A 115343-nucleotide genomic window follows, 5' to 3' on the forward strand; every position below is an offset into this window, starting at 1 on the left:
GGAAGGCCGAGACCTTTTTTCTTCCCTTTCATTTGTCCTGACATCTGCTTCATGAGCTTCTTCATGTCATCGAACTGTTTGATGAGACGGTTTACTTCCTGGATGGAACGACCGCTCCCTTTTGCGATCCGCTTGCGACGACTCGCGTTGAGCACTTCAGGATTGGAGCGCTCATGCTTCGTCATCGAGCGAATGATCGCCTCGACATGATCGAGTTGCTTCTCGTCGATTTGGACGTTCTTCAACCCTTTCATCTTACCTGCACCAGGTAACATCGAGAGCAATTCATCAATTGGGCCCATGTTTTTCACTTGACCCAACTGCTCGATAAAATCATCGAACGTGAACGATGCATCGCGAATTTTGCTTTCAAGCTCCTTCGCGGCATCTTGGTCCATCTGTGACTCGGCTTTTTCAATGAGCGTGAGCACGTCCCCCATCCCAAGAATCCGTGACGCCATGCGTTCCGGGTGGAATGGTTCGAGGGCATCCAACTTTTCACCGAGACCGACGAACTTAATCGGCGCTCCCGTGACTGCCTTGATTGAAAGGGCTGCCCCACCACGTGTATCACCGTCGAGCTTTGTGAGCACGACGCCGGTGATTCCGAGTTTCTCATTGAAGCTATCAGCCACATTGACCGCATCTTGACCCGTCATCGCATCGACAACGAGGAAGATTTCATTTGGTTTGGCAATCGTCTTCACGTTTTCGAGTTCGCCCATGAGCGTCTCGTCGATGTGAAGGCGACCAGCCGTATCGATCAACACGAAATCGTGATGATTGGTTTTGGCGTACTCGAGCGCTTTTGTAACGATTTCTTCCGGCTTCACTTGGTCGCCAAGTGAGAACACCGGTAAATCGAGCTGTTTGCCGAGTGTCTCGAGCTGTTTGATGGCCGCGGGCCGATAAATATCCGCCGCGACGAGAAGTGGACTCCGGTTATGCTTTTTGCGAATCAAGTTCGCGAGCTTCCCGGTCGTCGTCGTTTTTCCCGCACCTTGTAACCCGACCATCATGACGACTGTCGGTGGTTTTGGGTTAAATGTGATTGGGACGACGTCGCTTCCCATCAAAGTCGTTAGCTCTTCATGAACGATTTTGACAACTTGTTGGCCCGGTGTCAACGATTTCATGACGTCTTGGCCAATGGCCCGTTCTTTCACGTCGTTGACGAACTGTTTGACCACTTTGAAGTTGACATCGGCTTCAAGGAGAGCGAGACGAACTTCTCTCATCATCTCTTTGACATCTGCTTCGGAAATTTTACCTTTCCCCCGCATTTTCGCCAGTGTCGATTGCAACCGTTCGGATAATCCTTCAAATGCCATGCTTCAGCCCCCTACTCTAAATTCTCAAGCGCCGAAATCGTTTCCGTCGCGTCGGGCGATTGCTCGACTTGACGTTTGAGCGTCTGAAGCAGTTGTTGCCGCTGTTCGAATTTCGCGAACAAGGCCAACTTCTCCTCATACTGCTCAAGCATCGCTTCGGTACGCTTTATGTTATCGTAGACCGCTTGACGGCTGACTTCAAACTCTTCCGCAATCTCTCCGAGCGAGTAGTCATCTAGGTAATAAAGAGACATATAGTTGCGCTGTTTCGGTGTGAGTAGTGCTTGATAAAAATCGAACAAGTAGTTCATTCGATTCGTCTTTTCGAGCGACATGACCTCCACCTCCACATGTTAAGTGAAATCCCTTTACAACTACCAATAGTACAGCCGTCCCTAGCTCTTGTCAAGTTTTTTTCTTAACAGAGAAACTTAGGTGAGGTCATCGTTTGTCTGTTGTTTTTCTTCGAAGATGTCCCCGAATAATCCGTATACGAACTGTTCCGGGTCGAACGCTTGTAAATCATCGATTTTCTCGCCGAGCCCGACATATTTGACCGGGATATCGAGCTCGTTTCGAATCGCGAGCACGATGCCGCCTTTGGCCGTCCCGTCGAGCTTCGTCAAGACGATCCCGCTCACGTTCGTCGCTTGTTTGAACGCCTTCGCCTGAACCATCGCGTTCTGCCCTGTCGTCGCGTCAAGTGCGAGCAACACTTCATGCGGTCCGTTCGGCACTTCCCGCTCGATGACCCGCTTCACTTTTTCAAGTTCGTTCATCAAGTTGACTTTGTTTTGCAAACGACCGGCCGTGTCACAAATCAAGACGTCGACGCCGCGTGATTTCGCTGCCTGGACGGCGTCGAACACGACCGCGGCCGGGTCCGATCCCTCGGCTTGACGGATGACCGGGACACCGACGCGTTCGCCCCATACTTGGAGCTGGTCGATGGCGCCGGCCCGGAACGTGTCGCCTGCCGCGAGCATGACCGAACGGCCTTCCGACTTCAACTGATGGGCGAGCTTGCCGATCGTCGTCGTCTTGCCGACACCGTTGACACCGACGAACAAGATGACCGTCAAGTCGTCCTGCATGTTCAACTCACGGTCCGACTCGTCCTCTTGAAGTCGTTTCGCCACGACTTCGACGAGCGCATCGCGGACGGCGACCGGATCTTTCAAGTTGCGGCGCTTCACTTCTTCCTTCAAATCTTCGACGAGGTCCATCGTCGTCGTCACGCCGACGTCCGCCTGGATGAGCAGGTCCTCGAGTTCATCGAAGAAATCCTCATCGACTTCGCGGAACCGATAGACGAGATCATTGACGGCATTGGCGAACCCGTCGCGGGTCTTCGTCAATCCATCGGTAAACTTTTGGGACGCTTCTTGCGTCGAGGTCGTCAATTTCTCTTTTAGCTTCTTAAAAAAACTCAACTTAATTCCTCCATTTCTTCTTCCGTCTCGACGACGCGCTTCGCTTCAGATAATTCGACCGAAAGCACCTCGGAGACCCCGTTTTGTTGCATCGTCACGCCGTAGAGCGTATCCGCCGCCTCCATCGTCCCTTTCCGATGCGTGATGATGACGAATTGCGTATCGATTGACAGCGTCCGGATATACTCTCCGAACCGATGGACGTTCGCCTCATCGAGCGCCGCCTCGACTTCATCGAGCACGCAGAATGGGACCGGTCGTGTCTTCAGAATCGCGAACAAGAGCGCGATGGCCGTCAAGGCCCGTTCTCCCCCCGAGAGCAGACTGAGTGTCTGCAGTTTCTTCCCGGGTGGTTTGGCGACGATATCGATGCCCGTATTGAGCAAGTCGGACTCGTCGACCAATTTCAAATCGGCCTCGCCGCCACCGAACAGTTCGTGGAACGTCTGTTTGAAGTGACCGCGGACGAGCGTATACGTCTCTTTGAACAACCGTGTCACTTCGCGGTCCATCTCGTTGATGATGTCGTACAGGTCCTCTTTGGCGCTGACGAGGTCGTCCCGCTGTTCGGACAAGAACATGAACCGCTCATTGACGAGGTCGAACTCTTCGATCGCATTCAAATTGACCGGACCGATCTCCTCGATTTGGCGGACGAGCAGTTTGAACTCCTCTTTCGCCTCATCGAGCGGAATCGCGAGCGTCGGCAACAGTTCGAAGACGAGTCCACGTTCATCGAGCGCATCGAGTTTCCACTTCCGTTTCAACTCCAGCTCGTTCACGTCGGTCTCGAGTTTACGGACGTCCGCATCGAGTCGACGGCGTACGTCCGTCGCCTGTTGTTCGCGCTGTCTGAGAATCCGGTACGATTCTTCTTTGGCGTGAAGCTGGCTCAACTGTTGGCTTAGGCGTGCTTTGAGCGCTTCCATCTGTTTGATCGCCTCGACGTGTTCGAGCTCGAGTTCGGCTGAAGAGACGACCCGGCCGCTGGCCACATGTTCGAGCTCACGCTCGATTTGATGAAGGCGTGCCGTCTGTTTGGCGACCTCGGACTCGAGCCGTTCGACTTCCGAACGGACCCGGTCGAGGTCGAGCGTGTGCCGTTGGCGATCGAGTTCGTTTTGACGGATGGCTTCTTGCAGTTGCCCCGTCGTCGCGGCACCTTTCGCCTGCTCTCCGCGAAGCGCCTCGAGCTCGGTCCGAATCGAGGCTTGCTTCACATCGGTCGCCTCGAGCTCTTGTGCGAGCCGCGTCAATTCGTTCGTCGCGGCTTCAATCGTATGGGTGTAGCGGGCCATCTCATGGTCGAACAGCTCTAGCTGTGCCTTGGCGTCTTGCGACACCCGCTCCAAGCTTCGGTACGCCTGTTCCGTCGAACGGAGCGTCTCTTCGGCCTCACGCTTCTTGAGCCTGATGGACTGGAGCGACTCGCGCAACCCGGACATCTCCTCGGTATACGTCGTCACGCGCAACTGTTGCTCATGGAGCATGGCCAGTCCTTGCGTCAACCCGTGCTTCAAGTCATCGAGTTCTCGGGATTGCGTGAACAGGGCGACGCCTTGCTTGCGGCTACCCCCGGTCATGGAACCGCCGACGTTGACGATGTCCCCATCGAGCGTGACGATGCGATAGCGATATCCGGTCGTCTGGGCGATCCGGTTGGCGACTTCGAGCGAGCTGGCGACGATGACGGCACCGAGAAGGGACTTTTTCAATTTGTCGAAGGCCGGGTCCGTCTCGACGAGGTCGGCGGCGATGCCTACGAAGCCGTCGAGCGATTCGAGCCGGTGTGCGACTTCACTCGGAACGTAGCGTTCCTTCACGCTCGTCATCGGCACGAACGTGGCCCGTCCGGCATTCGCCTTCCGGAGCCGGTCGATTTCGCGGCGACCGACCACATCCGTCTCAACGACGATATGCTGTTGTGTCTGACCGAGCGCCGTCTCGATGGCGGCCTCGTAAGACGGGAGGACGCGAATCAATTCCGCGACCGCACCGAGCACGCCCGGTCCCCGTTCTTTCAACACGAATTTGACGGCATGGAAGTAGCCCTCATACGACTGCTTCATCCGCTCGAGCAATTCGATGCGGTCCTCGGTCTTCTGACGCCGGCGGTCGAGGTCGTGATACGACTGCTCGGCCCGGGCCAGCTTGTCCCGCAATGTCGACTCTTGTTCGGTCAAATCGGCTTCTTGGGCGAGCAGCGTCTCCCACGTCGTCCGTGCCTCGTCGAGACGAGCCTGCTCGGCCTCGAGTGAAGCCGTCTGTTCGGTCCGCACCTCAAGGCGGTCTTTGTTCTCACGTAAGAGGCGGGCTTTCGCTTCCTCGGCTTGTTCGATATCCCGGCGTTCCCGCTTCTGTTGGTTGCTGAGCGTGGCGCGGGTCGTCGCCAATTCGAACGCCTCCCCTTGGAGCTGTTCGATTTCTGCGTTAAAATCGCGTGTCGCCGCCGTCAATTGCGTGTCGAGCTTGACGCGTGCTTCCTCGACGGTATGTAACGCCTCGGTTTTAGAAGCCAAATCCGCCTCGGCCACGTGCAATTTCTGCGTCAACTGTTCGGTTTCTTCGGCCAACTCGACCCGTTGGCGCTCGAGGCGTTCTTTCGTTTCCGCCCCGTGCTCTTCACGGGCTTTCGCGAGCTTGATTTCTCCGGTCAATCGTTCCAGTTCGGTCGCCTGCATCCGTTCGTCCTGGTGGAGCGTATCGAGTGTTTCCCGATCGGCGGCGAGTGTCGCCTCGAGTTCCGTCCGTTCCGATACGATCGCGGTCAACGTGCCGTCTTGCTCGGCGAGATGGACGGACGCCGTCTCGAGTTGCTCGTTCGTGCGGGTGATCCCCGTGCCGAGTTCAGTGATCTCGGCGCCGAGAATGCCCGTCTCGAGCTCATCGTGCCGGGCTTTGGCGACTTGATACTCACGGGCGAGCGCGGCCTGCTCGCGAAGCGGCTCGACCCGATCGGCGAGTTCGTACAAGATATCGTCGACGCGTGACAAGTTCAACTCGGTGTCCTGCAGTTTCCGCTCCGCTTGTTTTTTACGCTGGCGGTATTTCAAGACGCCGGCCGCTTCTTCGATGACGGCCCGGCGGTCTTCCGGTTTTCCGGAGATGACCTGTTCGACCCGGCCTTGGCCGATGATGGCGAACGCATCACGCGACAGACCCGTATCCATGAACAGGTCAATCACATCCTTGAGCCGGCACGGTTTCTTGTTCATGAAGTAATCGCTATCACCGCTCCGTGTGACACGGCGTGTGACGCTCACTTCCTCGTACGGCAGCCGCAAATGGGCATCCGTATTGTCCAATACGAGCGTCACTTCGGCGACGTTGCGATGGTTCTCGCCTTCGCTGCCGGCAAAGATGACGTCTTCCATTTTCGCTCCGCGGAGCGATTTGGCCGACTGCTCACCGAGTACCCAGCGAACAGCGTCCGATATATTTGATTTCCCGCTCCCGTTCGGTCCAACTACGGCTGTGACGCCGGGACGAAAATCCAGTTCAATCCGCTTGGCAAACGATTTAAAGCCAGCGAGTTCGATTCGTTTTAAGTGCATCGTGACCATCCTATCCTCAGTAAGCATTCATTTGTTTATTTTACCACAGTTGCCAGTTCGTCAAAATGCTAGAATCATGCTATTCTAAAAAGAACTGTAGAAAGGGGTACGACCGATGACGAACGAACAAATGATTGAGGAAATTCTCGACAAAATGAATATCATCAACCGCGGCGCCATTAAAGCGGAAGAATATAACCGTGCTGACGCCTCGGCCGTCAAAGAGATTTATGACTATGTGATGAACCGCTCGTCACTGTCCATCTCGGAAGTAGACGGCATCGTCGAAGAACTTGGACAATTGACGTAACAACATGACACAAAAGGAGTGGACCGCTTGCGCGGTACACTCCTTTTTTCGTTAGAGACTGGCGTATTGCCGATTGAATTCGATTAACGCTTCTTTCGCCGCGAGCTGCTCGGCCTCTTTCTTCGACCGGCCGATGCCTTCCCCGACGATATCGTCAGACAGACGGGCATGGGCGACGAACTCCCGGCTATGGGCCGGACCACGCTCTTCGATGATCGTATACGAGACCGGGCCGAGCCCTTCACGTTGCACGCTCTCTTGGAGCTGACTCTTATAATCGGTCTGTTCTTCAAACACACCGGCTAAGACTTTCGGAAAAACCGCTTCGGCGAGGAACTGTTCGACTGGTTCGATCCCTTGGTCCAGATAGAGCGCACCGATGTAGGATTCGAACACATCGGCGAGTAACGCCGGACGCTTGCGCCCGCCGGTCAACTCTTCGCCTTTCCCAAGCAAGATAAAATCAGAGAAAGCATAAGCTTCCGCGAAGTTGACGAGTGACGGCTCACAGACGATGGCCGCCCGCAACTTCGTTAATTCCCCCTCGGAGCGCTCCGGATACGTCTCATACAAAAATCGAGACACCGTCAACTCGAGCACCGCGTCGCCTAAAAACTCTAAGCGCTCATTGTCTTTTTTCAGACCGCGCTGTTCGTTGACGTATGAGGAGTGGGTGAACGCTTGCATCAATAAGTCTTGATTCGCGAATCGAACGGATAGCCGTTCTTCAAGAGTCTTGAACTGTTCGAGAATCCGAGACCGTTCGAGCTCATTTCGTCGGCGTCGCTGCGCCGATCCTTGACGGTCAAACCGTCGCTTGTCCTTTGTCATAATTCCCTCCGTGAATAAGCACAAGCCCACCGCTCATGACGAGCGGTGGGAGGCTTGATTACAATTTAGTTTCGATGTAAGCGACTACGTCGCCGACAGTTGCGAGTTTCTCTGCATCTTCGTCTTCGATTGTGATATCGAACTTGTCTTCAAGGTCCATGACCATTTCCATCACTTCGAGCGAATCCGCGCCGAGGTCGTCTTTGAATGATTTGTCGGCTGTGATCTCAGATACATCTTTCCCGAGTTTCTCTGCCACTGCTGCTTGTACGTCTACTAAGATTTGTTCTGTTGTCATGATAAAATCCCTCCAAATTAAAGTATATAAAATGTGATTCGATTGGTAAAGTTCTGATTTAAGCCATCGTCATTCCGCCGTCAACGGCGATCGTCTGACCCGTCACATAAGCCGCCTGTTGTGAGGCGAGGAATGAGACGACGTTCGCCACGTCCTCGACTTGGCCGAAGCGGTTGAACGGGATTTGCCCGAGCGTCGCCTCACGTTGGGCGTCGGTCAAGGCGTCGGTCATGTCCGTCTGGATGAATCCAGGACAGACGGCGTTCACCGTGACATGGCGTCCGGCGAGTTCACGTGCGACCGATTTGGTCAGGCCGATGAGCCCGGCTTTGGCGGCCGCATAGTTCGCCTGTCCGGCGTTGCCTGTGATGCCGACGACCGAGGCGATGTTGATGATGCGGCCCGACTTCGATTTCAAGAGCGTCCGCGTCGCGGCTTGTGACGTCAAGAACGCACCTTTCAAGTTCGTCGACAGCACATCGTCAAAGTCAGCCTCTTTCATGCGCATGAGCAGACCGTCACGCGTGATGCCCGCATTGTTGACGAGGCAATCGATGCGGCCGAACGTGTCGACCGTCGTCTTGATGAGCGCCTTCACGTCTTCACTGTTCGAGACGTCCGCTTTGACGGCGATGGCCTCGCCCCCGTTCGCTTCAATCTCACTAACGACAGCCTTTGCTTTCTCAACACTACCCGAGTAATTCACGACGACCCGAAAGCCGTCGTCCCCTAAACGCTTCGCGATGGCGGCCCCGATCCCCCGGGATGCGCCTGTCACGATTGCAACTTGGTCATGCACGTACTTCTCCTCCTAACGCGGCCACCTCTTCGAGCGTCGTCGCCTGTTTGATCGTCACGTTCGCGTCGATTCGCTTGATGAGACCTGACAATGGCGACGTCGGACCGAATTCGATGAACGTGTCAACGCCAGCGTCGATCGCTTTGCGGACACATGCCTCGAATCGGACCGAGGCGTACAGTTGCTCGGTGAGGAGTGCTTTCAATTTCTCCGGGTCGGTATGGACCTCGGCATCGACGTTCGAGATGATCCCGATTGCCGCCGGTTTGAACGGCGACGAGGCGAGCACGTCTTTGAACCGTGTCGCGGCCGGCATCATGTACGAGCTGTGGAACGCACCTGAGACGTTGAGCGGCAAGACGCGTTTCGCTCCGGCCTGTTTCAAGTCCGTCTCGGCTTGTTTGACCGCGTCGACGTGTCCCGAGATGACGAACTGACCCGGACAGTTGTAGTTGGCGATTTGTACAAGGTTCCCGCTAGCACTGATTTTCTCCGTCACATGGAACGCCTCGTCGACATCGGTCATCCCGATGACGGCTGCCATCGTCCCATCCTTCACTTCTGACATGAGCTTACCGCGTTCGTGGACGAGCACGCTCGCCTCTTCCAAATCGATGACGCCGGCAATGACGAGTGCCGCATATTCTCCGACGCTGTGACCGATCACCATGTCTGGCGCGGCCCCTGTTTTGGCGTGAGCTTGTGCGAGTGATGCCGCATGCGCCACGATGGCCGGTTGGGCCAGTTCTGTCCGTTGAAGCTCTTCTTTTGATCCTGCCGCCATGGTGTCGAGTAAATCAAATCCGAGGCGACGGCTGATCGCGTTCAGTTGTTCAGGATTGTCGAGGAACGTTTGGCCCATGCCGACGGCTTGTGACCCTTGTCCTGGAAATACCCATGCTGTTTTCCCCATGTACTCACCTTCTTTGAATTAGTTTGTGGCTTTGGCTTGCTTGATCTTCGCGACGACGTCGTGATCGACCATGATTTTCGCCTGTTTGAGCGCGCTCATGATGGCGAGCGCATCGCTCGAACCGTGCGCTTTAATGACCGGGGCGTTGATGCCGAACAAACCGGCTCCACCGTGTTCCCGATAATCTAAGGTTTGTTTCAATCGTTTCAACTTCGGTTTTAAGACGAGAGCGGCGAGCTTCGAGACGAAATCGCTCGTGAACTGCTCTTTCATCATCTTCATGAGCATCGATGACGAGCCTTCGACACCTTTGAGCAAAATGTTACCGGCGAACCCTTCGGTGACGATGACATCAACATCACCGGACATCGCCTCGCGTGCTTCCACGTTGCCGACAAAGTGGACCGGTGCTTGTTCAAGGAGGGGGTACGCCTCTTTCGTAAGGGCGTTTCCTTTCCCAGCCTCGGTCCCGATGTTCAGTAGCGCGACGCGCGGACGTTTGACGCCGCGGACGTGCTCAGCGTAGAGCGAGCCCATGATCGCATAGTCGACCAAGTGCTCAGCCTTCGCGTCCGGGTTGGCCCCGACGTCTAGAATGACGACACCGCTACCCGTATATGTAGGGAACGTAGGTGACAACGCGGGACGCTCGATGCCGGGAATCCGTCCGATGACGAACAGTGACGCCGCCATAAGAGCGCCGGTATTCCCAGCCGAGACGAGGGCGTCGGCCTCTCCGTCTTTGACGAGTTTGGCCGCCACGACGAGCGAGCTGTCCTTTTTACGGCGGACGGCCCGGACCGGTTCGTCGTCTCCGGTGATGACTTCGCTGGCCGGAACGATTTTGATTCGCGGGTCGGTCAACCCGTAAGAGGCGAGTTTGACCTCATCTCCGACTAAAAACAGTTCCATCTGCTCATTCGGGAACGCGTCGGCAAACTGTTTGACGCCTTCCACGATCGCTTTCGGGGCATGATCCCCGCCCATTGCATCGATTGCTAATTTCATGCCTGTTCCTCCTCACCGCGACGATAGATCGTGAAGTCTCCGCTAAAGACACACTCTTCGCCGACATAACTATCCACTGTGACGTCCGTTCTTCCGTCCCGACGTAGTTTGATTACACGAGCCTTGGCAACGACTCGCTCTCCAAGATGGACCTGGCGACTAAACCGGATGTCCGCTTTAGTGGTCAACGCCAATTCATCGTTGATGAGCGCCACCGCTAACGAGTTGGCCTGGGCGAACAACACGTGTCCCCGGGCGATCTCGTTGCGGCTAAAGACGTGTTCTCTCTCAATGTCGAGAACCGAGATGGCCGATTCATCGAGCTTCAAGTCAATCATATCACCGATGACTTCACTCATGGCGAGCGACTTCACTTCATCGAGGTGTTCTGAGGCAACGTGCTTGATCCGTTCCCTCACTTCCGGAATCTTCAACTCCATCCGGTCGAGACGAATCGTTTGAATACTGACGGCAAACTGTTTCGACAGCTCTTCGTCTTTGATGAACGGGTTACGATCAATCGTTTCTTGCAATAAGCGTTGCCGCTCTTTCTTAGGTACCCGCATTCAGTTCCCTCCTAAACTCTATGCTAAAGAACTTAATACCTGGTACTAATAGCAGTATATATTCTTTAGATTTTATTTTCAAGTGTTGTTTGTCATTCCAATCGTTCTCCGACGAGTAAGTCGAGTCGTTTCAAATAGTGCCGGAGCGGGGCATACGTCGCTTCGCTCCAAAACGCCTCGCTCCCGAGCAGACGGACGGCGTCTTGCATCGCCACTTCCATCACTTTTAAATCAAGTACCGGGTCGGCGACGCGGAAGCTCGGCAGACCGCTTTGGGCCGTCCCAAAGAAATCACCGGCTCCGCGGAGCTCCAAGTCTTTCTCGGCGAGCACGAATCCGTCGTTCGTCTCGGTCATCGTCTTTAAACGAAGTTTCCCGACGTCGGACTTCGGATCCCCTACCAATATACAATACGATTGGTCAGCGCCTCGACCGACACGACCGCGTAACTGGTGCAGTTGCGCCAAACCGAACCGTTCGGCGTCGTGGATGATGATGAGCGAGGCGTTCGGGACGTTCACCCCGACCTCGACGACCGTCGTCGAGACGAGGATTTGGAGGGCGTTGCTCGCGAACGCCTTCATGACCTCATCCTTCTCGGTGCTCGACAGTTTACCATGCATGAGACCGACCGCATAATTCGGGAAGCGCTCCCGTAACATGTCGTAGAGCGCGGTCGCACTCTCGACCTCGAGCGTGTCCGATTCCTCGATGAGCGGCGCGATGACGTACGCTTGACGCCCGAGGGCGAGCTCACGGTTCACCATCGCATGGACCCGATCGATTTGATCGGTCTTGGCCCAATACGTCTCAATCGGTTTCCGCCCGGCCGGCATCTCATCAATCGTCGAAACGTCCATCTCGCCGAAGGCGCTGATGGCGAGCGTACGTGGAATCGGCGTCGCCGTCATATAGAGCACGTCAGCGAGTTCCGCCTTGTCGCGGAGCATCTTGCGCTGTTCGACCCCGAACCGGTGCTGCTCATCCGTGATGGCCAGGTGCAGACGCGAAAACTCGACCGGTCCTTGAATCAAGGCGTGCGTCCCGACGATGATATCGACGTCTCCATCTTTAATCGACTGGAGCAATTCACTTCTGGCCTTGCCTTTGACCGAACTCGTCAGTAGCCCGACACGCATGCCGTACGGTTCGAACAGCGCCTGCAAAGATGCGAGATGCTGTTCGGCCAAAATCTCCGTCGGGACCATGAGCGCCCCTTGATAACCGGCGCATACTGTCGCATACAAGGCGATCGCGGCAACGACTGTCTTTCCGCTCCCGACATCCCCTTGTAACAACCGATTCATCCGTTCTGGCTTTTCTAAATCGCCGACGATTTCCCGGATGACACGTGTCTGCGCCCCGGTCAACGGGAACGCGAGTTGTTTGACGAACTCGTTCAACCGTTGCTTGTCGAGTGTAAGGGCACGCCCTTTCCCCGCCCGTTCCATCTTACGGAACGCCTGGAGTTTCAATTGATAGAGCAGACACTCTTCATAGACGTAGCTGCGGCGTGCCTGTTTATACGTCTCGACCGAATCCGGGAAATGCATCCCTTTCAACATCGTCTCCCGATCCTCGAGCCGATACCGTTGCCGAATCAATTCGGGCAGGCGGTCCTCGAACGAGGTCGTCTGTTCGAACGCGAGTTTGACGATGCGTCCGAAGTTCTTTTGGGTCAGTCCGGCCCGGAGCGAATAAATCGGTTGCAACCCGTCCGAGAGCTCACCGAACTCGAGGTCGGTCGCACTGATTGTCATCCGGTTCATATCCCATTTCCCTTTGACCGTCACCGTGGCGCCGAGCGTGAGCTTGTCTTTATAAAAGGCCCGGTTGAACATCGTCACGTGGACGACGTAGCGCTCCTCGAGCAACAAGCGGAATTGGAGCCGGTTCTTGCCTTTGCTATAATAGCGCACGAGCGGGGCCGCCTGGACGGTGCCGCTCCATTTGACGAGGTCGCCGTGAATGGCCGTCGTCACCGTGCCGCTATTATAATTTTCATAACGAAATGGGACGTGCTCCAGCACGTCCTCGATTCGTTCGAGACCCATCGTCTCTAATTTTTTGGCCATCTCTGGCCCGACCCCTTTCAGCGTCGTCAACGCCTCACTTCTGGACATTTTCTTTCTCTCCAAAGATGTTTCGTTCGAGGCGGCGTGCCGTCGGCGTATTGGCGAGACCGCCCCGGGCCGTCTCTTTCAACGCGGTCGGCATCATCTGGCCAATCTCATGCATCGCCGAGATGACCTCATCGCATGGGATGCGAGACGTGATGCCGGCGAGGGCCATATCAGCCGCGACGATGGCGTTCGCCCCGCCCATGGCGTTCCGTTTGACGCACGGCACCTCGACGAGCCCTGCCACCGGGTCACAGACGAGACCGAGCATGTTTTTCAAGGCGATTGCAAACGCCGTCGCCGATTGTTCCGGCGTTCCGCCGGCCGCTTCGACGATGGCCGCGGCGGCCATCCCGGTTGCCGAGCCGACTTCGGCCTGACAACCACCGGCCGCCCCCGAAATCGAGGCGTTGTTGGCGACGACGAAGCCGAACGCCCCTGACGTGAACAAGTAACGCACCATCGCGTCACGATCCATTTCCAGACGTTCTTTGACCGCGAACAACGTACCCGGTACGACACCGGCGCTCCCGGCGGTCGGGGTCGCACAGATGCGTCCCATCGCCGCATTGACTTCATTCGTGCCGATCGCTTTGGCGACCGCATCTAAAATCAAGTCGCCAGCGAGCGATTTGCCGGAACGGATATAGTCGGTCATGAGCACGGCATCGTTCCCCGTGAGACCCGTCACGGACGTCACGCCTTCAAGTGCCCGGGCGACCGCTTCTTCCATCACTTCGAGATTGCGCTCCATCATGCCGACGACTTCTTCCCGCGTCGAGCGTCTGACGTGCACTTCTTGCTCGATCATCACTTCTGAAATCGGGATGCCTCGTTCTGTTGCCGTTCTGACTAATTCTTCTACTGATTTAAACATATTGGTTTCTCCTTATTCCCCAAAGATGGCTACCCGCTCGATTTGAGGTAACCGCTCGATTTCCGCTAACACGTCTTTTGACAGATGTTCATCAATCTCGATCGCCATGAGTGCTTGTTTGCCTTTCTCGTGACGACTCACTTCCATATGACCGATATTCAACTCATGCCGGGCCAAGATGCCGGTCACGGCCGCGATCGCCCCGAAGCGATCGTGATGCAACACGACGAGTGCCGGGCCGCCGCCTGACAGTTTGAGCGGGAATCCGTTCAACTCGGTGATCTCGATCGTCCCGCCGCCGATTGAAATCCCGACGATTTCAAACGTGCCGTCCTCGTCCTCGAGGTGGACCCGGGCCGTGTTCGGATGGTCCGTCAGCGCATCGCTCGTCTCAAAGACTACCTCGATGCCGCGCTCACGTGCGATGTCGAGCGCTTGCGGGATGCGCAAATCGAACGTGTCGAAGCCCATGATGCCGCCGACGATGGCGACATCGGTCCCATGCCCCCGATACGTATCAGCGAATGAACCATAAAACGTGATGTGCGCGAGCCGTGGTGTTCGCCCGAACAACTTCCCAGCCATGAGGCCGATGCGCGCGGCGCCGGCCGTATGCGAACTCGATGGACCGACCATGACCGGACCGATGATATCAAACACACTGCGATATTTCATCGCATTTCCCCCTTTCAAAAAAACCCTACCTTCATTATACAGAAGGTAGGGCTGAGTTACAGCTTATTCCACACTAAAAATGTAGGAGTAGAGCGGTTGTTTCCCGTCATGGACCTCGATTTCAATCTCGTCGTTCTTCGACTCGATATACGCCGAGAGTGCCACGACATCTTCCGCCGACGAACCTTCGCCCGTCAAAATCGTGATAATCTCGTCATCGGCATCCACGAGCGCGTCGACAAGCGCTTTCGCCGCTTCGAGGCTCGAGGCCGATGAGGCGACGATTTTCTTCTCGGCGATCGCCATGTGGTCGTCTTTACGAATCTCGACGCCGTCGATGCTCGTATCACGAACCGCATACGTCACTTGACCAGACTTGACGGCGCTTGCCGCAGCCTTCATGACGTTCTCGTTCGTTTCCACATCGGCTTCCGGATTGAAAGCGATGGCTGCCGCGAGTCCTTGTGGCACCGTCTTCGTCGGAATGACCGAGACGCCGCAAGGTGCGACCGAGGCCGCTTGTTCAGCAGCCATGATGATGTTCGAGTTGTTCGGGAAGATGAAGACGTGATCCGCGTTAGCCGCTTCAATCGCCTTGACGATATCTTCCGTCGATGGGTTCATCGTCTGACCGCCCTCGATGACGTGGGCCGCCCCGAGTGAACGGAACAATTCACTGACACCTTCGCCCATTGCGACCGTGACGATTGCGAACGGCGCTTTCGCCTTCGGAGCCGTCGGAGCAGCCGTTTGGACGCCGTGCTGGTTGGCGCCGTGCTCTTCTTCTAAAATGGTCGAGTGCTGTTGGCGCATGTTCTCGATTTTGACAGCGACGAGTTCTCCGTAACGCTGTCCTTTCGTGATGACGTCACCCGGCGTCTCGACGTGAACGTGAACTTTGAGCAACTCTTCGTCTGCGACGACGAGGAGCGAGTCACCAAGTTCAGACAACTCATTGCGGAACGCATCCTCGTTGAACGGGGCGTCCTTCAATTTCTCATCTTGGAACCGGACCATGATTTCCGTGCAATAACCGAACTCGATGTCTTCTGTCGACATGAATCCTTGCGCGGCGTGGGCATGATGTTCAGCTTCAATGAGCGCATCCATGACCGGTGCATGTGGTTTCTCCAACTCTTTGCCTTCGAGGCTCGCGAGGAACCCTTCATAAATCACGAGCAAGCCTTGACCGCCTGAATCGACGACACCGACTTCTTTTAAGACCGGCAATAAATCAGGTGTCCGTTCGAGTGAAGCTTTCGCTTCGACAATCACAAGTTCCATGAACTCGTTGAAGTCGCTCGTCGACTCTGAAGCACGGAGCGCTTCGTCGGCCGCTTCACGAGCAACCGTCAAAATCGTTCCTTCAACCGGTTTCATAACCGCCTTGTATGCCGTGTCGACACCACGTTTCAACGCCTCGGCGAAATCGACTGTCGACACTTCTGTCTTTCCTTCGATCGCTTTCCCGAAGCCACGGAACAATTGGCTCAAAATAACACCCGAGTTCCCACGTGCCCCCATCAAGAGACCGCGTGCAAACTTCGATGAGACGTCAGCGATATTCGCCGAGTTGAGTGCGGCCACTTCCTTCGCACCCGATGTCATCGTCAAATTCATGTTCGTCCCCGTGTCGCCGTCCGGCACCGGGAAGACGTTAAGCGAATCTACATAATCCGCATTCTGGCTCAAGTTGGCTGCACCGTTCGCGACCATGTTCGCGAACACCAATCCATCTAAACGTTTTAAACCCACACCAAATCCTCCTTCGTTCTCGTCAGTCATTCGTCAGACGAACGCCTTGTACGAATATGTTTACCGACGAAACGTTTAATCCTAAAGTTTCACCGAGCGTGTATTTTACACGGCTTTGCACGTTATACGCGACTTCTGATACTTTCGTACCGTAGCTCACGATGATGTGCATGTCGATATGTACGTCTTCTCCATCTTGACGTACGACCACGCCTCGGGCGTAGTTTTCACGTTTCAATAGTTCTGCGATCCCGTCTTTCAATTGAGCTTGAGACGCCATTCCCACAACGCCGAAACATTCCATCGCCGCACCGCCTGCGAGTGTTGCGACCACGTCGTTCGTGATGTCAATATTGCCATATGTTGTCTTCATTTCAATTGCCATATGGAGTAGCCTCCTTTATTCGGAATGATTCCTTCACTACATTCTACAATAAGTACCTAGTTATTAAAAGAACCTGCTCCATAAACTCGGTCAATTGTAGCCGTAACCCTCATTCATTATTAAAATCCTTTCCAGTAATGTCAAGTTTTTTTCTTGTCATCCTATGATTTTCTAGTTGCATCGTGAAAAAACCCGTGCTAATATAAACGAGTGTCTATTAGGACGAACCCACATAAAAAAGGAGGGGAAACGCATGGCACGTAAATGCTACGTAACAGGTAAATCACCTAAATCAGGTAACAACCGTTCGCACGCACTCAACAAGACAAAACGTACTTGGGGTGTAAACGTACAAAAAGTTCGTATTCTCGTTGACGGTAAACCTAAACGAGTTTGGGTTTCAGCTCGCGCTCTTAAATCAGGTCTCGTTGAACGCGTATAATTTTTATACACGAACGAAATAAATCCCAGCGGCATTCGCCGATGGGATTTTTTTTGTGCTCATTTTTGAATCGTCAGGACGAGGACCGTGCCTTCGTGCACAATCAAGTCCGCCGCTTCACCGTCCCATTCGTTCGAGATGGTGAGCGCCTCATGGCTGACGACATCGTGACGGTCGAGTGGATATTTGACGCCGCGGATGGTCACATTCGCCCGCTTCCATGGGATGAGGGACAAATAATGACCGTCGTGACGCGGGAGTTCATAGCGTCCCGTCCCGACGAGTCGTACCGTCTGCCCTGCCGTGATGAGACGCATCTCCGGATACGCCTCGAGCAGGCCGATATTGCCGAGCGTCATGTCGAGCCGACCGCCGAGCGCGCCGTAGACGAGCATCTCGGTCGCACCGTGCCCGCGAGCCGCCTCGAGAGCAATCTCGAGGTCGGTCACATCTTTCTCGGACGGATAGCGGACGGCATCGCTCGGCACTTCACCCGTGAAGGAGTCGAAGTCGCCGACGACGAGATGTGGCGTGAGCCCGTGGGCTAATAACGTCTCGTACCCCCCATCGACACCGATGATATAATCGACGTCATGCGGGAGTTTCGAGATTGGTTCCGGGCTGGCCGCCACGATCAGCACCCGCATTAGCGGACGTCCCGGGTCGCGAGCGTCGCGAAACGTGGCGCCGACACGAACAAGAGGACAAGGACGACCGCCGACACGAGGAACGACGGGAGCATATACGTCATGTTATAGGCGAATGAGTAGGCCACGACCGGGCCTTCCGCATACTCGGCGAAGAAAACGATTCCCGACAAGACGTGGGCGCCGTAACGGAGCAGTGAACCGAGGAGCGCGCCGAGCACCAAATAGACGATGAGCGTTTTTTTGGCTTCCTGTTTAGCGGCTCGTTTCACTTGCCCGGCGAACAGGCCGGCTATACCGACGACACCGTACGCGAACGTATAGTCGAGCAGGAACTGAACCGGTGTGAAAATGTAGGCCCCGAACAGCAATTGCAGCGTTCCGACGAGCGCGCCCGTCGCGAGTCCCCCTTTCAAGCCGTGGCGATACGCCATGACGAAAATCGGCAACATGGCCAAGCTGATTGACCCGCCTTGCGGCATCCGGAACGGGATGAGCAAATCAAAAATCAACCCGAGTGCGGCGAACAATGAGATTTCAATGAGCGCCTGTAGTTTTAAACGTTGTTTCATCTATTTCCCTCCTTAATATATGAGCGAACGACAAAAAGCAGCATGACGTAAACGCCATGCTGCTATCGAGTAGCAACGTGCATTTTCGCCACATCCCTACGTCCGTGTGAACGGAACAGGTTCAAAGGGTTAGCGTATGCCTCTCAGCCACAGAATGTGACACCCCTTGCGACAATATTTGTTGTTCTACGGACAATTATACACGAGATGCGTTGCGAATGCTATCGATTGCGTCTTTATAGCTCGGCTCGTTATAGATGGCCGATCCAGCAACGAGCACGTCAGCGCCGGCATCGATACATAATTTCGCCGTCTCCGCGTTGACGCCGCCGTCAATCTCGATTTCAAAGTCGAGGCGGCGCGCTTGGCGCATCTCGTTCAGTGCCGCGATTTTCGGCACGACCGATTCGATGAACTTCTGGCCCCCAAAGCCTGGGTTCACCGTCATGAGGAGCACCATATCGACGTCACCGAGCACGTGTTCAATCGATGACAAAGGCGTGTGCGGATTGAGAACGACGCCACACTTGGCACCGGCTGCTTTAATCTGTTGAAGCACACGATGCAAATGGTTCGTCGCTTCGACGTGGACCGTGACGATATCCGCGCCCGCCTTGATGAAGTCTTCGACGAATCGCTCCGGTTGGTCAATCATCAAATGGACGTCTAACACCATATCTGACTTCTTCCGCAAGCTCGCGAGAACCGGGAGACCGATTGAGATGTTCGGGACGAATTGACCGTCCATGACGTCAAAATGAATGTAATCCGCGCCGGCCTCTTGGACCGCCTTCACTTCTGCCTCTAGGTTGGCGAAGTCCGCCGCTAAAATCGATGGTGCAATTTTAATCATGTCAGTACCTCCGTTGTCTATCGTTTAACTCTGCCATAAACGTAACATAATTCTCGTAACGGGTGGAAGCGATTTCTCCCGCTTCGACGGCCGCTTTGACGGCACAGCCCGGTTCGTTCAAGTGGGCACAACCCCGAAATTTGCAGTCGTCATGCCGCTCGACGAACTCAGGGAAGCACCAGCGCATCTCCTCGACTTCGAGTTCTTCCGGGAACTCGAGGCTCGAGAAACCAGGCGTGTCGGCGACGAGCCCGTCAGCGAGCGTGATGAGCGTGACGTGACGCGTCGTATGCTTGCCGCGGCCGAGCGATTTCGAGATTTTCCCGGTCGCGAGTTCGAGTTCCGGTGCGACCGCATTCAAGAGCGAACTCTTGCCGACACCGGTCTGTCCAGCGAACACGCTCGTCTTCTCTTTGAACGACCCGCGAATCTGTTCGATGCCCGTGCCGTTCTCCGTCGACGTCTCGATGACCTCGTAGCCGATTGAGCGGTATAAGGCCGCTGCCGCTTGAATCGTTTCCAGCTCCGACTCCGTCAACAAGTCCATCTTCGTCAAGACGATAATCGGGTGGACTTGCTTCGACTCGATTAAGACGAGGAAACGGTCGAGCAGATGGAACGAGAACGCCGGTTCCTTGACCGAGAACAGCAAGAACGCTTGATCGATATTGGCGATTGGCGGGCGGACGAGATGGTTCGAGCGCTCGTCGACGGCCAAAATATAACCAGTGCCGTCCCCTTGGTCTTGAATGTCGACATCGTCGCCGACGACCGGTGAGATGTTCCGGTTGCGGAAATTGCCGCGGGCACGACAACGGATCTCTTGTTTCTCTTCCGTCATGACGTCATAAAACCCGCCTTGTAATCGAATGATCGTACCTTTCATCCTATGACCTCCTTAGAAAAAGAGGCGACGCGCGCGCCACCTCTTCATTGTGCATCTTTTGCTTGTGCGTAAGTCACCGTATCGGTCCGAACGACTTCGCCGTCGACTTCAATCGTCGCGGTTCCAACTTCGTCCGGTGCGATGACGAGTGTATACGAGTAAGTCGTCGTCTCCGTTATCTTATCACGCAACACTTCGACTTCGCCACGGGCGTCGACCGTCCGAATGACGACCTCGAGTGCCACGGGCTCTTCGCCTTCAGCAGGCGGGTCGATTTCAACGTTGACTTCCCGTTCAATCGAGACGTCGGTCGGTTCGACCCCTTGCGACACGATGACGGTCAATTCCGTCCCCGGGTCGACGGCCGTTCCGGCCGTCGGTAATTGACGAATGATTTGATTGGCGGGCACACTCGTTGAATACTCGTCTCGTTTGACGATTTTCAAGCTATTCTGTTCGGCATACGTCGTCGCTTCCTCGAACGTATATCCGGCCAAATTGGCGAGTTCGACTTTATTGCTACCGGTCGAGACGACGAGCGTCACCGTCTCTTCAGACGGGACGACCTCGTTGTCCGGAGCAATCGATTGCGAGATGACATCGCCACTATCGACCGTCTCCGACGCCTCGGATTGAATCTCGATATCCGCAAAGTCGAGGTCTTTGAGCGTCCGCTCGGCCGCCGACTGGGATAATCCTTCGACGTCCGGCATCGCAACCGTCTCTTTCCCGGCCGACACGACGAGCGTCACGGTCGTTCCACGTTTCGGTTTCCGACCGGCTTGCGGCGTCTGCGAGATGACGTCGCCGGCGGCGATGTTGTCGCTCGCCCGTTCTGTCGTTTCGACGACAAAGCCGGCAGCTTCGAGTTCGGTCGTCGCTTCGTCGGTCGTCATCCCGACGACGTCCGGCACGACGGCACGGGACATCTCATCGGCGATGACGTAAGCCCCGATGCCGCCACCAATCAACAAGAAGAGGAGCAGGAGCCAAAGCCACCACTTTTTCTTCTTCTTCTTCTTCGGTTTCGGTGTCGCGGTCTCCGGTTCGCTCGGTGCGACCGGTTGTTCCGGCGTCTCTTTGACGTTCGTTTCGTCCGGGACGACCGGCGACATGACGAGCGTCTGGTCGAATGCGTCCTGTTCCGTGCTGAGACGTTTCGGTTCGTTCGCACGTTCAGGGTCGAGGGCCGTCATGCAATCCTTTTTAAAGGCGGCGACCGACGTGTGACGGGCGCCCGGTGATTTCGCCAGCGCCTGCATGATACAGTTCTCGAGTGCTTGCGGAATCTTCGGGTTCAAATCCATTGGTCGAATCGGGTCGTCCTGTAAATGTTGAAGCGCGACGGCCACCGGTGTCTCCCCGATGAACGGAACGCGTCCGGTCACGAGTTCATACAGGACGGCACCGAGTGAGTAAATATCTGACTTCTCATCGGCGAACTTCCCGCGCGCCTGTTCCGGAGAAAAGTAGTGGACCGAGCCGAGCACTGACATCGTATGGGTCAGCGTCGCGTTCGACATGGCCACCGCAATCCCGAAGTCCGTCACTTTGACGTTCCCACTCTGGTCGATCATCATATTTTGGGGCTTGATGTCCCGGTGAATGATCCGATTGGCGTGGGCGTGGTCGATGGCATCACAAATCTGTCCCATGATGCGGAGCGCCTCGTCGACAGATATGTACTCCTCTTGCAAATATTGTTTAAGCGTCATCCCATCGACATGTTCCATGACGATGTAATAGATGTCGCGTTCGTCTCCGACGTCGTAGATGGCGACGATATTCGGATGGTTCAGACTTGCCGCCGCATGGGCTTCCCGTTCGAACCGGCGTATAAATTGTTCATTATGCGAGAATTCAGATCGCAACACCTTGATGGCGACGGTTCGGTTTAAAATCTCATCGTGAGCCCGGTAGACATTTGCCATGCCGCCGCTGCCGATTTGCTGTTCGATCCGATAACGATCGTTGATTCGTTCTCCACTTCGCATCGGATTCATCCTCTCTTTCTATCTGTGAACTGGACGAGGGCAACGGTGATGTTGTCGCTCCCACCCAAACGGTTGGCTTGATCGATCAATTGATCCGCCTTGACGTCCGCCGAGACGGGACGTTTCAAGACTTGCTTGATTTCCTCATCGGTCAAATGTGTCGTCAAACCGTCCGTACAGATTAAAATCGTGTCAAACTCGGGTTCGGCAAACACTTGCAGATCAGGTTCGACATGCTCATTCGAGCCGATTGAACGGGTGATAATGTTACGTTTCGGATGGACGCGCATCTCTTCCTCGGTCAATTCACCGAGTTGTTTCAACACGTTCACGTACGAATGATCTTCCGTCAGTTGCTGCAGTTTATCATCACGCAACGCATACACACGACTATCCCCGACGTGGACGATGACAATCGTCTCGTCATGCCAACAGACACCGGCAATCGTCGTCCCCATTATGAGCAGGTTGGCTTGTTTCGAGAAGTCGAGTACTTGTTCGTTGGCCAGTTCCACATTTTGGCGGAACCAATTCTCCATCTCCATCGGCGAGGCCGGAAGCGTCGGGAAGGCGCGGCGAAACTGCTCGATGACGAGCTGACTCGCGACCTCCCCGGCTTCATGTCCTCCCATCCCGTCGGCCACGAGGGCAATCCCGGCATGCTCGTCCCCTAAAATCAAGACGGCATCCTCGTTCTGTGCCCTCACTTGGCCCCGGTCGGTTCGGTATGCTAATTCCATCTTCCTGATTACCTCGTTTCTTGTTCGCGCTCCTTCGCTCGAAGCTGCCCACAAGCCGCATCGATATCCGAACCTTGTTCGCGACGAATCGTCACGTTCACTTTTCGATCTTTGAGCACTTTTTCAAAGGCAAAAATTTGTTTACGTGGTGTGCGGACGTAGTCGCGCTCGAGCACGTGGTTGACTGGAATCAAGTTGACGTGGCATTTGACGCCTTTCAACAAGTCAGCGAGTTGATGCGCGTGTTCTTCCGTGTCGTTGACCCCGCCGAATAAACCGTATTCGAACGTGATGCGGCGACCGCTCTTCTCTGTATAGTAGTTGACGGCTTCCATCAACTTGTCCAAGTTGTAAGCCCGGTTGATCGGCATGAGGCGTGTCCGAATCTCCGTCGTCGGCGCGTGGAGCGAGATGGCGAAGTTGATGCGCATCCCTTCATCGGCAAACTTGTAAATCTTCGGTACGATTCCACTCGTCGACACGGTGATGTGACGTGAACCGATGTTCAAGCCGTCATCGTGGTTGACCGTGCGCAAGAAGCGCATCAATTCGTCGTAGTTATCGAACGGTTCGCCGATTCCCATGACGACGACCGAGTCGACCCGCTCTTCGCTCGCGTCGAGCGCGCGTTGGACGTCGAGGACTTGGGCCGTGATTTCACCGGCCTCTAGGTTACGTTTCAAACCGCCGAGCGTCGAGGCACAGAACGTGCACCCGATGCGGCAGCCGACTTGCGTCGTGACACAGACCGAGTTTCCGTACTCGTGGCGCATGAGCACCGTCTCGATTGAATAACCGTCTTGAAGCTCGAACAAGAACTTGATTGTGCCGTCCTTTGATTCTTGACGGACGAGTTCTTTCAACGTCGTCAACTGGAACGCCGCGTCTAATTTCTCGCGGAGCGGTTTTGAGACGTTCGTCATATCGTCGAACGAAGTGACACGCTTGACGTACATCCAGTCATATAACTGTTTCGCGCGGAACGATTTTTCTCCTGCCTCGATGAGCCACTGTTCAAGCTCTGAGTACGTGAGGGAATAGAGTGACGGCTTGGCACCGATTAATGGATTTTTTTCAACTGCTTTTGGATTCATGTTTATACCTCTTTCTTGAATGCGGCGATATAGAAACCGTCCGTCCCGAACGACGTCGGGAGTAATTTGAGTTCAGCGCGGTCCGATGACACCATCGGGCGCAATACTTGTGGAAGACGGTCTTGGAGTGTCTCATCCCACGTCAATCCGTTCGACAAAATGTAATCGGCCTGCTGTTCATTCTCAGCCGGATCGATGGTACATGTCGAGTACACTAGCGTACCACCTCGTTTAAGCAGTGGCAAGACGGCGTCAATGATTTCACGTTGGACTTTCGGCAGTCCAGCGAGGGCGGACTTGTTTTTCGTCCATTTGATATCAGGCTTACGACGGATGACACCGAGTCCCGAACATGGGACGTCGAGTAAGATCCGGTCGAAGCTCTCCGGTTCAAATTTGTCCCCGGCCTGACGGGCATCGAGGGCAAGTGCAGTCACTCCATCGATATGCAGACGCTTCGCTTGACGTTCAATCAGCTTCGCTTTATGCGGGTGTAAGTCGAGCGCGACGAGCGTCCCGCCGTCCATCCGTTCCGCCGTATGCATCGCTTTCCCACCTGGGGCGGCACACGCGTCGAGCACGCGTTCCATCTTCCCGGCTTGAAGCGCATCGGCGACAATCATCGAGCTCTCGTCTTGAATCGACAACAAGCCCATATCGATGAACGCCGTCGCATGCACGTTTCCAGATTCGATGATGAGACCGTCCGCTGACAGCTCCGAACGTGTCGCCACGACATCGACTTCAGCGAGCCGCTCCATCATCTCTTCGACGGTGACGCGCTGGCGGTTCACCCGGACCGTGACCGGCGCCGGCTCATTGTTCAACTTACACATCGCCTCGGTCGCTTCGACACCATACGTCTCGACCCATTCGGCGACGAGCCAATCCGGATGGCTATGTTCGATGGCAATCCGTTCGGCGTCCGGCAACGTGCTCAAATCCGGGAATCCGTCCCGGATGACGTTGCGCAACACACCGTTGACAAACTTACCAGTGCCCGAGTGGCCCCGTTTTTTCGCAATCTCGACCGCCTCATGCAAGACGGCGCGATCCGGGATCTTGTCGAGATAAAACAGTTGATAGACACTCATCCGTAAGAGCGGTAAGACGAATTTGTCCAATTTTTTAGGGTTTTGGACCCGCTTCTCTAAAATATAATCGAGCGTCCGTTTCCGACCGAGTGTCCCGTAGACGAGCTCGGTGTAGAGGCCGACGTCTTTCGTCGCCAATTTCTTCTGTTTCAATAAATCGTTGACCGCAATCGTCGAATAGGCACCGCCTTGTTCGATTTTGATTAGTGTATCCAGTGCTGCAACTCGTACGTTCATATTATCCTCCTAGTCGATCGCCGACTTGTAACTTTTGGCCGGCCCCACGCATGAAGGTGGCCCCGTCCATTCGCTTTTTACCAGATGGTTGCAAGTCGACCACTTTTATGGCGACCCCGTCGCCTGTCGCGACGACAAATCCATCCTCTTCAAGCCGGAGAATCGTTCCCGGTTCACCCGTCCCTGTCGTTTTCGACCCGAAGAACAGTTTGACCCGTTCCCCGGCAATCGTCGTATACGCCGTCGGGAACGGATTCATCCCTCTGATGTGGTTATAAATGTCTGCACCGGAACGGGTCCAGTCAATCTGTTCCCGCTCCCGGCTGATGTTCGGTGCGAACGTGACGTCACGCTCGTCTTGTGGCACGGCTTCAATCCAACCAGCAAGGAAGGCCGGAAGCGTCTTGAGCAACAAGTCCGATCCTGCGACCGCGAGCTTGTCGAACAACGTGCCGACCGTGTCCGCTTCTTCAATCGGGACGACCGTGTTGGCGATCATGTCGCCGGCGTCGAGCTTATCGACCATATACATGATCGTGACGCCCGTCTCCTTGTCCCCGTCGAGAATGGCCTGATGAATCGGCGCGCCGCCGCGATGTTTCGGCAAGAGTGAGGCGTGCACGTTGATGGCGCCATGTTTCGGTGCTTCTAGCAGTGCGGTCGGGACGATTTGTCCATACGCCGCCGTCACAATCAAATCGGGCTCGAGTGCCAAGATGTCCGCATAATCGGTCCGCACCTTCTCAGGCTGCAAGACCGGGATATTATGGCGCAGGGCACACTCTTTCACCGGCGTCGGTTTCAGTTCGCGTTTTCGTCCGACCGGTTTGTCCGGTTGCGAGACGACACCTACGACATTGTATCCTTCTTCGAGCAAGCGCTCAAGTACGGATACGGCAAACGTCGGTGTGCCCATGAAGACGATGCGTTGATCCGTCCCTTTGTCCGGCACGGCGAGCTTGTCTGTGAACAAGACCCCGTCCAAATGGTCGATCTCATGTTGAATCGCCCGGGCGAAAAATCCGCTCGCCTTCACTTGTTGGGTGCGGCCCTTCAAATCCTGCGTCTTGACGACGATCGTCTCATGCCGTTCGACGAACCCGAATTCCCCCGGGATGCTCAAACAGCCTTCGAGACCGACCTCGGTCCCCGACGTCTCGATGATCTCCGGATTGATCAACACGAGCGGTCCCGTCTCATCATCCGTATGGACGACGGCGAGCCGTTGGTTCAAATTGACCTGTGGGGCGGCCACGCCGACCCCATCATATTCATACATCGTGTCGAACAGTCGATCGACCGTCTGACGCAATTTTTTATCAAACTTTGTCACCGGATCACACGTGACCCGTAAAATCTCATTTGGAATCTCTACAACTTTATACATCTGGTTCCACCTCACATGAATACGTATGGGTTTACGTCGATACTCAATTGATATTCTTTTTTGCTGATTGCCTTCGCCCGTGCCTGTTGCAGCGTGGCGAGGACCGGATATAACGCTTCCGGATGTTTCGTCTTGATGAACAGTTGATAGCGGAACATATTTTTTAACTTCGACAATGGAGCCGGCATCGGCCCGTTCAGTCGTGACTGGGCCACGTGCGCCTCGACGAAATCGGCGGCGAACAGCTCGGCCTCGGCTTGGGCGACGAGCGGACTTTCCGCCGCGAACGTGACGAGCGTGACGTACCAGTACGGGGGATGATTGCCGACTTGGCGCAATTGCATCTCTCGCGCGTAAAACGACTCATAGTCGTGCTCGCTCGCCGTCTCGATGACGTAATGGTCCGGGTTGTACGTCTGAACATATGCCTCGCCCGGCAAAGTGCCGCGTCCGGCCCGACCGGCGACTTGGGTGACGAGTTGGAACGTGCGCTCGGTCGCCCGGAAATCGGGCATGCCGAGCGTCGCATCCGCCGCGAGCACGCCGACGAGTGTGACGTTCGGGAAATCGAGCCCTTTAGCGATCATCTGGGTGCCGAGCAGGATGTCGGCCTCCCCGTCCTCGAAACGCTTCAACAGTTGTTCGTGTGATCCTTTGCGGGACGTCGTATCTTGGTCCATCCGAATGATCCGCGCCTCGGGGATGCGATTTAACAGCTCGGTCTCAATCTTTTGCGTACCGGTGCCGAACTGTTTGATTTTCTTACTGTCACACGTCGGGCATTTGGACGGCATCCCAATCTCGTAGCCACAATAGTGACATTTAAGCCGGTCACCGTGTTGATGATACGTCAAGTTGACGGCACAGTGCGGGCAAGTGAGTCCTTCCCCGCAATCGCGGCACATGACGAACGTCGTGAAGCCGCGCCGGTTGAGCAAGATGACGCACTGTTCTTTTTTGGCGATGCGGTCGTTGATGGCGACGAATAAATCTTCTGAGAACATCGTCGTGTTACCTTTGGCGAGCTCGCGTCGCATATCGATAATATGGACCGGCGGCATCTCGCCGCCGTACCGTTCGCTCAACTGCAAATAGCGATAGACGCCTTTTTGGGCGCGGGCGTAGGATTCGAGCGACGGGGTCGCACTTCCGAGGACGACCGGGCAGTCGTGATACTGGGCCCGCCAAATTGCGACGTCACGCGCATGATAACGCGGGTTCTCTTCTTGCTTGTACGTCGTCTCATGCTCTTCGTCTAAGATAATGAGCCCGATGTTTTCGAGCGGTGCGAAAATCGCGGAGCGTGCCCCGACGACGACGTCGACTTCACGTCGTTTGATTTTGCGCCACTCGTCATACTTCTCTCCTTGCGACAAGGCGCTATGAAGCACGGCGACGCGGTCGCCGAAGCGGCGTTTGAATCGTTTGACCATCATCGGCGTGAGCGAGATTTCCGGGACGAGCAAAATCGCCTGTTTGCCGTCGTCGACGACTTGTCCAATCGCCTCTAAATAGACCTCGGTCTTTCCGCTACCGGTGACACCGTGCAACAGTAACGTCTCCCCGGCTTCGGCGTCGCGGATGGCGTGGACGGCCGTGGCTTGACTGTCGTTCAGTTCGACCGTCTCGATGACCTGTTCAATCGTGGCGTACGGGTCGCGGTTCAGTTCGACCTCGGTCACTTTGACGGCACGGAGCGACTCCATCTTTTGCAGTTGCGCGCGCGACAAGCCGATTTGACGTAACGACGACCAATACATCCGCGGGACGTCCTGCAACAACTGAATCGCCTCTTGTTGTTTCTTCGCCCGGGCCGGGATGAGCGTCGCATCAATCAGTTCGATGACGAGGTCCGTCTTCACCGTCCGTTTTTCTTTTAACACCGGTGCGAGCAAGATGTCCCCTTTTTTGGCGAGCGCCAAGATGATGGACTGCGTCTCTTTCGGATACTCGGAAAGATGGGTACCGGCTCGAACGCCGTCCGGGAGCATCTCGCCTTTAATCTCTTTGTCGTAGCTCACTTTTAACGCTGCCGGCAACATGGCGAGAAGTGCCGATGACCGGAAGCAGAGCGTCGTCTCTTTCACGTGGGTCGATAAGTCGAGCAACTCGTCCGTCAAAGACGATTCTTCATCTAATAGGGCCTCCAGCGGCTTTAACCCGTCGCGCGTCCCTTCGGAGACACCGGTGACGATGCCGAGCAGGCGTCGTGATCCGAACGGGACCGAAACGCGCATGCCCGGTTCGATTAACGTCTTGAACTGGGACGGTACTTCATAATCGAACGGGCGGTCGATCGTGATGACGGGCGCGTCGACATGAACGTGGGCAATCATCGCAAATCTTCCTTAAAATGTGTGAGCAACTCGACAGCGAGTTCGCGCTTGCTCTGTCGCGGCAAGCGGACGTGGGCCCCATCCGCTCGGAACAACGTGACTTCGTTGTCATCGGCGCGGAAGCCGATATCCGGCTGCGACACATCGTTGGCGACGAGATAGTCGACCCGTTTGCGGGCGATTTTATCGCGGGCGTGTTGCTCGAGGTGCTCCGTCTCGGCCGCGAAGCCGACGAGGAGCTGGTGCGTCTTCTTCTCCCCGAGCGTCTTCAAAATATCGGTCGTCTCTTCAAGCTCGATCGTCAACGGACCGTGCACTTTTTTATGTTTCTCGCTATGGACCGTCTTCGGACGATAGTCGGCGACAGCGGCTGACTTGATGACGAGGTCTTGGTCATCGAAGCGGGCGAGCACCGTCTCAAGCATATCGGCCCCTGATTCGACGGCGATGGCGGTCACACCGTCTGGTACGGGCACTTGTAGCGGGCCGTGGACGAGCGTGACGTACGCGCCCATATCACGGGCGGCTGCGGCGAGCGCGACGCCCATCTTGCCTGAGGAGTCGTTCGATAAGAAGCGGACCGGATCGATCCGTTCAACCGTCGGACCGGCCGTGATCAACACGCGTTTCCCGAGCAGATGTTTCGGGACGAACTGGCTCTCGACGATGCGGACGAGGTCTTCCGGCTCCGGGAGCCGTCCCCCACCAATCCATCCGCACGCGAGGTTCCCAACGCCCGGTTCGATGATTTGATAGCCGAACGTTTTGAGCGTCTCGATATTGCGACGTGTCGCCGGATTTTCGAGCATATTGACGTTCATCGCCGGTGAGACGATGACGGGGCATTTGGCCGCTAAAATCGAGGTCGTGATGAAGTCATCGGCAATACCGGCCGCGAGTTTCGCGATCATGTTCGCCGTGGCAGGTGCGACGACGATCAAGTCGCTCGTATCGACGACGTCGATGTGGGCGATTTTGGTCGGGTCATGTTCTTCGAACACGTCGGTGTAAACCGGATTTCGGCTGAGCGCCTGAAACGTTGCTTTCCCGACGAATTCTTCGGCCGACGCGGTCATCGCCACTCGAACGTTCGCACCGGCCTGGACGAGTTTCGACGTGAGCGCGCACGCTTTATACGCCGCGATTCCGCCGCTCACACAAAGCAAGATATTCCGATCGTTCAACATTCACAATTCTCCCCCTTATAGACAATGAGACCCAAGTCGCATCCGACTTGGGTCACACTTCATCCGTTGTTTTTTTCGTTCGCGATGATCGTCGTGTCACCCGAATACAATTCTTCTAACGCTTGACCGACCGGCTTATATGATTTTGGCGCGGCGACTTTCGGTGCTTTTCCATCCTGAATTTGGCGGGCCCGCTTCGCGGCCACCGTCACGATCGTGTATTTCGACGGGATGATACGTTGTAAGGCATCAATCGAAGGGTATAACATTAAATGACCTCCATCATGGCTTTTTTATAGAGAGATGCGACACGTTCACGTTTACAATGTTCGGCCGTCACAATCGCTTTTATACGATCGATCGCTTTGTCCACTTCATCATTCGTAACGACGTAATCGTAGGCATCCATCAATTCAATTTCTTCCCGGGCGACGAGCAAGCGTTGCTTAATCACGTCTTCCGATTCCGTGCCTCGACCGACTAAGCGGTTGCGTAGTTCTTGCAGGCTTGGCGGCGCCAAGAATAAAAAGACCGCTTCCGGGAAACGCTCTTTCACTTGGAAAGCGCCTTGGACTTCAATCTCGAGGATGACGTCCTTCCCGCTTTCGAGTGTCTCACGAACCCATTCGACCGGTGTCCCATAATAGTTGCCGACAAATTCAGCGTGCTCGAGCAGTTGCTTATGCTCGATCATGTGTTCAAATTGTTCTCTCGTCTTAAAGAAGTAGTGTACGCCTTCCACTTCTCCTTCGCGCGGTTTGCGGGTCGTCGCCGAGACCGAATATTGAAGGTTGTTGTTCTCTTCCTCGCGGAGCACTCGACAAACGGTACCTTTCCCGACACCGCTCGGGCCAGACAAGACGATTAATAATCCTCGTTCTTTAAAATTCACTGCAAGACCTCCATCTTCTAACATCACATTTAATTATAATAGCAGTCAATCAATTGTTCCGGCAAGAAGAAGTTCGGATTTCCTACTTCATCGTACCATATTTTCCGTGAATCTGATAACGTAGAGACAGAAAAAGAACAAAGGTGATGAGACTAGTGGCATATGATGGATTAATGACATATCGTGTTGTAACAGAATTACAAGCGCTCGTCGGCGGGCGCATCAATCGCGTGCACCAACCGTTTTCGCTCGATTTGATGATTCAAGTCCGCTCGAACCGCCAAAGCGTCCAACTGCTCGTTTCGGCGAACGCGATGTACGCACGGCTCCAACTGACCGATAACCCGACCAAGAACCCGCAAGAACCACCGATGTTTTGTATGATGCTCCGCAAACATATCGAAGGCGGCTTCATCACGGCGATCGAACAAGTCGGTCGTGACCGTGTCATCGTTTTGTCGATTCGTTCACGAAACGAGCTCGGCGACGAAGAGAATAAGAAAGTCTATATCGAACTGATGGGACGTCACTCGAACGTCGTCTTGACGAACGAGGACGGCAAGATTTTAGATGCCATCAAACATCTCCCGCCGTCACAGAACACGTATCGGACGATCATGCCGGGCAGCGAATACTTACTACCCCCGGCCCAAGACAAGTGTGACCCGTTGACGGAGCGCGAGGCCGGCTTGAAACGCATCGACTGGAACGCCGGCTCGCTCGACAAGCAGCTCGTGGCCAGTTTTGCTGGACTCAGCCCACAAATCGCCCAAGAGATCGTCCACCGGGCCAAACTCCCGAACCGGACGAGCATCGAGGAGGCGTTCATCAGCGTGATGAGCGACCTCGAAGGCCCTTATGTCTTCCAACAGCTCGCCTCAGGCAAAGAGCGCTTCAGTCCGATCGTGCTCACGTCTGGTGACATCGCTTCGGAAGAGCGTTATGAGACGAGCAAAGACGTCCTCGACCGCTTCTTCTATGAGAAGGCGAACCGGGACCGCGTCAAACAACAAGCCCATGACGTCGAGCGTCTGCTCAAGTCCGAACTCGAGAAAAACCTGTTGAAGCGCAAGCGCCTGCTCGATGATTTGAAGGCGACGGAACGGTCCGACGAGCTCCAGAAATATGGGGAGCTGTTGACAACGTATTTGTTCCAACTCGAGAAAGGGATGACCGTTGCCCACGTCGTCGACTATTATGACGAGGAAGGCGGCATGATCGACATCCCGCTCAACAAGCTCAAGACACCGAACGAGAACGCGCAAGCGTACTATAAGAAATACAACAAGTTGAAAGTCGCCAAAGTCGAAGTGCAGAAACAAATCGAGTTGAACGACGCCGAGATTCAGTATCTAGAGACACTCGTCGCCCAACTCGATGTCGCCTCACCGGCCGATATCGTCGAGATTCGCGAAGAGTTGGCGGAAGGCGGCTACATGAAACAACGGAATCAAAAGAAGAAACAGACGAAGAAAATTTCGCTTGAAGCGTATACGTCGTCGACAGGGACCGAATTCTTCGTCGGGAAGAACAATACGCAAAACGATCATTTGACGTTCAAGTTCGCCCGCCGCGATGAGATTTGGCTCCATGTGAAAGATATTCCTGGCTCGCACGTCATCATTCGTTCGAGCGAACCGGATGAGACGACGCTCCTCGAGGCGGCGACCGTCGCCGCGTACTTCTCGAAGGCGCGAGCCTCGAGCGGTGTGCCGGTCGATTACACGAAAGCACGTTACGTGAAAAAGCCGAGTGGCGCCAAGCCTGGATTCGTCATCTATACGGATCAACAGACGGTGTACGTCACGCCGGATGAACGGCTCGTCAAATCACTCCAGCAATGAGTTCTGGCCACGTCGCATGACGTGGTTTTTTTGTGTGGATTCTTGTTCTCGCCTTCGCTGGCACCCTCCGTTCCTGGGGCGATGCGACTCCGGGATTGCCTGTGGAAAGCGAAGGCGCCGTAAGGACGTGCTCGCAATCAATCATGAAAACAAGGCCCCGTCATCGTGACGGGGCCTTGTTTATTTCGGATTATGTTTGAACGCTTCGAGCTGTTCATGATAGTCGAGCAAGTGCCCGTGTAAGATTTCAGAAACGGATAAATCCTCGTGCGGTAACGTGAACAGCGAGTATGGTTTGTCACACGTGTAGAGGATATCGTGGTGATGCGCGAGGAGGTATAAAAACTCGGACTCGAACGCCCGACGTTCCTCTTCATCCATCAATAAGAGCGCCTCGCGATGTTCGGCGAGGCTCTCGAGCAACAAGACGAGCTTGTCCTCGAGATGAATCAATAACCGGTACTGCTTCATCGTCAAATGCTTCAATTTCACGTTCGTCACTTTCAGATCCTCTTGGAGCATCATGTGCAGCTCTTGATGGCCGAGGATGCGGGCTCGCGTTTCGAGCAGTTCTGCCGGCGAACCGACGAGCTCGCGCCAGTGTTGGAACATGTACGCCGACGTCTTCCGAATCTCACTGAGCAATCGCTCCTCGTAACGAGGCGGCATAAACGCATAGTTGACACCGAGCGAGACGAAGACACCGACGGCCGTCAACAAGGAACGGGTCCATGCATAATGAAAGAAGTCGGTCGTCGGGTTCTCGAGCATGAGCACGATTGCGAACGCCGCATACGTCGACATGTGGGTCTTATCGAACGTCGTGTTGAGCGTGAGCGCGACGATGACGGCGAGGCCGATTGAAATCGGGTTGACCCCGAACGCGTAGACGATCAAGAGACCGCACATGAGGCCGACCATCGTTCCGAAGATGCGGCTGAAGACGATTTTCGATGATCGTTTCACGGTCGGTTGCATGGCGACGACGGCCGCGATGGCCCCCATGCCTGAATAGATGCCGAACACATACCACGACAAAGCGATCGTGATGGCGACGGCGATGCCGGTCTTCAATGTCCGAAGACCGACTTTTGGGATGTAGCGTTTATTGATCATTTCAATTCGACCTTTCCTGTCTCGGAAATGAGTTCGATGTTTGGTCGATTCGAGTTCGACAGATGGTACACGCCGCCCCCGATCTCGTTGAACCGTTCCGACGCCGTCACATTGCCCGACGTCGTGACGGTCACTTGGCCGGTCGCATTGCGCGGCGCGTAAGCGAGTGTTCCCGCTTCCGTCTGAATCGTCATGCTTTGATTGACGACGATGTCGCTCACGGTCGCGTTCCGATACGACCGGATATCTCCCGTGACGACACGGACGGTTTCGAGTGTCGTATCACTCCGTGTCTCGACACGAAGCCGATCACTTTCGAGTTTTTTTACATTGATGGCGTTCGCCTCCAAGACGATCGTCTTGGCAATCAATCCTTGGCCGGTCACTTGCTCGGCCTCGACTTCAATCGATGTCATCGAGCTCGGCAAGGCGACTCGGATTTTATAACGGGATGGTTCATCACTCGCCCGACTACCGAATTGACTGAATTGGCCGTAACGTTCGACGACCGAAATCGTATCGCCGACCGATTTGACTTTGATGCGACGCTCTTTCGAGTTCGTCTGTAACACATCAATGTGGACTTTCTCATTCGTGCTGCGAACGAACTCGACATTGCCGTGTGCCGTCTCGAGCCGAAGTTTCTTCATTTGATAGCGGTCCTCGTACGTGTCCCCGAGTGCCAACACGTGACTGAATATGAATAAATTCAAGAAGAAGATGAGGGGCAAAACGGTGAGGACGAGTCCGAACGCAAGTTTACGATGTTTCGGGATTGCTTGAAAGCGGGCTTTCAAGGACTTTCCCTTCATTCTAGAATACGCCATACATATCTCCTTTTTCGACTGCTTTCCCTATTCTAACATGTTCAGTATCCCATGTACCGAATAGAAAAAGAATCCGCCCGGAGGTGGATTCTCGTTGCAGATTATGAAGATAAGACACGTTCGCTCCAACCGGTCGGGTCGTTTCGCCACTCGCGCAAGGAAGCAACTTCTTCTTTACTGATGATTCGCTTCTTGACGGCAACGTCGAGCACATCCAACAGTGTAATCAGGGCATGCGCAGTAAATTCAGAGTCCAACAGATTGATGAGGAAACGGTCCAGACCGTAGGAGAAGATTGCCTGAATCTTAATGACTTCCCCTCCGGCTTTCTGAATCGCCTTGGCAGCCGCGATGCTGGACGAGCCTGTCGAGAGTAAGTCTTCAATCACGACGACACGAGCCCCTGGTTCAAATCGGCCCTCGATTTGATTCCCTTTCCCGTGTCCTTTCGCACTCGAACGGACGTAGACGAGCGGTAATCCGAGCCGATCGGCCACCAGTGTCGCATGAGGAATCCCAGCTGTTGCCGTCCCGGCGATGACGTCGGCGTCGAGCGGACGAATCACCTCGACGAGCGCATCGACGATGAGATTGCGGACGTCCGGATAGCTGAGCGTCAAGCGATTGTCACAATAGATTGGACTCTTCAGTCCGCTCGACCACGTGTACGGGTTGTCTGGTGATAGGGTGATGGCCTCAATCTGTAATAAAGCTTCAGCGATTTGTCTCATAAGTTCGACTCCATTCTTGTAAGTAGTGTGCATAGGCAGCGTTCGGGTCTTCGGCCCGGGTGATGGGTCGGCCGACGACGATGGCCGACACACCTGCGTCACGAGCCGCTTTCGGCGTGGCGATCCGGACTTGGTCGTCCGTGGCCTCGTTCATCCGGATGCCTGGCGTCACGGTCATGAACTTGCTCCCGAGCGTTTGACGAATCGCGCTAGCCTCATGCACGGACGCGACGACGCCATCGAGCCCGGCTTGGTCGGCCATGGCAGCCTGGCGAAGGACGGCCTGTTCGAGCCCCCCGCCGATGTGTAGCTCTTCGGCGAGCATTCGTTCATCGGTCGACGTCAACTGGGTGACCCCAATCAATTTCGTCGTATCAGTCACATCGCGTAAGCCGTCCAAGGCGTAACGCATCATCGTCTCGCCGCCGAGCGTATGGACGTTCGTCAACTCGACGCCGAGGCGTCCGATTTGACGGAGTGTACGTCGTGCCGTCTCCGGGATGTCATGCACTTTGACGTCCAAGAAGACCGGGTAACCGCTGTCGACGAGTTGTTCGACAAAGCGGCCCCCTTCCCGATAGAACAGTTCCATCCCGACTTTGACAGCCGGTTTTTGATCGATTCGTTCCAACAAGCGGAACGCGTCGGCGCCCGTCTCGACATCAAGCGCGAGATACAATCTGTTCATAAGCTTTCCCCCTGATGTCTAAAATGTGATCAATCCCGAGTTCGTCGAGTCGTCCTGGTAACGCTTCGATGATTTCCTGACAGACGTACGGGTTTTCAAAATTGGCCGTCCCGACCGCGACCGCCGAAGCACCCGCATAAATAAACTCTAACACATCATCGACTGTCCGCACGCCGCCCATGCCGATAATCGGGATGTCGACGGCCTGAGCGACCTCATACACCATGCGGATGGCGACCGGTTTGATGGCCGGTCCGGACAAACCACCGATGCGGTTGGCGAGAATCGGTTGTCCGGTCGTGACATCGATGCGCATCCCGACGAGTGTGTTAATCATCGTGATGCCGTCGGCCCCGGCCGCTTCGACCGCTTTCGCCATCGCCGTGATCGACGTAACGTTCGGTGATAGTTTGACGTACACCGGTTTCGTCGATGCTGCTTTGACAAGCCGGGTCAATTCCGCTGCCATCTCGGGATCGGTCCCGAACTGCATCCCGCCGCATTTCACGTTCGGGCATGAGATGTTCAGTTCGAGCGCTTTGATGGTCGGGTCCGCACTGAGCTCACGTGCGACGTGGATGTACTCTTCTGGCGTCGACCCGGCCACGTTCGCGATAATCTCCGTGTCGAACGTGGACAAGAACGGGAGCTTGTCCTCGATAATCGCCTCGACACCCGGATTTTGGAGACCGATGGCGTTCAGCATCCCTTGTGCCGTCTCGGCGACCCGCGGTGTGCCGTTGCCGAATCGCGACTCGCCTGTCGCTGCTTTAATCATGATGCCGCCAAGCATCGATAAATCATACAGTTTGGCGAACTCTTCCCCGAATCCGAAACAGCCGGATGCCGGCATAATCGGATTCTTCAACTGTAAGCCTGGCAAATCGACGTGTAGTCTCATAGCGTCACCTCTTCTGCCCGAAATACCGGTCCGTCGCTGCACACTTTGACGTAACCGCCTGGCGCTTCGCACACGCAAGCGAAACAAGCGCCGATGCCACACCCCATCCGATTCTCAATCGAGAGATAGCGTTCCTCGATGTGTGACGCGGCGACCGCTTTCAACATCGGTTCTGGCCCGCAACTGAACAATACGTCGGCGTCGACCCGGGCGAGTGGGCCCGTGACGAAGCCTTGTTCTCCGTATGAGCCGTCGACCGTCGTGATCATCGTTTCCCCTAGTTCACGGAACGCCTCTTCATAAAAAATGCTCGTCTTCGTATCAAACCCGAGAATGGCGATCGTCTCGATCCCCCGTGCGGCGAGCATACGCCGCGTATAGTAGAGCGGCGGCACCCCGATGCCCCCACCGACGAGAACGACCCGCTTGCCCGTCTGTTCGAGCGGGAAGCCGTTGCCGAGCGGTCCGAGGACGTCCAAGACGTCCCCCTTCCGTCGGGCGGCCAAATCTGACGTCCCACTGCCGATCACTTTATACAGAAACGTGACGACGTTGCCGTCGACGTTCGCGACCGAGAGCGGCCGGCGCAACAGTTCTGACGTCTTCACATGGAAGAACGTGCCCGGCGCAACGGTCTGCGGTGGAATCTCGATTTTCATCTCCATCGTCGCGGTCGCGATCAATCGGTTCGATAAAATGGTCGCGAGTTGTCTCATACGGTCACCCCGAACGTCGTGAACGCCGGCAGGCTCGTCGTTTGGAACGACAGGCTCTCGATGACTTGGAGCAGCGCCTTGACCGTGTCGAGCGACGTCAAGCAGAGCACCCCTTGCTCGGCCGCGGCCCGGCGGATGATGAATCCGTCTTTCGTCGCCAAGGCGTCACGTGTCGTCGTGTTCAAGACGATATCGACTTCCCCTCGTTCGATGACGCTCAGCATCGTCTCTCCAGCTTCATTGATTTTCCCGACCGGGTGGACAGGTAGGCCGTCTGTCGAGAGCGCCTGCGCCGTACCGGACGTGGCCATCAAACGGAAGCCGAGTCGATTGAAGCGGCGGGCGATGTCGAGCGCTTCTTCCTTGTCTTGGTCGGCTACCGTCAACAGGACGTTCCCTTTTAAGGCAATCGTCATCCCGGCGGCGACGAGTCCTTTATAGAGTGCCTTCTCGAGCGTACGGTCGGTTGCCATGACTTCACCGGTCGATTTCATCTCCGGCCCAAGTGATGGGTCGACTTCTTTCAGTTTCGCGAAACTGAATACCGGGACTTTGACCGAGATGGCGTCCGCTTCCGGATGGAGCCCTGTCCCGAGTCCGAGTTCTTGCAGGCTCGTCCCAAGAATTGTCTGCGTAGCGATTCGTGCGACCGGCAGCCCCGTCACTTTCGAGATGAACGGCACGGTCCGGCTTGCGCGCGGGTTGACCTCGATGACGTATAAGTCGTCGGCGTAGACAAACTGGATATTGAGCAACCCTTTAATGTTGAACGCCTTGGCGAGTTTGATCGTGTAGTCGACGACCTTCTGTTTTAACGCTTCGCTCAACCGTTGTGGCGGATACACGGCGATCGAGTCGCCCGAATGGACCCCGGCCCGTTCGATATGTTCCATGATGCCCGGGATGTAGACGTCTGTCCCATCACAGATGGCGTCGACTTCGATCTCGATGCCCGTCAAATAGCGATCAATCAGGACGGGACGGTCTTTCGAGGCGACAACGGCGTGGCGCATGTATCGCTCGAGCTCCGAGCGCTCGTAAACGATCTCCATGGCCCGGCCGCCGAGGACGTATGACGGGCGGACGAGCACCGGATAGCCGAGCATGTCGGCGCAGGCGACAGCCTCTTCGACCGTGACCGCCGTCTTGCCTGGTGGTTGGGCGAGTCGCTCGGCCGAGAGCGTCGCTTCGAACGCTTTCCGGTCTTCGGCGCGGTCGATATCCTCCAGCGACGTCCCTAAAATCTGGACCCCTTCCGCTTCGAGCGAGGCCGCCAAGTTGATGGCCGTCTGGCCACCGAATTGGACGATGACACCGAGCGGCTGTTCGTTACGGATGACCTCGAGTACGTCCTCGGTCGTGAGCGGTTCGAAGTAGAGCCGGTCCGAGATCGAGAAGTCGGTCGACACCGTCTCCGGGTTGTTGTTGATGATGATGGCTTCATAACCGGCGTCACGAATCGTCTGAATCGAATGGACGGTCGCGTAATCGAACTCGACACCTTGTCCGATGCGGATCGGACCCGATCCGAGGACGAGAATCGATGGTTTGTCGGTCTTCACGGCCTCGTTCTCGACTTCGTACGTCCCGTAAAAGTACGGTGTCTCCGAGGCGAACTCGGCCGCACACGTGTCGACCATCTTGTACACCGGGCGGATGCCCCAGTCGTTCCGGAGCGACGTCACCGTCTCCACGCTCTCGTTCATGATGCGGGCAATCATCTTATCGCTGAAGCCGAGACGTTTCGTCTCGAGGAGGCGTTCTGGCGTGAGCGGCTCAAGCCGGAGCGTCTCTTCCTGTTGCCAAATCCGTGCGAGTTTCGATAGGAAGAAGCGGTCGATTTTCGTCAGCTCATGCAACTGTTCCGTCGAATAGCCGCGACGGAGCGCCTCATAGAGCATCCACAACCGTTCATCGGTCGGCGTGGTCAACTCACGGTCGAGCTCCTCTGTCGTCAATTGCGAAAGCCGGGGCACGGCCAAGTCTTCTGTCCCGAGTTCAAGTGAACGGACAGCCTTGAGAAGCGCTTCCTCCAAGTTGCGGCCAATCGCCATCACTTCCCCGGTCGCTTTCATCTGGGTGCCGAGGCGGCGGTCGGCCGTCTCAAACTTATCGAAGGCGAAGCGTGGAATTTTGGCGACGACATAGTCGAGCGCCGGTTCGAACGAGGCGTAACTCGTCTCCGTCACCGGGTTCTTCAGTTCTGACAATTTGTATCCGACCGCCACTTTTGCAGCCAGCTTCGCGATCGGGTATCCTGTCGCTTTCGAGGCGAGCGCCGAACTGCGCGAGACACGCGGGTTGACCTCGATGACGTAGTACGTGAAGCTGTCCGGGTCGAGGGCGAACTGGATGTTGCAGCCCCCTTCGATGCCGAGAGCACGGATGATATCAAGTGAGACGCTGCGGAGCATCTGATAGTCGCGGTCCGACAGTGTCTGCGTCGGGGCGAAGACGATCGAGTCGCCCGTATGGACCCCGACCGGGTCAAAGTTTTCCATCGCACAGACGATAATGGCCTGGTCGCTCGAATCGCGCATCACCTCATATTCGACTTCTTTCATGCCCGCAATCGATTTCTCGAGCAACACTTGTGTCACCGGACTCGCTTTCAGTCCTGATTCGACGAACTGCTCGAATTCATTCCGGTCATGGGCAATCCCGCCACCGGTTCCTCCGAGTGTGTACGCCGGGCGGATGATAATCGGATAGCCGATCCGGTCGGCAAAGCCCCAAGCCGACTCGAGCGACTGCACGATTTCGCTTTCCGGTACCCCGTGGCCGAGCTGATACATGAGGTCACGGAATTGCTCCCGATCCTCGGCTTGTTCGATGGCCGACAATTTCGTCCCGAGCAATTCGACGCCGCAATCTTCAAGCACGCCGCGGCGGTCGAGTTCCATCGCCAAGTTGAGGCCGGTCTGGCCGCCAAGTGTGGCCAGGAGGGCGTCCGGGCGTTCTTGACGGATAATCCGTTCGACGAACTCCGGTTCGAGCGGTTCGATATAGACACGGTCCGCCGTCGTCGGGTCGGTCATGATCGTGGCCGGGTTCGAGTTGACGAGGATGACCTCGTATCCTTCTTCTTTCAAGGCAAGACACGCCTGAGTACCAGCATAGTCAAATTCTGCCGCCTGTCCGATGACGATCGGGCCGGATCCGATTACAAGGATTTTCTGAATATCTGGTCGTTTTGGCATGTCACATTCCTACTTTCTGTTTGTTTTCTTGAACGAGTTGCATGAACTGGTCAAATAAATCGTTGGCATCGTATGGGCCTGGAGCCGCCTCGGGATGGTATTGCACCGAGAACGTCGGATGATGCAGATGCTTCACCCCTTCGACCGTGCCATCGTTGACGGCGCGGTGCGTGACGACGAGTCCTGTCGTCGCGAGTGACGACTCATCGACCGCGTAGCCGTGGTTTTGGGATGTGATTGTCACCGCCCCGGTCTCAAGCTCGAGCACGGGATGGTTGGCGCCGCGATGGCCGAACGGAAGTTTGAACGTGTTGGCCCCGCTCGCGAGCGCGATCAACTGATGACCGAGACAAATCCCGAAGATCGGGAGGGTCGGCATGAGGCGCTCGATGAGTGGCAGCGCCGTCGGGACGTCTTTCGGGTCCCCCGGTCCGTTTGACAGCATGACGCCGTCCGGTTCGTAGCGCATCACTTCTTCGGCCGTCACGTCGTGCGGCAAGACGACGACCTCACAGTCGCGCTTCACGAGTTCACGCATGATGCCGAGCTTCGCACCGAAATCGATGAGGGCGATTCGTGGTCCGCTGCCGGTACTGACATACGCCCGCTTCGTCGAGACGCGCTCGACCTGATTGGTCGGTAGCTGGACATCGAAGCGGTGTTGGACCGTCTCCCACGTCGAGTCCCCGTCGACCATGACGCCGCGCATGACGCCGAGTGAGCGCAAGTGACGCGTCAACATGCGTGTGTCGACTCCGGCCAGACCCGGGATATTAAAACGTTTGAGCGTGTCATGAAGCGTCGCCGTCGAGCGGAAGTTCGACGGTGCGTCGCACACTTCTTTGACGATGAACCCTTTCGCCATCGGGACGGTCGTCTCGAAATCTTCGCGGTTGACGCCATAGTTCCCAATCAACGGATTCGTCAACACGATGAGTTGGTCGCAGTATGACGGGTCGGACAACATCTCTTGATATCCGGTCATCCCAGTCTGGAAGACGACTTCCCCGATCGTCTCGACGTCAGCGCCAAATGCTGTCCCTACAAATGAAGTCCCGTCCTCAAGCCATAATGTTCGTTTCATCGAATCTCCCCTTATATACGATTTTTCCAGCTGCGATCGTCATGACCGGCCAGCCAACTAGTTTCTTTCCAGCGAACGGTGTGTTCTTCCCTTTCGAGCGGAACGTCGTCGGATCGACCACGCGTTCCGTCTCCGTGTCGATGAGCGCGAAATCGGCAGCCCGTCCTTCCTCAATCACACCGTACGGTAATCCGAACACGTCGCTCGGCCGCTTCGTCATCCACTCGATGAGCGCCGCTTCTTCCATCTGTCCCGTTTTGACGAACGTCGTGTATAGGAGTGGGAACGCCGTCTCGAAACCGGTGATGCCGAACGGGGCCCGTTCCATGCCGGCCGCCTTCTCCTCGGCCGTGTGCGGGGCATGGTCAGTCGCGATCATATCGATCGTGCCATCGAACAAACCTTCGAGGAGCGCGTCCCGGTCATCCGCGCTGCGGAGCGGCGGGTTCATTTTAAAGTTCGGGTCGAGGCCCGGGATGTCATCTTCACAGAGGACGAGGTGGTGCGGTGTCACTTCGGCCGTGACCCGGATGCCGGCTCGTTTGGCGTCTCGGATGACACGCACCGACTGTCGGGACGAGACGTGGCAGACGTGATAGTGACAGCCGGTCTCTTCGGCGATCAAGACGTCGCGGGCGATATGGATACTCTCGGCGAGGCTCGGGATGCCTTGGATGCCGTGTTCGTCACTGAACCGGCCTTCGTGGACCGAACCGGCCTTGAGTGTATTGTCCTCGCAGTGGGCGACGATCGCCTTGTCGAGCCGTTTCGCTTCCCGCATCGCCGCGCGCATCATCGCCGCGGATTGAACGCCGACCCCGTCATCGGTGAAGGCGAACGAATCTGCGAGCGAGGCCATGTCGACTTGTTCGGTCCCGAGCTGCCGTTTCGTGATAGCGGCGTATGGAAGCACCCGCACGATGGCGTCTTGCTCGATTTTAGCCAACAGCTGGTCCATCGTCGCGCGGTCGTCTGGGACGGGGCGCGTGTTCGGCATCGCACAGATGGTGGTGAATCCGCCGGCCGCGGCCGCCTCGGTTCCGGTCTTGATCGTCTCTTTCTTCTCCCCGCCCGGCTCGCGTAAGTGAACGTGGACATCGACGAGTCCCGGGATGAGCAGCATCCCCGTCGCGTCAATCACGTCATGTCCTGCGGTCGTGCCGTTATAGTCGACCGAGCGGATCTTGCCGTCTTCGATCAATAGATTCGTCGTCCGTTTCGTGTTCCCGTCATACCAAGTTGCGTGTTGAAGTATCATAATTTTCCCCCTAATGCTCGATTTAAGATGGCCATCCGGGCGTAAACGCCGTTCGTCATCTGTGGAAAGATGCGCGACTGTGGATGTTCGATCAGACTGCCGGCAATCTCGACGTCCCGATTGACCGGGGCCGGATGCATGATGATCGCTTTCGGTTTCATCCGCTCGACGCGGGCTGGCGTCAAGCCGTAGCGCTCATGGTAATCTTCTTTTGAAAAGATATCGCCCATGATGTGGCGCTCATGCTGAACGCGCAGCAACATGATGACGTCACAGTCGGCCAACACGTCGTCGAGGTCATGATGCTCGAGCCCCATCGACTCGTCCCACCAAGAGGCGGGGCTACAGCCGACGACGTTCGCGCCGAGTCGTTTGAGCACCGAGGCGTTCGAGCGGGCGACGCGACTGTGGACAAGGTCGCCACAGATGGCGATATTCAATCCCTCGAACGTCTTGAACTCTTCAAAGATTGTGACGAGATCGAGGAGTGACTGGGACGGGTGTTCCCCGCTCCCGTCCCCGCCGTTCAAAACCGGGATCTTCAATTTTTCGACGAGTTCATGGTAGTAGCCCGACTCCGGATGGCGGATGACGAGGGCGTCGACTCCAATCGCCTCGAGCGTCTTGCATGTGTCGTAGAGCGTCTCGCCTTTCGTCACCGATGACGTGGCCACATCGAACGGGATTTCTTGGACGTTCAAGTGCCGTTCGGCCATTTGAAATGAATTTTTCGTCCGCGTCGAGTTTTCGAAGAACAAGTTCGCGACCGTCTTCCCGTCGAACAGAGGGGGCATGTTCCCTTGTTTATAACGGAGCGATTCTTCGATTAAGCCCATAATCTCGTCGAGGCTGAGCGTGTCCAAACTGACAAAATGCTTCGGTTGTTGTTTGATGATGTTCATGTTCGTCTCCTCCTTTTTTGTGAAGGCAAAGAGAAAAGGCGCCTCTTCACCTACGTGAAGGGACGCCTTTACCTGGGCAGAACACACCCAAATAAACGAGCCTTCACTTTGCCGACCTCACGGGATCGAATTAAAAGTTACTTGCTTGTCGTGTGTCTTCAGTTGTTTCAGCAGCAGGCTCTTCTACGCTCTCCGCTTTTGGCAAGAAGGCGTTCAAGAGAATTCCGACGACCGTTGCGAGCGCCATCCCTTGGACCGGGAAGCTACCGAGTTGGACCATCGCCCCACCGAGTCCGACGACGAGAATGACCGAGGCGATGATGAGGTTGCGTTTCTCGGCGAGATCGACGTTGCTCTCGACCATCGTCCGGAGACCGTTCGAGGCGATGACCCCGAACAATAGAATCGAGATGCCGCCTTTTACCGGGTTCGGGATCGTCGAGATGAACGCTTCGACGTGTCCGAGGAATCCAAAGCTGATGGCCATGAGCGCCGCTCCAGCGATGACGTAGACGCTATACACTTTCGTGATGGCCATGACCCCGTTGTTCTCACCGTAAGTCGTACACGGTGGACCACCGAGTGCCGAGGCGACCGCTTTGCCGATCCCGTCGCCGAGAAGCGTGCGATGGAGACCTGGGTCTTTCATCGTCTCGCGACCGATGATTTTCGATGTGACCATCTGGTCGCCGATATGTTCCGTCATCGTGACGAGCGCGACCGGGACGATGGCGAGCAATGCCCCGACCTGCCACATCGGCATGTAGTCGACGAACACCATCGTGAAGTCAGGCAGTTGGAACAAGCTTGCTTGTCCGATTGCCGAGTAGTCGATGATGCCGAACAGCGCGGCGATGACGTATCCGCCGATGATGCCGAACAGAATCGGGACGGCGCCCCAGACACCTTTGAGCGTCGTCATGGCGAGAATCGTGATGCCGAGCGTGAGCAGCGCGATCGTGATGAACGTTCCGTTATAGGCTCCGTCTTTGTTCATCGACATGTCGATGGCGACCGGTGCGAGCGATAAGCCGATGACCATGATGACCGGTCCGACGACAACCGGCGGCAACAAGCGCAGCAACCAGTTCACGCCTGTCTTGTAGATGACGAGCGAGACGACACCGTAGACGGCACCGGCGATGATGCCTCCGAACAAGGCGGCCTCGACACCCCACTGTTGGCTGACGGCGATGATTGGCGCGATATACGCGAAGCTCGACCCGAGATAGGTTGGGACTTTGAAGCGGGTGATGGCTAGGAATGAGAGCGTGGCCACTCCGGAAGCGACGAGGGCGACGGATGTGTTCAGCCCCGTCAAAATCGGGACTAAAATCGTCGCTCCGAACATGGCGAAGACGTGTTGCAGGCTGAAGAGCAGCCATTGCGGTAAATGAGCTGGACGCTCGTGAATGTTGAGGATGGGTTTCATATGTGGTTCTCCTTCCTGGCCTCTCTGGACCACCTTAAAGGTTTTGGTTTATTGCTGTTTGATGAATACTTCGTCCGTCGCGTCGACTTCACTGAGTCTGACGACGACTTGTTCCGACTTCGATGTAGGGACGTTCTTACCGACAAAGTCTGGGCGAATCGGGAGTTCGCGGTGTCCGCGATCGATCAAGACGGCGAGCTGGATATAATCCGGCCGACCGTGGTCGACGAGCGCGTCCATGGCGGCCCGCACCGTCCGGCCTGTATAGAGGACGTCGTCAATCAAGACGACCGTCTTGCCGTTGATGTCATGTGGTAACTCGGTCGCTTTTACTTCCGGGTCGAGTGATTTCTTCGATAAATCGTCCCGGTAGAGCGTGATGTCTAAGTTACCGAGGGCGATCGCTTTCCCTTCGATTTCTTCGATGCGTCGGGCGAGCCGGTCAGCGAGTGTCTCGCCTCGGGTTTTAATCCCGACGAGTACGACGTTGTCCGTCCCTTTGTTTCGCTCGATAATCTCATGGGCGATTCGGGTCAGTGCACGGCGGATGGCCGCTTCATCTAAAATGGTGGAACGTTTCAAGTGGTTCCCCCCTTTCACAAATTATATAAAAAAAGAAGACTTCCTGATCCGGCTGGAAAAGGAAGTCTTCATATGTGAGGGCAGACCTCTGCCTCAAATAATCGACGTGTCGTGGCCGCGGCCACAATCCTTTCACAGCCTCTCTGGACTGGGTTTAAAGGTGTTATGCTTCCTAGACTATAAATCGGAATCGGTTGAAAGTCAACGCGTTTTCTCGATTTTGTCTAATTTGGTGAGTTCCGCCTCGAAATCAGCCGGGAGTTTCGCTTCGAATTCTAGCCATTCGTTCGTGCGTGGATGGAAGAAACCGAGCGTCGCCGCGTGGAGCGCCTGACCGTTCAATTGAATCGTGCGGCGCGGACCGTATTTCGGGTCACCGGCGAGCGGATGGCCAATATAACGCATGTGAACGCGGATTTGGTGCGTCCGCCCCGTCTCGAGTTTACACTCGACGAGCGTGAAGTCTTTATACCGCTCGAGGAGACGGAAGTGCGTGATCGCTTCTTTCGCGTTCTTGTCCGTCACCGTCATCCGCTGACGGTCGTTCGTGTCACGCCCGATTGGCGCTTCGATCGTCCCGAGTTCATGGGCGACTTCGCCATGGACGAGGGCGATGTATTCACGCTTGATTTTGCGATCCTTCAACTGGCTCGCGAGCGATTCGTGGGCCACATCGTTTTTCGCGACCATGAGCAGACCAGTCGTATCTTTGTCGATACGATGGACGATGCCTGGACGTTTGACACCATTGATGCCTGACAGATCGTCACAGTGGTAGAGAAGTGCGTTGACGAGCGTCCCTGACGTATGGCCGGCCGCCGGATGGACGACCATGCCGCGCGCCTTGTTGACGACGATGACATCCTCGTCCTCATAGACGACGTCGAGCGGGATATTCTCAGGTAACACTTCGAGTTCGACGGCATCTGGGACCGTCACGACGATTTCGTCGCCTGCTTGCAGTTTATAGTTCGGCTTGACGATTTGACCGTTCACGAGCAAGTCGCCCGCCTTAATCCAGTCTTGGATTTGCGAACGTGACCAGTCACTCTGTTCGCTCATCCATTTATCGATACGAGCCTTTTCTTCGGCGACAAATGTGTAAGTTTCCATTACGATTGTCCCCTTTCTTTGTTTAATTTTTCTTCGAACAAGACGCCGATGATCATAAAGATGACCCCGAACGTGAGCGCCATATCGGCGACGTTAAAGATGGGGAAGTTATATCCGAACGGGTACGTGTCGACAAAGTCGACGACTTCTCCGCGGAAGAGACGGTCGATAAAGTTCCCGATGGCACCGGCGAGCAGTAACCCGACGCTATACCCGAGCAAATCGAATCCGTTCACTTCTTTATGCAAGAAATAAATCAAGCCGACGACGACGATGGCCGTGACGATGAAGAAGAACACCATCTGCCCTTCGAGCATGCCCCAGGCCGCGCCTTTATTGCGGTAAGACGTCAAATACAGCAACCCAGGGATGAGTTCGATTGACTGTCCGATTGTCATCGTCTGGACGACGATCCATTTGGTCACTTGGTCGAGCAAAATGAGGAAAAGTGCTAATCCGTAGTAACGTTTCATCAGATTCTCCTTTCAAGTCATAAGAAACCGGAGTGGACGATCGCCACTCCGGTCCGGCTTATGCGATGACTTCTGTACAACGCGGGCAAAGCTCTGGATGCTGTTCGTCTTGACCGAGTTCGGTCGAGTACGTCCAGCAACGGGCACAAGGGGCACCATCAGCTTTCAAGACGCTGATTTCGGCTGTCGCATAATCGACATCCGCCGCATCGACGTAATCGAGCTGTGATACTTGTAGCAATTGGCGCACGTTGTCGATCGTCTCGAGCAACTGTTTCGTCTCACCTTTTGGCGCGACGAGCAGCTTCGCTTCGAGCGGTTTCCCGATCAATTTCTCACCACGGGCGATCTCGATTGCTTTCAAGACGTCATCCCGGAACGTGAGGAACTTCGACCATTTCGCGAGCAACGCTTTCTCGTCGTCCGACAAGACCGCTACTTCTTCGAGGTCCGTCAAGAAGACGCTATCCGCTTGTTTAGCCGGCACTTCTTGCCATACCTCATCCGCCGTATGCGGAAGGATTGGTGCGAGCAATTTCGTGAGCGTGACGACCGTGTCATACATGACCGTTTGGACGGCACGACGACGCGCATCATCTTCGCGCTCGATATAGAGGATATCTTTCGTGAAGTCGAGATAGAATGACGACAACTCGTTGACACAGAAGTTATGGCTCAAGTGATAAACAGCCATGAAATCGAACGTGTCGTATGCTTTGACGACTTTCGTCTGCAACTGCTTGAGCTTCGTCGCCATGAAGCGGTCCGCTTCCGGCATGTCTTCGAACGCGACACGCATCGATGGGTCGAAACCGTTCAAGTTCCCAAGCAAGAAACGTAACGTGTTACGGATTTTCCGGTACACTTCCGACACTTGTTTAAAGTTGTCGTGTGACGCACGGACATCTGACTGATAGTCGACCGACGACACCCAAAGACGGACGATTTCCGCACCGTACTGTTTGACGAGGTCGTTCGGCGCAATCGTGTTACCGAGTGACTTCGACATCTTGCGTCCGTCTCCGTCGAGGACGAAACCGTGGCTGAGCACGTTGCGATACGGCGCTTTGCCAGTCGTCGCGACAGCCGTCGAGAGTGACGAGTTGAACCAACCGCGGTATTGGTCTGAACCTTCGAGGTACAGGTCGGCCGGGCGGCGCAAGTTGTCACGTTGTTCGAGTACGCCCGCATGTGACGAACCTGAGTCGAACCAAACGTCCATGATGTCGAGCTCTTTACGGAACTCGCCGTTCGGGCTGTTCGGGTGCGTGAAGCCTGCTGGCAACAAGTCTTTCGCTTCGCGCTCATACCAGACGTTCGAGCCGTGCTCGTGGAACAAGTTGGCGATATGTTCAATCGTCTCGTTCGTGATGATCTCCGTGCCGTCCTCGGCATAGAAGATCGGGATTGGAACGCCCCAGGCGCGTTGACGGCTGATGACCCAGTCCCCACGGTCACGGACCATGTTGTAAAGACGTGTCATGCCCCATTCCGGCACCCAGTTCACTTCTTCGATTTCACGGAGCATGTCGGCCCGGAAGTCTTTGATTGAGGCGAACCATTGTGGCGTCGCACGGAAGATGACCGGTTTTTTCGTACGCCAGTCGTGCGGGTACGAGTGTTTGATGAATTTCAAGTTGAGGAGATAGCCGTTCTCTTCGAGTTTCATCCCGATTTGTTTGTTCGCATCTTCATAGAACAAGCCTTCGAAACCTGGTGCCTCATCCGTCATATAGCCGCGGTCATCGACCGGGCAGAGGACGTCGAGTCCGTATGCTTGCCCGACACGGTAGTCGTCTTCCCCGTGTCCAGGTGCCGTATGGACGAGACCTGTCGCGTCAGCCGTGACGTGATCGCCGATCATGACGAGCGAGGTCCGGTCGTAGAGCGGGTGTTGCGCCGTCATGTATTCGAACTCACGTCCGTTCCACGAACCGCTCACCGTGTAATCCGTCCACTTGAGTGCCGTCGTCACTTCTTCCACGAGCGATTCGGCGACGATATAGCCTTTGCCGTCATGCTCGATGCGTGTGTACGTCAACTCGTCGCTGACCGCGATTCCGAGGTTGGCCGGGATCGTCCATGGTGTCGTCGTCCAGATGACGAAATGGTCGGTCGTCTGAAGGACGTCTTTCCCGTCGACGACTTGGAACGCCACGTAGATGGCCGGTGACTTCTTGTCATAGTATTCGATTTCTGCCTCGGCGAGCGCCGATTCAGAAGACGGTGACCAGTAGACTGGTTTCTTCCCTTTATAGATGTAGCCCTTCTCGGCCATCGTACCGAAGAGACGGATTTGAGCCGCTTCGTATTCAGGGAGGAGCGTGATGTATGGGTTGTCAAAGTCAGCGAGCAACCCGAGACGTTTGAACTGTTCACGTTGCGAGTTCACTTGTTCCATCGCATACGCCGCACACTTCTCGCGGAACTCGGCGACCGTCATCTCTTTGCGGTTGACACCTGCTTTTTGGAGCGCGTTCTCGATTGGGAGACCGTGCGTGTCCCAGCCTGGAATCATCGGTGACTGATAGCCGTTCAATGACTTGAAACGGACGATGATGTCTTTCAACACTTTGTTGAGCGCATGGCCCATATGAATGTCACCGTTCGCGTACGGAGGTCCGTCGTGAAGGATGTATTGTGGTTTCCCGGCGTTTTTCGCTTGGACGCGGTTGTATAGGTCCATCTGTTCCCAAGCCTCATGCATCGCTGGCTCACGTTTTGGCAGATTTCCGCGCATCGCGAACTCTGTGTCAGGCATCAATAGTGTGTCTTTGTAGTTCATTGAAACTCCTCCTGCATCTTTTTTTGACAACAAAAAAACCCGCCCCTAATAGGGACGAGTTGGTCGACTCGCGGTACCACCCTACTAATCTCAAGGAAACCCCGAGACCGCTCTTGGTAACCGATAACGAGGTCAGGCGGTCGCGCTTACTAACTTCAGCCCGACACTCATAGGGGATACCGATAAAGTCTTTCTCTTAGGCTTGCACCTTCCCTAAGTCGCTTCGTAGGTATGACTTTATCGACGTGTCCTAATCGACGTATTGTGTATTATCCGTGATGTTTTGTTGGTATGACTTCGTCGTCATTATACGCAAGTTCGGCCTTATCGTCAAGAACCGTCTGGACCGGCGGCTCCCCGACAATCGTGTCCCATTCCGTGCTGTTCAAGAGCTCCATCTGAGCATCGACGAGGACGCGGAACCGGGTCCGGTACAATTCGACTTTCTTGAGCATTTGAATGACTTCCCGCTCGGCGAGCTGCTCTTTGCGAGACGCTTCTTCCTCACGGGCGAGCGCCTCGCGTTCGGCTTGCTTCAAAATGAGACTCGCTTCCTTGGTCGCGTTCGTCTTCACTTCTTCCGCTGCCTCTTGGGCGACGATAATCGATTTGTTCAACGTGTCTTCCATCGAGGAGAAGTAGTCAATACGGGCTTGCATATCGTTGACGAGTTCTTCGTACCTTCTATTCTCACGAATCAATAGTTCAAATTCTTTGATGATTTGATCTAAAAATTCATTGACCTCATCGATATCGTACCCGCGAAAACGAGTCGAGAACTCTTTATTATGAATATCAATCGGTGTCAACGCCATTCGACTTTCCTCCTAAGTTCAACGTATGATGCCATACTGGATTTTTATTTTCTCACGCTTCGTCGAGCCGAGAATCGCCGTCAGTTTGACACGGCCGTACCCTCGGATTGAGACCAAATCGTCTGGTTCAAGGATGAAGCTCGGATCATCAATCGGTTTATGGTTCACTTTACAGTCTCCATGTTTGACGAGCGCCTGGGCTTTTTGCCGGGATAACCCGAGCACTTCGCTGACGACCGTGTCAAACCGGAGTGACGAGACGATGCCGAACTCATCGCTCCATTTGACTTCAGGTACGACGAGCACGGCCTCCGGGGTCACTTCAGAGATGCGGATTCGGGCCTTGCCGACCCGGTCGACGTTCATCTCGATGAAACCGGCCGCGTCACGTGTCGTTGCGAACTGGGCGATGCCATCGTCGAGGACGACGTCGCCGAATTTTTGCCGCTTTAACCCGGCATTCAAGAGCGTGCCCGTCACTTGACGGTGCGTCAATTCGACGAACTTGGTCGGATAATCGATTTGACGAATCGCAATCTCGAAATCGTTCGGGTCGAGCTCGTAATAATCCGGAGCCAGAATGAGACGACGCCGTTCCGCGCCGACAAATCCGCCATCCTCGTAAATCGCGAGCTGCTTGCCGACGAGTTGCCGGACGATTTGTTGCTCGCGTGGATCTAAAAAGTCCGTCACTTTCAACATATAGTTGTCCTCGACTTGTTGAACCCAATCGAGCACTTGCTCGATAAATGCCCGTTCATTCGGTCGATAATGATCGAAGACGCTCATTTAAATACCGAAAATCGCACGCACTCCAAATTGCGCCATCCGTAGCACAAATAAAGCGACGATTGGGGAAATGTCGAGCATCCCGCCGATTGGTGGGATGATGCGACGAAACGGATTTAAAAACGGTTCGCACAGATACGACAAGATTTGGCCAAACTTTGATTCGCGCGCATTCGGGAACCATGATAATAAAATATAGGCAATCAAGACCCAACTATAATATCCAAGTAACGTAACGATCGTGTTGCCTAACGCAGGTATAGCATTTTCCATTCAGTTACCACCCTTTACTATTGAGTTCGTCCTCCGAAATCAAGTTCGAGATCGACCCCGTCAACTCGATGTTGTTCGGAGTACACAGAATCGTGTTATGTCCAATCGATGTCATCGTCCCTTCTAGTGCATAGACGACACCTGACAAGAAGTTGACGACTTGACGAGACTGCTCTTTCGACATCCGTTGAAGGTTGACGATGACGGCCCGGTTTTCTTTCAACTGGTCGCTGATGTCTTGGGCTTCGGCGAATACACGCGGTTCGGCCAAGACGACTTTTGAACGTTCTTTCTTCTTCGTGTTCAACGCGACGATATTGTTCGATGTTTTCGGACGGTCCTCCGTTTTGACGATTGCCTCCGTCATCGGTTGTGTCTTCGTTTCGGCGACAGCATACTCGTCTCCTTCGAACTGGTTGTTCGGATCTTCCTCGAGTCCAAAGAAGTCCTTCATTTTGTTTTTGATTGACATAACGGATTCCTCCTTAAAATATATTATTGCACAAGTACGGTTCCAATACGAACAAACGATGCGCCTTCTTCGATTGCCAACGTGTAGTCGTTCGACATTCCCATTGACAGTTCGGTACATGGTGCATGCGGGTAGGCATGACGCGCGACGTCATCGCGCAGCAGTCTCAAGTTTCGGAACGTCTCCCGAATCACCGTCTCGTCCTCTGTGAACGGGGCCATCGTCATCAAGCCGATGATCCGCACGTGAGGATACTGTTTACAGTTCTCGATGAACGGGATGACTTCCTCTTTTTCGAGACCATGTTTTGACGCTTCGCCCGATACGTTCACTTGCACGAAACAATCGATGACGCCTTGGGCGCGTTTATCGATCTCTTCGGCGAGCGAGAGGCGGTCGAGCGAATGAATCGCTGCCACATGGTCGATAATTTGTCTCACTTTACGTGTCTGCAGGCTGCCGATGAAATGAAACTTGGCATCAGGCGGCAACTGCTCGACTTTTTCAAGCAATCCTTCGGGACGATTTTCGCCGAAGTCGCGGATGCCTTCTGCATAGAGGGCGTTCGCTACGTCGGGACCGACCGACTTCGTAACCGCGATAAGCGTCACCGCCTGATCGGTCCGATGCGCGTCGATCGTCTGTCTGACTTGATTCACATTATTGGCTATACTCACGATTTCTTCTCCTTGACGAGGACGGCCGCAAAGCGACGCTTGGCATCACCGTTCCGATACGAGAAAAAGGTCTGATCAGAAACGGTCGACAAGTTCGATTGGGTGACCTCGATATTTCGTTCCACGGCGAGCGTCTCGTTCACTTGTTGGAGCGATAGACGGGCATGGCCCGCTCGTTCGTCCATGACCGATGACGTATACGCAGCCGGTGAGACCGCTTCGACCGCATCCAGGACGCGGCGGTCGACCTCATAATGTTCGGCTGTGATGGCCGGGCCGACGAACATGTCGATGGCTTCGGCTGGAACGCCGAGCGTGGCGAACGCATCCGTCATCGCAGCGACGATATTCCCGACCGTCCCTTTCCAACCGGCATGCGCCACACCGATGACGCCATGGTCCTCGGCACAGAAGAAGAGCGGGACACAGTCGGCAAAGACGAGGGCGAGTGGCAATGCGTCGGCCGTCGTGATGAGACCGTCCGTCGCCGGAATCGTCTCGTCATAGCGATAGGCGCCTTTGCCGCGGTCGGCGTCGCCGACGACTTCGACGTTCGTCTGATGGACTTGGTCGGCCCAGACCGAATCCGCGAGGGAAAGTCCCGCCGCGTCAAAGAAGTACTCCCGATTGGCGACGACCTGTTCAGCGTCATCACCGACGTGGAGTCCGACATTTCCTTCATTATGTCCGTCCGTCCGGGTCGTCACATAAGCCTGATAGCGATACGTTTCGGTTTCCCATGTATGTAACAGTCGCATATGATTCTCCTTTTTTAGAAAAAGGGGATGCCGAGAACCGGCACCCCCTGTTGTTTAGTTACGGCGTTGTCTTACGAACGCTGGGATGTTGATCGTCTCGTCTGGGACGTCCCCACCATAGACCGGTCTATGGAAGTTCCCTTCATCTTGTGGCGCAGTTTCTTGCGCTTTCGGTTGAGCCTCACGGTTCACTTCAGCTTCCGGTTGTTTCTTCGGCTGCTGAAGGAACGGGTTCGTCCCTTGCGCTTCTTCTGCGAATTCAGTTGCAATCACGGTAACGATAATCTCGTCGTTCAAGTTTTCGTTGATGACTGAACCGAAAATCAAGTTCACTTCTTCATCCGCGGCACTTTGAACAATTTGAGCAGCTTCCGTGACTTCGTACAAGCTGAGGCTAAGTCCGCCCGTGATGTTCATCAAGACACCTTTCGCGCCTTCGATTGAAGACTCGAGAAGTGGAGATGAGATGGCTTTCTTCGCTGCTTCAACGGCACGGTTCTCGCCAGTGGCGACACCGACACCCATGAGCGCCGAACCTTTTTCAGTCATGATCGTCTTGACGTCAGCGAAGTCAAGGTTGATGAGACCAGGAATGGCGATCAAGTCCGTGATCCCTTGGACACCTTGGCGAAGAACGTTATCCGCTTCGCGGAACGCTTCGATCATCGGCGTGTTGCGCTCGACGATTTCAAGCAACTTGTCGTTTGGAATGACGATGAGTGTATCAACTTTTTCTTTAAACGCTTGAATCCCGTGTTGGGCGTGTTGCATGCGTTTGCGTCCTTCGAACATGAACGGTTTCGTAACGACACCGACCGTGAGCGCTCCGATTTCTTTTGAAATCTCGGCGATGACAGGTGCTGCCCCCGTTCCGGTTCCTCCGCCCATACCAGCTGTGACGAAGACCATATCCGCGCCATCAAGCGCTTCAATCAACTGCTCGCGGCTCTCTTCTGCCGCTTTTTTACCGATATCCGGATTAGCGCCGGCACCGAGGCCACGCGTCAATTTCGCTCCGAGTTGAAGCTTTACGTCCGCTTTCGACATGTTGAGTGCTTGCGCGTCCGTGTTGACGGCGATGAACTCGACACCTTGTACTCCGTGCTCGATCATGCGGTTGACAGCGTTTGAACCGCCGCCCCCGACTCCAATTACTTTAATTTTTGCTACGGCGTCAATCGCCTCATCAAAGTACATCATTTCAGGTATCCCCCTACGTAATTTCCAATTGTTAACACAACGTCAAATTTACACGCCAAATAATTTTTCCATTAATCGACCGAAACCGTTTTTCGTCTCGCGGTCGTCCTGGACCACATGATCGTCGTGGTCATGGTCGTTCCCGGTTTGAGACGTGCCGTCTGGTTTTGCGACGGCTACACGGTCATCCGGCTTTTCAAGTCGTGACTTCGAGACGTGGTGATCGCTCATAAGCACGTACTTGAGGACGCCGACCGCGGTCGCGTATTTCGGATGTCTGACGCCAATCGACGAAGGCTGATACAGTCTCGTCTTTTGACCCATGACACGAGTCGCTAGTTCTTGGATGCCAGGTAAAGCAGCGGCCCCACCACAGAGGAGATAGCCTCCGCTGAGCGTTGGAACGCCTACCTTTTGCACTCTATTCAACACGAGTGTGAACATTTCCTCTATTCTTGCCTCTAAAACGTAACTAATTTCTGATTGCGGTTCGAACGTGACTTCCCCGTTGATGTTCGTGAACGAGAATCCTTCTGAGGCGTCCGCCATCTCTTCAAGGGCAAGTCCGTATTCTTCTTTCGCCACTTTGGCGTCTTGGTATTTACAATTGAGCTTGTACACCAAGTCGCGCGTCATATGATCGCCTCCGACCGGAAGGATATATGAGTAGACGAGGTCACCTCGATAGAAGACCGAGACGGTCGTTTTTTCATGTCCGATATCGACCAAGCCGATGCCAAGATCGATTTCATCGACCGATGCCGCACTCATGCCGAGCGCCAAGTTGCCGAGAACGAAACCTTCCAGTTTCAATCCTGCCCGTTCGATGGAACGACGAATGCTATGTAAAATCGTCTTCGAACCGGTCACCATCTTGCCATGCATCTCTAAGCGGTAACCGAGCATTCCGCGAGGATCGACGACACCTGTCTGTTGATCGACCGTGAAGGAAGACGGGATCACATCGATGACGCTCATCTCATCCGGCAAGCGCATGACTTGTGCCGAGTTGATGACTTCGATGACATCTGTGTCCGTGATTTCTTGGTCTTCTCGTTTGACCGATGCAATTCCATGACATGGGGCGATTTGGATATGTTCCCCTTCGATGGCAACGTATACCGACCGAATTTGATCACCGAGCGCCGCTTCGGCATGTTCGACGGCTTGCTTGATGGCTTGAACCGTCTTATCGATGTCGACGACGGCGCCACGTTTTACTCCTGCAGACGGGGCACACCCCTCCGCCAAAATGTTAAGCGTTCCCCCGAGTAATTCACCCACGACGAGCTTAATTTCTGACGTTCCTATATCCAATGCGGCCACATAACCATTCGCTTCCAAAAGGGAAACACCTCCGCGCTTTAATTTCTGTGCTTGAATTCCGTTACATTATTACAGATATCCAAAAATATTGTTAGGTCCGGCAAGATATCTCACGTCTAAGTTTACAACAAATAAGATAGTGAGAAAAGGTAGAATCCTACAAATTACGCGGTTTTGGGGTGTCAATTCGATTACAATCGATAAAAAAACAGCCCTTATGTGTCTAAGGGCTGTAAAAATTCAGATTATTCTTTCGGTTTTTCGTACGGGACGAAATAATATCCACCATCCATGACGACGGTTCCCCGCTGTCCTTTCGGAATGTTCTCATAGATTTCGCCGTACTTGGACACCGTTTGACTGAGCTTGAACGTCGGCGTCTGAATCGTGTTCCCGTCGTTCATATAAATCTCATATCGCGTCGGTTCGCCTTTCTGTTTCGAGAAGACGATTTCTGACATCCGGGCCCGCATCGCGTCATCGACTTGCTCGAGCTCACTCGCGATTTTCTCGAGTTCTGCCGCATCCGTGAATTCACGCAACAACGGACCGTCTTTTAGTTTCGCTGGGTCCGTGATCGACCCGGTCGGATGCAACGAACCGTCAGCGAGGACGACGACTTCCTCTTCATCCGTTCGAGAGTAGGCAATCATTTTCTCTTCTTCAACGTCAATCGTCACGACGTTATACCATGAACGGTCGACGTTGACATCTTTCACGCCAGGCACTTTACGAAGTTCCCGTTCAATCCCGTTCGGCGAGACTTGAACGATTTTCGTGGACGTGTCGATGTCCGTTTCGGCGAGCACATACGCTTCTGTCAACCAAGACAGGCCGTTCACGTTCACCGCTTTCACGTCAGACACCGATGTCTGCATATATACGACGAGCGCAATCAACACCGCGAACAACAACAGGATGGTCGATAACCGTCTGTTTGCCTTCTTACGGCGTTGATCTTTCATATACGGGATCCGGTCTTCCAAACTACGAACGGTATTCTGACGTGTCTCCATGGCTACTCTCCTTTTAAGCGCGGACTTCTTCGACGAGGTCGGCGAGCGACTCCGCGGCGTGCGGGAATCCTAACCGTTTCGAGGCTGCGGCCATCTCATCGTGATGGGCCAATACATGTCGGATTGAGCGGACGAGTGACTCGCCCGTCAAATCCCCTTCTTTAATCAGTTCGGCCGCGCCGCTCTCAACGAGCGCCGAGGCGTTTTTCGTCTGATGGTCGGCCGTCACGTACGGGCTCGGAATCAAGATGCTCGGTAAACCGAGCGCCGTCAATTCCGAAATGGTCGAAGCACCGGCCCGGGACACGACGAGACTCGCACACGCGAGCAGTTCGGGCATGTCGTAAACGTAAGGCAACACGTGGACGTTTTCGGCTTTAGGCGCCGTCGCCACGACGTTGTCATAATGGACGTTACCGGTCACGTAGAGCACGTTCACCGGTTCGGTCGCCAGTTCCGGGATGGCCTCGATGACGGCCCGGTTGATGGCCTCGGCTCCGCGGCTACCTCCGTAAATCAAGACGATTGGACGTTCATCGATCCCATACTCGGCCCGGACGGTCGCTTCATTCACCGTCGTCTTCAACACTTCGCTCCCGCGCGGGTTACCGATGACACGGACGTTCGCATCGGGAAACTGTGATTCCGAACCGGCGAACGACAAGGCGACCCGGTCGGCTTTCTTTGATAAGAACTTGTTCGTCAAGCCCGGGATGCTGTTCTGTTCATGCAGAATCGTCGGGATGCCGAGTTGTTGCGCCGTGAAGACGACCGGCCCTGAAACGAATCCGCCCGTGCCGATGACGACGTCCGGACGGAACGTCTTCATCTCTTTGCGCAACGTCAACACCGATTGAACAAACCAATAGGCCGTCTTAACGTTGTCTAGCGACAACGACCGTTTGAGCCCGGCGATTCGAATCGATTTGAACGGTACGCCGGCACGTGGGACGAGATCGGCCTCGAGTCCGTTCTCGGTGCCGATATACAGCACCTCGAGGTTCGGATGGCGCTGTTTGAGCGTATCAAGGAGAGCGAGTGCCGGGTAGATATGGCCACCCGTCCCTCCACCAGAAATCATGATTTTCATCGATTGGCCTCCTCATATGCATGGACGAGGCGGACGAAATGCTCGCCGCGCTCTTCAAACGTCTTATATTGATCCCAGCTCGCACACGCCGGTGACAATAATATCACGTCATCTGGGGCCGATTGTTCGAACGCGAGCGGGACGGCCGCGTCGAGCGTATCGACTGCGAACGATGGAATCTGTTCGGCTTCACCGAGTGCTTGGAAACGTCCAGCCGTCTCACCGTACGAGACGATGGCTTTGACACGTCCGAGCGCCGGGATGAGTGAATCCAATTCGGCTCCACGCTCAAGTCCCCCGCACACCCACACGATCGGGGCATCGAATCCGCTCAATGCCGCTTCCGCCGCCACGTTGTTCGTCGCTTTCGAGTCGTTATAGACTCGGCGTCCGAGCACTTGGCCAAGACTTTCCGTCCGGTGGGCCACGCCGCCGAACGTGCGTAATACGTGATCGATATGTGCGGCCGGGATATCAAACGGTTCGACGAGCAACAATGCCGCCAACACGTTCTCCACGTTATGGGCCCCACCGAGGGCGAGATCTTCGACCCGGATGACCGGCTTGCCGTGAAGCGTGATCCAGCCATTTGTGACGTGAGCGTCTCCGCCGTCATAGCCGAACGTCGAAGCAGCGAGACCGGCCGGGACGCGTTTCATCACTTCGGAGTCACTGCCCTTGACGACGACGCGGTCTGATGCCGTCATGTTCCGGAACAAGTTCCCTTTGGCGTCAGCGTACGACTCGAAGTCGCCATGATAATCCAAATGCGCCGGCGATAAGTTCAACAGTGCCGCCGCTTGCGGATGAAACTGTTCGACGCCCATCAGTTGGAAGCTCGATAGTTCGATGACGATGACGTCGCCTTGCTTCGCTTTCGATGCGACTTCAATCGCCGGGAAACCGATATTCCCTGCCACATGGACAGGACGACTTCCTCCTTTGAGCAATTCATGGACGAGTGTGGTCGTCGTCGTCTTGCCATTCGAGCCGGTGATGGCGACGAACGTAGCATCGGTCGCCAAGTAGGCGAGTTCGACTTCGGTATAAATCGGGATCTTCCGCTCGAGCGCTGTTTGAAGGAGCGGGATGTGATACGGGATACCTGGGTTTTTGACGATCACGTCCGTCGTGTCGAGCAATTCGAGCGGATGGGCACCGAAAACACCGTTGATGCCGAGCGCTTCGATTTTCATCCGTTCTTCTGTTGACGGTTCGCTCCCGGTATTGATGGTCACGTTCGCGCCGACATTTCTTAAGTAAGCGGCTGCGGCGATGCCGCTCCGTGCCGCGCCGAGTACGAGGACTCGTTTATCGTTCCACTGTTGTTGCATGTCTTCCACCATCCATTACATGAGTAGTAACGACAAGACTGCCGTGATCAAGCTAATTCCACCGAACGTCAAGACGATGCGCCATTCTGACCAACCGACCATTTCGAAATGGTGATGAATCGGGCTCATCTTAAAGATTCGTTTGCCCGTCGTTTTGAACGAGAGCACTTGCAAGATGACGCTGAGCGTCTCGATGACAAAGATGATGCCGACGAAGACGAGCAACAGCTCGAGCTTGAGCATAAGGGCGAGACCGGCGACCGCACCACCGAGGGCGAGCGATCCCATGTCCCCCATAAAGATTTTCGCCGGATATTTGTTGAAGACGAGGAAACCGAGCAAGGCGCCGACCGCACTGAAGGCGAACCAAGCGATACCCGCTTCGTCCTGTCCGAGGGCATAGATGCCGAAGAACGCGAACGTCGGGATGGCCGAGAACGAGACGAGACCGTCGAGACCGTCCGTCAAGTTGACCGCGTTCGAGAAACCGACGAGCCAGAAGATGACGATGGCGACATAGAACCAACCCGTATCAAACGCGATCGAAGTGAACGGGATTTGAATCGTCGTATCAAGTGCCCCACCGAGAGAGAGGAACCACACGAACAAGACCGAGACGACGATTTGACCGATCAATTTTTGAAGCGACGTCAAACCGAGGTTGCGCTTGTTGACGACTTTGATGTAGTCGTCGAGGAAGCCGATCACCCCGAAAGCGAGGGTCACGAACAAGAGCGTGCCGAACCCGGCGACGGCTTCACCGAAGACGACCGAGACGAGGAAGCCGATGACAAGGGCGAGCAAGATGACGATGCCGCCCATCGTCGGTGTGCCTGATTTCTTTTGATGCCAACCCGGACCTTCGTCACGGATCTCTTGGCCAAACTTTAACTTATGAAGTGCCGGGATAGCCCGCGGCATGACGACCAATACGGTCAATAATGAACTGATTAAGACGATTAAACTGATTAACATGTTCGTACCTCACTACTCTGTTTATTGAACTAGACGCTCGAGCGCCAGTCCTCGCGATGCTTTTAACAATATCACAGTCTGCGGACGTTGATAACTGCCGAGAAGGACTTTCGCTTCCTCGACCGTCGGCACCATTGTCACGTTCACACGCGGGTCGGTGATACCTGCCGCAATCCATTTCGCTTTATCTCCGATAAGCACGCAATCCGTGACCGGCGCCGTGATGGCGTGGCCGACTTGTTCGTGCTGGGAGACCTCGTCCGCCCCGAGTTCATACATATCCCCGAGGACGAGGACGCGGCGTGAGAACCCTTCTAACGTTTTAATCGTCTCAACGGCGGCAATCATCGAAGTCGGGCTCGCGTTATAGGCGTCATTGACCAAGTGGGCATCGCCGAACATCCGTTTCTCCATCCGCATCGACGTCAACTGGACACGGTCGAGTCCCCGTTGAATCGTGTCATGCCCTAACCCGAACTTGAGACCGCAGGCGATCGCATAAGCGGCGTTGCGGATTTGATGGGCCCCGAGCACTTTCAACTCATACAACTCGTTATTGTAGCGGAAAATCGAGGCGTCAAACGTCGCCTCCACGACCTCGAGCTTGCCGTCCGCGGTCGAATCGTACCCGACGCGATACCCACCCGCTTCACTGAGGAGCGGCTCGTCGGCATCGACGATTAAGACGCCGTCCGGTTTCAACCCGGCTTTAATCTCGAGCTTCGCCTTGGCGATACCCTCGCGCCCACCGACTTGTTCGCCGTGTGACTCGCCGATGTTCGTGACGAAGGCGATGTCCGGTTTGGCGAGCTTCGATAAGAGTTCGATTTGTCCGAAACCGTTCATCCCCATCTCAAGGACCGCGACTTCGGTGTCGCGTGGCATCCGGAGCACGGTGAGCGGCAACCCGACGTCCGAGTTGAAGTTTCCAGCCGTCTTATGCGTCTTGAACGTCTCACCGAGCACGACGGCAATCATGTCTTTCGTCGACGTTTTCCCGTTCGAACCGGTGATGGCGACGACTTTCGGATTGATTTCCGCCAAATAGCGGGCCGCCGCTTCTTGGAGCGCTGTCAACGGTGATGCGACCGGGATGGCGATAATCCCTTCCGGCAATGGACGGTCTTGTTCCCAGAACGTCACGATCGCTCCTTGTTTGATGGCCGCCTCGATGTAATCATGTCCATCGACGCGCGCCCCGATAATCGGGACGAACAAGCCGTCGGCATTGTCGTCACGCGAGTCGGTCGCGACGTGGCGGACCTCTCGCGAATCATCTATTTCCATCCCAAACCAAGATGCGAGTGTTTGAATCGTCAACTGTTCCATAACCATTTCCTCCTGTGACAAAGGAAAAGAGAGCCGAGGCCCTCTTCATCCCTTTGCGTTAGTTCGACGGTGACGCGAGCCTCACTGTGAGCGTCGCTCCCGTCTTGACGGGCTTGCCTTTCCCAATCGATTGGGAGGTGACGAAGCCGGTGCCGTCTATTTCTAAATTCAATTGATAAAGCGTCGCTAACCGTTTCACATCACGAAGCGACCAGCCTTTGAGCGTCGGCATCGCGAACGAGTCCGCCGTCTTTAAAAGCAACCGCTCACCGACGACGTACGGTTGGCCTTCGACCGGGCTTTGCGCCGTGACCGTCTCCCCGTTGCCAAGTGCCACCGGTGTGAACGCGGCCGCTTTGGCTTCTTTCACGGCGTCGTCACGACCTTGGTCGACGAACGATGTCGTCGTTTTCGTCGAGGCGTCAATCGATTTCGCCTGCTTGTCCGGCTCGACGCTCCGATAGCGGAGCGCGACGTCCATCACATCTTTGAACAGCGGTGCCATGATTCGCGGTCCCGTCGTCGACGAGTCACTGTTCGGACGGTCGACGGCGATGTACATGACGAGTTCCGGGTCGTCCTCCGGCGCCATGCCGACGAACGAGTGGATGTATTGCCCACTCAAGTACTTCCCGTTCTCGGCGATTTGCGCCGTTCCGGTCTTCCCGATGACGCGATAGTTGTCGAGGGCATACAATTGCCCCGTCCCGACGTCGCTGTTGACGACGCCATCGAGCGCTTCCCGTGTCTGTTTGGCGGCCTCGGCCGTAATCGGTTGTCCGACGACTTTCGGATTCGTCGTCCGAATCGTCTCACCGGTCTCACGGTTGACGACTTTCTTGATGACGTGCGGTTGCTTCATCGTCCCATCGGTCGCGATGGCCGACGTCGCTTGTAAAATCTGCATCGGCGTGACGGCCGTCGATTGGCCCCATGCCGTGATTAAGACGTTCAACGGGCTCTCGAAGTCGAATTGGCTATTGACCTCGCCCGGTAAATCGACGCCCGTACGTTGATCGAACTTGAAGGCGTTGAAATAATCTTCATAGCGGCTTAAGCCGAGACGCTCGTTCGCAAGAATCGAGAACGCGACGTTCGACGAGTGCCAGACGCCTTCTACCATAGGAATCGTACCCCATCCGGTAATGTTGTAATCATTGAATACGGTCTTGCCATACTTATATGAACCCGATTTATACAGTTCATTCGGATTATAGACGCCTTCATTGATGGCGGCGGCCAACGTGAAGATTTTCATCGTCGATCCCGGCTCGAAACGAGACGATACCGAGAAGTTACTATACGAGCTGATTTCGCGCGTATTCGGGTCAAACGAAGGACGGTCCGACAAGGCGATGATTTCGCCGGTCTTCGGGTCCATAATAATCGCCGTCGCATTCTTCGGCTTATATTCTTGATACAGCTCTTCCATTTTCGTATCGAGCAACTGTTGAATCCGGTGGTCGAGCGTGAGTTGCACGTCAGCCCCGTCTTCCGGGTCAATCTTCAATTGCTCGTCGCTCGAGACGATTTGGCGTCCGGCCAAATCTTTCTCGAACCGGTACAACCCGTACGACTCACTCAACACGTCGTTGAGCGATTTTTCAATGCCGAGCTCACCGACGAGTTCAATCCGTCCGTTCTGGTCGATTTTCTGGGCGTAGCCGACGACACTTGATGCGAACACTTTGTTCGGATAGTAGCGCTTCGGCTCTTCGACGAACGTGACCCCTGGAATCTCGAACGCCTCAATCTCTTCTTTTTGCTCGACCGTCAAATCGCGGCCCGGTACGCCGAACTCGATTTGACCGCGATCTTTGTTCTGCTCGAGCCGTTTCAAAATGTCGGCCTCGGTCATCGGAATGACGGTCGCGAGCTGCTTGGCGGCCTCGGCGAACGCATCGGGCATGAGCGTCTTCCCTTCGACCCGCTCGCCGCCGAGTTTCAAGACGGCCACGATGCGGTAGGACGGGATGTTGATGGCAATCGGTTGCCCGAACCGGTCATAAATCTCGCCCCGCTCCGCTTTTAACGTACTGACCGCTTTCCAACGCTCTTCCTCGGCGAACGCGAGCATGTTCTCTCCTTTGTACGTCTGGAAGACGGACAAGTAGAAGAACCAACCGACAAAAAATAAAAAGAGTGGTGTGAAGCAAACAATCGCCACCCACGCCACTCTTTTTTTACTCTGTTGTAGAGAATTCATCAGTCAATCACCTTGACGTTGTTCTCATTGAATTGCATTCCGAGCTTTTCAGCAATCGCATAGATTCTCTCAGGTGAGCTTAGTTGGGCGATCTCATACTTCAATTCTTCATTCTCTTTGGCAATCGTGTTCGTCTCTTGTGTGATCAGAGCCGTATCGCGCATGATGTTGTACGCTTCGTTATGTTTCGATACCGTGATGCCACCGAACAAGACAACTGAACCAATCATGGTCGGGTACAGGATGGATTCGAACAAAGTCAACGTACGTCGTTTTGGAGCTGGTATTGGTCGTTCTTGCGGAATCGGATTTCGATTCGGCGTAACTTGAGGCTGCAGAGCCTTGCGAGCAGCTTCTGGCATCAGGTATCCCTCCTACGTACAGTCTATTTTTGTTTTTCTGCGACCCGGAGTTTGGCCGAACGGGCCCGGCGGTTGCCTTCGAGCTCGTCGTCCCCGGCTGTGATCGGCTTGCGCGTAATCAATTTCAGTTCGGGTTCAAACTCTTTCGGGATGACCGGCAATCCGGGCGGTAACGGCGGATGCTGGCTTTTCTCTTTGAACACTTGTTTACAAATTCGATCTTCTAACGAGTGGAACGTGATGACGCAAATGCGTCCGTTGATGGCGAGCATGTCGATCGCGTCTTGGACGGCACGGTCGAACACGTTCAACTCATCGTTGACGGCGATGCGGATGGCTTGGAACGTCCGCTTCGCAGGATGGCCGCCTTTTCGTCGGGCCGGCGCCGGAATCGCGTCTTTAATCAATTCGACGAGTTCGAACGTCGTCTCGATCGGTTTGACGGCACGGGCCTGCTCAATCTTGCGCGCAATCTGTTTGGAGAATTTTTCTTCCCCGTATGTAAAGAAGATGCGGGCAAGATCTCCGAACGGCCATTCGTTGACGACGTGATACGCGGACAGCTCGCGTGAACGGTCCATACGCATATCGAGCGGTGCGTCGTAATTGTAGCTAAAGCCACGTTCGGCCTCATCGAGCTGCGGCGACGATACACCAAGGTCGAACAATACCCCATCGACCTGAGTGATTCCCCGCGCCAACAGTTCGTCTTTCAAATGGACGAAGTTGCTTTTAATGAACGTAACCCGGTCCTCATATGGAGCCAGCCGCTCACTCGCGTGCTTGAGCGCGACGTCGTCTTGGTCGAAGGCGTATAGATGGCCTGTCGTCAAGCGCTTGACGATCTCTTCGCTGTGACCGGCTCCTCCTAACGTACAATCGACATAAATCCCGTCTGGCTTAATATTTAATCCCTCAATGGACTCCATTTTTAATACCGTTTCATGCTCAAACATACAAAAACCCTCTCAACCTACATTTTTCAACTATTTTATTACGTTTACTTTATCATAAAAATGTCAAGTGCCGCATCGCTTTTTAGCGAAAAGAGGAAACAAAAAGGTAACAAACAAAAAATGGTTCCCACAAATTTTTGGGAACCATCTCTATCTCGCTCATTTCGGTCACAATTTGACCAAACATCGCTCGAAATCGGCTTGTTCATAAGACCGGCGCAAGCGCTCGAACAAATCGAGACCGTGACGGTTCAACAACGGGACCATCGACCATATCCGCTCTTGCGGGGCGTCCATCGGCAAGAGCCGTGTCGATAGATGAATCCGGCGACTGTTTAAGCGATATTGGTCGCGTTTCGCTTCGGCTCGCATCTCGTCGGCGAGACGTTCGAGCACGTGGCGTGCCTTGGCATCAAACCGGTGCCCGTGCTTGCCCGCCTCGCGCCCGATCGCTTCCGTGAGCGTCCGGTACGCGTACAAGTTTTGGTCGAACGTTTCGTCGTCGAACATGTGGTCCGGTAACGGGTCCGCCAAATAGTCGACGAGCGTCACACCTTCTTGGGTGAGCTTCTTCTCATCGTTCGCCGAGACGAGCACGGCCCCGAGCCGTGGGATCAACAGCGGCATCTTCCAATCGAGGACGTGGAATAAGGGCCGAAGTTGAAGCCAATAGGCGATTTCACCGGGTCCGGCGATATAGGCGAGTGTCGGGAACAAGTGGTCCTGCATGAGCGGACGGGACACGACGTTGTTCGAGAACCGTTCCGGGTGCGCGTCCACTTGTTGAATCAGCTCGGCCTCCGTGAAGCGGTGTCCCCGCTTCGTCGTGAAGAACCCGTCCTGCTTCGTCAACAGTTCGCGCGTCCCATCGTGATAGAACAGGTGGGCCGCTTCCCGATTCAACTCGACGGTCGGCATCCCGTCCTCGAACGAATCGTGCAACGCCGCATGCAAGCGGTCGTGTTCCGTAATCAATCGTTTGAACGCGTCGCGCTCGAGGGCCCGGACTTCCGGCTGGTGCGGGTCGAACAGGATGAAGTCTGTGCCGACGAAGCGACGCATCATGTGTCCGAAAAATTGGGCGAACGAATGGCTCGCTTGAATCACATCGACGAGCTCATGATAGAGCGTCGTCGTGTAACGCGTCTCCGTCTCGGATAACAAAAGGCGTTGCAACATTTGCACGAGTTCGATTTTAAGGCGATCGAATTCCAATTCCCCGACCGACGCCTTCCCGGCGAGCGGGACGGTCGACAACGCCTCTTTGCGCAGTTGACGCGATAGCGGCTGGCTCACGAAGACGTGGTTGATTTCCGCATAATCATGATCCTCCGTCGCCATCCAAAAGATTGGGAGGACCGGTTTGTTCAATTTCGCTTCCGCCTGTTTGGCCTTCTTCAGCACGGTCAACAGTTTATACACCGCGAACAACGGACCGCCGAACACCCCGACTTGTTGCCCGGTCACCATCGTGAACGCCTCACCGGCGGCCAACGCTTCGAGTTTTGATTCGAGCGCCGGAGAAATCAGACCGTGGACGGCTTGTTGGTCTCGCAAAATGTCGACGAGCGCGGGCAAATGCGTGAACGAACGGTTCATCAGTTCGTCCGCCCTCAGCTCGAGCTCATCCATCCCTGTATAGTCGAGCCATTTTGAATAGCCCGTCTCCACTTGCATCATCGGAGACGACGGGGCGTACATGGCGTCTAGCGACTCTATCCTCACGTATAACGACTTCCTTTCAAACGATTAATACATCATCTCTCGTGCGATGCCGATCGTAAACAAGACGATATGGGCCGGGACGAGCACCAAAAACAATAAGCGCCACCCGTGCACGAACATCTTCGTATAGACGACATCTTCATGGCGAATCCGTTGCCAAATCGCGTTGGCCGGGAAAATGGCGGCACAGACCGCAAGCAACAGCCAGATCAAGTCGATCCCGACAATCGCTTCGAGCAGCACCGCGCATGCATAAAACCACAAGATCACGCCGGCATCACAGGCGAGTTTGAACGTATTAACCGATTTAGGCATAATTTTTCTAAGTATCATATACACCATAAACCAAATGACGAGTGGAAATGAAACGATATACACTAGCACGATACGCTCGCTCCTAAAATTAATTTTTGCATGACCGGAATAACGGTCAAAGTGACGCCTCGTTCGTCGGCCCGTTTCAAGAGCGGCGTCAAGATGGCATCGACCTCGGTCTGGCGCCCCGCCTCGATATCACGCAACATCGAGGAACGATTGTGTGCCGTCTTGTCGATAATCGTGTCGATATATGTATACGGGACGTGACGATCGAACAACGTCGACAGTTCTTCGTAAATCGCCGTCGCGACCTCGCGGCAAGGCGATAGGGCGACCGCCCCATTCTCGACACGGCAGAGCGCCGTTATCGGATTGATGATGGCGTTGGCGAACAACTTCTCCGTGACGACCTGCTCGATGTCCGCTTCCCAGACGACGGCGAGCGGTGACGCACGGAACGACATCGCCTCGAGCGAGTCGAGGCTGCCGATGCGGATGCGTCCGAGCCCGGTATGGTGGAGCCGATCGCCGTCACGGCTCACGCCATGTTCGACCACCCCAAGGTGGAATCCTTTCGTACGTGCATAGTCGAGATGGGCGATTCCGTTCGAGCAGATGAACACGGGCACATCGCCGGATAATCGTTCCGTCGCCGCTTCGACCTGATGCGCTTTCGTCGTCACAAAGAATATATCCTGCTCCGTCTCGACGAGTGTCGTCACCGGACAGAGCCGTACCACGGCCCTCCCCTCGGTGACGCCGGTCCGATCAATCGTCACCGTCGTCGCTTCGTCGACACGGCCATAGAGCGTCACCGTATAGTCCGGTTCGAACAGCGAGGCCATCAGCATACCGACGGCGCCGTTCCCGACAATCCCAATTCGTTTAATCGGCTTCATTCGCCATCCCTCCACGTCTAGTCTGCACTGAAAAGTTTACCACAATCTGATTCCCCGACCCAAAAATTAAAAAAAGAAGCGGCCTCCGGGGAGACCGCTTCCTTTCGCATTATTTGCTTGTTACTTCTTTACCGTTGTAATGTCCGCAAGATTTGCAAACACGGTGAGAAAGCTTCATTTCGCCACAGTTCGGGCACTCGTTCATACCAGGTACGTTGAGTTTGAAGTGAGTACGACGAAGACGTTTGCGAGTTTTCGACGTTCTACGGAATGGTACTGCCATCGTTGTCCACCTCCTTGAAAAGTTAGCCGTTCTCGTCCTCTTTTTTAGAGAACAAGTCAGCGAGCCCCGCGAGGCGCGGGTCGATTTTTGGTTGGTCGTCCGGCTGCTCGTCAATGACGGACCAGCCTTCCCCTTCAACCTGAGTTTTGTCTGTTTCGTTCCCAAAGATTTGCATTGGGACGTCTAACATGATGAGCTCTTTTACGATCGGTCGCAGATCAATCGTATTTCCTTCTGGCAAATTGACATCATCGAATTGCTCCGTATAACGCCCATTCTCCAAAAAGAAAGGCTCGAGCGATTCAATATCGAATTCATAGATGACATCATCCAACGTACGCGCATCTGGCAACGTCAGGTCACCTTGAATCTTCAGATTGAATGTAACTTGATTAGATGTGAACGACGCATCCCCGTGCACATGCACCGGGCGAATCGAACGGATATCCGGATGGAGCTGAGTAAGCTCTGGTAGTTCGACCACCTCATCGATGGTAAAACTGTCACCCTGGTTTCGTAGCTTAAGTAGCTGTGCAATAGACCACTTCATCCGAATCACCTCAATTGCAACAATATGAATTATAGATAGGCCAACTTGTTTTGTCAATGTTTTTTCTTTACACTAAAATCAGTTGACGACGGCGCTTTGCCAAAGCGTACTTACCCATCTTACACCAATCCAATCGACAATGCAAAGGAGTAATTTTATGCGAAAAACGGCCATCATTGCCGAGTACAATCCGTTCCATAACGGGCACCTCCATCAGGCGGAACGAGCCCGGATTGAAACCGACGCTGACGCCGTCATCGCCGTCATGAGTGCCCAGTTCACCCAGCGCGGCGAACCGGCCGCTTTCGATAAGTGGAGCCGGGCCCGCGCCGCGGTCCAAACGGGCGCCATCGACCTCGTCATCGAACTGCCGACACGTTTCGGCGTGCACCGGGCCGACCGATTCGCGAGCGCCGCGGTCGCCATCGCCGAGCGTGTGCGTTGTCAAACGCTGTCCTTCGGGAGTGAGAGCGGCGACATCAGCGCCGTGACCCGGGCCGCGGCAGCTGATATCGAAGCGACACCCGCCTATCAGACGGCGTTAAAAGAAGCGTTAAATCAAGGTCGTTCGCCTGCCAAAGCGTCGAGCGAGGCGTTCGGGTCGCTCTATCCCGACTTTGATTTGACGCTCCCGAACAACATCCTCGCCTATCACTACGCGAAAGCCGCGACGTCGATCGAGCTGCACACGATTCGCCGTCTCGGAGCCAGTTACCATGACCCGAGCGTCTCAGACGTCATGTCGGCCACGGGCGTGCGCGCCCACTACTTGGAGTCAGGTATGGTCCGGGCCGTCCCTGACGCCACACGAGCGCTGTTTCAGGACAATCCGATGGCCCACTGGTCACTCTATTGGCCCGTCCTTCAATATAAGTTGCGGACGACCCCGAAAGATGTGCTCGAACAACTCGTCGGCATCGACAGCTCGCTGTCGCCCCGCCTGATTCAGGCCGGGCTCGAGCCGACGTTCGAACAGGCACTCGCTCGCCTGCTGACGAGACGCTACACGCGAACGTCCATTCAACGTGCGCTCGTCGCCATTCTCATCCACTGGCGGCAGGACGAGTTGCCGGAACGGTTCGATGACGTGCCCTATGTCCGACCGCTAGCGTTCAACACGATTGGACGTACCGTGTTAAACGACATAAAAAAAGACGTACCGCTTCTCAGCAAATACCATCCTGATCTGGCGTTCGAGGCTCGAGTGACCGAGGCGTATCGCCTTCCGCTTGGAAACCGGTCACTCGTCGAACATATGCAAACGCCTCAATTCATCGACTCTAAATAATCGATGGCATCCTCGACCGTCTTGACGGGAACGACTTCAATGTCGCTCTCGAGTCGGTCGAGCGACTCCATCGCCTCATCGTAGTTCGACCCGGCCGGCACGAAGAACACGGATGCCCCCGCCTCGTCGGCAGCTACGATTTTTTGCCATGCCCCGCCAATCGGCCCGACGTTCCCCAACTCATCGACCGTTCCCGTCCCGGCGATGACGGCACCGCCCGTCAAATCGCCCGGCGTCAACTGGTCAAAAATCTCGAGCGTGAACATGAGACCGGCCGACGGTCCGCCGACGTTCGTCAGTTCGAACGAGACGTCCGGGTCTGTGCGCACGTCCTGGATTGGCAGCGGCTCATAAATCCCGAGCCCGACGCGGTCCCCGCTCCGGTCAATCGGTTGAATCAGCGTATCGACCTCGCGCTCGCGTCCGTCCCGCTCGAGTGTGACGGAGACTTCATCGCCGGCTTCAAATGAGGCGACGCGTTCGATAAAGTCTAGGCGTGACGCGAACGCCTGTCCATCGAGCGCGGTGATGACGTCACCCGGCTTCAAGACGTTCGCGGCGAGCGACCCGGCAATCGGGGCCGAAACGTACATGCCGTCGAACGTCACGGTCACATCGGCGTCCGCCAGCTCATAGGCGTATTGAATCGCCGCTTGCTGCGATGACGACATCAGCAGCTCTTGTCTGCGGTCGTAGTCCGCCTCGCTTTCCCCGTCATAGAGATAACGACTGGCCGGGCTCGCCTCCGTGAACGGGGTGAACCAGCTGCCGACGAGCCAGAGCGGCGTCGCCCGGCGTTGGGAGATGGTCACCATCTTCAGTTCGCCCGGTTCTTTGTCTCCGCCCTCGACCGTCATGAACTCTTCAATCGTCGTCGCCTCGCCCGGATACGTGATGTAATACGGGAGCGGCACGAACAAGAAAATCAGGACGGCGACGAGCAGACCGAAGCCGATTTTGAGCGACTTCATTGCCCGTGACTCACTTCATATTTTTGTCGCAGCGCGTGCTCGACTTGCTCCGGGACGAGCTCGGCGACGGACGCCCCATATTTGGCGACTTCTTTCACGATTGAGGAGCTGAGGAACGAGTATTGGCTGTTCGTCATCATGAACAGCGTCTCCACGTTCTCATTCAATTTTTTATTGATCGATGCGATTTGAAGCTCGTACTCGAAGTCCGAGACGGCCCGCAGGCCACGGACGATGGTCGCCGCCTCACGCTTGGCGGCATACTCGACGAGCAATCCGCCAAACGCGTCAGCGGTGACGTTCGGCAAATGCGTCGTCACGTCACGAATGAGCGATAGACGCTCCTCCACGTTGAAGAGCGGTGCCTTGCTCGAGTTTTCGAGCACGGCGACGATGACTTCGTCGAAGATGGCCGCCGCTCGCTCGATGATATCTAAATGGCCGTTCGTAATCGGGTCAAAGCTCCCCGGGCAAATCGCGATACGTTTTGACATGTTCTCACTCCTCGGTGTCGGCATACTCGTAAAAGCTGATCGTGATCACGTCCGAGTAGCGCTGCACCTTGATTTTTTCTAACTGTCCGACCTGGTCCGGCAATGTCACGTCGCTGCCGTGCTCGCAGACGACGACGCCGTTGTCCGTCAACAGCCGGTTCGCTTCAATGATCTCTAAAAACGGCACATGTTCTTCCGCATGATATGGCGGGTCCATGAAAATCAATTTGAACGGCTCCCCTTTCAGGACGAGTTGGTCGAGGACCGACCGGGCGTCTTGTTGGAGCACCGTCGCTTTCGATTCATAGCGCGTCGTCTGTAAATTGTCTGTGACCGTCTGGATCGCCTTTCGTTGCTTGTCGACGAATACGGCATGGTCACACCCCCGTGACAACGCCTCGATCCCGAGACCCCCGCTCCCGGCGTATAGGTCTAGCGCATCGCCCCCGGCGAAATAAGGGCCGATGATGTTGAATAACGATTCTTTCACTTTATCTGTCGTCGGTCGTGTGGCCGACCCGGGGACCGCCTTGAGACGGGTCCCTTTTCGTTCTCCTGAAATCACTCGCATATCCGTTCTCCTTCACCACAAAAGATGAAGGCGGTGCCGCCTTCATCTCTGTGTTATTTCTGCTTCGATTCGTACGTCTCCGCGACGAACGGCCGCTCACTACGGACGACCGCTTCGACGAACGGCAACGCGCTCACTTGTTCGAGAATCGCCTCATGTCCCTCAAGGTCGGTATATAAGAAGGCATACTTCTCCCGTTTGGACACGTAATACAGGTTCGCATAACGACGCAACGCCTTCACTTGTTTCAACGATTGGACGTAAACGACGAACCCGATTCGACCATTCAATTCAAACGACTCAGATGGCACATCCACAGCTTCCGCCTCCACAACTTCCCCCGCCTGAACATCCGCCTTCATCGAAGAACGGGTTTCCGGTCGGGACTTTGATTTTTGGAGAAACCGAGAAGGCCAACAGCTCACTCACTTCCCCGAGCAGTTTATCCAAACTGCGTTCCGCTTTTTTAAATGCGGCCACTTCCGGCTGGACATCGAGACGCCGTTTGACAAGGTGCATCTCTTTTTTAATGCGATCGTGGTCCGGGTGATGTTTCCCGAAACGCTGTACGTACTCGTAATCTTCTTTCATGCGCAAGAACTCACGTTCCACGAGCCGCGCTTCCTCTGATTGGGCTCGCGCTTGTTTCGTGGCGATATATGTTTGGAACGACTCGCTCGCTTCAATCAAATCGGCTAACGCTTCCGTTTGATCGAGCAGGGCAATCGTCTGTTCAGTAATAATCATGGCTTTCACCCTTTCTGCCATGATTTTAACACATTTGATTCCCTCTGTAAGCAATCGGCTTTATAATTGAACGTGACTGTCAAGCGTCCAACCAGAAAGGAAGTGAACAGGTGCGCACCTGCACCTCGCTATGAAAAAAGTCTCATTCAATATGATTCGCTCGGCCGGCATCAAGACCGACTATGCGAAACCTGAATACTATTACGATCAACTCGATAAAGTCCGAGCGGCCGACCTCGTCTTGTTCCCCGAATATTGGATGGTCAACTCGATCATCTACGGGCTCAACAAACCAATTTTCCCGTCCCCGGCGTCGTACCACCTCGGGCACGATAAAATCGAGATGACGCGCGCCTTCAAGGCGACGTTCCCGCACCGTATCCCGAAGACGCTCATCTACGGGAAGAACCCTTACACGATCGAGCGTGTGTTGGAAGAATTCGAGTATCCGTTCGTCGCCAAGACGGCCAAGTCGTCGATGGGACAAGGGGTCTGGCTCATCAAGAATGAACAGGACTGGCTCACGTACGTCGACAAGCACGACACGTTTTACGTCCAACAGTACATCCCGAACGACCGCGACCTTCGCATCATCGTCATCGGGGAAGAAGTCGTCGGGTCGTATTGGCGCGTCAGCGATTCGTTCTTGAACAACGTCGCCGAAGGCGCCCACTTCTCATACGACGATATCCCGGACGACGTCGTCGCGGAAGTGCTCGACATCGCCAAGACGCTCCATATCAATCATGCTGCCTTCGACGTCATCGTCGCGGACGGTGAGTTTTACATTTTAGAGTTCAACGTCTTCTTCGGTTCAGAGGGACTCATGCCGCTCGGTGTGCGGCTTCCGGACAAAATCGCCCATTACCTCGACACCCGCGCTTGAGGCGTTCATCTTTTTTTCACAATTTGAACACACGTTATTCCAAGAACGTTTTCGAATATGATATGATGACATATGAGGTTTATTAGGGAAAAGGGGGATTATGATGAAATTTGAGCAGTTCCACATCGAGGGAAAAGAGATCCGCTTCGGTTTGCTCGAGACGATCATGGATCATCATCATTTCATCCGTGAAGGCGCTTGGGACTATGAGCGTGCAACGTATGACATGAAGTACGAGAAACAATCGACGGGCGAGACGTTCTACCTTCGCTTACCGGTATATGCAATCGAAGGCCAAATCGAGGACCGTCACGCGGTCGTCAAAATGTTGACACCGATTCTCGGAAAACATTACTACCCGCACGGCGTCGAATACGACGAAGAGTTCCCAGAAGAAATCGTCCGTGATTGCGAGCGTCGTCTAGCCGCACTCGCTGAGACACTCGAAGTAAAACCCCTCGCATAAGCGAAGGGTTTTTTTTGATGGACGCTCACGAGTCGATATACACGTTTTCTAAGCAGCTTATGCCGACAGGTCCGCTGAGCGGATGATGGCACAGCCTTTCCCTTCGTAGTACGCGATCATGTCGTCGATTTTCTTCAAGTCATAGCTGGTGATGCAATCGGACAGGACGCTGACCGTATAGTCGGATTTCCGCAGATTGTAACACGTCGACTTCACACAGGCGGTCGCATCGGCGCCTGTGATGTAGAACGTGTCGATGCCATGATGGTCAACGAACGCCGCGAACGCCTCACTCGTCAAGGCGTTGCCCTTATACTTGGTGAACACGTGCTCGGACACGAGCTTCAAGTCTGGCGCCAATTCCGCTCCTCGCGTCCCTGTTTTGAACGTTCTCGTCCCCGACGATAGATTTTCATGCCGGATATAGATGACGTGAATCCCTTTGGCGACCGCCCAATCGATGGCATAGTTGATGTTATCGATGACGGCTTTGTAGTTTTTCGTGATGTCATTTTGAATGTCAATGACGACCAACGCGTGATTCTGCATGCTCCATCCTCCTTCGTCTTCAAAAAAAACGAACGTTAGTTCGCACTACATTCTATCATACCAGAGTTTACGTCTGGAAAATATAAACAAAGCCAATGATCAGCATACAAAAAAGGGAGGCCCTCGACGGGTCCTCCCTTTTATCATGTCGCGATGACGTTGAGCGTCACGTCGACTTGTCCGAGCAACAAGTCGAACTGATCGCGCACGTAGCGATATAAGCGTTCAGCCTCAACGAGCGAGACGGGTGCGACGATTTGATAATCGTATCGCTCTTTCGAGACGGACACGACCTTCACTTCACGCAACCCGAATTCGATCGCACTGCACGCAATCAAATCCTCAATCGCCCGTTCAGCGATCGTCACATCTCCATAAGAATAATCATTACCGATGACAGCCATCGTATCATTCATCTGCTTCACTCCTTTTCTGCCGCGAGTACTAACACGTCCTCCATAATGGTTTCGATATCGACGGGTTTTTCTCCTGCCGTGGCCATTTGGGCGACCGCACGGACGTCATGGTGACGGTCGATGATATACATCGTCGTCGCATGCGTGACGAGTCCGCTGTTCGCTTTCGAATAATAGAATTGAAGCTGACGCGTGATGCGGTCGATATCGGCCTGGTCACCGGTCAACATCTTCCAGCCCGTCGGTTCGGCTTGGAACGCCTCCCCGTAATTCTCAAGGACCGGCACCGTATCGACGTCAGGGTCGACCGTGATGGCGACGAGCTCAACGTCCGTCCCGTACAGGTCGTTCGCTTTCAATTCTTGCTCGAGCTTCATGAAGTCACGTAACGTGAGCGGGCAGATGTCCGGACAGTTCGTATAGAAGAACGTGACGATTTTGACTTTGCCGTTGTCCGAATTGTACGACTGACCGTCGAGCGCGTTCGTCAAAGTGAACGGGGTCGGCTCTTGGATGACGGGCAAGTCCTCTTCTTTAAAGAACAAGAAGTACGAGGCCACGCCGATCGCCACCAGAATGGCGACCGTCAAGCCGACCGTCATATAGCTATTCCGTTTCATCCTCATCCCCCTCTCTCGATTCACCCACCGATAATGGCACGGAAGACGTTCGTCGTCTCACCCGGGTCGTAGGCGACATAAAGAAGGATGTAGACCGTCACGCCAGTGATTGCTGTGAAAAACCAGACGACCGAGGCTTTCGGTCCGATTTTACGGTGTTTCTCGACTTTATTTTTATAACCGAGATATAACGTGATCAATCCGAGCACCCCACCCGTCGTCGCGAGCAGGATATGGAAAATCATGAACGCCAAATAGTAAGGCTTCACGGAATCCGGTCCCCCGAAGGCAGTATTGCCGACGAAAATCGTCCGTGAGACGTAAAGAATGAAGAATGTCGTCGCAGCGATTGCCGCGGCCGTCATGACTTTCTTGTGTTTGTCGACGTCGCGGCGATCGCGCGCAATGATCGTCCATCCGATCGCGACTAAAATAGCACTGATGACAATGAATGTCACACTGATCAAGGCAAGATAGTTCATCGTAGTTTCCCCTTTGATTTAGTTCATTTTTTCTCTTTTGGTTCTTGCGGTGTGAACGACATGCCTTCGTCGAGCGCAAGCGATTTCGTCCGGCGCACCCAACCGAAGAACGTCCAGCCGAAGAAGAAACCGTAGACGACTTCTTGACCAAGCTTCATCAGTACCCCGCCGAAACGTTGGTCTTCAAGGGCGCTGTTCGTCGCGCCCATGAGTGCATTCAAATCGAGACCTGACACGTCGCCGTTCGGCATACAGTAGCCAAGCACCGTCGCGAACGTCTCGGCGTCCGTATAGGCGTCATACAAAATACCTTGACTAAAGATGATGAACGCACAGGCCGGTGTCAAGAGCACACCGTTCGCGATGATGTACACCATTCGCTTCAAATCCGACATCCCTTCCTCTTCTTCTGAGAGGAACGGTGCAATCACCGGGTACCACATCGTCAAACTGAAGACAACGAGGGCGCCGTGGAAGATTCGATGCACACCATAGTTCGTCAAGACGTAGTCGAAGATGAAAGGCATATGGTAAAACGTAAACAGTGCATTGAACAAAACGAGGGCAATCAAAGGCTTTGTCATAAATCTGAGCGTTGGCCCAATCACCTTATAGCTAAATAATTTTTCGAACACCCAATATGGCATCCCGTATACGACGAGCGCCGGTGCGAGCACATAGACGAGCACCATCTGGAACATGTGCACTGAGAAGATGATGTGTGCGAGGACATCGACCGGACTTCCGAAACCGATATAATACAATACAATGGCGGATAACATGCTGAACTTTTGTAGCAACGTGGTCGACTCGTACCCTCGCTTCGCCATTTTCTCTGTGACGACCGCATAGAGGACGTACAACCCTACCATCAACAATCCGAACCATGGACTCCAAAGTGTCATCCAATCGAACTGTTTGAGTAGCTCTGATGTATTCCAGAGCATCCCTTCACCCCTTTTCTTTCTCTCCCAAACCGATGAAACCGTTCACTTCAAGATTACTATTCCTTTATTTTTGAAGTAAAGCAAAAAGGACTGAATCATCTATGTTTCCACAGATGTTCAATCCTTTGTCACATTTACCAAATGAGCAAGCGAAGTGCAGCGACTGTGATGATGGCGACGAAGATTCCAAGCCACATCATTCCGACGATCCACGTGTTGCCACGGTTGTTCATATGCATGAAGATATAGAGCTGCAAGAACACTTGGATGATGGCGAGGATGATTAAGAAACCACCTGCCGCCCACACCGGCATGAGTTCAGCGTATACAGCGCCGAACGCGACGAATGTGAGCAAAATCATCATCGCGAAGCTGATTAACTGGAGTTGATATTCGCGGCGCGACTCGGCTTTTACTTCGAGCTCTAACTGCTTGTGTGATTCGTTGATTGGTTGTTTTTCCATGTTAGCTCACCATCCCTAAGAGGTAGACGATTGAGAAGATGAAAACCCAGACGACGTCGATGAAGTGCCAGTACAGACTCGACACGTAGAACTTCGGTGCGTTGTACACATCGATTGGACGGTTCCAGTTGCGAATCAACAATGTCGTAATCCAAAGCAGACCGAACGTGACGTGCGCGCCGTGGAAACCGACGAGCGTGTAGAACGCAGATCCGAACGCGCTCGATGTGAACGTGTGACCGATATGGTAGTAGTGGATGAACTCGTAAATCTCGGCTCCAAGGAAACCAGCCCCGAGAAGAAGCGTGATCACCAACCAAAACTTCATGCGGCCTGGATTGTTCGCTTTCATGTTCATCATGGCGAGAACACTTGTGAGCGAACTTGTGAGGAGGAGCATCGTCATTAAGAAGACGAGCCCCATCTCAAAGATATTGTACGAACGAAGTTCCTCTGGCGCACCAGAGTTGAGTAGACCGACATACGTTCCGAAGAGCGAGGCGAAGAGAACGGTCTCTCCACCGAGGAAAAACCAGAAGGCTACATATTTATTTTTCCCTTCCAGTGTGGCTTTCTCTGGATTGGCCGGAATTCCGGTCACCGGGTGTTTTTCGACTGCATGTGCCATTTATTGGTCTCCTTTCTCACGAATCGCTTTCAAATCCGCTTCGATCTTCGATTTTGGAATGTAGAAGCCGTGGTCGTCAATCCATGAACGGAGGAACATCGACACGAATGTGATGAGCAATCCAATCACGATGAGTGACCAACCGACAACCGTGTTATCCATTTGGAAAATCGCTCCGAGTCCGGCGATGAACAAGCCGAGTGACATGAAGAACGGGATAAGCGAGTTGTTCGGCATGTGGATGTCTGCTACTGGTTCAGCGACAGATACCCGTTTGTTGCCCGCCATCTTCTCGAGCCAGAATGTATCGAGACCTTTGACGAGCGGTGTTTGTGCAAAGTTGTACTCTGGTGTCGGTACAGGAAGCGTCCACTCGAGTGTACGTCCATCTTCCCAATGGTCTGGCTTGACGCGTTGTTTCGACAAGAATGCTTTCACAACAGCGACGAGCAAGACGATTGTCGATACACCCATGAAGAAGGCGCCGATTGTCGACAGCAAGTTCATCGTCTCAAACCCTTGGTTCGGAAGGTATGTGAAGACGCGGCGTGGCATCCCGAACAATCCGAGGAAGTGTTGCGGGAAGAACGTCAAGTGGAACCCGATGAAGAACAACCAGAACTGCCAGTAGCCAAGCTTCTCAGAGAGCGCTTTACCGAACATGAGCGGGAACCAGTAGTAAAGTCCTGCAAATAGACCGTAGACGACCCCACCTACGATAACGTAGTGGAAGTGAGCGACAACGAAGTAACTATCATGGTACTGATAGTCGGCCGGTGCGACCGAAAGCATGACCCCTGTCATCCCCCCGACGAGGAATGATGGAATGAATGCGACCGAGTAGAGCATCGCGACGTTGAACTTGATTTGTCCGCCCCATAGCGTGAACAACCAGTTGAAGATCTTGACCCCTGTCGGCACGGCGATGGCCATTGTTGCGACAGCGAAGATCGAGTTGGCGACCGGTCCAAGACCGACCGTGAACATGTGGTGAACCCAAACCATGAATCCGAGGAAACCGATGAGCATCGTTGCGAAGACCATCGTTGTGTAACCGAATAGGCGTTTACGAGCGAATGTCGGAATGATTTCCGAGAAAATACCGAACGCCGGTAAAATCAAGATGTATACTTCCGGGTGTCCGAAGATCCAGAAAAGGTGTTCCCAGATGATGACGTTCCCACCCATTGCTGGGTCGAAATAGGCGGCCCCGAACAAGCGCTCGAACATCAACATGAACAAACCGACTGTGAGCGGCGGGAACGCGAAGACGATCAATGCCGAAGCAACGAACGTCGTCCACGTGAAGAGCGGCATCCGCATGAGTTTCATACCTGGAGCACGCATGTTCAAAATCGTGACAAGGAAGTTAATCCCGGCCATGAGTGAACCGAAACCTGAAATTTGAAGACCAAGGGCGTAGAAGTCGACCCCTGATGCTTCCGGTTGTGTCGAGAGCGGCGCGTACGCCGTCCAGCCTGCGTTCGGTGCAGCGCCGAAGAACCAGCTAAGGTTCAACATGACACCACCGAAGAAGAACAACCAGAAACCGAGTGAGTTAATGAACGGGAACGCGACATCGCGTGCCCCGATTTGAAGCGGTACGACGGCGTTCATAAATCCGAATAGCATCGGCATGGCCGCTAGGAAGATCATCGTCGTCCCGTGCATCGTGATCAATTGGTTGAACGTTTCGCCGCTGACGAAGTCGTTCATCGGACGAACGAGTTGCCACCGAATAAGTAATGCTTCAATTCCACCGAGAAGGAGGAAGAAGATTCCTGAGAACAAATACAAAATACCGATTTTTTTGTGGTCAACCGTCGTAACCCAATCCATGATGCCATTGTATTTACGCGGTTGCTGCAATGCAGTGGTCTGTGCCACGTGAAATCCCCCTTTTCCCGTTAGTCAATCTTCTGATCGTACAAGAAGTCAACGAGTGCATCTAGCTCTTCATTGCTGATTTGGCTTTCGTTGAAACCAGGCATGAGCGCGCCCTGCTTCAAATCTTGTGGGTTACGGATCCATTCTTTCAACTTATCTTCGTTGTTTTCAATGTAACCCGCTAACCATTCGCGATCACCAAAGTTTGTCAAGCTAGGTGCGACTTTCCCGCCCCCGTGACAGCTCAAGCAGCTCTCGACGTACACGGCTTCACCTGTCGTCAAGTTTTGGTTATCTGCAACAAGGTTTTCTGTGTTCGCATCTTGCTGTGCTTTCATGTCTTCGAGCCATTGGTCGTAATCTTCTTGCTCGAGCGCGATGACTTTGAAGTCCATGAGCGCGTGTGACGGTCCGCAAAGCTCGGCACATTTCCCGTAGAACGTACCTGGTTCATTTGCATGCAACCACATTTCGTTGTCAAGGCCAGGGTTCGTATCCGTTTTACCTGATAAAGCCGGTACCCAGAACGAGTGGATGACGTCTTTCGATGTCAAGTTGATGCCGACGCGTTTACCGACCGGGATGACAAGTTCTTGTCCCGTGACGACGCCTGCGTTCGGATATTCAAACTCCCACCAGTACAAGTTAGCCGTAACGTTGATCTCTTCTTCTTTTTTCGCTTCTTTCGCTTTCGCGAGCTCGACAGTCGTCGTGATTGTCGGTACAGCGAGAATGATGAGCAAGATGATTGGCACGACTGTCCAAATCATCTCGAGTGTGCTGCTTCCTTCGACTTGCTTCGGAATCGAATCGTCTTTACGACGGAACTTCATGAGCACGTACACGTAAATGATCGTTACGATGACGAGTACGAAGAGCATGATCGCCAAACTGATGATAATGATCCGGAGCTGAATTTCAGCGCCTTCTCCCATCGGCTTCAATGCAGACAATCCCTCAACGCCGCACCCTGACAATAGCAGTGCGAACATCATCATCGGGACGATGCCAAACAGAAGCTTTTTAAATGATTTCACAACAATCCCCACTTTCTCCCAAAATGATGTGTAATGGTTTCTATATAGTGAGTGTGATTACGCTAATGCTGCCGTCAAAATCAGCGCGACAATCCACACGACTAAATAAATCAATGAATAAAAGAACATTTTGTTTGCCCACTTGATTTCATCCTCAGCTTTAAAACCTTTCAACCCGAGGTATAACCAGTAGCCCCCAAGACCGGCTGCAATGATTACGTAGACTAACCCGTAATGCATGAACAAGAGCGATGCTGGAATCAACGTCGCAATCCACCAGATGATTTGACGCTTCGTAATCGCAAAGCCGTTGACGACCGGTAGCATCGGAATGCCGGCCGCTCGATACTCCTCGACACGTCGCATGGCGAGCGCGAGGAAGTGTGGCGGTTGCCACAAGAACATGACGAGGAACATGAGCCACGCGTCGATATGAAGCGCGGGATCGATGGCTGCCCAACCGATGAGCGGTGGTACCGCTCCGGAGATGCTGCCGACGACCGTGTTCAACGTGTGCGTCCGTTTAAGCCACATCGTATAAATGACGACATAAAAAAATGCCCCGATTAAACCGAAGACTGCTGCCACATACGAGACGATCAATAAGAGTAATGTCCCGATCGCAAGTTGCGTTAATCCAAGGAGCAAAATCCGTTCTCCTGAAATTTTACCGGTGACACTCGGCCGATTGTCTGTACGTCCCATCAAGTAATCGATATCACGGTCCACGAAGTTGTTTAGGTAACAACTCCCGGAGATGACGAGTGCGCTTCCTAACATCGTTAATAAGAGCTGCGGCCAAACCTCAAATAAATAAAAGACTGGCGTATCACTCTGATACGTTGCTGCTACAAAGAAACCGGCGAATACCAACAATAAGTTGGCGCGGACGATTCCCATTTTTGCCAGAGCAACATAGTCGCGGAACGAGGCGGATTCTGTATATTCTACTTCTGCCATTGTTCCTGGGTTGACTTTTGTCATACTGACCCCCCTACTAATCACGAAATCCACGTATTCTCTTCACAGAAAAAACACAATATGAACAAAGTTCACCTAACTCATAACAAAGATACCATATTTTCAAAAAGAATACGTCGTTTATGCTTGTAAAATAGCTAGTTTTTTGTGACAAACGTGTGATAATTGTCACAGTAAAAACGCCATGTTAATACTAGAATAACGATTTTGATAGCGATTGCAAGCTTTTCCGTTTCGTTTTTACGACGTAAAGCCGTATAATAAGTATGGCGAAAAAAATATAAACTTACAAGGCACAATTCTAGTGATTTTTCTCAAAAGCAGGTGGAAACGAATGCATAAAAAACTCGCACTATTTTCAGCGCTCGTCACGCTCGGGATGATGCTCGTCCTGATCATGGGTGGAACCGTGACAAAGACGGACTCCGGCGACGGGTGCGGAACGGATTGGCCGCTCTGCCATGGGAAACTGATTCCGACCAATCCGAGCGTCGAAACGATGATCGAGTACAGTCACCGAGTCGTCTCTGGCATCGAGGGGCTGCTCATCATCGCCTTGACGATTTGGACGTTCGCGGTCGTCAAGAACCGGTATGACGTCAAAGTGTTCGCGTTTTTCGCGTTCATTTTCATGCTCATCCAATCGATTATCGGTGCCGGGGCAGTCATCTGGCAACAGTCGGACGCGATTCTCGCGCTCCACTTCGGCATCTCGCTCGTCTCGTTCGCATCGCTGCTCATCCTGACGATACTCTTGTTCGAAGGAGAACGCGTGCATCGGGCCGTCTCCGAACGGTTGAAGGTTCATCTGTACGGCTTGACGATTTATACGATGGTCGTCGTCTATACGGGCGCTTATGTTCGTCACCTCGGCGCGACATATGCCTGTGTCGGCTGGCCAATCTGTGACCAGAACGTATGGACGTTCGAGTCATACGTCCAAATGGGGCACCGCATCATGGCCGGACTGCTCGTCTTCTATACGCTCTACGTCCTTTACTTGGCGCGTCGGGAGACGAACCGACTCGTCGAGACCGGCATGTGGGCCTCCCTGTTCTTCATCCTGCTTCAAGTCGGCACGGGTGCGTGGATTGTCCTTGGGGGACACGCCACGTACGTCCCGCTTCTCCACGCCTTCTTGATTACCTGCTATTTCGGGATTATCTCGTATTTGGCATATCATGCGTATCGGAGTCAGAAACAGGCGACCGAGTCCGCCCGACAACGATCCGTCTAATCACGTATACAAAAAAGGAGCGATGCGTTCGCTCCTTTTTTGTATACCTATTTACTGCGCGTCCTTGAACCGCTCGAGTGCGCGGGCGCGCGCTTCCTTGTGGTCGACGATCGGGTCGACGTATCCGTCCCGCTCGGTCGAATCGGGGAAGTGAATCGCTTTTTTATCGAGATCGGCGAGTTCGGGCACGTACTTGCGGATGAACGTCCCGTCCCGATCGAACTTCTCGGACTGCGTCGTCGGATTGAAGATGCGGAAGTACGGCACCGCATCCGTCCCGACCGAGGCCGCCCATTGCCAGCCCCCGATATTCGAGGCCGCCTCATAGTCGATCAGTTTCTGCTCGAAATAGCGCTCCCCTTTCCGCCAGTCAATCATCAGATGCTTCGACAAGAACGAGGCGACGATCATCCGGAGCCGGTTATGCATCCAGCCCGTCTCGTTCAATTGCCGCATCGCCGCGTCGACGATCGGGTAGCCCGTCTTCCCGTCACACCATGCCTGGAAGTTCGCATCATCGTTCTCCCAATCGAGATGCTTATACTTGTCGTTGAACGGACGATCTTTCAGTCCCGGGAACTGGACCATGATCATATAGTAGAACTCGCGCCATAACAGCTCATCGTAATACGTGTCGCGTCCACTCGATTTCGGCGCGGCGAGCACCGCTTCCGTCACGGTCCGGATCGAGAGCACCCCGGTCCGAAGATACGGCGACAGCCGGCTCGTGCCGGCGATGGACGGGATATTGCGGTCTTCATCGTACGCATCGATCCGTTTGGCGACAAAGTCGCTCAAGCGACGTTTCGCGGCCGCTTCCCCGAGCGCTTTCCACGAACGCTCACAGCGGTCGAATTGACGCTTCAATTCAACCGGGACCTCATGCCCCGATGTCACGTGACGCTTCAACGCCTTCACATCGACCTCATACGGCGCAGGCGGCGTCTCGGCATAGGCTGCTTTTTTAAAGGGCGTATACACTTTATACGGATCACCATCTTTTTTCGTGAGCGCGTTCGGGGCGAACAGATGACGGTCGAGCAGGCGAATGACTTTGACGTCTTCCTCAAGCGCCTCGATGACGGCGTCATCCCGTTGTTTGAACGGTTCGACATACTCGGCGTTGAAGTAGAGCACATCGAGCTCCCCGAGCGCTTCGACGAACTGTTCGGCCGTGTCGGCCACGATGACACGGAGTCCGAGCCCGCGTTCATCCAAGTCGTCCATGAACTGGCGCATCGTCGCGAAAAAGTAATCGTGGCGCGTCTCGAACGGCTCGCAATATTTTGGGTTGAGCCAAAAGACGAACTCCATCTCATCGTCGGACTCAGCGTCTTTTAATGCCCTGTGCAACATATGATTATCTGTCAATCGAAAATCCGATCGAAACCAACATACTCGTCTCATCTCTCCCTCTCCCATCTAAAAAAGAAGCATAGCCGCGCTATGCTTCTTTTCATTATACAAATTCAATCAATAGGTCGTCACTTTGGATTGTGTCGCCTTCTTTAATATGGACCGCTTTGACTTCTCCGTCTTGCGCGGCTTGGACCGTCGTCTCCATCTTCATCGCTTCCGTGACGAGGAGCTGTTCCCCGCGATGGACGCGACTGCCCGGTTCGACGAGCACTTTCAACACCGATCCCGGCATCGAGGCACCGACTTGTTTCGGGTTCGTCCGATCGACTTTCGGACGGCTCGTCGTCGCCGACTTCACGTTCACGTCTTTAATCTCGATTTCACGCGGGACGCCGTTCATCTCGTACGAGACGAGACGGATGCCGTCCTCGTTCGCCGCACTGATTTGGACGAGTTTGATGATGAGCGTCTTCCCGGTCTCGATTTCGACTTGAATCGTCTCCCCGACGTTCAATCCGTAGAAGAACGTCAACGTGTCGAGCACCGAGACATCGCCATACGTTGTCGAATGCGTGACGTAATCCTCGAACACTTTCGGATACAACGCGTTCGAGAGCAATTCGAAGTCCGTCACCGGACGGTCGAGTTTTTCGAACAATTTCGACTGGGCCGCTTCAAAGTCATACGGCTCAATCAACTTCCCTGGACGTACGGCCAGCGGCTTCTCACCTTTTAAAATCGCTTGCTGGACATCGGCCGGGAACCCTCCTGGAGGCGTCCCGAGTTCGCCGCGCATCATCTCGACGACCGAATCCGGGAAGTCGAGTTGGTGACCGCGCTCGATGACATCCTGCTCGCTCAAGTTATGTTGGACCATGAACAGTGCCATGTCGCCAACGACTTTCGACGACGGTGTCACTTTGACGATATCCCCAAACAACATGTTGACGCGGGCGTACATCGCCTTCACTTCGCTCCAACGGTCACCCAATCCGACCGCTTTCGCTTGTTGTTGCAAGTTCGAATACTGTCCGCCCGGCATCTCATGTTCATACACGGATGGATGCGGAGCGCGCATGTCGCTTTCGAACGGCTCATAGTTATGGCGTACGTCCTGCCAATAGTCGCTGATGACCTCGTAATGCTTCGCATCGATTTTCGGTTGACGCGCATGATGGTCGAGCGCATAAATCAAGCTGCCGCCTGATGGCTGCGACGTCATACCTGACATCGAGCTCGCGGCCACGTCGACGATATCGACGCCCGCATCTGTCGCCCGGGCGTAGGTGAAGATTCCGTTCCCTGATGCGTCGTGCGTATGCAAGTGAATCGGCAAGTCGACGGCATCTTTCAACGCCGAGACGAGCGCGTATGCCGATTCCGGTTTGAGCAGGCCGGCCATGTCCTTGATGGCCAGGATGTGGGCGCCGCTCGCTTCGAGTTTCTTCGCCAAGTCGACGTAATACGGCAAGTGGTATTTCGGACGGCTACCGTCGTATAGGTCACCCGTATAACAAACCGCTGCCTCGGCGACTTTTCCAGTCGGGAGCGTCGCATCGATCGCGAGTTGAATCGACTCAAGGTTGTTCAAGCTGTCGAAAATCCGGAACACATCGACGCCCGCATTGGCAGCCTCTTGCACGAACTTCTCGATGACGTTGTCGGCATAGTTCTTATATCCGACGGCGTTCGCGCCGCGAAGCAACATTTGAATCAAGACGTTCGGCATCTTCTCACGAAGACGCATGAGGCGTACCCACGGGTCTTCCGAGAGGAAGCGATACGCGACATCGAACGTCGCCCCGCCCCATGCCTCGACCGAGAACAATTCCGGCATGAGTTTGCTCGTCGGTTCGGCGATATTGATAATGTCTTGCGTCCGCATCCGCGTCGCGAGAAGCGACTGGTGCGCATCGCGCATCGTCGTATCCGTCAGCAACAGCTCGGGCTGGCGCTTAATCCAGTCGGCGAGGCCGTCCGGACCGAGTTCCGTCAAAATTTGTTTTGTGCCCGGTTTGGCTTCGGCCGGCAAGTCGTGCGGAATCCGGACCGAGCGGCTGATCGGCTTGTCTTTCAAGCCAACGCCCGGGAACCCGTTTACCGTGACGTCGCCGATATAGTTGAGCAACTTCGTCCCACGGTCTTTCCGTTTCGGGAAGACGAACAGTTCCGGCGTCTCATCGATGAACGACGTGTTATAGTCGCCGCTGATGAAGTTCTGATGCTTCATCACGTTGATTAAGAACGGGATGTTCGTCTTGATGCCACGGATCCGGAACTCGTTCAAGTTACGGACCATCTTCGAAGCGGCCTGTTCGAACGTCATGCCGTGTGTCGACAGCTTCACGAGGAGCGAATCGTAATACGGTGAAATCTCGGCACCGACGTAGGCGTTCCCGCCGTCGAGTCGGACCCCGAAGCCGCCCGGAGACCGGTAGGCCATAATTTTACCTGTATCCGGCATGAAGTTGTTGGCCGGATCTTCCGACGTGACACGTGATTGGATGGCGTAACCGAGCAATTTGATATCTTCTTGCTTCGGCATGTGGATGACGTCGCCGTGGAGCGACTCGCCTTGCGCAATCATCAGTTGCGTCTGGACGATATCGAATCCGGTCACCATCTCGGTGATCGTATGCTCGACTTGGATCCGCGGGTTGACTTCGATGAAGTAGAACGACTCGTCTTCCGTGACGAGGAATTCGACCGTACCGGCGTTAATGTAGCCAACGTGGCGCATCAGTTTGACGGCTGCGTCACAGATCGCTTGACGCGAGGCGTCCGATAACGTCACACACGGTGCGACTTCGACGACTTTCTGGTGACGGCGCTGGACCGAGCAGTCGCGCTCGAACAAGTGGATGATGTTCCCATGGTCGTCCCCGAGGATTTGGACCTCGATATGTTTCGGACGTTCCACCAGTTTTTCTATGTACACTTCGTCTGAACCGAACGCTTGCTTCGCTTCTGACTTGGCACGTTCAATCAAATCTTTCATTTCGGCTTCCGTACGGATGACACGCATCCCACGACCGCCTCCGCCCATCGCGGCTTTGACCATGAGCGGGAAACCGTGCTCATTCGCGAAGTCTAAAGCGTCCTCGTAAGACGTGAGCGGTCCGTTCGAACCTGGAATGACCGGGAGTCCGGCTGCGATCGCATTTTGACGGGCCCGAACTTTATCCCCGAACGCATGAAGATGCGCTTCGTTCGGTCCGACGAAGATGATGCCTTCCTCGCGGCAACGACGTGCGAGTTCGATGTTCTCAGACAAGAATCCGTAACCTGGATGAATCGCGTCAGCCCCCGACTGTTTCGCGATGCGGATCACGTCCTCGATATCGAGATAGGCGTCAATCGGTTTTTTATCGAGACCAATCAAGTAAGCCTCATCCGCTTTGAAGCGGTGTAACGAGCCGCTATCTTCTTGAGAATAGACCGCGACCGTGCGCATCCCTAATTCAGTGGCGGCACGGAACACGCGAATGGCGATTTCACCACGGTTGGCTACGAGTAATTTGCTAATTGATTTCAACATAAATCCCCCCATTTAAGTAGTTCAATCCTTATTACCTTACAACATGCAATGATGAACTTTGAACGTTTTCTGCGGATTTCTCCCGAATCTCGGCCCGTTTTGTCGCTTCCCGGTGCCGATTTCGCATCGAGATGCTGCTGAGCACACCGAGAATCCCCATTGTCATGATGAGTGACGTCCCGCCGTAACTGACGAGCGGGAGCGTGACACCTGTACCTGGAAACCATCCGGACATGGCCCCGATATTGATTCCGGTTTGGACCATGATTTGAGCGGCGATGCCGAACGAGACGAACATCGCGAAATGACTGTCGCTATGGTTGGCGATATTAACCGCCCGGAAAGCGATAAAGAACAGCAATACGAGGACGACGACGACCCCGATGAAGCCGAGCTCTTCGGCGATGATGGACATGATATAGTCCGTCTCCGGTTCCGGCAAGTATCCATACTTCTGATAACTGTTCCCGAGGCCGACACCGGTCAAGCCCCCATGGACAATTGAGATGATTGACATGAGCAATTGGTGCCCGTAGCCTTCCGGGTCCATGAACGGATTGAAGACGACTTCAATCCGGCTGCGCTGGTTCTCCGAGAAGATTGTCGTGAACATTAAATAGACAAGACCGAATCCCACGAGCATGGCCGGAACGATAATCCGAAGCGGCGCCCCGACAGCGAGCCACATGAGGAACATGATGGCCCCGAGGACAAAGAGTCCGCCCATATCCGGCTGTCCGTTGATGGCAATGGCATACGGGAGAAAGAAGTAGATGACCGGAATGATGAAGAAAGCACCGAACTGAGCCCGGATGCCTTTTTTCGTGATAGCCGCTCGTCCCAGTCGACCAGGCAGCCCTTTCAGCTCATGATTCCACAACTGGTGATAATAGTTCGCGAGCAGTAAAATCAACACGAACTTGGCGACCTCGACCGGTTGCATCGTAAAGCCGCCGATGATGAGCCAAGCGCGTGCTCCGTTGAGTGCTGGCATCGCCCATGTGACGAACAAGAGCACGACCGATACGAAATAGAGACCGTACAAAATATTAGGTTTTCTAAAGTTCTCATAGCGGAACATCGTCGCGATGAAGTAGACGACGATGCCGATTCCCGCGTAGACGAGCTGGCGATAGAATAAACCGCTGTTCGCGTAATCGCCGCGATTCCATACGCTCGCACTATAAATCATAATCGAACTGATTCCGACGAGCATGAGCACTGCAATGAACAACGAGAAATCAAAATACCGAAACCGAGTTTTCATGTTTTCACTTCCTTATGTACAACAATCACTGACCCGTTATAAAAAAATACTCAAACAGCGCCGCTTGCACAGTTTGAGTATAAGGTTCATAAATCTGAAGCTTCCGCGAGGGCGGACAGTTTTTGTTCCAATGAATCGAGCAGTCCTTTACCTTCAATGTCTGAAATGAGTCCAAGACGGACCGCAAAATCAATTTGGCGTGATAGACCGAACATATGTGTATCAAGCACCTCTTCATAAAGCGGGCACTTCGGCATTTTTAGGTTTTCTAACTGCACTTCAATCAAACAACGGATTTTTTCAGCATCGGCTTCTAATAGTTGAAGCGCTTGCTCCCGTTGGACTGCAGCCAAATTTGTCGCCACTACGACCCCTCCTCCGTACAATGACAGACTGTTTGTCATAACTCAACTGTACATTATATTTCATCATAATTCAATGAACAGTCGAGATTCAGGGCGAGTTTCTCGCAGTTTCCCTTTTTCTGAGAAAGAGCTGTATAATGTACAGTGTATTGTGAATAAAGGGGGCATATCCATGATTTTTCCACTAGACGGAGCAGTTCGTCACGCGCTGACGATCGACCCGACCGTATGGATTTTTGATGACCGCAAGCGAAACGTCGAAGACCTCGATCGCGCGGTAGAAAGCGATAACGAGGCATATTATGCCAAGATGGGGAAGGCATGGGATGACGGTTTGACGCAAGGCTCACGTGTCGACCATAACAAACCAATGTCTCGAGCCGATAAGGATGCGGCACTGCGCGACTCGTTCGCGATGCCGTTCGCGCCATTTCTTCAAAATGCCGAACCGATCGACACGGCGACGCACGTCAGTTTTTATGGGGAGACGGTGCTCACGTTGCCAATCGATGAGGCCCGAAGCGTCTATTTACAGTTCTCTCGGGACGGAAAAGTACTCGCGGACGGTCCAGTATACGTCTTGCACCAACAACAAGTATGGCGTGGTGTCCATCACATCGCCGTGCGAACAGAAGGATGAGGGAGAAGGCACAACGCCTTCTCTTTCTTTTGGACTTTTTACTTCACAAAGTGTAACATATAGGGTATCGAAAAACTTCAAGCTCGAAAGGTCGTGACGCTTACGTACCCTTTATGGAAGAAAAACTTAATCATCGTCTGGATCGGTAGCTTTTTGACGGCGGCCTCGATGAGTCTCGTCTTGCCGTTCCTCCCCTTGTTCATCGAAGAGCTCGGGGTCACCGATCCCGACCAAGTCGTCACATGGTCCGCGGTCGCTTTCGGCGCCACTTTCCTCGTGGCTGCCATCGTCTCCCCGCTCTGGGGACGGCTCGCCGACCAAAAAGGCCGCAAACTGATGCTCATCCGCGCCAGTCTCGGTATGGCCGTCGTGATGACGCTCATCAGTTTCGTCCAAGACGTGTATCAGCTCGTCGGCTTACGGCTCTTGATGGGTGCCGTATCCGGATTCATCTCGGCGGGGATCACCCTCGTCGCTTCGCAAACGCCTAAAGAGAAAAGTGGCTGGGCGCTCGGCACACTGTCGACCGGTGGGATCACCGGCGGACTCCTCGGTCCCTTGATCGGCGGACTCCTCGCAGACCTGATTGGGCTTCGACCCGTTTTTCTCTTGACCGGCAGTGCCTTATTCATCACGTTTCTCATCACACTCGTGTTCGTCAAAGAGGATTTTGTGCCGGTAGCACGTGAGCGGCTTGATTCGACAAGATCAATTATCGCCTCGCTCCGTCATCCGCAACTCATCTTCAGCCTGTTTTTGACGACGTTCTTAATCACGTTCTCGGCCCAATCAATTGGCCCGCTGTTGACGCTGTATGTCCGCGAATTGAACCCGTATACGACGTCGCTCGCCTTTATCGCCGGGATCGTCGCTTCGGCACCGGGGGTAGCCGCCCTCATTTCCGCCCAACGTCTCGGTCGGCTCTCCGACCGCTATGGGGCCGAACGCATCCTGTTCTGGGCGCTCATTATTTATAGCGCCTTCTTGATTCCCCAGGCGTTCGTGACGTCGACGACACAACTCGTCATCATGCGGTTCGGTCTCGGCTTCGCCACGGCGGCACTCATGCCGTCGGTACAATCGTTGCTCCGGCAACATACGCCGAGCCGGGCGACCGGCCGGATCTTCTCGTATAACCAGTCGGCCCAGTTCATGGGCAACTTGCTCGGACCGTTGTTCGGTTCGCAAGTCGTCGCCCACTTCGGCTTCTCGGCACTGTTTATCGTGACCGGTCTGATTATGCTGATGAACGCCTTTCTGGAAAAATCAAACGTGCAAGTCGCACTTCATCCGAATACGAAATAAACGCCGAGCAGCTGCTCGGCGTTTTTCGTTATAGTAAATCGGCGGCCAACCGGGCGAGCGACGAACGCTCTCCTTTGATGAGTTGGACGTGTCCGAATACGTTTTGGCCTTTGAAGCGTTCGACGGCATATGTGAGACCGTTCGAATACTCGTCCAAATATGGGTGGTCGATTTGATAAGGGTCTCCGACGAGGACGATTTTCGAGTTCTCGCCGACCCGGGTCAAAATCGTCTTAATCTCATGTTTCGTCAAGTTTTGGGCCTCGTCGATGATGATGAACTGATCTGGCATGCTGCGGCCACGAATATACGTGAGCGCCTCGAGTTGAATCGATTTGATGCCGGCCAAAATGTTTCCGAGTTCGTCTTTCGAGTTGGCGTTGAACAAAAACTCTAAGTTATCGTAGATCGGCTGCATCCATGGCCGGAGCTTCTCTTCCATCTCGCCCGGCAAATAACCGATATCGTTCCCCATCGGCACGACCGGCCGGGCCACGACGAGTTTATTGAAGCGACGTTCGTCTTCGACGAGCGACAGGCCGGCCGCTAGCGCTAGCAACGTCTTCCCGGTCCCGGCCTTCCCGAGCAGTGTCACGAACGGAATATCGTCCCGTAGCAACAAGTCGAGCGCCATCCGTTGTTGGACGTTACGGGGATGGATGCCCCACACGTGTTCGACGTCTAGCGAGAGCGGACGAAGAATCGGTTGCAACCCATCGACGACCGCGAGGGCGCTCGCTTTCGAGACGTTACTCTTTAAGACGACGAATGAGTTCGGGTATAGCTGATTTTTTGCAACGGCCTCCAGCGGGAGCTGGCGGACTTTATAAAATTCATCGATAACGGCTTGATCGACTTCGATTTCACGATAGCCGGCGTACAAATTCGTCGTATCGACGATATGGTCGGTCAAATAATCCTCGGCTTCGATGCCGATAGCGTCCGCTTTGACACGAACGAGTATATCTTTCGAGACGACCACGACTTTACGGGTCCGGTCATGCTCGTATTGTTTCATCAGGCCAAGGGCCACGGTCAGGATGCGATTATCGTTCGTCATGACGTCGAACGGGAAATCGACAGTATGCTCGTGTCCGATCTCGACGAACAATCGTCCGCCGTTCTCGAGCGGGACCCCGTCGTGCAGTTTAGCGGTCGTTCGCAGTTGGTCGAGCACGCGTGCCGTTTCTCGGGCGTTGCGGCCGACTTCATCCATATTGCGTTTTTTACCGTCAAGCTCTTCTAGAACGATGGCGGGAATGACGACATCGTGCTCATCGAATTGGAACAAGGATAGTGGGTCGTGTAAGAGTACGTTCGTATCGAGCACATACGTTTTTTTCATAGACTTTGCCGCCCCTCGAAAATAGTTGGTGATCAAGAATTCAAACTCTCCTTGACTTCACGGTCCAACTTTTCTGCTGCTTCGACATCGTACGTCTTGATGATGTCCGGTTGTCCATACGTCGCCCCGTAAAAGGAGATATTACGGACCTCTTCGACTTTCCCTTCAAAAAAGCGAAGGTGTAACGCCGGCTTCACGCTCGGCTCGAACTCGTGTATGTGTGACAGGGCGATGCTGTAGGCAAGTCCCCCTTCTAAAAAGATGAGACTCGCTGTCTTCTCGTGCGAGAGCAACGTGATCACATGCGAATTCTTCGTCAACGCCAAGCGAATCGTCCTCTCGTTCGGCGCTTGCACCCAGCTGATCGCATGGGTGATCGGCCACCGTTTCGGTTCATCAAATGTGACTAAAAACGTCAACGGCATCTCGTTCAATACGTCTTGTTGCGCCCTTGAAAGTTCGAACGCAGCTTTACTCGCCATATACTCCCCTCCTTCCGAACGGGTATACGAAATGGATTCGCCCTTACAAACCTCTTTCCCTGCTTTTCTCTCCTGAAATCATGCTATAATCAACGAAGAGGAAGGTGAGACCATGCGCGTAAAGTGCTCTCTTTGTGACAAAATCGATACGATTGATTCGTGGTCGTTCGAAGCGAAACGACTTCGGAATAAACCTGCTAAAACGTATATGTGCCAGACGTGTCAAGAACGCATCACCGCGCGAACCGCGGAGCGTGCCGCGACCGGCCAATTCCACCTATATCCATCGTTCCGGCAAAAACGGAGATGGTAATCAAAAATGGACGTTTCGCCCGAGGGCGAGACGTCCATTTTTTAGTGTGACTCGATGCCTTGTCGACGGTTCCACCAGAGGCGGCCCCGATAAATCGCCAAGACGACAGCCATGACGAGGAGTACTTCTGGAATCGGCCATGTGAAGAAGACGAGCGCCATCGTACCTGCCCCGAGTGCGAGCAGCATATAGACGACGAGTGACTTCCACCACGTCAATTGTTTCGCAAAACCTAATTTAAACACAAGGATCGTCAATAAGATGACCGTGATGATTAACGCGTTGAACCCGACCGAGAAGTCGTTCGCGTCACTGCCGACGCCAAGTAGCGAGGCAATCCACGGCACATCGATTTGTGTGATGTCCATCGTTTGAGAAGCTTTCAAGCTGATAATCCCCCTTCATTTCCTACACAACCATTCTACACTATCCAAAACAAAAGGGAACGCCTAGGCGCTCCCTTTTTTCCGACTTAATCTTTACCAAGTTTACGACGCTTGTCAGCTTTCTCGCGTTCGTTCTTGTTCAAGACTTTTTTACGGAGACGGATTGACTCCGGCGTGATTTCACAGTACTCGTCATCGTTCAAGAACGTGAGCGACTCTTCGAGTGAGAAGACGCGTGGACGTTTCAAGACTTGTGTCGAGTCTTTTGATGAAGCACGCATGTTCGTCAACTGTTTGCCTTTGACGGCGTTGATTGCGAGGTCGACGTCACGGTTACATTCACCGATGATCATTCCCTCGTATACATCTGTACCTGGCTCGATGAAGATCGTTCCACGGTCTTCAAGGGCACCGATCGAGTAAGCCGTCGACTTACCAGGTTCGATACAAACCATGACACCACTGCGGCGTCCGCCGATGTCAGCAGCGATGAACGGACGGTACTCTTCGAACGTGTGGTTCAAGATTCCGTATCCGCGTGTCGCTGACAAGAACTCGTTACGATATCCGATGAGACCACGTGAAGGAACGATGAATTCCATACGTGTTTGACCGTTGTCGTTCGTGTTCATGTTGGCAAGTTCTCCTTTACGGAGACCGATTGATTCCATGACTGAACCTGTGTACTCTTCTGGCACGTCGATGATGACGCGTTCGAACGGCTCAATCTTCGTACCATCTTCGTCTTCACGGATGATAACTTGTGGTTTCGAGACTTGAAGCTCGTAACCTTCGCGACGCATGTTCTCGATCAAGATTCCGAGGTGAAGCTCACCGCGTCCTGATACGATCCATTGGTCAGGTGAATCTGTGTTCTCGACACGGAGTGAAACGTCCGTCTCAAGTTGTTTCATCAAACGCTCTTCGATTTTACGTGCCGTCACGAAATCGCCTTCGCGTCCTGCGAACGGTGAGTTGTTTGTCATGAAACGCATTTGAAGTGTCGGCTCATCGATACGGAGGAGCGGAAGTGGCTCTTCTTTACCGACTGGCGTGACCGTTTCACCGACGTTGATGTCTTCCATCCCGGCGATGGCAATCAAGTCACCAGCTTTGGCTTCTTCGATTTCGACCCGCTTGAGGCCGAAGTAACCGAACAACTTCGTGACACGGAGTTGTTTGATTGAACCGTCTGTTTTGCAAAGTGACACTGATTCGCCGACTTTGATTTTCCCACGGAAGACGCGACCGACACCAATACGGCCGAGGTAGTTGTCATAGTCGAGCATCGTGACTTGGAACTGAAGCGGCTCGTCCGAGTTATCGATCGGCGCTGGCGTGTTCTCAAGAATCGTGTCGAGCACGTACGTGATTGTATCTTCTTGCTTCTCTGGATCAGGGTCGAACGAACTTGAACCGCTGACAGCAGACGTGTAGACGACAGGGAATTCAAGTTGATCTTCATCTGCTCCAAGGTCGATCAACAAGTCGACAACTTCGTCGACGACGTCGAGTGGGCGTACCATCGGCTTGTCGATTTTGTTAACGACAACGATTGGACGGAGACCTTGGTCGAGTGCTTTCTTCAATACGAAGCGCGTTTGCGGCATGCAGCCTTCACGTGCATCGACAACGAGGATAACGCCGTCAACCATACGCATGATGCGCTCTACTTCACCACCGAAATCGGCGTGACCTGGCGTATCAACGATGTTGATGCGAGTATCTTTATAATCGATTGCCGTGTTTTTCGCGAGAATCGTGATTCCGCGTTCACGTTCGATGTCGTTCGAGTCCATGGCGCGTTCCGCGACCATTTCGTTTGTCCGGAATGTACCAGACTGTTTCAATAATTCATCGACGAGCGTTGTTTTACCGTGGTCAACGTGGGCGATGATGGCTACGTTCCGAAGGTTAGTTCTTACATTCATGTAGTTAGTCCTCTCTTATTTAAAAAAGTTTCATCTTTTATTCAACTTTAAGAGTATAGCACACGTCCCACCACCTTTGTCGAGTGTTATCGACTGTTAACGTTTTCAAACGCATCATTTTTGACTACAATGAAGAAGACTAGCGAAAAAGGGGGAATCTCCATGCAACTCATGTTCGTTTTAATCGCCACCGCGGTCGTCGCCGGCTTCGTCGGTATCGGCATCGGTGTCGCCGAAGGAAGTGCCGCCATCATCATCGGCAGTCTCGCCTTGAGCGGCATCGCCACATTCTTTGGAATCAACTTGCGCCGTCGGATCCTCTCGAACCAACGGCCATGACAGAAGGCCCGGGCGATTTGCCCGGGCCTTGTTTATTGTCTTGTCTTACTGGTGCTCATGGGTACATCGATGATGCATCCTATTTATAAATCGCGCGTCAGACAGATGCGGTCACGCAAAGCGAGCCCGTCTTCCTCGATTGAGGGATACCCGTGGTCCGGGAAATAGTCCCGCTCGACCGATTCGAACCGGAAACCGGCCTGCTGATAAAATCGTAACTGGACGATACTCGAGTTGCCCGTACAGACGAGCATCTGCTTCGCCCCGCTGCTCTCGGCCCGACGAATCGCGTCCTGGAGCAGGCGTTGCCCGATCGTCTGGTTCTGCCGTTCCGGTTTGACGGCGATATTGACGAGCTCGATTAACGTCTCACTGCGTTTGACGAGCATGTACGCCCCGACACGTTCTCCGCCTAGCGTTGCCTCATACGTCGTCCCGGCTTTATATTGGTCGCGCACCATCGCTTCATTCGGGTTGGCCAGGACGAGCAAGTCACGGACACGGTCGTAAGCTCCGTTAATCCCAATTTGCAAGTCCGGCTTCACTTCCGGGGTCGCGCCCTTGGCGATGACGTAATGCTTGACGACGTCTTTGACGAACGATTCGCTGCCCGCGAGGACGGACGTCTTCCCGTCATATCGGACCGGCTCCCCATAAATCGAGACGACCCGTCCCCCGACCTCTTCGACGAGCAATTTTCCGGCGGCGTAGTCCCACGGCATATTGCGCATCGTGATGTAGCCGTCGACTCGTCCCGCGGCGAGCCAGGCGAGTTCGAGCGAAGCGGCCCCATGCGCCCGCGTTCCGACCGAGTCACGTACAATTGGCGCGAGCACTTCCGGTGCAATCTGCTGGTTCGGCGTCACCCATGTCGCGTTCATACTGAGAAAGGCGTCCCGGACATGGTGCTCTTGAATGGTCGGGAGCTTCCGGCCGTTCAGCGTCGTCCCGACGCCGCGGCGCGCCACGAACAGTTCATCCGCCATCACGTCGTAAACGAAGCCGTACTCGACGACCCCATCGACCATGATGGCGATCGAGATGGCGAACATCCGCTTTTGATGGATGAAGTTCAACGTACCGTCAATCGGGTCGACGAACCAGACCGTCCCCGACAAATTATCCGGTTGCGTCGAGATGCCCTCTTCCCCGACAATATGATGCTCCGGATACGACTCGCGAATCCGGTCGACAATCAACTGTTCGACGGCCCGATCGATTTCCGTGACCAAATCACCTTTCCCCGTCTTGCGTTCGATTCGATAGCTCTCGTCTATCTGTAAGCGAATATACTCCCCTGCCTGCTTAATCAAGTCAATCGCGAACCATTCCAACATGTTTATCACCTCTATTATGTATTGTACCAAACAAAAACCAGTATCCGCATGGAATACTGGTTGAATGGGTAGTTGTGGGTCAGGCTTCGAGACGCAATAGTTCTTGGCGATATTTCTCTAACCGATGCTTGCTAGCCTGGACAGTGGCATCATCTTGTGACGCCATTGCATCGAAGAGCGTTGCCAATTCATAATCAATCTCTAAGCGCAGCACCGGAATCCGTTTTTCTGCGTCTTTTCTTTTGAATGCCTCGATCACTTGTTTCATGAGATGCCACACTCCTTTAGTTGGGCTACAAGTTACGGTTTAGTGAGTTGAATTGAGTATATCAGATGAGATTCAAAAAAGAAAGAGAATTGTCTGACTATTTTGAATTTTTTTATCTTAGTGAGTATATTCCCATTTCAACTAAGCCTAAACCTGATTGAACTGTTAATGATATGTACCCTATTTATAAGAGAAATAACAAAAAAAGCACGAGAAAACGGTTCCGTCCTCCCATGCTTTCCTGCAGTTACAACTTTATAATCTTCGCATTTGATTTTAAGGCCGCTTGGACCGTACGATAGGTAGAGTATCCGGTCTGTTCATCGTGGACGGCACTCAGCTGTTTCTCTTCCGACTTCGACGTCACGATCTGTTTGAATGACCGATACGCGTCCAAAAACGACTCGCGGTCGACACCGCCTTCATTGGCCAAGGCGACTTGGTTATAGAACTCGACGACTTCAATCAGTTCATCTGTCGTCCAGTCCGGATTAATCGGATAGTTGATTTGCATATTCTTCACCTCGACAACCATTGTATCAACAAAAAAAACTATTGCAAGTTGGGATAGAAATCACTATAGTTTTTTTGTTGCATTGTTTTTGAATCGAAATGTTCAGATTGCCCAAAGCTTGAAACCAAACCGACAACCTATATACACACTGTTATCAAGGAGGACTTACTATTGAAACTTAAAGGTGCTACACAGCTCGAGACACCGCTCTTTGACACGTTGCTCACGCATGTGAATACGAACCCGATCGCGTTCCACATCCCTGGCCATAAAGGCGGAAAAGGGATGGACCCTCAGTTCCGTGACTTCATCGGCGAGAACGCCTTGAAAATCGATTTGATCAACATCGCCCCGCTCGATGATCTTCATCATCCGAAAGCCTCGATTGCCGAGGCTGAGCGCCTTGCTGCCGAGGCGTTCCGTGCCGACGAGACGTTCTTCTCGGTCCAAGGGACGTCAAGTGCCATCATGGCGATGATCATGGGCGTCGTCGGTCCGAACGAGAAAATCATCGTTCCCCGGAACGTTCATAAATCCGTCATGTCCGCGCTCATCTTGACCGGGGCCCACCCGGTCTTCATCCATCCGGAATATGATGAGACGTACGGGATTGCCCACGGGATCACAGCAAGCGCCGTCGAACGCGCCCTCGAGATGCACCCGGACACGAAAGCGGTCCTCGTCATCAACCCGACCTACTTCGGCATCGCCGGTGACTTAGAGCGCATCGTCGCCGTCGCCCATGCCCAAGACGTACCGGTCCTCGTTGACGAAGCGCACGGTGTCCACTTGCCGTTCCACGACGAGCTCCCACTTTCGGCGATGCAAGCCGGAGCGGACGTCGCGGCCACGAGCGTGCACAAGCTCGGCGGCTCGATGACGGGAAGTTCGATTTTGAACGTCCGTCGCGGTCTAGTCTCGCCAGAACGGATTCACGCGATGTTGTCGATGATCACAACGACGTCGACGTCTTACCTCCTCCTCGCGTCGCTCGACGCGGCCCGTCGTCAATTGGCGACGAAGGGAGAAGCGATGAACGAACGTGCCCTCACGCTCGCACGTACGGCTCGTATGGCCATCGACAACATGCCCCACTTAGCGGTATACGGTCACGCCGAACTTCACTCAGAGTCGACGTACGCACTCGACGAGACGAAAATTCTCGTCTCTGTCCGTGAGCTCGGCATCACCGGTTTTGAAGTCGAGAAGTATTTGCGCGAGACGCATCGCATCGAAGTCGAGATGTCAGATCTGTTGAACGTACTGTTCATCGTGACGAGCGCCGACGACGAGTCGACGATTCAAGCGTTGATTGATGGTATGCGTGACGTCGTATCGGTTTACGATCAGTCAGGAAACGATTCACTATCGATCATGCTTCCTGAGATTCCACCGCTCGCGCTCAGCCCGCGTGACGCGTTCTATGAGGAGACGGAAACGATCCCGCTCGAGAACGCCGTCGGACGCATTTCGGCCGAGTTCATCATGGTGTATCCGCCAGGAATCCCGATCATCATCCCGGGCGAATTGATCACGACATCGACGCTCGACTATATTATGGCGAACATCGAAGCCGGTCTTCCCGTCCAAGGACTTGAAGACGAGTCGCTTCAAATGATTAAAGTCATCCAACAGACGAAAGCTATCCGTTAAAACGAAAGCGAGCCGGTCCACATGGACCGGCTCGCTTTGTGTCATCAAAAGAAAAGGTGCTTATGATGATCGAATTGCTTCCCCTACGTATCATTATAAGAAAACGCTTACATTTTTTCAAGGGTAGAATTTGAAGAATGTTCTTCTTTCCCACTTTCGTCCAGACAGAGGCGCAGGAATTCGGCAACGTGGTCCGTATCGCCTAACGCAATCCCGAGCATCGGATACAGTTGTCTCGGTTCTTCGAGCGCATGGACGTCAAGAAGGGCAGACTGCCCGGTCTGCATACAGACGACGAGCACTTTCCCCATGAATTGATGCGTATACACAAAACCGAAATCATAACGTGACGTCTCGGTCTCGATTCCCGTGAAGCGGACACGGCTCGTCTCAGAGACGGTATATAACAATTCCTCATCGAAAGCCATCATCGTTCCCTCCTTTCTCACTTCATTCCTTATTTTCCTCTATACTGAACGTATGAAACCTAAGGAGGAGCCCAATGAACATACGAAAAGCGAACGAACGAGATTGCACCGAACTCGTTCGGCTCATGCGTCACCTGTGGCCGGATGCACCCGAGGACGAATTGACGATGGAGGTCCGCCTCGGGATCAGGTCCGACAAGATGCATTATTTTATCGCCGAAACGGATGCAGCGGTCGGCTTTTGTCAGCTCAGCTTCCGCCATGACTACGTCCCCGGCACCACCTCGTCCCCAACGGCATTCGTCGAAGGCATCTATGTCGACGAGGTGTTCCGCGGACAAGATGTGGCGACCCGGCTCGTCGAAGCCGCCGCCGCGTACGCCCGCTCGAAAGGATGCGACGAGCTCGCCTCCGATACGGAAGTCGAGAATGACGGCAGCCAACGGTTCCATGAGCGTATCGGCTTCCGCGAGGTGGAACGGACCGTCCATTACGTAAAAAAGCTCTCTCGCGAGTAAGCGAGAGAGCTTTTGACTTATTTAACGACGTGGATTGGCATACCCATTGCGATTTCTGCCGCTTCCATAGCCATCTCACCGAGTGATGGGTGAGCGTGGATTGTAAGCGCGATATCTTCTGCTGTCATGCCTGCTTCGATCGCGAGACCAAGCTCGGCGATCATATCTGAAGCGCCAGTTCCCGCGATTTGAGCACCGATCAAGAGACCGTCCTCTTTACGCGTGATGAGCTTCATGAAGCCGTCTGGCTCGTCGAGCGCGAGGGCACGGCCGTTCGCTGCGAATGGGAATTTCGATACAGTGATCTCAAGTCCTTCTTCTTTAGCGAGTGGCTCCGTGTAACCGACTGTCGCAAGTTCAGGGTCAGTGAAGACGACCGCTGGGATTGCTGAGTAGTCGAGGTACGCTGGCTTGCCGGCAGCTGCCTCCGCTGCGACTTTCGCTTCGTAAGAAGCTTTGTGCGCGAGCGGTGGTCCTGGTACGATGTCGCCGATTGCGTAGATGTTTTCGTTCGACGTCTTGCACTGGTCGTCGATTTCGATGATGCCGCGGTCGCTGACTTTCACTTCCGCGTTTTCGAGACCGATGTCGCCAGTGTTTGGACGACGGCCGACTGTGACGAGGACGTAGTCCGCTTCCACAGACTGCTCTTCGCCGTTCACTTCAAACTTAACCGTTACGCCGTCTTCTGTTTCTTCGACGCCTTTTGCAAGAGCGTTCGTGTGAATCGTGACGTTCCCTTTTTGTTTGAGTTTCTTTTTGACGATTTGCGTCATTTGTGGCTCGAAGCCAGACAAGATGTCGCTTGCGCCTTCAACGACGACGACTTCTGTATCGAAGTTCGCGTACGCTGTGCCGAGCTCCATACCGATGTACCCGCCGCCGATGACGACAAGCTTCTTCGGTACTTCAGGAAGAGCCAATGCGCCAGTTGAAGAAAGGACGCGTTTTGACCATTTGAACGATGGAATCTCGATTGGTGTCGAACCAGTCGCGATAATCGCTTTTTTGAACTTGTAAGGAGTCGAGCTGTCTTCTGTGATGACACGGACTGTGTCTTCAGATGCGAAGAAAGCTTCACCTTGAACGATTTCAATTTTGTTACCTTTCAAAAGGCCTTTGACGCCGCCAGTCAATTTGTTGACGACCGACTGTTTCCAGTCTTGGACTTTTGTGAAGTCAACTGACACGTTGTCAGACGTGATTCCCATTGACGAGTGACCTTTAGCATGCTGGAAGTTGTGACCAGCTGTGATCAACGCTTTTGATGGGATACAACCGACGTTCAAGCAGACGCCACCAAAGTTTCCTTTTTCGACGATCGTAACTTTAAGGCCGAGTTGTGCGCCACGGATGGCTGCGACGTATCCACCAGGACCGGCGCCGATGACAATCAAATCAGTTTCTTGTGCGAATTCTCCTACTACCATGTTCTTATCCCTCCATCATTAGAAGTGCTGGATCTTGAAGCAAGCGTTTCACCATGTTGAGTGCGTTTTGAGCAGTCGCACCGTCGATAAGGCGGTGGTCAAAGCTGAATGAAAGCGCGAGAACTGGAGCCGCGACGATTTCGCCGTCTTTGACGACAGCTTTTTCAGCAATGCGGCCGATACCGAGAATTGCAACTTCTGGGTGGTTGATGACAGGTGTGAACCATTGTCCACCAGCTGAACCGATGTTCGTGATTGTGATCGATCCGCCTTTCATGTCGTCCCCAGCAAGTTTGCCTTCACGAGCTTTACCGGCAAGCTCATTGATGTTTGTTGCGAGTGCATAGATTGATTTACGGTCCGCTTCTTTGACGACAGGAACAACGAGACCGTTGTCCGTATCAGCAGCGATACCGATGTTGTAGTAGTTTTTGTAGACGATCTCTTCGTTGACGTCGTCGATTGACGCGTTGATCGCTGGGTAAGCTTTCGCTGCAGCAGTCAATGCTTTTACGACGAACGGCAAGTACGTGAGTTTCACGCCTTGGTCAGCAGCCACTTGTTTGAACTCTTTACGGAGTGCGACGAGTTTCGTGACGTCGACTTCGTCCATGAGTGTAACGTGTGGAGCTGTGTGCTTCGAGTTAACCATTGCTTTCGAGATTGCTTTGCGGATTCCACGGATTTTCTCGCGCGTTTCGAGTTCAGGTGTTGCTGACTCGTAAGGCTTGATTTCCGTTTTCGCAGCCGCTGCTGGAGCTACAGATTCTGTTTTCTCTGTTGTAGCTTCTGCTGCTGGTGCTTCTCCGTTTGCGAATGCATCGATGTCTTCTTTCAAGACGCGGCCGTTGTCGCCAGAACCTTGGACTTCACGGATGTCGACGCCTTTTTCACGAGCGTATTTGCGGATTGAAGGCATTGCGATGACGCGCTCCGATTTGTGAAGTTGAACTTCACGCGGACCGTCTTCTTTCACGTCTTCTTTCACATCTTCCGTCTTCTCTTCAGCTTTAGGCTGTTCAGGAGCTGCTTCTTCTTCACCGGCTGGTGCATCACCTTCGATATCGAACGTGATGAGGACGTCGCCGACGACCGCAACTGTACCTTCAGAGACTTTAACTTCTTTGACTGTTCCATCAACTGGAGCAGGAATCTCAACGACGGCTTTGTCGTTTTGAACTTCAAGAAGAATGTCATCTTCTTTAACTGTATCCCCTGCTTTTACGAACCACTTGACGATTTCACCTTCGTGAATTCCTTCACCGATGTCTGGTAATTTAAATTCAAATACTGCCACTGGTTTTTCCTCCCATCAATTAATCATGTAAACACAATGAGGGAGACAATTCTCCCTCATCGTTAAATGAACACGATCAGAAGTTGATAACTTCCTTAACTTTTGCAACGACATCTTTATGGTCAGGTAACCATGCATCTTCACCTTGTGCGAAAGCGAAGACTGTGTCTGGTGCAGTTACACGAAGCACTGGTGCTTCGAGGTGAAGAATTGCGCGTTCTTGAATTTCAGTTACGACGTTAGCCGCAATCCCTGCTTGACGTTGTGCTTCTTGAACGACGATCGCACGGCCAGTCTTTTTAACAGACTCGACGATTGTTTCGATATCAAGCGGGCTCACTGTCATGAGGTCGATGACTTCGACGTTGATGTTTTCTTTTTCGAGCTCTTCAGCCGCTTTGAGTGACGTGTGGACCATTGCACCGTAAGTGATGATCGAAACGTCAGTTCCTTCGCGTTTCACGTCTGCTTTTCCAAGCTCGATCGTGTATTCGCCTTCTGGAACTTCGCCACGGAATGAACGGTAAAGTTTCATGTGCTCGAGGAATACGACTGGGTCGTTGTCACGGATTGCTGAGATCAAAAGACCTTTTGCATCGTATGGCGTTGACGGGATGACGACTTTAAGACCAGGTGTCTGAGCCATCAAGCCTTCAAGGCTATCCGCGTGAAGTTCTGGTGTTTTAACACCGCCACCGAATGGTGAACGGATTGTGATTGGCTGGCTGTAAGCGCCGCCTGAACGGTAACGCATACGTGCCATTTGAGCTGCGATCGAGTCGAACACTTCGAATACGAATCCGAAGAATTGAACTTCCATGATTGGACGGAAGCCTGTAAGACCGAGACCGATAGCAAGACCACCGATACCAGACTCAGCAAGCGGCGTGTCGAAGACGCGGTCTTCGCCGAGCTCGTCTTGGAGGCCTTCCGTTGCACGGAATACCCCACCGTTTTTACCAACGTCTTCTCCGAAAAGAAGTACTTTCTCGTCGCGCTTCATTTCAACGCGCATCGCATCAGTAATCGCTTGGATCATTGTCATTTGAGCCATAACTTACTTCGACTCCTTTGCTGTATATTCTTCAAGCTGCTCTTTCAAGTTTGAAGGAAGTGTTTCGAACATGTTGTTGATGAAGTCCGAAACTTTTTGTTTTGGTTCTTTGTCAGCGAGGCTGATTGCTTCTTTAACGTCAGCTTTCGCTTGTTCGATGACTTCGTTCTCCATGTCTTCGTTCCAAAGCTTTTTGCCTTCGAGGAAGAGGCGGAAACGAACGAGTGGATCTTTCTCTTGGTACTCTGTGTCGAGTTCTTTTGTACGGTAACGCGTTGGGTCATCCCCTGCGAGCGTATGTGGTCCGTAACGGTATGTGAGTGCTTCGATGAGCGTCGGAGTTCCATCAAGTGCGTCTTTACGCGCTTGTTGTGTGGCGGCGAGGACAGCAAGAACGTCCATTCCGTCAACTTGAATTCCGTTGATTCCCGCTGCGACAGCTTTTTGCGCGATCGTTTTAGCTGCAGTTTGCTTCTCAACAGGTGTCGAGATGGCAAAGCGGTTGTTTTGAACGACGAAGATGGCTGGTGATTTGAATGCACCTGCGAAGTTCAATCCTTCGTAGAAGTCACCTTGTGATGAACCACCGTCACCCGTGTAAGTAATGGCGACGTTTGTGTTGCCGTTGCGTTTGAGGCCCATTGCCACACCCGCAGTTTGAATGATTTGTGCCCCGATGATGATTTGCGGCATCAAGACGTTAACGTCTTCAGGAATACGGTTACCTGCGACGTGACCACGTGAGAACAAGAACGCTTGATAAAGCGGTAGTCCGTGGAATACGAGTTGTGGAATATCACGGTAGCCTGGAAGGATCCAGTCTTGTTTGTCGAGCGCATATTGCGTCCCGATCATCGTTGCTTCTTGACCAGCCACTGGCGCGTAGAAACCTAGGCGTCCTTGACGGTTAAGCGAGATGGCACGTTGGTCCCAGATTCGTGTATAGACCATGCGGCGCATAAGCTCCTGAAGTTGCTCGTCCGTTACATCTGGCATTGCGTCTTGGTTGACGACTTCGCCCTTCTCGTCGAGAATACGGAACGTTTGGAAGTTTTCTTCCACGTTTTGAAGTACCTGAACGTTGTTCATTCGTTTCACCTCATCCTTTCAACTATGAGACAATTGTCTTTTTTGTGATCAAACACTACCTCAAATCTTAAGTGTATCTGTCCAAAAAAGCAATCTGTATTAACGTGATTCAGGAAAGTTGCACTTATCCTGCCGTTTCCTAGTCAGTATAAAACGGGTTGTTACAATAACGCAAAAAATATGCTCACTCCATAAAAACGCTTACATCAACACATCTTTCCCCTTATTTCGCCTCTGTATCATTTTCATTTCACCTTCTGTACCATCTAAGCGAAACGACTAATAAATATGATATAATTGGTCATATCGCAATGGGAAAGGAAGTTTTGCATGTTAACGATGAAAGATGTGATTCGTGAAGGAGACGAGCGGCTGCGCGCCCGCTCAATCGAAGTGCCGGTCCCACCGACGGTGGAAGACCTCGCGCTACTCGACGAGATGGAGACGTTCCTCGTCAACAGCCAAGACCCCGAGATGAGCGCGAAGTATGAACTTCGCGGCGGCGTCGGCATCGCCGCACCGCAACTCGGTGTCAATCGCCGTTTCTTCACGGTCTTGCTCCATGAAGAAGAAGAGACGTTCAAACTATCAATCTTCAATCCGAAGATTACGAGTCATTCGGTAGAACAGACGTATTTGAACGGCGGTGAAGGTTGCCTATCTGTCGACCGTGTCGTCAAAGGCAACGTGCCCCGCCATCGTCGCATCACGATTGAAGGGTTCGACCGTGACGGCGCCCCAATCAAATTGCGGCTTCGCGGTATGCGCGCCATCGTCTGTCAACATGAGCTCGACCATTTAGATGGGGTGCTCTTCTACGACCGCATCAACACGACCAATCCGTTAGAGACTTACGGTGAACCGATCTGAGGTGACGAGATTGAAGAAAAAGGCACTGTTGTTAGTATTCCCATTTTTGTTTCTTTTAATCGGGGGATGTGTCCGAATCGAATATGATGCGACCGTCCACTACGACCAATCGGTCACGTTAGAGACGACGTATGCCTTCCGCGACCATCCGGTCATGAAGTTGCTCAATTTGAGGCTCGATTGGGATACATGGAAACAACAGGCGAATGAGAACGGATATGCGACAAGGGACTACTCGAGTCAAGACGACTACGAAGGCATGGTGCTCAAGAAGACGTTCGACAACGTCGACGACCTTCAAAACATTAAAGAGGAATGGAAGACCGGTCCGGCCGGTATTCTCGTGCCACCCGATATGAAGTTCGATGTCAAAAAAGAGGATGGCATTTGGTTTGATTCTTACGTCATGAACACGAACCTCGACCTCCGGCTCGACCGCGTCGATTTGCCGGGGCTGAATTTAAGCGGCTCCCCGAAACAACTGGCCGAGCGCTATGTTCGCCAAGCCGATATCCGGTTCAATCTGACGGTGCCGACCGGTGTGTTCGTCGAAGACGGCACCGGGCTCGATGTACGGTCGATGAAACATGTCGAGTGGCAAGTGTACGGCGGCCGCCAAAACAATATGATGCTCGTCGCCCACGTGCCGAACGTGAAAGCATGGATCATCACAGGCGTCATCACCGTCGTCCTCGGCCTGGTCGCTTTCTTTGTCTGGCGGAAATATCGTCAAAACGTCGGCAATCCGGACAAGACGTCGATGCGTTCCCGTATCTTCGGGGCTTTCATCCTCGTCTTGACCCTCGCCTTGATTATCGTGACGATTCGAGAAGAGTTGACGACGGAACGGAAGTCCGAGGCGATTCGGCAGGCGGCGCAGACGGACGAGTTCATCCCGACGTTCGCCGTTCATGGATTGCTCGGGACCGACCGCACGTTCCTCCGCTTCTCGCAGTATATGGAACAGCGCGGGCTGGCGAAAGATGGTGCGCTCTGTACCGTGACGGTGAAAGGCGCGGTCGATTGTGTCATCAATGACTACAGCTCGAACCGACCAATCGTCCGAATCGAATACGAGGATGCCGAGGCATCGCTCAACAATCAGACGAAATGGTTAAACCTTGCCATCGAACGCTATAAACAGGAGCGCAACCGTTCGTTTGAGCGGATGTACTTGATCGGTCACAGCATGGGCGGTGTGGCAGCGGCGAACTATATCTTGAATCAAGATGAATACATCGTCGATAAGTTCGTGACGTATGATAGTCCGTTCGCCGGGACACGCCTCGCCAACTTCGGTCTGTCGGCCAGCAATTTCGGCATCAATACCGGCAGTCCGGCCATCCGGGACTTGTCCCCGAGTTCTGACGGGCTGCAGGCGTTCCAAGAAAAACTAGAGACGTGGCCTCGCTCCGTCCAAGTGTTCTCGTTCTCGGGACGCGGCGGCGAGTTCAATTTGATTGAGCCAGCGAGTTCGCTCTTGCTCGAGGAGTATACGAACAATATCGAGACGGAAACCGTCCCGTACGATCACTTCTCGCTCCATCGGAAGACAGACGTCCTCCGCGACACGGGCAAATTCCTTTATGAGTTCACGAACGAATTCAATCCAGTCGAAACGAATTGATGGAAAACTCGCCTTCGCATGAGGGCGGGTTTTGTTCGTGGTCATGCTCGTGTTGGTTCGTCCGTTCACGAACCAACAAAGCCCACCTTCTATTGAAGGCGGGCTTGTGTCAGTAGGTCATCGTCCACGTGAGTTTCTGGAGCCAATAAATTACATATTTCCCGATGGGCAAGTCGGTCTGAATCTCATCATAGGCGAGCGTATACGTCCCTTGCTCGTTGTTCCAGAGACGCTTGAAGTACCCGTCGATCTCTTGGATGAACGCGGTCTCCTCCGTCGTGACGACTTCGACATCTGCTTCCAAGTTGTAATCGTTCATGTTGCGGGTCGTATAGTTGCCCGACCCGATGACGACGACGCGACGGTCGCCTTCCACGTACAGCATCTTCGGATGATACTGCTCTTGGCCGACCTCGTACCAGCGAATCTCGATTTGTTCTGGGTTGACCGTGTTCAATTCCGCGGCGACCGGCAAGTTCGGCAATCCTGACTTGTCGCGCCCGAACGCGTTCGTATTCGGGTCAAGAATCAGTTTGACGAAGACACCGCGCTCGGCAGCCTCATGAATGGCTTGAATGATATTGCGGTCGGCCAAGTAGAACATGCCGATCCAAATCGTCTCGCCCGACTCCGCTTCTTCCATCGCATTGATGACGGCGTCCTGAATCTTGGATTCCGTGACGTAACGGATTTGCATCGGGCCCTCCGACGGTTCATCGCGCAGATTCGCGAGCTTCTCCTCGCTCGGGAAGCGTTCGGCATCCCCTTTCGAGAACGTCGCAATCGCTTCTTCCCCTTCGAGGATATCCGCTAAAATCGGTCCGTCGAGCCGCACCCCGACGTTCGAATGATAACCGCTCGCATCGTGCGGGTTGGCCGATAAGACGAAACCGTCATTCTCGGTGACCATCACTTTGCGGTGGTTCGCTTTCACGTTCAACAGTCGTAAATACGACCGAATCGTAATGTCCGGGGCCGATTTGGCCATCGGATTCGGCAACCAGCCGTTCTGACTGTCGCCGAACCATTGGAACCCGATGCGATAAAGCGTCGAATACAAGATGTTCGGGTCGCGGAGCGCATCGAGGTTCGTATACACAATCTCCGCCCCCGCTTCCTTCAAGACGTCTAAATGGTCAGCCGCGTGACCGTTGTAGGTCGTGTTAATCTCGTCCGTAATTAAGACGACGTTCATGTCGGGATAGGCCTTCATCTGTTCGAGCAACGCTGTTGACAAACTGGCCGTGATGTCCGGATATTGTCGGTCTTCGTTCGAATATGGGTTGAATAAGAAAAAGTCCATGACGATATATTCCCGCGCCTCGCGGATTGACCGCTCGACGTCTTGAAAAATCTCTTGCTCGTTCACTTCCGTGTCTTCCCCTTGATGCGTCAAATCAGCTAGAAAATCGATTTGGTCATCCGAAATCGCGACCGGTTCCGACGCACGTGACACCCCTTCCGGTAGCGGCTTGACTTGATGGTATACCATCGTGATGAGGAAGAGTAAGGCGAATGCGGCCAGGCCCCATTTCAACCAGCCTTTCTTCCGTTTCTTGCGTTCCATAAGGCATCATCTCCTTTATTATTGTCCTCTAAAAAACGGGCTGTAGTCCCCTACAGCCCGCTCGTTCATACTTCCATGATGATCGGAAGAACCATTGGGTGTCTTCGTGTTTTTTGTGCCAAGTATGGCGTGAGTGTATCCGAGACGAGTTGTTTCAACTCCGACCACTTCATCTGTTTGTTCGACAAGCCTTGCTCGACCGTCTTCTTGAGCAAACGCTCGCCATCCCGAATCAAGCTACCCGATTCACGCATATAGACGAAGCCGCGTGAAATGATATCCGGACCTGAGACGAGTTTACGCGTCTTGCCGTCAATGCTGATGACGACGACGACGAGTCCGTCCTCTGACAGGATACGACGATCGCGCAAGACGATATTGCCGATGTCCCCGATGCCGTTCCCGTCGACGTAGACGGCGTTGGCCGAGATTTTCCCAGTGATGGCGGCCGAGTCGGCGTCAACGGCGAGCACTTCACCATTATCCATGATGAAGCTGTTCTCTCTCGGGATTCCGACCGACTCAGCGAGTTCGGCGTGTTTCACCAACATGCGATACTCTCCGTGAATCGGCATGAAGAATTTCGGGTTGAGGAGACGGATCATGAGCAATTGTTCTTGTTGCGAACCGTGACCCGACGTATGGATGTTCGTCAACTTGCCGTAGACGACGTCCGCACCGGCTTTATACAATTGGTCGATCGTCTTCCCGACCGAGATGGCGTTCCCCGGAATCGGAGATGACGAGAAGATGACCGTGTCGCCAGGAATGATTGATACTTGACGGTGTGTCCCGTTGGCGATGCGGCTGAGCGCTGCCATCGGCTCGCCTTGTGAACCGGTACAAAGAATCGCCACTTCATGCGGCTCGTAGTTCCGTAACTGATTCGCTTCGACGATCATACCTTTCGGGACGTTGATGAAGCCGAGCTCTTGCCCGATTGTCATGACCTTGTCCATCGAGCGACCGAAGATGGCCAAATGGCGTCCTGTCTCGGCACATGCGTCGACGACTTGTTGCAGGCGATAGATGTTCGAGGCGAACGTCGCAAAGATGATGCGCCCTTCCGCCTTCCGGAACGTCTCGCTGATCGTGCCGCCGACAACTTTTTCACTCATCGTGAAACCTTCGACTTCCGCGTTCGTCGAATCGGACAAGAGGCAAAGCACGCCTTCTTTCCCGATGTCTGCCATCTTGGCGATGTCAGCCGGTTCACCGACCGGGGTGAAGTCGAACTTAAAGTCGCCGGTATGAACGATATTTCCTTGCGGCGTCTTCACGACGACACCGAGCGAGTTCGGAATCGAGTGAGTCGTGCGGAAGAACGAGATGCTCGTCTTTCTGAACTTGACGATCGTGTCCTCGTCAATCTCATGCAGTTCCGCTTCACGGAGCAACCCGTGCTCTTCGAGTTTCACTTTAATCAAGCCGAGCGCGAGTTTTGTCGCGTAAATCGGGAGCTTCACTTGTTTCAAGAGAAACGGGATGCCTCCGATGTGGTCTTCGTGACCGTGGGTAATGAATACCCCTTTGACTTTATCTTTGTTTTTAATCAAGTACGAGTAATCAGGGATCACGTAGTCGATTCCAAGCAAGTCATCCTCCGGGAACATGACGCCCGCATCGATGACGATGATTTCATCTTGGAATTGAACAACGTACGTGTTCTTCCCGATTTCTCCGAGTCCGCCTAATGCAAACACAGCTGTTTGGTGGTTCTTTACAAACTTCATTTAATCTCTCCTTACTACAAGTAGTTGATGTTCATCTATGTGAAACATAAGTGATTCTCGCAATATAATTACGTTCCGTAAGATTCTTTCTTCATTATAGCTCATATTGTGACAATATTTCACTAATGACGTAAGATTGAGGGCGGTTTCTCGATTTCGTGTTATGCTTTTTAGCATACAACTGACTTATTCAAGACAGAGAAAGCATGGTGAAGAAAAATGGAAGATAAGAAAGTAGTCTTTTTTGACATCGATGGCACGTTGCTCCATGAAGGGTCGTACATTCCCCCTTCGACGATTGCGGCCATTCAGCAGCTGCGTCACAACGGCGTCGAAACGTTCATCGCGACGGGGCGTGGCCCGGCGATGTTATCCGATATCCCAGAACAGCTCGGCATCGACAGCTTCGTCTGTTACAACGGACAAATCGTCGTCCACCAAGGCGAGGTCGTCTATCGGAACACGTTGCCGACCGACGCGCTCCGTCGCTTGACCGATCATGCCGGCTCAAACGACCATACGCTCGTCTATCTCGGACAACATCGTGGCGGTGCGACGAAAGCGAACGACCATGTCGTCGAACAGTCGCTCGGCGAACTCGACATGCCGATTCCGACATATGACCCGAACTTCCATATCGAACAGGCCGTCTATCAGACGCTCCTCTATTGCACGCCTGAAGAAGAGCATCATTATGTGGACGCGTATGGCGAGTTTGATTTCATCCGCTGGCATCCGCACGCCATGGACGTCATCAACCGTGGCGCCAGCAAAGCCGACGGTATCCGCCATTTCATCGAGACGAACGGCTACCGACTCGAGAATACGTACGCATTCGGCGACGCCTTGAACGATTTGGCGATGCTCCAATACGTCGGAACCGGCATCGCCATGGGCAATGCCCGTGTCGAAGCGAAAGAAGTCGCCGACTTCGTGACGAAGTCGATTCTCGAAGACGGCATCGAGTACGGCTTAAAATCAATGAAGCTCATCTAATGAAAAACGAGAGGCGCACGCCTCTCGTTTTTTTATCTGGACCGAAGTGTACGTTCGAGTCGATCCAAGTCCGTGTCTTTTCCGATGATGATCAAGATGTCCTCTGGCAAAATCATCTCGTCGGCTTGCGGTGAGATGATGACGTCGTCATTGCGGCGCACCGCGACGATGTTGACGCCGTATTTGGCGCGAAGGTCTAAATCGATGAGCGACTTGTTCGACAATTTGTCTGACGCTTTAATTTCAACGATCGAGTGCTCGTTCGAGAGTTCGAGGTAGTCAAGGATGCTTTGGCTCATCAATCCGTTCGCAATCCGAATGCCCATGTCACGCTCTGGGTGGACGATGTTATCGGCCCCGATGCGGCGCAACACTTTCTCGTGATAATCATTCGTCGCCTTGACCGTGATGATTTGAACACCGAGCTCTTTTAAGATGAGCGTCGTCAAAATCGAGGCTTGGATGTTTTCACCGATGGCCACGATCACGTGTTCAAAGTTGCGAATGCCGAGACTTTTCAATACGTTCTCGTCGGTCGTATCCGCGATGACCGCATGTGTCGCCAATCCCATAAACTCGTTGACGCGTTCTTCATCGGCATCAATCGCCAACACATCGTAACCGTTCGCCGACAGTTCACGAACGATCGAGCCGCCAAACCGTCCTAATCCGATGACTGCAAATTCACCTGTCATAATTTCATACATCCCTTTCCTACGCTGTTTCTGTTCTCGATTCTTCGTACAGTGTAACCGATTCCCTTCAAAAAAACTATATAAAAAAAGACCGGAAAATCCGGT

At 53.9% G+C, this 115343-nt stretch carries 114 protein-coding genes, 1 pseudogene and 1 riboswitch (1 of these 116 cut by a window edge); of the genes and pseudogenes, 16 read left to right on the forward strand and 99 right to left on the reverse strand.

Annotation, left to right across the window (positions count from 1 at the left end; all coding sequences use genetic code 11):
* From ffh to smc, 4 genes are all read right to left on the reverse strand, one after another.
* Nucleotides 1-1331 carry the 5' portion of a signal recognition particle protein gene (ffh, locus tag KNP83_RS08105; protein ID WP_021067097.1) on the reverse strand. It extends 10 nt beyond the left edge of the window, so only the first 1331 of its 1341 coding nucleotides appear in the window; it begins with the start codon at nucleotides 1329-1331; its stop codon lies beyond the left edge, outside the window.
* A gap of 11 nt (nucleotides 1332-1342) precedes the next feature.
* Nucleotides 1343-1666 (reverse strand): putative DNA-binding protein, encoded by a 324-nt coding sequence (locus KNP83_RS08110; protein WP_214762042.1) that lies wholly within the window; start codon nucleotides 1664-1666, stop codon nucleotides 1343-1345.
* Nucleotides 1667-1762: 96 nt separating this feature from the next.
* Nucleotides 1763-2764 (reverse strand): signal recognition particle-docking protein FtsY, encoded by a 1002-nt coding sequence (gene ftsY / locus KNP83_RS08115; RefSeq protein ID WP_214762043.1) that lies wholly within the window; start codon nucleotides 2762-2764, stop codon nucleotides 1763-1765.
* Nucleotides 2761-6318, reverse strand: coding sequence for a chromosome segregation protein SMC (gene smc, locus KNP83_RS08120; RefSeq protein ID WP_214762044.1), 3558 nt, complete (start codon nucleotides 6316-6318; stop codon nucleotides 2761-2763). Before smc ends, ftsY begins: the two co-directional genes overlap by 4 nt.
* 115 nt (nucleotides 6319-6433) lie before the next feature.
* On the opposite strand from smc, the gene KNP83_RS08125 reads away from it, so the two are divergent.
* Entirely contained in the window at nucleotides 6434-6628 is a 195-nt protein-coding gene (locus KNP83_RS08125) for a DUF1128 family protein (protein WP_021067093.1), read from the forward strand.
* A 51-nt stretch (nucleotides 6629-6679) separates the two neighbouring features.
* Here KNP83_RS08125 and rnc read toward each other — a convergent pair whose 3' ends face one another.
* From rnc to KNP83_RS08180, 11 genes are all read right to left on the reverse strand, one after another.
* Nucleotides 6680-7459 carry a ribonuclease III gene (gene rnc, locus KNP83_RS08130; protein WP_251139286.1) on the reverse strand — a complete coding sequence of 260 codons (780 nt, stop codon included), beginning with the start codon at nucleotides 7457-7459 and terminating at the stop codon, nucleotides 6680-6682.
* Between the two features lie 58 nt (nucleotides 7460-7517).
* The gene (acpP, locus tag KNP83_RS08135; RefSeq protein WP_021067091.1) at nucleotides 7518-7757 is read right to left on the reverse strand and encodes an acyl carrier protein; all 240 of its coding nucleotides are present in this window, start codon (nucleotides 7755-7757) and stop codon (nucleotides 7518-7520) included.
* A gap of 58 nt (nucleotides 7758-7815) precedes the next feature.
* Nucleotides 7816-8556 carry a 3-oxoacyl-[acyl-carrier-protein] reductase gene (gene fabG, locus KNP83_RS08140; RefSeq protein WP_214762045.1) on the reverse strand — a complete coding sequence of 247 codons (741 nt, stop codon included), beginning with the start codon at nucleotides 8554-8556 and terminating at the stop codon, nucleotides 7816-7818.
* Nucleotides 8549-9469: an ACP S-malonyltransferase gene (gene fabD, locus KNP83_RS08145; RefSeq protein WP_214762046.1), complete on the reverse strand. Its 921-nt coding sequence runs from the start codon at nucleotides 9467-9469 to the stop codon at nucleotides 8549-8551. Before fabD ends, fabG begins: the two co-directional genes overlap by 8 nt.
* Before the next feature lie 18 nt (nucleotides 9470-9487).
* Nucleotides 9488-10477: a phosphate acyltransferase PlsX gene (gene plsX, locus KNP83_RS08150; protein ID WP_214762047.1), complete on the reverse strand. Its 990-nt coding sequence runs from the start codon at nucleotides 10475-10477 to the stop codon at nucleotides 9488-9490.
* Nucleotides 10474-11043, reverse strand: coding sequence for a transcription factor FapR (gene fapR / locus KNP83_RS08155; protein ID WP_021067087.1), 570 nt, complete (start codon nucleotides 11041-11043; stop codon nucleotides 10474-10476). The genes plsX and fapR overlap by 4 nt, the downstream gene beginning before the upstream one ends.
* Nucleotides 11044-11135: 92 nt before the next feature.
* Entirely contained in the window at nucleotides 11136-13166 is a 2031-nt protein-coding gene (gene recG, locus KNP83_RS08160; protein WP_214762048.1) for an ATP-dependent DNA helicase RecG, read from the reverse strand.
* Nucleotides 13153-14040, reverse strand: coding sequence for an L-serine ammonia-lyase, iron-sulfur-dependent, subunit alpha (gene sdaAA / locus KNP83_RS08165; RefSeq protein WP_021067085.1), 888 nt, complete (start codon nucleotides 14038-14040; stop codon nucleotides 13153-13155). The genes recG and sdaAA overlap by 14 nt, the downstream gene beginning before the upstream one ends.
* 12 nt (nucleotides 14041-14052) lie before the next feature.
* Complete coding sequence (gene sdaAB, locus KNP83_RS08170; RefSeq protein ID WP_214762049.1) at nucleotides 14053-14715, reverse strand: L-serine ammonia-lyase, iron-sulfur-dependent subunit beta; 663 nt, start codon at nucleotides 14713-14715, stop codon at nucleotides 14053-14055.
* Nucleotides 14716-14778: 63 nt separating this feature from the next.
* Nucleotides 14779-16470, reverse strand: coding sequence for a DAK2 domain-containing protein (locus tag KNP83_RS08175; RefSeq protein ID WP_214762050.1), 1692 nt, complete (start codon nucleotides 16468-16470; stop codon nucleotides 14779-14781).
* Nucleotides 16471-16492: 22 nt separating this feature from the next.
* On the reverse strand, nucleotides 16493-16855 hold the full coding sequence (locus tag KNP83_RS08180) for an Asp23/Gls24 family envelope stress response protein (RefSeq protein ID WP_016509701.1): 363 nt from the start codon (nucleotides 16853-16855) through the stop codon (nucleotides 16493-16495).
* A gap of 253 nt (nucleotides 16856-17108) precedes the next feature.
* Between KNP83_RS08180 and rpmB the strand changes: the two genes are divergently transcribed.
* Nucleotides 17109-17297 (forward strand): 50S ribosomal protein L28, encoded by a 189-nt coding sequence (gene rpmB, locus KNP83_RS08185; protein ID WP_015881349.1) that lies wholly within the window; start codon nucleotides 17109-17111, stop codon nucleotides 17295-17297.
* 59 nt (nucleotides 17298-17356) lie between these two features.
* Here the strand turns inward: rpmB and KNP83_RS08190 are convergent, their stop codons facing one another.
* From KNP83_RS08190 to gmk, 14 genes and pseudogenes are all read right to left on the reverse strand, one after another.
* Complete coding sequence (locus KNP83_RS08190) at nucleotides 17357-17944, reverse strand: thiamine diphosphokinase (protein ID WP_214762051.1); 588 nt, start codon at nucleotides 17942-17944, stop codon at nucleotides 17357-17359.
* Nucleotides 17944-18516: an energy-coupled thiamine transporter ThiT gene (gene thiT, locus KNP83_RS08195; protein WP_214762052.1), complete on the reverse strand. Its 573-nt coding sequence runs from the start codon at nucleotides 18514-18516 to the stop codon at nucleotides 17944-17946. Before thiT ends, KNP83_RS08190 begins: the two co-directional genes overlap by 1 nt.
* Before the next feature lie 76 nt (nucleotides 18517-18592).
* Nucleotides 18593-18693: riboswitch (TPP riboswitch) on the reverse strand.
* Nucleotides 18694-18712: 19 nt separating this feature from the next.
* Complete coding sequence (rpe, locus tag KNP83_RS08200) at nucleotides 18713-19369, reverse strand: ribulose-phosphate 3-epimerase (protein WP_214762053.1); 657 nt, start codon at nucleotides 19367-19369, stop codon at nucleotides 18713-18715.
* Nucleotide 19370: 1 nt separating this feature from the next.
* On the reverse strand, nucleotides 19371-20255 hold the full coding sequence (rsgA, locus tag KNP83_RS08205; protein WP_214762054.1) for a ribosome small subunit-dependent GTPase A: 885 nt from the start codon (nucleotides 20253-20255) through the stop codon (nucleotides 19371-19373).
* A 44-nt stretch (nucleotides 20256-20299) separates the two neighbouring features.
* Nucleotides 20300-22249, reverse strand: a complete 1950-nt coding sequence (gene pknB / locus KNP83_RS08210; RefSeq protein WP_214762055.1) for a Stk1 family PASTA domain-containing Ser/Thr kinase — start codon at nucleotides 22247-22249, stop codon at nucleotides 20300-20302.
* Between the two features lie 5 nt (nucleotides 22250-22254).
* Nucleotides 22255-22989 carry a Stp1/IreP family PP2C-type Ser/Thr phosphatase gene (locus KNP83_RS08215; RefSeq protein WP_214762056.1) on the reverse strand — a complete coding sequence of 245 codons (735 nt, stop codon included), beginning with the start codon at nucleotides 22987-22989 and terminating at the stop codon, nucleotides 22255-22257.
* 8 nt (nucleotides 22990-22997) lie between these two features.
* Complete coding sequence (rlmN, locus tag KNP83_RS08220) at nucleotides 22998-24083, reverse strand: dual-specificity RNA methyltransferase RlmN (protein ID WP_214762057.1); 1086 nt, start codon at nucleotides 24081-24083, stop codon at nucleotides 22998-23000.
* A 2-nt stretch (nucleotides 24084-24085) separates the two neighbouring features.
* Entirely contained in the window at nucleotides 24086-25414 is a 1329-nt protein-coding gene (rsmB, locus tag KNP83_RS08225) for a 16S rRNA (cytosine(967)-C(5))-methyltransferase RsmB (RefSeq protein ID WP_214762058.1), read from the reverse strand.
* A 1-nt stretch (nucleotide 25415) separates the two neighbouring features.
* The gene (gene fmt / locus KNP83_RS08230) at nucleotides 25416-26330 is read right to left on the reverse strand and encodes a methionyl-tRNA formyltransferase (protein ID WP_353048546.1); all 915 of its coding nucleotides are present in this window, start codon (nucleotides 26328-26330) and stop codon (nucleotides 25416-25418) included.
* 45 nt (nucleotides 26331-26375) lie between these two features.
* Nucleotides 26376-26801, reverse strand: a pseudogene (def, locus tag KNP83_RS15230) (peptide deformylase); the annotation flags it as partial.
* A gap of 11 nt (nucleotides 26802-26812) precedes the next feature.
* A complete protein-coding gene (gene priA / locus KNP83_RS08235; protein ID WP_214762060.1) occupies nucleotides 26813-29137 on the reverse strand; it encodes a primosomal protein N' in 2325 nt (774 codons plus the stop codon).
* Entirely contained in the window at nucleotides 29134-30324 is a 1191-nt protein-coding gene (gene coaBC, locus KNP83_RS08240) for a bifunctional phosphopantothenoylcysteine decarboxylase/phosphopantothenate--cysteine ligase CoaBC (RefSeq protein ID WP_214762061.1), read from the reverse strand. Before coaBC ends, priA begins: the two co-directional genes overlap by 4 nt.
* Nucleotides 30325-30383: 59 nt before the next feature.
* Nucleotides 30384-30593 (reverse strand): DNA-directed RNA polymerase subunit omega, encoded by a 210-nt coding sequence (rpoZ, locus tag KNP83_RS08245; RefSeq protein ID WP_114165503.1) that lies wholly within the window; start codon nucleotides 30591-30593, stop codon nucleotides 30384-30386.
* Nucleotides 30593-31240, reverse strand: a complete 648-nt coding sequence (gene gmk / locus KNP83_RS08250; RefSeq protein WP_214762062.1) for a guanylate kinase — start codon at nucleotides 31238-31240, stop codon at nucleotides 30593-30595. Before gmk ends, rpoZ begins: the two co-directional genes overlap by 1 nt.
* A gap of 131 nt (nucleotides 31241-31371) precedes the next feature.
* Between gmk and KNP83_RS08255 the strand changes: the two genes are divergently transcribed.
* A complete protein-coding gene (locus KNP83_RS08255; RefSeq protein WP_214762395.1) occupies nucleotides 31372-33060 on the forward strand; it encodes an Rqc2 family fibronectin-binding protein in 1689 nt (562 codons plus the stop codon).
* Nucleotides 33061-33240: 180 nt separating this feature from the next.
* Here the strand turns inward: KNP83_RS08255 and KNP83_RS08260 are convergent, their stop codons facing one another.
* From KNP83_RS08260 to KNP83_RS08435, 36 genes are all read right to left on the reverse strand, one after another.
* A complete protein-coding gene (locus tag KNP83_RS08260) occupies nucleotides 33241-34176 on the reverse strand; it encodes an FUSC family protein (RefSeq protein WP_214762063.1) in 936 nt (311 codons plus the stop codon).
* The gene (locus KNP83_RS08265) at nucleotides 34173-35003 is read right to left on the reverse strand and encodes a DUF4097 family beta strand repeat-containing protein (RefSeq protein WP_214762064.1); all 831 of its coding nucleotides are present in this window, start codon (nucleotides 35001-35003) and stop codon (nucleotides 34173-34175) included. The genes KNP83_RS08260 and KNP83_RS08265 overlap by 4 nt, the downstream gene beginning before the upstream one ends.
* A gap of 101 nt (nucleotides 35004-35104) precedes the next feature.
* Nucleotides 35105-35734 carry an orotate phosphoribosyltransferase gene (pyrE, locus tag KNP83_RS08270; protein WP_214762065.1) on the reverse strand — a complete coding sequence of 210 codons (630 nt, stop codon included), beginning with the start codon at nucleotides 35732-35734 and terminating at the stop codon, nucleotides 35105-35107.
* Nucleotides 35718-36422: an orotidine-5'-phosphate decarboxylase gene (pyrF, locus tag KNP83_RS08275; protein ID WP_214762066.1), complete on the reverse strand. Its 705-nt coding sequence runs from the start codon at nucleotides 36420-36422 to the stop codon at nucleotides 35718-35720. Before pyrF ends, pyrE begins: the two co-directional genes overlap by 17 nt.
* The gene (locus KNP83_RS08280) at nucleotides 36397-37323 is read right to left on the reverse strand and encodes a dihydroorotate dehydrogenase (RefSeq protein WP_214762067.1); all 927 of its coding nucleotides are present in this window, start codon (nucleotides 37321-37323) and stop codon (nucleotides 36397-36399) included. Before KNP83_RS08280 ends, pyrF begins: the two co-directional genes overlap by 26 nt.
* Nucleotides 37320-38039, reverse strand: coding sequence for a dihydroorotate dehydrogenase electron transfer subunit (locus KNP83_RS08285; RefSeq protein ID WP_214762068.1), 720 nt, complete (start codon nucleotides 38037-38039; stop codon nucleotides 37320-37322). The genes KNP83_RS08280 and KNP83_RS08285 overlap by 4 nt, the downstream gene beginning before the upstream one ends.
* A complete protein-coding gene (gene carB / locus KNP83_RS08290) occupies nucleotides 38036-41239 on the reverse strand; it encodes a carbamoyl-phosphate synthase large subunit (RefSeq protein ID WP_214762069.1) in 3204 nt (1067 codons plus the stop codon). Before carB ends, KNP83_RS08285 begins: the two co-directional genes overlap by 4 nt.
* A gap of 1 nt (nucleotide 41240) precedes the next feature.
* A complete protein-coding gene (locus KNP83_RS08295; protein ID WP_214762070.1) occupies nucleotides 41241-42323 on the reverse strand; it encodes a carbamoyl phosphate synthase small subunit in 1083 nt (360 codons plus the stop codon).
* Nucleotides 42301-43581, reverse strand: coding sequence for a dihydroorotase (locus KNP83_RS08300; protein ID WP_214762071.1), 1281 nt, complete (start codon nucleotides 43579-43581; stop codon nucleotides 42301-42303). The genes KNP83_RS08295 and KNP83_RS08300 overlap by 23 nt, the downstream gene beginning before the upstream one ends.
* On the reverse strand, nucleotides 43578-44483 hold the full coding sequence (locus KNP83_RS08305; RefSeq protein WP_214762072.1) for an aspartate carbamoyltransferase catalytic subunit: 906 nt from the start codon (nucleotides 44481-44483) through the stop codon (nucleotides 43578-43580). The genes KNP83_RS08300 and KNP83_RS08305 overlap by 4 nt, the downstream gene beginning before the upstream one ends.
* 130 nt (nucleotides 44484-44613) lie before the next feature.
* The gene (locus KNP83_RS08310) at nucleotides 44614-45915 is read right to left on the reverse strand and encodes a uracil-xanthine permease family protein (protein WP_214762073.1); all 1302 of its coding nucleotides are present in this window, start codon (nucleotides 45913-45915) and stop codon (nucleotides 44614-44616) included.
* A 48-nt stretch (nucleotides 45916-45963) separates the two neighbouring features.
* Nucleotides 45964-46497, reverse strand: coding sequence for a bifunctional pyr operon transcriptional regulator/uracil phosphoribosyltransferase PyrR (pyrR, locus tag KNP83_RS08315; RefSeq protein ID WP_214762074.1), 534 nt, complete (start codon nucleotides 46495-46497; stop codon nucleotides 45964-45966).
* Nucleotides 46498-46698: 201 nt separating this feature from the next.
* Entirely contained in the window at nucleotides 46699-47610 is a 912-nt protein-coding gene (locus KNP83_RS08320; protein WP_214762075.1) for an RluA family pseudouridine synthase, read from the reverse strand.
* Nucleotides 47610-48083, reverse strand: a complete 474-nt coding sequence (lspA, locus tag KNP83_RS08325) for a signal peptidase II (protein ID WP_021067055.1) — start codon at nucleotides 48081-48083, stop codon at nucleotides 47610-47612. Before lspA ends, KNP83_RS08320 begins: the two co-directional genes overlap by 1 nt.
* Nucleotides 48084-48141: 58 nt before the next feature.
* Entirely contained in the window at nucleotides 48142-50868 is a 2727-nt protein-coding gene (gene ileS / locus KNP83_RS08330; RefSeq protein WP_214762076.1) for an isoleucine--tRNA ligase, read from the reverse strand.
* 269 nt (nucleotides 50869-51137) lie between these two features.
* Nucleotides 51138-51683, reverse strand: coding sequence for a DivIVA domain-containing protein (locus tag KNP83_RS08335; protein WP_214762077.1), 546 nt, complete (start codon nucleotides 51681-51683; stop codon nucleotides 51138-51140).
* 18 nt (nucleotides 51684-51701) lie between these two features.
* Complete coding sequence (locus KNP83_RS08340) at nucleotides 51702-52472, reverse strand: YlmH family RNA-binding protein (protein WP_214762078.1); 771 nt, start codon at nucleotides 52470-52472, stop codon at nucleotides 51702-51704.
* A complete protein-coding gene (locus KNP83_RS08345; RefSeq protein WP_021067051.1) occupies nucleotides 52473-52745 on the reverse strand; it encodes a YggT family protein in 273 nt (90 codons plus the stop codon).
* 4 nt (nucleotides 52746-52749) lie between these two features.
* Entirely contained in the window at nucleotides 52750-53217 is a 468-nt protein-coding gene (locus KNP83_RS08350; RefSeq protein WP_029595732.1) for a cell division protein SepF, read from the reverse strand.
* Between the two features lie 23 nt (nucleotides 53218-53240).
* The gene (locus tag KNP83_RS08355) at nucleotides 53241-53894 is read right to left on the reverse strand and encodes a YggS family pyridoxal phosphate-dependent enzyme (protein ID WP_214762079.1); all 654 of its coding nucleotides are present in this window, start codon (nucleotides 53892-53894) and stop codon (nucleotides 53241-53243) included.
* Entirely contained in the window at nucleotides 53891-54652 is a 762-nt protein-coding gene (gene pgeF / locus KNP83_RS08360) for a peptidoglycan editing factor PgeF (RefSeq protein WP_214762080.1), read from the reverse strand. Before pgeF ends, KNP83_RS08355 begins: the two co-directional genes overlap by 4 nt.
* A 54-nt stretch (nucleotides 54653-54706) precedes the next feature.
* A complete protein-coding gene (gene ftsZ, locus KNP83_RS08365; protein ID WP_214762081.1) occupies nucleotides 54707-55852 on the reverse strand; it encodes a cell division protein FtsZ in 1146 nt (381 codons plus the stop codon).
* A gap of 48 nt (nucleotides 55853-55900) precedes the next feature.
* Nucleotides 55901-57196 carry a cell division protein FtsA gene (ftsA, locus tag KNP83_RS08370; protein ID WP_214762082.1) on the reverse strand — a complete coding sequence of 432 codons (1296 nt, stop codon included), beginning with the start codon at nucleotides 57194-57196 and terminating at the stop codon, nucleotides 55901-55903.
* A gap of 227 nt (nucleotides 57197-57423) precedes the next feature.
* Nucleotides 57424-58194, reverse strand: coding sequence for a cell division protein FtsQ/DivIB (locus KNP83_RS08375; RefSeq protein ID WP_214762083.1), 771 nt, complete (start codon nucleotides 58192-58194; stop codon nucleotides 57424-57426).
* Between the two features lie 13 nt (nucleotides 58195-58207).
* Entirely contained in the window at nucleotides 58208-59284 is a 1077-nt protein-coding gene (murG, locus tag KNP83_RS08380) for an undecaprenyldiphospho-muramoylpentapeptide beta-N-acetylglucosaminyltransferase (RefSeq protein WP_214762084.1), read from the reverse strand.
* On the reverse strand, nucleotides 59281-60618 hold the full coding sequence (gene murD / locus KNP83_RS08385) for a UDP-N-acetylmuramoyl-L-alanine--D-glutamate ligase (protein ID WP_251139288.1): 1338 nt from the start codon (nucleotides 60616-60618) through the stop codon (nucleotides 59281-59283). The genes murG and murD overlap by 4 nt, the downstream gene beginning before the upstream one ends.
* Before the next feature lie 15 nt (nucleotides 60619-60633).
* Nucleotides 60634-61593, reverse strand: coding sequence for a phospho-N-acetylmuramoyl-pentapeptide-transferase (mraY, locus tag KNP83_RS08390; protein WP_214762086.1), 960 nt, complete (start codon nucleotides 61591-61593; stop codon nucleotides 60634-60636).
* A gap of 21 nt (nucleotides 61594-61614) precedes the next feature.
* Nucleotides 61615-62922, reverse strand: a complete 1308-nt coding sequence (locus KNP83_RS08395) for a UDP-N-acetylmuramoyl-tripeptide--D-alanyl-D-alanine ligase (RefSeq protein WP_251139289.1) — start codon at nucleotides 62920-62922, stop codon at nucleotides 61615-61617.
* Nucleotides 62923-62980: 58 nt separating this feature from the next.
* Nucleotides 62981-65089 carry a penicillin-binding protein gene (locus tag KNP83_RS08400; protein ID WP_353048532.1) on the reverse strand — a complete coding sequence of 703 codons (2109 nt, stop codon included), beginning with the start codon at nucleotides 65087-65089 and terminating at the stop codon, nucleotides 62981-62983.
* 38 nt (nucleotides 65090-65127) lie between these two features.
* Nucleotides 65128-65490 carry a cell division protein FtsL gene (gene ftsL, locus KNP83_RS08405; protein ID WP_021067039.1) on the reverse strand — a complete coding sequence of 121 codons (363 nt, stop codon included), beginning with the start codon at nucleotides 65488-65490 and terminating at the stop codon, nucleotides 65128-65130.
* Nucleotides 65491-65513: 23 nt separating this feature from the next.
* Nucleotides 65514-66446 carry a 16S rRNA (cytosine(1402)-N(4))-methyltransferase RsmH gene (gene rsmH, locus KNP83_RS08410; RefSeq protein ID WP_021067038.1) on the reverse strand — a complete coding sequence of 311 codons (933 nt, stop codon included), beginning with the start codon at nucleotides 66444-66446 and terminating at the stop codon, nucleotides 65514-65516.
* Nucleotides 66447-66614: 168 nt separating this feature from the next.
* The gene (bshC, locus tag KNP83_RS08415) at nucleotides 66615-68171 is read right to left on the reverse strand and encodes a bacillithiol biosynthesis cysteine-adding enzyme BshC (protein ID WP_353048533.1); all 1557 of its coding nucleotides are present in this window, start codon (nucleotides 68169-68171) and stop codon (nucleotides 66615-66617) included.
* Between the two features lie 24 nt (nucleotides 68172-68195).
* A complete protein-coding gene (locus KNP83_RS08420; protein WP_214762088.1) occupies nucleotides 68196-68555 on the reverse strand; it encodes a DUF3397 domain-containing protein in 360 nt (119 codons plus the stop codon).
* A complete protein-coding gene (locus tag KNP83_RS08425; protein ID WP_214762089.1) occupies nucleotides 68549-69388 on the reverse strand; it encodes a 2-dehydropantoate 2-reductase in 840 nt (279 codons plus the stop codon). The genes KNP83_RS08420 and KNP83_RS08425 overlap by 7 nt, the downstream gene beginning before the upstream one ends.
* 109 nt (nucleotides 69389-69497) lie before the next feature.
* A complete protein-coding gene (rpmF, locus tag KNP83_RS08430; RefSeq protein WP_015881300.1) occupies nucleotides 69498-69671 on the reverse strand; it encodes a 50S ribosomal protein L32 in 174 nt (57 codons plus the stop codon).
* Between the two features lie 22 nt (nucleotides 69672-69693).
* Nucleotides 69694-70221 (reverse strand): YceD family protein, encoded by a 528-nt coding sequence (locus tag KNP83_RS08435; RefSeq protein WP_214762090.1) that lies wholly within the window; start codon nucleotides 70219-70221, stop codon nucleotides 69694-69696.
* A 157-nt stretch (nucleotides 70222-70378) separates the two neighbouring features.
* Here KNP83_RS08435 and KNP83_RS08440 point away from each other — a divergent pair, with 157 nt between their 5' ends.
* Complete coding sequence (locus tag KNP83_RS08440) at nucleotides 70379-71509, forward strand: tRNA(Met) cytidine acetate ligase (protein ID WP_214762091.1); 1131 nt, start codon at nucleotides 70379-70381, stop codon at nucleotides 71507-71509.
* Here KNP83_RS08440 and KNP83_RS08445 read toward each other — a convergent pair.
* From KNP83_RS08445 to KNP83_RS08465, 5 genes are read right to left on the reverse strand one after another with little or no spacing between them, the layout of a single operon-like run.
* Nucleotides 71488-72480 carry a SepM family pheromone-processing serine protease gene (locus KNP83_RS08445; protein WP_214762092.1) on the reverse strand — a complete coding sequence of 331 codons (993 nt, stop codon included), beginning with the start codon at nucleotides 72478-72480 and terminating at the stop codon, nucleotides 71488-71490. The genes KNP83_RS08440 and KNP83_RS08445 overlap by 22 nt on opposite strands.
* Nucleotides 72477-72974 (reverse strand): pantetheine-phosphate adenylyltransferase, encoded by a 498-nt coding sequence (coaD, locus tag KNP83_RS08450; protein WP_214752292.1) that lies wholly within the window; start codon nucleotides 72972-72974, stop codon nucleotides 72477-72479. Before coaD ends, KNP83_RS08445 begins: the two co-directional genes overlap by 4 nt.
* 4 nt (nucleotides 72975-72978) lie before the next feature.
* Complete coding sequence (gene rsmD, locus KNP83_RS08455; protein ID WP_214762093.1) at nucleotides 72979-73545, reverse strand: 16S rRNA (guanine(966)-N(2))-methyltransferase RsmD; 567 nt, start codon at nucleotides 73543-73545, stop codon at nucleotides 72979-72981.
* A 53-nt stretch (nucleotides 73546-73598) separates the two neighbouring features.
* Complete coding sequence (locus tag KNP83_RS08460) at nucleotides 73599-73862, reverse strand: DUF2129 domain-containing protein (protein ID WP_353048534.1); 264 nt, start codon at nucleotides 73860-73862, stop codon at nucleotides 73599-73601.
* Nucleotides 73846-74292, reverse strand: coding sequence for a YlbF/YmcA family competence regulator (locus tag KNP83_RS08465; RefSeq protein WP_214762095.1), 447 nt, complete (start codon nucleotides 74290-74292; stop codon nucleotides 73846-73848). Before KNP83_RS08465 ends, KNP83_RS08460 begins: the two co-directional genes overlap by 17 nt.
* Before the next feature lie 130 nt (nucleotides 74293-74422).
* On the opposite strand from KNP83_RS08465, the gene KNP83_RS08470 reads away from it, so the two are divergent.
* Both KNP83_RS08470 and KNP83_RS08475 read left to right on the forward strand, forming a co-directional pair.
* Nucleotides 74423-75178 (forward strand): ATP-grasp domain-containing protein, encoded by a 756-nt coding sequence (locus KNP83_RS08470; protein WP_214762096.1) that lies wholly within the window; start codon nucleotides 74423-74425, stop codon nucleotides 75176-75178.
* Nucleotides 75179-75281: 103 nt separating this feature from the next.
* Entirely contained in the window at nucleotides 75282-75644 is a 363-nt protein-coding gene (locus KNP83_RS08475) for a YugN family protein (protein ID WP_021067026.1), read from the forward strand.
* Between the two features lie 57 nt (nucleotides 75645-75701).
* On the opposite strand, the gene KNP83_RS08480 is transcribed toward KNP83_RS08475, so the two are convergent.
* The 10 genes from KNP83_RS08480 to cyoE all read right to left on the reverse strand — a co-directional run bounded on the left by KNP83_RS08480 (nucleotide 75702) and on the right by cyoE (nucleotide 83658).
* A complete protein-coding gene (locus KNP83_RS08480) occupies nucleotides 75702-76193 on the reverse strand; it encodes a cysteine hydrolase family protein (RefSeq protein ID WP_214762097.1) in 492 nt (163 codons plus the stop codon).
* Nucleotides 76194-76336: 143 nt separating this feature from the next.
* Complete coding sequence (locus tag KNP83_RS08485) at nucleotides 76337-76609, reverse strand: hypothetical protein (RefSeq protein WP_021067024.1); 273 nt, start codon at nucleotides 76607-76609, stop codon at nucleotides 76337-76339.
* 5 nt (nucleotides 76610-76614) lie between these two features.
* The gene (locus KNP83_RS08490; RefSeq protein WP_214762098.1) at nucleotides 76615-77229 is read right to left on the reverse strand and encodes an SCO family protein; all 615 of its coding nucleotides are present in this window, start codon (nucleotides 77227-77229) and stop codon (nucleotides 76615-76617) included.
* Nucleotides 77230-77249: 20 nt separating this feature from the next.
* Nucleotides 77250-77711, reverse strand: coding sequence for a DUF420 domain-containing protein (locus KNP83_RS08495; protein WP_214762099.1), 462 nt, complete (start codon nucleotides 77709-77711; stop codon nucleotides 77250-77252).
* Between the two features lie 23 nt (nucleotides 77712-77734).
* A complete protein-coding gene (locus tag KNP83_RS08500; protein WP_214762100.1) occupies nucleotides 77735-78658 on the reverse strand; it encodes a cytochrome c oxidase assembly protein in 924 nt (307 codons plus the stop codon).
* 134 nt (nucleotides 78659-78792) lie between these two features.
* The gene (locus KNP83_RS08505; protein WP_021067020.1) at nucleotides 78793-79122 is read right to left on the reverse strand and encodes a cytochrome C oxidase subunit IV family protein; all 330 of its coding nucleotides are present in this window, start codon (nucleotides 79120-79122) and stop codon (nucleotides 78793-78795) included.
* A gap of 1 nt (nucleotide 79123) precedes the next feature.
* Complete coding sequence (locus KNP83_RS08510) at nucleotides 79124-79750, reverse strand: cytochrome (ubi)quinol oxidase subunit III (RefSeq protein WP_021067019.1); 627 nt, start codon at nucleotides 79748-79750, stop codon at nucleotides 79124-79126.
* A complete protein-coding gene (ctaD, locus tag KNP83_RS08515) occupies nucleotides 79751-81589 on the reverse strand; it encodes a cytochrome c oxidase subunit I (RefSeq protein ID WP_214762398.1) in 1839 nt (612 codons plus the stop codon).
* 68 nt (nucleotides 81590-81657) lie between these two features.
* A complete protein-coding gene (gene coxB, locus KNP83_RS08520; protein ID WP_353048535.1) occupies nucleotides 81658-82674 on the reverse strand; it encodes a cytochrome c oxidase subunit II in 1017 nt (338 codons plus the stop codon).
* A 57-nt stretch (nucleotides 82675-82731) separates the two neighbouring features.
* On the reverse strand, nucleotides 82732-83658 hold the full coding sequence (cyoE, locus tag KNP83_RS08525) for a heme o synthase (protein WP_021067016.1): 927 nt from the start codon (nucleotides 83656-83658) through the stop codon (nucleotides 82732-82734).
* Nucleotides 83659-83989: 331 nt separating this feature from the next.
* On the opposite strand from cyoE, the gene KNP83_RS08530 reads away from it, so the two are divergent.
* The gene (locus KNP83_RS08530) at nucleotides 83990-84892 is read left to right on the forward strand and encodes a COX15/CtaA family protein (protein ID WP_214762101.1); all 903 of its coding nucleotides are present in this window, start codon (nucleotides 83990-83992) and stop codon (nucleotides 84890-84892) included.
* A gap of 51 nt (nucleotides 84893-84943) precedes the next feature.
* Here KNP83_RS08530 and KNP83_RS08535 read toward each other — a convergent pair whose 3' ends face one another.
* The 4 genes from KNP83_RS08535 to KNP83_RS08550 all read right to left on the reverse strand — a co-directional run bounded on the left by KNP83_RS08535 (nucleotide 84944) and on the right by KNP83_RS08550 (nucleotide 91421).
* Nucleotides 84944-86299 carry a cryptochrome/photolyase family protein gene (locus KNP83_RS08535; protein ID WP_214762102.1) on the reverse strand — a complete coding sequence of 452 codons (1356 nt, stop codon included), beginning with the start codon at nucleotides 86297-86299 and terminating at the stop codon, nucleotides 84944-84946.
* Nucleotides 86300-86351: 52 nt separating this feature from the next.
* A complete protein-coding gene (locus KNP83_RS08540) occupies nucleotides 86352-89789 on the reverse strand; it encodes a pyruvate carboxylase (protein ID WP_214762103.1) in 3438 nt (1145 codons plus the stop codon).
* Nucleotides 89790-89820: 31 nt separating this feature from the next.
* Entirely contained in the window at nucleotides 89821-91056 is a 1236-nt protein-coding gene (locus KNP83_RS08545) for an FtsW/RodA/SpoVE family cell cycle protein (RefSeq protein WP_214762104.1), read from the reverse strand.
* A gap of 86 nt (nucleotides 91057-91142) precedes the next feature.
* Entirely contained in the window at nucleotides 91143-91421 is a 279-nt protein-coding gene (locus tag KNP83_RS08550) for an Fpa/YlaN family protein (RefSeq protein WP_021067011.1), read from the reverse strand.
* Between the two features lie 172 nt (nucleotides 91422-91593).
* Between KNP83_RS08550 and KNP83_RS08555 the strand changes: the two genes are divergently transcribed.
* Together KNP83_RS08555 and KNP83_RS08560 are read left to right on the forward strand one after the other, a co-directional pair.
* Entirely contained in the window at nucleotides 91594-92061 is a 468-nt protein-coding gene (locus KNP83_RS08555; RefSeq protein WP_214762105.1) for a hypothetical protein, read from the forward strand.
* Between the two features lie 93 nt (nucleotides 92062-92154).
* Entirely contained in the window at nucleotides 92155-93366 is a 1212-nt protein-coding gene (locus tag KNP83_RS08560; RefSeq protein WP_353048536.1) for a multidrug efflux MFS transporter, read from the forward strand.
* A 28-nt stretch (nucleotides 93367-93394) separates the two neighbouring features.
* On the opposite strand, the gene KNP83_RS08565 is transcribed toward KNP83_RS08560, so the two are convergent.
* Both KNP83_RS08565 and KNP83_RS08570 read right to left on the reverse strand, forming a co-directional pair.
* Nucleotides 93395-94711 (reverse strand): PhoH family protein, encoded by a 1317-nt coding sequence (locus KNP83_RS08565; protein WP_214762106.1) that lies wholly within the window; start codon nucleotides 94709-94711, stop codon nucleotides 93395-93397.
* Between the two features lie 32 nt (nucleotides 94712-94743).
* The gene (locus KNP83_RS08570) at nucleotides 94744-95193 is read right to left on the reverse strand and encodes a PNPOx family protein (protein WP_214762107.1); all 450 of its coding nucleotides are present in this window, start codon (nucleotides 95191-95193) and stop codon (nucleotides 94744-94746) included.
* A 112-nt stretch (nucleotides 95194-95305) separates the two neighbouring features.
* Between KNP83_RS08570 and KNP83_RS08575 the strand changes: the two genes are divergently transcribed.
* Nucleotides 95306-95506 (forward strand): YlaI family protein, encoded by a 201-nt coding sequence (locus tag KNP83_RS08575; RefSeq protein WP_021067006.1) that lies wholly within the window; start codon nucleotides 95306-95308, stop codon nucleotides 95504-95506.
* A 41-nt stretch (nucleotides 95507-95547) separates the two neighbouring features.
* Here the strand turns inward: KNP83_RS08575 and KNP83_RS08580 are convergent, their stop codons facing one another.
* Together KNP83_RS08580 and typA are read right to left on the reverse strand one after the other, a co-directional pair.
* Complete coding sequence (locus tag KNP83_RS08580) at nucleotides 95548-95892, reverse strand: YlaH-like family protein (RefSeq protein ID WP_235045181.1); 345 nt, start codon at nucleotides 95890-95892, stop codon at nucleotides 95548-95550.
* A gap of 86 nt (nucleotides 95893-95978) precedes the next feature.
* The gene (gene typA, locus KNP83_RS08585) at nucleotides 95979-97823 is read right to left on the reverse strand and encodes a translational GTPase TypA (RefSeq protein ID WP_214762108.1); all 1845 of its coding nucleotides are present in this window, start codon (nucleotides 97821-97823) and stop codon (nucleotides 95979-95981) included.
* A 162-nt stretch (nucleotides 97824-97985) separates the two neighbouring features.
* Here typA and KNP83_RS08590 point away from each other — a divergent pair, with 162 nt between their 5' ends.
* Nucleotides 97986-98162 (forward strand): hypothetical protein, encoded by a 177-nt coding sequence (locus tag KNP83_RS08590; RefSeq protein ID WP_214762109.1) that lies wholly within the window; start codon nucleotides 97986-97988, stop codon nucleotides 98160-98162.
* An 83-nt stretch (nucleotides 98163-98245) separates the two neighbouring features.
* Here KNP83_RS08590 and KNP83_RS08595 read toward each other — a convergent pair whose 3' ends face one another.
* The 3 genes from KNP83_RS08595 to KNP83_RS08605 form a co-directional block, all read right to left on the reverse strand.
* Nucleotides 98246-99499, reverse strand: a complete 1254-nt coding sequence (locus KNP83_RS08595) for an inositol monophosphatase family protein (RefSeq protein ID WP_214762110.1) — start codon at nucleotides 99497-99499, stop codon at nucleotides 98246-98248.
* A 79-nt stretch (nucleotides 99500-99578) separates the two neighbouring features.
* Entirely contained in the window at nucleotides 99579-99767 is a 189-nt protein-coding gene (locus tag KNP83_RS08600) for a hypothetical protein (RefSeq protein ID WP_015881266.1), read from the reverse strand.
* A 247-nt stretch (nucleotides 99768-100014) separates the two neighbouring features.
* The gene (locus KNP83_RS08605; protein ID WP_021067001.1) at nucleotides 100015-100281 is read right to left on the reverse strand and encodes a UPF0223 family protein; all 267 of its coding nucleotides are present in this window, start codon (nucleotides 100279-100281) and stop codon (nucleotides 100015-100017) included.
* A gap of 171 nt (nucleotides 100282-100452) precedes the next feature.
* Here KNP83_RS08605 and KNP83_RS08610 point away from each other — a divergent pair, with 171 nt between their 5' ends.
* Nucleotides 100453-101934 (forward strand): aminotransferase class I/II-fold pyridoxal phosphate-dependent enzyme, encoded by a 1482-nt coding sequence (locus KNP83_RS08610; RefSeq protein WP_214762111.1) that lies wholly within the window; start codon nucleotides 100453-100455, stop codon nucleotides 101932-101934.
* A 107-nt stretch (nucleotides 101935-102041) separates the two neighbouring features.
* Here the strand turns inward: KNP83_RS08610 and KNP83_RS08615 are convergent, their stop codons facing one another.
* A complete protein-coding gene (locus KNP83_RS08615; RefSeq protein ID WP_214762112.1) occupies nucleotides 102042-102362 on the reverse strand; it encodes a DUF3055 domain-containing protein in 321 nt (106 codons plus the stop codon).
* A gap of 74 nt (nucleotides 102363-102436) precedes the next feature.
* Between KNP83_RS08615 and aac(6') the strand changes: the two genes are divergently transcribed.
* Complete coding sequence (gene aac(6'), locus KNP83_RS08620; RefSeq protein WP_214762113.1) at nucleotides 102437-102880, forward strand: aminoglycoside 6'-N-acetyltransferase; 444 nt, start codon at nucleotides 102437-102439, stop codon at nucleotides 102878-102880.
* Nucleotides 102881-102897: 17 nt separating this feature from the next.
* On the opposite strand, the gene lpdA is transcribed toward aac(6'), so the two are convergent.
* The 4 genes from lpdA to pdhA all read right to left on the reverse strand — a co-directional run bounded on the left by lpdA (nucleotide 102898) and on the right by pdhA (nucleotide 107750).
* Nucleotides 102898-104310, reverse strand: coding sequence for a dihydrolipoyl dehydrogenase (gene lpdA, locus KNP83_RS08625; RefSeq protein WP_214752861.1), 1413 nt, complete (start codon nucleotides 104308-104310; stop codon nucleotides 102898-102900).
* A gap of 4 nt (nucleotides 104311-104314) precedes the next feature.
* Complete coding sequence (locus KNP83_RS08630) at nucleotides 104315-105607, reverse strand: dihydrolipoamide acetyltransferase family protein (RefSeq protein WP_131433731.1); 1293 nt, start codon at nucleotides 105605-105607, stop codon at nucleotides 104315-104317.
* A 76-nt stretch (nucleotides 105608-105683) separates the two neighbouring features.
* Entirely contained in the window at nucleotides 105684-106661 is a 978-nt protein-coding gene (locus KNP83_RS08635; RefSeq protein WP_131433729.1) for an alpha-ketoacid dehydrogenase subunit beta, read from the reverse strand.
* A 3-nt stretch (nucleotides 106662-106664) separates the two neighbouring features.
* Nucleotides 106665-107750, reverse strand: a complete 1086-nt coding sequence (pdhA, locus tag KNP83_RS08640; protein ID WP_214710542.1) for a pyruvate dehydrogenase (acetyl-transferring) E1 component subunit alpha — start codon at nucleotides 107748-107750, stop codon at nucleotides 106665-106667.
* 330 nt (nucleotides 107751-108080) lie between these two features.
* Between pdhA and def (KNP83_RS08645) the strand changes: the two genes are divergently transcribed.
* Complete coding sequence (gene def, locus KNP83_RS08645; RefSeq protein ID WP_214762114.1) at nucleotides 108081-108620, forward strand: peptide deformylase; 540 nt, start codon at nucleotides 108081-108083, stop codon at nucleotides 108618-108620.
* Nucleotide 108621: 1 nt separating this feature from the next.
* The gene (locus KNP83_RS08650; protein ID WP_214762401.1) at nucleotides 108622-110247 is read left to right on the forward strand and encodes an alpha/beta hydrolase; all 1626 of its coding nucleotides are present in this window, start codon (nucleotides 108622-108624) and stop codon (nucleotides 110245-110247) included.
* Between the two features lie 109 nt (nucleotides 110248-110356).
* On the opposite strand, the gene KNP83_RS08655 is transcribed toward KNP83_RS08650, so the two are convergent.
* Together KNP83_RS08655 and rnjA are read right to left on the reverse strand one after the other, a co-directional pair.
* Nucleotides 110357-111814, reverse strand: a complete 1458-nt coding sequence (locus KNP83_RS08655; protein ID WP_214762115.1) for a phospholipase D family protein — start codon at nucleotides 111812-111814, stop codon at nucleotides 110357-110359.
* A gap of 65 nt (nucleotides 111815-111879) precedes the next feature.
* Nucleotides 111880-113547 (reverse strand): ribonuclease J1, encoded by a 1668-nt coding sequence (rnjA, locus tag KNP83_RS08660; protein WP_214762116.1) that lies wholly within the window; start codon nucleotides 113545-113547, stop codon nucleotides 111880-111882.
* Between the two features lie 219 nt (nucleotides 113548-113766).
* Between rnjA and KNP83_RS08665 the strand changes: the two genes are divergently transcribed.
* Nucleotides 113767-114543: a Cof-type HAD-IIB family hydrolase gene (locus KNP83_RS08665; RefSeq protein ID WP_214762117.1), complete on the forward strand. Its 777-nt coding sequence runs from the start codon at nucleotides 113767-113769 to the stop codon at nucleotides 114541-114543.
* A 32-nt stretch (nucleotides 114544-114575) separates the two neighbouring features.
* Here the strand turns inward: KNP83_RS08665 and KNP83_RS08670 are convergent, their stop codons facing one another.
* Nucleotides 114576-115238, reverse strand: a complete 663-nt coding sequence (locus KNP83_RS08670; RefSeq protein WP_029595762.1) for a potassium channel family protein — start codon at nucleotides 115236-115238, stop codon at nucleotides 114576-114578.
* Nucleotides 115239-115343: the final 105 nt, after the last annotated feature.

The sequence above is a fragment of the Exiguobacterium sp. s146 genome (assembly GCF_018618415.1).
In the GTDB taxonomy this organism is placed as follows: domain Bacteria; phylum Bacillota; class Bacilli; order Exiguobacteriales; family Exiguobacteriaceae; genus Exiguobacterium.

Bases quoted from the DNA above. Each gene is read 5' to 3' on its own strand.
- lspA (WP_021067055.1), bottom strand. From the start codon at position 48,083: ATGAAACGTTACTACGGATTAGCACTTTTCCTCATTTTGCTCGACCAA.
- fapR (WP_021067087.1), bottom strand. From the start codon at position 11,043: ATGCGGGTACCTAAGAAAGAGCGGCAACGCTTATTGCAAGAAACGATT.
- KNP83_RS08125 (WP_021067093.1), top strand. From the start codon at position 6,434: ATGACGAACGAACAAATGATTGAGGAAATTCTCGACAAAATGAATATC.
- KNP83_RS08425 (WP_214762089.1), bottom strand. From the start codon at position 69,388: ATGAAGCCGATTAAACGAATTGGGATTGTCGGGAACGGCGCCGTCGGT.
- typA (WP_214762108.1), bottom strand. From the start codon at position 97,823: ATGAATGTAAGAACTAACCTTCGGAACGTAGCCATCATCGCCCACGTT.
- gmk (WP_214762062.1), bottom strand. From the start codon at position 31,240: ATGTTAGAAGATGGAGGTCTTGCAGTGAATTTTAAAGAACGAGGATTA.
- lpdA (WP_214752861.1), bottom strand. From the start codon at position 104,310: ATGGTAGTAGGAGAATTCGCACAAGAAACTGATTTGATTGTCATCGGC.
- KNP83_RS08340 (WP_214762078.1), bottom strand. From the start codon at position 52,472: ATGAGCGTCTTCGATCATTATCGACCGAATGAACGGGCATTTATCGAG.
- KNP83_RS08670 (WP_029595762.1), bottom strand. From the start codon at position 115,238: ATGACAGGTGAATTTGCAGTCATCGGATTAGGACGGTTTGGCGGCTCG.
- rsgA (WP_214762054.1), bottom strand. From the start codon at position 20,255: ATGAAAGGTACGATCATTCGATTACAAGGCGGGTTTTATGACGTCATG.
- sdaAB (WP_214762049.1), bottom strand. From the start codon at position 14,715: ATGAAATATCGCAGTGTGTTTGATATCATCGGTCCGGTCATGGTCGGT.
- rnc (WP_251139286.1), bottom strand. From the start codon at position 7,459: ATGACAAAGGACAAGCGACGGTTTGACCGTCAAGGATCGGCGCAGCGA.
- pyrF (WP_214762066.1), bottom strand. From the start codon at position 36,422: ATGAACAGATTGTATCTCGCGCTTGATGTCGAGACGGGCGCCGACGCG.
- rpe (WP_214762053.1), bottom strand. From the start codon at position 19,369: ATGATTAAAATTGCACCATCGATTTTAGCGGCGGACTTCGCCAACCTA.
- ftsZ (WP_214762081.1), bottom strand. From the start codon at position 55,852: ATGATGTACTTTGATGAGGCGATTGACGCCGTAGCAAAAATTAAAGTA.
- KNP83_RS08540 (WP_214762103.1), bottom strand. From the start codon at position 89,789: ATGTTGAAATCAATTAGCAAATTACTCGTAGCCAACCGTGGTGAAATC.
- recG (WP_214762048.1), bottom strand. From the start codon at position 13,166: ATGTCCAGAAGTGAGGCGTTGACGACGCTGAAAGGGGTCGGGCCAGAG.
- cyoE (WP_021067016.1), bottom strand. From the start codon at position 83,658: ATGACAAAAGTCAACCCAGGAACAATGGCAGAAGTAGAATATACAGAA.
- KNP83_RS08280 (WP_214762067.1), bottom strand. From the start codon at position 37,323: ATGAGACTACACGTCGATTTGCCAGGCTTACAGTTGAAGAATCCGATT.
- KNP83_RS08440 (WP_214762091.1), top strand. From the start codon at position 70,379: ATGCGAAAAACGGCCATCATTGCCGAGTACAATCCGTTCCATAACGGG.
- KNP83_RS08320 (WP_214762075.1), bottom strand. From the start codon at position 47,610: ATGGAAACTTACACATTTGTCGCCGAAGAAAAGGCTCGTATCGATAAA.
- carB (WP_214762069.1), bottom strand. From the start codon at position 41,239: ATGCCAAAACGACCAGATATTCAGAAAATCCTTGTAATCGGATCCGGC.
- KNP83_RS08335 (WP_214762077.1), bottom strand. From the start codon at position 51,683: ATGGCGTTGACACCGATTGATATTCATAATAAAGAGTTCTCGACTCGT.
- KNP83_RS08350 (WP_029595732.1), bottom strand. From the start codon at position 53,217: ATGTCAATCAAAAACAAAATGAAGGACTTCTTTGGACTCGAGGAAGAT.
- rsmH (WP_021067038.1), bottom strand. From the start codon at position 66,446: ATGTTTGAGCATGAAACGGTATTAAAAATGGAGTCCATTGAGGGATTA.
- KNP83_RS08190 (WP_214762051.1), bottom strand. From the start codon at position 17,944: ATGCGGGTGCTGATCGTGGCGGCCAGCCCGGAACCAATCTCGAAACTC.
- KNP83_RS08375 (WP_214762083.1), bottom strand. From the start codon at position 58,194: ATGGAGACACGTCAGAATACCGTTCGTAGTTTGGAAGACCGGATCCCG.
- KNP83_RS08465 (WP_214762095.1), bottom strand. From the start codon at position 74,292: ATGATTATTACTGAACAGACGATTGCCCTGCTCGATCAAACGGAAGCG.
- KNP83_RS08600 (WP_015881266.1), bottom strand. From the start codon at position 99,767: ATGAAACAAGTGATCGAGGCATTCAAAAGAAAAGACGCAGAAAAACGG.
- KNP83_RS08435 (WP_214762090.1), bottom strand. From the start codon at position 70,221: ATGAAGTGGTCTATTGCACAGCTACTTAAGCTACGAAACCAGGGTGAC.
- KNP83_RS08505 (WP_021067020.1), bottom strand. From the start codon at position 79,122: ATGGAAAAACAACCAATCAACGAATCACACAAGCAGTTAGAGCTCGAA.
- KNP83_RS08295 (WP_214762070.1), bottom strand. From the start codon at position 42,323: ATGAAACGAACATTATGGCTTGAGGACGGGACTTCATTTGTAGGGACA.
- rsmD (WP_214762093.1), bottom strand. From the start codon at position 73,545: ATGCGAGTGATTTCAGGAGAACGAAAAGGGACCCGTCTCAAGGCGGTC.
- KNP83_RS08665 (WP_214762117.1), top strand. From the start codon at position 113,767: ATGGAAGATAAGAAAGTAGTCTTTTTTGACATCGATGGCACGTTGCTC.
- plsX (WP_214762047.1), bottom strand. From the start codon at position 10,477: ATGAAATTAGCAATCGATGCAATGGGCGGGGATCATGCCCCGAAAGCG.
- KNP83_RS08445 (WP_214762092.1), bottom strand. From the start codon at position 72,480: ATGAAGTCGCTCAAAATCGGCTTCGGTCTGCTCGTCGCCGTCCTGATT.
- rsmB (WP_214762058.1), bottom strand. From the start codon at position 25,414: ATGAACGTACGAGTTGCAGCACTGGATACACTAATCAAAATCGAACAA.
- fmt (WP_353048546.1), bottom strand. From the start codon at position 26,330: ATGGGCACACCGACGTTTGCCGTATCCGTACTTGAGCGCTTGCTCGAA.
- thiT (WP_214762052.1), bottom strand. From the start codon at position 18,516: ATGAAACAACGTTTAAAACTACAGGCGCTCATTGAAATCTCATTGTTC.
- KNP83_RS08215 (WP_214762056.1), bottom strand. From the start codon at position 22,989: ATGGAATTAGCATACCGAACCGACCGGGGCCAAGTGAGGGCACAGAAC.
- KNP83_RS08180 (WP_016509701.1), bottom strand. From the start codon at position 16,855: ATGGCAATTGAAATGAAGACAACATATGGCAATATTGACATCACGAAC.
- KNP83_RS08595 (WP_214762110.1), bottom strand. From the start codon at position 99,499: ATGTTGGAATGGTTCGCGATTGACTTGATTAAGCAGGCAGGGGAGTAT.
- KNP83_RS08265 (WP_214762064.1), bottom strand. From the start codon at position 35,003: ATGGCGTATTCTAGAATGAAGGGAAAGTCCTTGAAAGCCCGCTTTCAA.
- murG (WP_214762084.1), bottom strand. From the start codon at position 59,284: ATGAAAATCATGATTTCTGGTGGAGGGACGGGTGGCCATATCTACCCG.
- pdhA (WP_214710542.1), bottom strand. From the start codon at position 107,750: ATGAACAACGTTCAGGTACTTCAAAACGTGGAAGAAAACTTCCAAACG.
- smc (WP_214762044.1), bottom strand. From the start codon at position 6,318: ATGCACTTAAAACGAATCGAACTCGCTGGCTTTAAATCGTTTGCCAAG.
- rlmN (WP_214762057.1), bottom strand. From the start codon at position 24,083: ATGAATCCAAAAGCAGTTGAAAAAAATCCATTAATCGGTGCCAAGCCG.
- KNP83_RS08110 (WP_214762042.1), bottom strand. From the start codon at position 1,666: ATGTCGCTCGAAAAGACGAATCGAATGAACTACTTGTTCGATTTTTAT.
- KNP83_RS08395 (WP_251139289.1), bottom strand. From the start codon at position 62,922: ATGGAACAGTTGACGATTCAAACACTCGCATCTTGGTTTGGGATGGAA.
- fabD (WP_214762046.1), bottom strand. From the start codon at position 9,469: ATGGGGAAAACAGCATGGGTATTTCCAGGACAAGGGTCACAAGCCGTC.
- coaBC (WP_214762061.1), bottom strand. From the start codon at position 30,324: ATGTTGAACGATCGGAATATCTTGCTTTGTGTGAGCGGCGGAATCGCG.
- KNP83_RS08260 (WP_214762063.1), bottom strand. From the start codon at position 34,176: ATGATCAATAAACGCTACATCCCAAAAGTCGGTCTTCGGACATTGAAG.
- pgeF (WP_214762080.1), bottom strand. From the start codon at position 54,652: ATGCGACTGTTACATACATGGGAAACCGAAACGTATCGCTATCAGGCT.
- KNP83_RS08485 (WP_021067024.1), bottom strand. From the start codon at position 76,609: ATGAATGATACGATGGCTGTCATCGGTAATGATTATTCTTATGGAGAT.
- priA (WP_214762060.1), bottom strand. From the start codon at position 29,137: ATGATTGCCCACGTTCATGTCGACGCGCCCGTCATCACGATCGACCGC.
- rpoZ (WP_114165503.1), bottom strand. From the start codon at position 30,593: ATGTTATACCCTTCGATTGATGCCTTACAACGTATCATCCCGTCGAAA.
- murD (WP_251139288.1), bottom strand. From the start codon at position 60,618: ATGCAACAACAGTGGAACGATAAACGAGTCCTCGTACTCGGCGCGGCA.
- KNP83_RS08495 (WP_214762099.1), bottom strand. From the start codon at position 77,711: ATGAACTATCTTGCCTTGATCAGTGTGACATTCATTGTCATCAGTGCT.
- KNP83_RS08570 (WP_214762107.1), bottom strand. From the start codon at position 95,193: ATGGCGAGTAAAGCTGCGTTCGAACTTTCAAGGGCGCAACAAGACGTA.
- ctaD (WP_214762398.1), bottom strand. From the start codon at position 81,589: ATGGATTGGGTTACGACGGTTGACCACAAAAAAATCGGTATTTTGTAT.
- KNP83_RS08535 (WP_214762102.1), bottom strand. From the start codon at position 86,299: ATGAGACGAGTATGTTGGTTTCGATCGGATTTTCGATTGACAGATAAT.
- coaD (WP_214752292.1), bottom strand. From the start codon at position 72,974: ATGTCAAAACGTATCGCGATTTGCCCGGGGAGCTTTGACCCGATTACG.
- KNP83_RS08470 (WP_214762096.1), top strand. From the start codon at position 74,423: ATGAAAAAAGTCTCATTCAATATGATTCGCTCGGCCGGCATCAAGACC.
- ileS (WP_214762076.1), bottom strand. From the start codon at position 50,868: ATGAACTACAAAGACACACTATTGATGCCTGACACAGAGTTCGCGATG.
- KNP83_RS08575 (WP_021067006.1), top strand. From the start codon at position 95,306: ATGCGCGTAAAGTGCTCTCTTTGTGACAAAATCGATACGATTGATTCG.
- pknB (WP_214762055.1), bottom strand. From the start codon at position 22,249: ATGCGAAGTGGAGAACGAATCAACGATCGTTATCGGATCGAACAGCAA.
- KNP83_RS08490 (WP_214762098.1), bottom strand. From the start codon at position 77,229: ATGAAACGGAATAGCTATATGACGGTCGGCTTGACGGTCGCCATTCTG.
- KNP83_RS08545 (WP_214762104.1), bottom strand. From the start codon at position 91,056: ATGAAAACTCGGTTTCGGTATTTTGATTTCTCGTTGTTCATTGCAGTG.
- pyrE (WP_214762065.1), bottom strand. From the start codon at position 35,734: ATGAGACAAATCGCTGAAGCTTTATTACAGATTGAGGCCATCACCCTA.
- KNP83_RS08310 (WP_214762073.1), bottom strand. From the start codon at position 45,915: ATGAAACCCATCCTCAACATTCACGAGCGTCCAGCTCATTTACCGCAA.
- mraY (WP_214762086.1), bottom strand. From the start codon at position 61,593: ATGTTAATCAGTTTAATCGTCTTAATCAGTTCATTATTGACCGTATTG.
- KNP83_RS08615 (WP_214762112.1), bottom strand. From the start codon at position 102,362: ATGGCTTTCGATGAGGAATTGTTATATACCGTCTCTGAGACGAGCCGT.
- KNP83_RS08475 (WP_021067026.1), top strand. From the start codon at position 75,282: ATGAAATTTGAGCAGTTCCACATCGAGGGAAAAGAGATCCGCTTCGGT.
- KNP83_RS08305 (WP_214762072.1), bottom strand. From the start codon at position 44,483: ATGAACATCATCAAACAACAACCGAAGCATTTTGTCAGTTTGGACACG.
- KNP83_RS08555 (WP_214762105.1), top strand. From the start codon at position 91,594: ATGATTTTTCCACTAGACGGAGCAGTTCGTCACGCGCTGACGATCGAC.
- rnjA (WP_214762116.1), bottom strand. From the start codon at position 113,547: ATGAAGTTTGTAAAGAACCACCAAACAGCTGTGTTTGCATTAGGCGGA.
- KNP83_RS08300 (WP_214762071.1), bottom strand. From the start codon at position 43,581: ATGATACTTCAACACGCAACTTGGTATGACGGGAACACGAAACGGACG.
- rpmB (WP_015881349.1), top strand. From the start codon at position 17,109: ATGGCACGTAAATGCTACGTAACAGGTAAATCACCTAAATCAGGTAAC.
- rpmF (WP_015881300.1), bottom strand. From the start codon at position 69,671: ATGGCAGTACCATTCCGTAGAACGTCGAAAACTCGCAAACGTCTTCGT.
- KNP83_RS08285 (WP_214762068.1), bottom strand. From the start codon at position 38,039: ATGAGACAACTCGCGACCATTTTATCGAACCGATTGATCGCGACCGCG.
- KNP83_RS08480 (WP_214762097.1), bottom strand. From the start codon at position 76,193: ATGCAGAATCACGCGTTGGTCGTCATTGACATTCAAAATGACATCACG.
- KNP83_RS08500 (WP_214762100.1), bottom strand. From the start codon at position 78,658: ATGCTCTGGAATACATCAGAGCTACTCAAACAGTTCGATTGGATGACA.
- KNP83_RS08605 (WP_021067001.1), bottom strand. From the start codon at position 100,281: ATGCAAATCAACTATCCGATTAATCCGGACTGGACGACAGATGAACTG.
- sdaAA (WP_021067085.1), bottom strand. From the start codon at position 14,040: ATGTTTAAATCAGTAGAAGAATTAGTCAGAACGGCAACAGAACGAGGC.
- KNP83_RS08345 (WP_021067051.1), bottom strand. From the start codon at position 52,745: ATGGAAAATGCTATACCTGCGTTAGGCAACACGATCGTTACGTTACTT.
- def (WP_214762114.1), top strand. From the start codon at position 108,081: ATGTTAACGATGAAAGATGTGATTCGTGAAGGAGACGAGCGGCTGCGC.
- KNP83_RS08655 (WP_214762115.1), bottom strand. From the start codon at position 111,814: ATGGAACGCAAGAAACGGAAGAAAGGCTGGTTGAAATGGGGCCTGGCC.
- KNP83_RS08635 (WP_131433729.1), bottom strand. From the start codon at position 106,661: ATGGCTCAAATGACAATGATCCAAGCGATTACTGATGCGATGCGCGTT.
- KNP83_RS08590 (WP_214762109.1), top strand. From the start codon at position 97,986: ATGCAACTCATGTTCGTTTTAATCGCCACCGCGGTCGTCGCCGGCTTC.
- KNP83_RS08565 (WP_214762106.1), bottom strand. From the start codon at position 94,711: ATGAAAAAAACGTATGTGCTCGATACGAACGTACTCTTACACGACCCA.
- acpP (WP_021067091.1), bottom strand. From the start codon at position 7,757: ATGACAACAGAACAAATCTTAGTAGACGTACAAGCAGCAGTGGCAGAG.
- KNP83_RS08510 (WP_021067019.1), bottom strand. From the start codon at position 79,750: ATGGCACATGCAGTCGAAAAACACCCGGTGACCGGAATTCCGGCCAAT.
- KNP83_RS08530 (WP_214762101.1), top strand. From the start codon at position 83,990: ATGCATAAAAAACTCGCACTATTTTCAGCGCTCGTCACGCTCGGGATG.
- ftsL (WP_021067039.1), bottom strand. From the start codon at position 65,490: ATGCCAGAAGCTGCTCGCAAGGCTCTGCAGCCTCAAGTTACGCCGAAT.